Source organism: Filomicrobium insigne (genome assembly GCF_900104305.1).
Lineage (GTDB): Bacteria > Pseudomonadota > Alphaproteobacteria > Rhizobiales > Hyphomicrobiaceae > Filomicrobium > Filomicrobium insigne.
This window is the reverse complement of record NZ_FNJC01000002.1, coordinates 626,706-742,048: the sequence shown is the minus strand read 5'-3', so window position 1 is coordinate 742,048 and position 115,343 is coordinate 626,706. Positions and strand designations below refer to the sequence as shown.

Annotated in this window: 96 protein-coding genes, 1 tRNA gene and 1 pseudogene (2 of these 98 cut by a window edge); 51 read left to right on the top strand and 47 right to left on the bottom strand. The window is 57.9% G+C overall.

The features are described from left to right. Together BLS30_RS09360 and BLS30_RS09355 are read left to right on the top strand one after the other, a co-directional pair. Positions 1-731, top strand: partial view of a DUF3300 domain-containing protein gene (locus tag BLS30_RS09360; RefSeq protein ID WP_244512403.1) — the 3' portion only. 646 nt of this gene lie to the left of the window's left edge; the window shows 731 of its 1,377 coding nt (coding positions 647-1,377); its start codon lies beyond the left edge, outside the window; the stop codon is at positions 729-731. A 39-nt stretch (positions 732-770) separates the two neighbouring features. Continuing rightward, complete coding sequence (locus BLS30_RS09355) at positions 771-1,739, top strand: DUF2950 domain-containing protein (RefSeq protein ID WP_090228269.1); 969 nt, start codon at positions 771-773, stop codon at positions 1,737-1,739. Between the two features lie 51 nt (positions 1,740-1,790). On the opposite strand, the gene tsaA is transcribed toward BLS30_RS09355, so the two are convergent. Next, entirely contained in the window at positions 1,791-2,306 is a 516-nt protein-coding gene (tsaA, locus tag BLS30_RS09350; protein ID WP_090228267.1) for a tRNA (N6-threonylcarbamoyladenosine(37)-N6)-methyltransferase TrmO, read from the bottom strand. 20 nt (positions 2,307-2,326) lie between these two features. After that, a complete protein-coding gene (locus BLS30_RS09345; RefSeq protein WP_090228265.1) occupies positions 2,327-3,409 on the bottom strand; it encodes a YeiH family protein in 1,083 nt (360 codons plus the stop codon). 138 nt (positions 3,410-3,547) lie between these two features. Between BLS30_RS09345 and BLS30_RS09340 the strand changes: the two genes are divergently transcribed. Further along, entirely contained in the window at positions 3,548-4,453 is a 906-nt protein-coding gene (locus BLS30_RS09340) for a LysR family transcriptional regulator (protein WP_090228262.1), read from the top strand. A 48-nt stretch (positions 4,454-4,501) separates the two neighbouring features. On the opposite strand, the gene BLS30_RS09335 is transcribed toward BLS30_RS09340, so the two are convergent. Beyond that, a complete protein-coding gene (locus tag BLS30_RS09335; protein WP_046479404.1) occupies positions 4,502-5,872 on the bottom strand; it encodes an aminotransferase-like domain-containing protein in 1,371 nt (456 codons plus the stop codon). A gap of 100 nt (positions 5,873-5,972) precedes the next feature. Between BLS30_RS09335 and BLS30_RS09330 the strand changes: the two genes are divergently transcribed. Further along, positions 5,973-6,368 (top strand): DUF983 domain-containing protein, encoded by a 396-nt coding sequence (locus tag BLS30_RS09330; RefSeq protein ID WP_052744051.1) that lies wholly within the window; start codon positions 5,973-5,975, stop codon positions 6,366-6,368. Between the two features lie 37 nt (positions 6,369-6,405). On the opposite strand, the gene BLS30_RS09325 is transcribed toward BLS30_RS09330, so the two are convergent. The 3 genes from BLS30_RS09325 to BLS30_RS09315 form a co-directional block, all read right to left on the bottom strand. Further along, positions 6,406-7,437 carry an HAD family hydrolase gene (locus tag BLS30_RS09325; protein WP_090228260.1) on the bottom strand — a complete coding sequence of 344 codons (1,032 nt, stop codon included), beginning with the start codon at positions 7,435-7,437 and terminating at the stop codon, positions 6,406-6,408. 112 nt (positions 7,438-7,549) lie between these two features. Next, complete coding sequence (locus BLS30_RS09320; protein ID WP_076605353.1) at positions 7,550-9,202, bottom strand: arylsulfatase; 1,653 nt, start codon at positions 9,200-9,202, stop codon at positions 7,550-7,552. A gap of 54 nt (positions 9,203-9,256) precedes the next feature. Beyond that, on the bottom strand, positions 9,257-10,159 hold the full coding sequence (locus BLS30_RS09315) for a formylglycine-generating enzyme family protein (RefSeq protein WP_090228257.1): 903 nt from the start codon (positions 10,157-10,159) through the stop codon (positions 9,257-9,259). A gap of 1,306 nt (positions 10,160-11,465) precedes the next feature. Here BLS30_RS09315 and BLS30_RS09305 point away from each other — a divergent pair. Continuing rightward, the gene (locus BLS30_RS09305; RefSeq protein WP_090228252.1) at positions 11,466-11,960 is read left to right on the top strand and encodes a GFA family protein; all 495 of its coding nucleotides are present in this window, start codon (positions 11,466-11,468) and stop codon (positions 11,958-11,960) included. A 65-nt stretch (positions 11,961-12,025) separates the two neighbouring features. On the opposite strand, the gene BLS30_RS09300 is transcribed toward BLS30_RS09305, so the two are convergent. Next, positions 12,026-12,496, bottom strand: a complete 471-nt coding sequence (locus BLS30_RS09300; protein ID WP_090228249.1) for a CYTH domain-containing protein — start codon at positions 12,494-12,496, stop codon at positions 12,026-12,028. Between the two features lie 620 nt (positions 12,497-13,116). Between BLS30_RS09300 and BLS30_RS09295 the strand changes: the two genes are divergently transcribed. The 11 genes from BLS30_RS09295 (at position 13,117) to napH (ending at position 21,554) form a co-directional block, all read left to right on the top strand. Continuing rightward, complete coding sequence (locus tag BLS30_RS09295) at positions 13,117-13,971, top strand: sulfite exporter TauE/SafE family protein (RefSeq protein WP_090228247.1); 855 nt, start codon at positions 13,117-13,119, stop codon at positions 13,969-13,971. Positions 13,972-14,023: 52 nt separating this feature from the next. Beyond that, positions 14,024-15,256 (top strand): methylamine dehydrogenase (amicyanin) large subunit, encoded by a 1,233-nt coding sequence (mauB, locus tag BLS30_RS09290; RefSeq protein WP_090228244.1) that lies wholly within the window; start codon positions 14,024-14,026, stop codon positions 15,254-15,256. Between the two features lie 14 nt (positions 15,257-15,270). Then, positions 15,271-15,822, top strand: a complete 552-nt coding sequence (locus tag BLS30_RS09285; RefSeq protein WP_046479411.1) for a MauE/DoxX family redox-associated membrane protein — start codon at positions 15,271-15,273, stop codon at positions 15,820-15,822. 14 nt (positions 15,823-15,836) lie between these two features. Continuing rightward, a complete protein-coding gene (mauD, locus tag BLS30_RS09280; RefSeq protein WP_046479412.1) occupies positions 15,837-16,475 on the top strand; it encodes a methylamine dehydrogenase accessory protein MauD in 639 nt (212 codons plus the stop codon). A 38-nt stretch (positions 16,476-16,513) separates the two neighbouring features. Then, entirely contained in the window at positions 16,514-17,065 is a 552-nt protein-coding gene (mauA, locus tag BLS30_RS09275; protein WP_046479413.1) for a methylamine dehydrogenase (amicyanin) small subunit, read from the top strand. A gap of 74 nt (positions 17,066-17,139) precedes the next feature. Beyond that, positions 17,140-17,499 carry a cupredoxin domain-containing protein gene (locus BLS30_RS09270; protein ID WP_076605426.1) on the top strand — a complete coding sequence of 120 codons (360 nt, stop codon included), beginning with the start codon at positions 17,140-17,142 and terminating at the stop codon, positions 17,497-17,499. Between the two features lie 26 nt (positions 17,500-17,525). Continuing rightward, a complete protein-coding gene (locus tag BLS30_RS09265; RefSeq protein WP_090228242.1) occupies positions 17,526-18,446 on the top strand; it encodes a methylamine utilization protein MauJ in 921 nt (306 codons plus the stop codon). 54 nt (positions 18,447-18,500) lie between these two features. After that, the gene (mauG, locus tag BLS30_RS09260; protein WP_170832443.1) at positions 18,501-19,559 is read left to right on the top strand and encodes a tryptophan tryptophylquinone biosynthesis enzyme MauG; all 1,059 of its coding nucleotides are present in this window, start codon (positions 18,501-18,503) and stop codon (positions 19,557-19,559) included. A 26-nt stretch (positions 19,560-19,585) separates the two neighbouring features. Then, positions 19,586-19,930: a cupredoxin domain-containing protein gene (locus BLS30_RS09255; RefSeq protein WP_046479415.1), complete on the top strand. Its 345-nt coding sequence runs from the start codon at positions 19,586-19,588 to the stop codon at positions 19,928-19,930. A gap of 53 nt (positions 19,931-19,983) precedes the next feature. Then, entirely contained in the window at positions 19,984-20,667 is a 684-nt protein-coding gene (gene napG / locus BLS30_RS09250) for a ferredoxin-type protein NapG (protein ID WP_090228239.1), read from the top strand. Next, positions 20,667-21,554: a quinol dehydrogenase ferredoxin subunit NapH gene (gene napH, locus BLS30_RS09245; protein ID WP_090228236.1), complete on the top strand. Its 888-nt coding sequence runs from the start codon at positions 20,667-20,669 to the stop codon at positions 21,552-21,554. Before napG ends, napH begins: the two co-directional genes overlap by 1 nt. Positions 21,555-21,610: 56 nt before the next feature. Here napH and BLS30_RS09240 read toward each other — a convergent pair whose 3' ends face one another. After that, on the bottom strand, positions 21,611-21,907 hold the full coding sequence (locus tag BLS30_RS09240; protein WP_046479418.1) for a hypothetical protein: 297 nt from the start codon (positions 21,905-21,907) through the stop codon (positions 21,611-21,613). Between the two features lie 373 nt (positions 21,908-22,280). On the opposite strand from BLS30_RS09240, the gene BLS30_RS09235 reads away from it, so the two are divergent. Both BLS30_RS09235 and BLS30_RS09230 read left to right on the top strand, forming a co-directional pair. After that, on the top strand, positions 22,281-22,649 hold the full coding sequence (locus BLS30_RS09235) for a DUF2946 family protein (protein WP_076605354.1): 369 nt from the start codon (positions 22,281-22,283) through the stop codon (positions 22,647-22,649). Between the two features lie 173 nt (positions 22,650-22,822). Continuing rightward, positions 22,823-25,054 carry a TonB-dependent receptor gene (locus BLS30_RS09230; protein ID WP_090228233.1) on the top strand — a complete coding sequence of 744 codons (2,232 nt, stop codon included), beginning with the start codon at positions 22,823-22,825 and terminating at the stop codon, positions 25,052-25,054. Between the two features lie 185 nt (positions 25,055-25,239). Here BLS30_RS09230 and BLS30_RS09225 read toward each other — a convergent pair whose 3' ends face one another. Next, the gene (locus BLS30_RS09225; RefSeq protein ID WP_090228592.1) at positions 25,240-26,817 is read right to left on the bottom strand and encodes a winged helix-turn-helix domain-containing protein; all 1,578 of its coding nucleotides are present in this window, start codon (positions 26,815-26,817) and stop codon (positions 25,240-25,242) included. Between the two features lie 204 nt (positions 26,818-27,021). Between BLS30_RS09225 and BLS30_RS09220 the strand changes: the two genes are divergently transcribed. The 7 genes from BLS30_RS09220 (at position 27,022) to BLS30_RS09190 (ending at position 33,439) form a co-directional block, all read left to right on the top strand. Further along, positions 27,022-27,777, top strand: coding sequence for an SDR family oxidoreductase (locus tag BLS30_RS09220; RefSeq protein ID WP_090228231.1), 756 nt, complete (start codon positions 27,022-27,024; stop codon positions 27,775-27,777). 57 nt (positions 27,778-27,834) lie between these two features. Beyond that, positions 27,835-28,263, top strand: coding sequence for a hypothetical protein (locus tag BLS30_RS09215; RefSeq protein ID WP_046479423.1), 429 nt, complete (start codon positions 27,835-27,837; stop codon positions 28,261-28,263). Beyond that, positions 28,263-29,015 carry an SDR family NAD(P)-dependent oxidoreductase gene (locus BLS30_RS09210; RefSeq protein WP_046479424.1) on the top strand — a complete coding sequence of 251 codons (753 nt, stop codon included), beginning with the start codon at positions 28,263-28,265 and terminating at the stop codon, positions 29,013-29,015. The genes BLS30_RS09215 and BLS30_RS09210 overlap by 1 nt, the downstream gene beginning before the upstream one ends. Positions 29,016-29,058: 43 nt before the next feature. Next, positions 29,059-29,958 (top strand): AraC family transcriptional regulator, encoded by a 900-nt coding sequence (locus BLS30_RS09205; RefSeq protein ID WP_244512402.1) that lies wholly within the window; start codon positions 29,059-29,061, stop codon positions 29,956-29,958. A gap of 129 nt (positions 29,959-30,087) precedes the next feature. After that, positions 30,088-31,023, top strand: coding sequence for an MBL fold metallo-hydrolase (locus BLS30_RS09200; protein WP_090228226.1), 936 nt, complete (start codon positions 30,088-30,090; stop codon positions 31,021-31,023). A 296-nt stretch (positions 31,024-31,319) separates the two neighbouring features. After that, positions 31,320-32,150: an alpha/beta fold hydrolase gene (locus tag BLS30_RS09195; RefSeq protein ID WP_046480757.1), complete on the top strand. Its 831-nt coding sequence runs from the start codon at positions 31,320-31,322 to the stop codon at positions 32,148-32,150. Positions 32,151-32,233: 83 nt separating this feature from the next. After that, the gene (locus BLS30_RS09190; protein ID WP_046479427.1) at positions 32,234-33,439 is read left to right on the top strand and encodes an NAD(P)/FAD-dependent oxidoreductase; all 1,206 of its coding nucleotides are present in this window, start codon (positions 32,234-32,236) and stop codon (positions 33,437-33,439) included. A gap of 458 nt (positions 33,440-33,897) precedes the next feature. On the opposite strand, the gene BLS30_RS09185 is transcribed toward BLS30_RS09190, so the two are convergent. From BLS30_RS09185 to BLS30_RS09150, 8 genes are all read right to left on the bottom strand, one after another. Continuing rightward, positions 33,898-34,470: a flavodoxin domain-containing protein gene (locus tag BLS30_RS09185; protein ID WP_046479428.1), complete on the bottom strand. Its 573-nt coding sequence runs from the start codon at positions 34,468-34,470 to the stop codon at positions 33,898-33,900. A gap of 182 nt (positions 34,471-34,652) precedes the next feature. Beyond that, on the bottom strand, positions 34,653-34,964 hold the full coding sequence (locus BLS30_RS09180; RefSeq protein ID WP_046479429.1) for a hypothetical protein: 312 nt from the start codon (positions 34,962-34,964) through the stop codon (positions 34,653-34,655). A gap of 12 nt (positions 34,965-34,976) precedes the next feature. After that, entirely contained in the window at positions 34,977-35,825 is an 849-nt protein-coding gene (locus BLS30_RS09175; protein WP_090228224.1) for a peptidylprolyl isomerase, read from the bottom strand. A 3-nt stretch (positions 35,826-35,828) separates the two neighbouring features. Then, positions 35,829-36,557 (bottom strand): respiratory nitrate reductase subunit gamma, encoded by a 729-nt coding sequence (narI, locus tag BLS30_RS09170; RefSeq protein ID WP_046479430.1) that lies wholly within the window; start codon positions 36,555-36,557, stop codon positions 35,829-35,831. A 13-nt stretch (positions 36,558-36,570) separates the two neighbouring features. Next, entirely contained in the window at positions 36,571-37,320 is a 750-nt protein-coding gene (gene narJ, locus BLS30_RS09165; protein WP_090228222.1) for a nitrate reductase molybdenum cofactor assembly chaperone, read from the bottom strand. Beyond that, the gene (gene narH / locus BLS30_RS09160; protein WP_090228219.1) at positions 37,320-38,846 is read right to left on the bottom strand and encodes a nitrate reductase subunit beta; all 1,527 of its coding nucleotides are present in this window, start codon (positions 38,844-38,846) and stop codon (positions 37,320-37,322) included. Before narH ends, narJ begins: the two co-directional genes overlap by 1 nt. Further along, the gene (locus tag BLS30_RS09155; protein ID WP_090228217.1) at positions 38,843-42,598 is read right to left on the bottom strand and encodes a nitrate reductase subunit alpha; all 3,756 of its coding nucleotides are present in this window, start codon (positions 42,596-42,598) and stop codon (positions 38,843-38,845) included. The genes narH and BLS30_RS09155 overlap by 4 nt, the downstream gene beginning before the upstream one ends. Positions 42,599-42,653: 55 nt before the next feature. After that, on the bottom strand, positions 42,654-45,386 hold the full coding sequence (locus BLS30_RS09150; RefSeq protein ID WP_090228214.1) for a nitrate/nitrite transporter: 2,733 nt from the start codon (positions 45,384-45,386) through the stop codon (positions 42,654-42,656). A 278-nt stretch (positions 45,387-45,664) separates the two neighbouring features. Between BLS30_RS09150 and BLS30_RS09145 the strand changes: the two genes are divergently transcribed. Further along, complete coding sequence (locus tag BLS30_RS09145) at positions 45,665-46,366, top strand: cyclic nucleotide-binding domain-containing protein (protein WP_090228211.1); 702 nt, start codon at positions 45,665-45,667, stop codon at positions 46,364-46,366. Positions 46,367-46,418: 52 nt separating this feature from the next. Here BLS30_RS09145 and BLS30_RS18290 read toward each other — a convergent pair. From BLS30_RS18290 to BLS30_RS09125, 3 genes and pseudogenes are all read right to left on the bottom strand, one after another. Beyond that, positions 46,419-46,787: pseudogene (locus BLS30_RS18290) on the bottom strand (HlyD family secretion protein); the annotation flags it as partial. Between the two features lie 604 nt (positions 46,788-47,391). Next, positions 47,392-48,036 carry an SOS response-associated peptidase gene (locus tag BLS30_RS09130; protein WP_280140624.1) on the bottom strand — a complete coding sequence of 215 codons (645 nt, stop codon included), beginning with the start codon at positions 48,034-48,036 and terminating at the stop codon, positions 47,392-47,394. A gap of 559 nt (positions 48,037-48,595) precedes the next feature. Beyond that, on the bottom strand, positions 48,596-48,985 hold the full coding sequence (locus BLS30_RS09125) for a helix-turn-helix transcriptional regulator (protein ID WP_090228204.1): 390 nt from the start codon (positions 48,983-48,985) through the stop codon (positions 48,596-48,598). Between the two features lie 425 nt (positions 48,986-49,410). Between BLS30_RS09125 and BLS30_RS09120 the strand changes: the two genes are divergently transcribed. The 6 genes from BLS30_RS09120 (at position 49,411) to BLS30_RS09100 (ending at position 54,302) form a co-directional block, all read left to right on the top strand. Then, a complete protein-coding gene (locus BLS30_RS09120; protein ID WP_090228201.1) occupies positions 49,411-50,727 on the top strand; it encodes a site-specific integrase in 1,317 nt (438 codons plus the stop codon). Next, positions 50,717-51,457: a hypothetical protein gene (locus BLS30_RS09115; RefSeq protein WP_090228198.1), complete on the top strand. Its 741-nt coding sequence runs from the start codon at positions 50,717-50,719 to the stop codon at positions 51,455-51,457. Before BLS30_RS09120 ends, BLS30_RS09115 begins: the two co-directional genes overlap by 11 nt. A gap of 82 nt (positions 51,458-51,539) precedes the next feature. Beyond that, positions 51,540-51,764 carry a hypothetical protein gene (locus BLS30_RS18005; protein WP_139165318.1) on the top strand — a complete coding sequence of 75 codons (225 nt, stop codon included), beginning with the start codon at positions 51,540-51,542 and terminating at the stop codon, positions 51,762-51,764. A gap of 113 nt (positions 51,765-51,877) precedes the next feature. Then, complete coding sequence (locus BLS30_RS09110; protein ID WP_139165317.1) at positions 51,878-52,723, top strand: hypothetical protein; 846 nt, start codon at positions 51,878-51,880, stop codon at positions 52,721-52,723. Positions 52,724-53,098: 375 nt separating this feature from the next. After that, the gene (locus tag BLS30_RS09105; protein ID WP_244512401.1) at positions 53,099-53,344 is read left to right on the top strand and encodes a helix-turn-helix transcriptional regulator; all 246 of its coding nucleotides are present in this window, start codon (positions 53,099-53,101) and stop codon (positions 53,342-53,344) included. Positions 53,345-53,510: 166 nt separating this feature from the next. Continuing rightward, entirely contained in the window at positions 53,511-54,302 is a 792-nt protein-coding gene (locus tag BLS30_RS09100; protein WP_342027536.1) for an SAM-dependent DNA methyltransferase, read from the top strand. 262 nt (positions 54,303-54,564) lie between these two features. Here BLS30_RS09100 and BLS30_RS18000 read toward each other — a convergent pair whose 3' ends face one another. Beyond that, the gene (locus BLS30_RS18000; protein ID WP_139165316.1) at positions 54,565-54,774 is read right to left on the bottom strand and encodes a hypothetical protein; all 210 of its coding nucleotides are present in this window, start codon (positions 54,772-54,774) and stop codon (positions 54,565-54,567) included. A 36-nt stretch (positions 54,775-54,810) separates the two neighbouring features. Here BLS30_RS18000 and BLS30_RS17995 point away from each other — a divergent pair, with 36 nt between their 5' ends. Next, on the top strand, positions 54,811-55,062 hold the full coding sequence (locus BLS30_RS17995; RefSeq protein ID WP_139165315.1) for a hypothetical protein: 252 nt from the start codon (positions 54,811-54,813) through the stop codon (positions 55,060-55,062). A 124-nt stretch (positions 55,063-55,186) separates the two neighbouring features. After that, positions 55,187-57,772, top strand: a complete 2,586-nt coding sequence (locus tag BLS30_RS09085) for a UvrD-helicase domain-containing protein (protein ID WP_090228187.1) — start codon at positions 55,187-55,189, stop codon at positions 57,770-57,772. Between the two features lie 163 nt (positions 57,773-57,935). On the opposite strand, the gene brxL is transcribed toward BLS30_RS09085, so the two are convergent. The 13 genes from brxL to BLS30_RS09025 all read right to left on the bottom strand — a co-directional run bounded on the left by brxL (position 57,936) and on the right by BLS30_RS09025 (position 81,940). Then, positions 57,936-59,969 (bottom strand): protease Lon-related BREX system protein BrxL, encoded by a 2,034-nt coding sequence (brxL, locus tag BLS30_RS09080; RefSeq protein ID WP_090228185.1) that lies wholly within the window; start codon positions 59,967-59,969, stop codon positions 57,936-57,938. Positions 59,970-59,972: 3 nt separating this feature from the next. After that, complete coding sequence (locus tag BLS30_RS09075) at positions 59,973-62,558, bottom strand: PglZ domain-containing protein (RefSeq protein WP_090228182.1); 2,586 nt, start codon at positions 62,556-62,558, stop codon at positions 59,973-59,975. Further along, on the bottom strand, positions 62,555-66,547 hold the full coding sequence (gene pglX, locus BLS30_RS09070; RefSeq protein WP_090228180.1) for a BREX-1 system adenine-specific DNA-methyltransferase PglX: 3,993 nt from the start codon (positions 66,545-66,547) through the stop codon (positions 62,555-62,557). The genes BLS30_RS09075 and pglX overlap by 4 nt, the downstream gene beginning before the upstream one ends. 10 nt (positions 66,548-66,557) lie before the next feature. Beyond that, entirely contained in the window at positions 66,558-70,088 is a 3,531-nt protein-coding gene (gene brxC / locus BLS30_RS09065; protein ID WP_090228177.1) for a BREX system P-loop protein BrxC, read from the bottom strand. A gap of 11 nt (positions 70,089-70,099) precedes the next feature. Further along, a complete protein-coding gene (locus tag BLS30_RS09060; RefSeq protein ID WP_090228175.1) occupies positions 70,100-70,675 on the bottom strand; it encodes a BREX protein BrxB domain-containing protein in 576 nt (191 codons plus the stop codon). Next, positions 70,672-71,457, bottom strand: a complete 786-nt coding sequence (locus BLS30_RS09055) for a BrxA family protein (RefSeq protein ID WP_090228173.1) — start codon at positions 71,455-71,457, stop codon at positions 70,672-70,674. Before BLS30_RS09055 ends, BLS30_RS09060 begins: the two co-directional genes overlap by 4 nt. Then, the gene (locus BLS30_RS09050) at positions 71,454-72,035 is read right to left on the bottom strand and encodes a BrxE family protein (RefSeq protein ID WP_090228170.1); all 582 of its coding nucleotides are present in this window, start codon (positions 72,033-72,035) and stop codon (positions 71,454-71,456) included. The genes BLS30_RS09055 and BLS30_RS09050 overlap by 4 nt, the downstream gene beginning before the upstream one ends. A 45-nt stretch (positions 72,036-72,080) precedes the next feature. Further along, entirely contained in the window at positions 72,081-72,281 is a 201-nt protein-coding gene (locus BLS30_RS09045; RefSeq protein ID WP_090228583.1) for a type II toxin-antitoxin system Phd/YefM family antitoxin, read from the bottom strand. A gap of 590 nt (positions 72,282-72,871) precedes the next feature. After that, complete coding sequence (locus BLS30_RS09040; RefSeq protein WP_139165314.1) at positions 72,872-77,158, bottom strand: nSTAND3 domain-containing NTPase; 4,287 nt, start codon at positions 77,156-77,158, stop codon at positions 72,872-72,874. Beyond that, entirely contained in the window at positions 77,148-77,348 is a 201-nt protein-coding gene (locus tag BLS30_RS17990) for a hypothetical protein (protein WP_139165313.1), read from the bottom strand. Before BLS30_RS17990 ends, BLS30_RS09040 begins: the two co-directional genes overlap by 11 nt. 31 nt (positions 77,349-77,379) lie before the next feature. Beyond that, complete coding sequence (locus BLS30_RS09035) at positions 77,380-78,525, bottom strand: patatin-like phospholipase family protein (protein WP_090228166.1); 1,146 nt, start codon at positions 78,523-78,525, stop codon at positions 77,380-77,382. Next, on the bottom strand, positions 78,525-80,804 hold the full coding sequence (locus tag BLS30_RS09030) for an anti-phage 6A-MBL system cap2_3 protein (protein WP_090228163.1): 2,280 nt from the start codon (positions 80,802-80,804) through the stop codon (positions 78,525-78,527). The genes BLS30_RS09035 and BLS30_RS09030 overlap by 1 nt, the downstream gene beginning before the upstream one ends. Positions 80,805-80,806: 2 nt before the next feature. Next, the gene (locus BLS30_RS09025; RefSeq protein ID WP_090228159.1) at positions 80,807-81,940 is read right to left on the bottom strand and encodes an anti-phage 6A-MBL system MBL-fold protein; all 1,134 of its coding nucleotides are present in this window, start codon (positions 81,938-81,940) and stop codon (positions 80,807-80,809) included. A 147-nt stretch (positions 81,941-82,087) separates the two neighbouring features. Here BLS30_RS09025 and BLS30_RS09020 point away from each other — a divergent pair, with 147 nt between their 5' ends. Then, entirely contained in the window at positions 82,088-82,984 is an 897-nt protein-coding gene (locus BLS30_RS09020) for a BrxR family helix-turn-helix transcriptional regulator (RefSeq protein ID WP_244512400.1), read from the top strand. A 537-nt stretch (positions 82,985-83,521) separates the two neighbouring features. Here BLS30_RS09020 and BLS30_RS09015 read toward each other — a convergent pair. The 3 genes from BLS30_RS09015 to BLS30_RS09005 all read right to left on the bottom strand — a co-directional run bounded on the left by BLS30_RS09015 (position 83,522) and on the right by BLS30_RS09005 (position 85,145). Further along, a tRNA-Met gene (locus tag BLS30_RS09015) sits at positions 83,522-83,598 on the bottom strand. 294 nt (positions 83,599-83,892) lie between these two features. Continuing rightward, positions 83,893-84,273, bottom strand: a complete 381-nt coding sequence (locus tag BLS30_RS09010; RefSeq protein ID WP_082101197.1) for a lipid-A-disaccharide synthase N-terminal domain-containing protein — start codon at positions 84,271-84,273, stop codon at positions 83,893-83,895. 62 nt (positions 84,274-84,335) lie between these two features. Then, positions 84,336-85,145, bottom strand: coding sequence for a glycosyltransferase family 2 protein (locus tag BLS30_RS09005; protein ID WP_076605356.1), 810 nt, complete (start codon positions 85,143-85,145; stop codon positions 84,336-84,338). A 175-nt stretch (positions 85,146-85,320) separates the two neighbouring features. Here BLS30_RS09005 and BLS30_RS09000 point away from each other — a divergent pair, with 175 nt between their 5' ends. Together BLS30_RS09000 and pabB are read left to right on the top strand one after the other, a co-directional pair. Further along, entirely contained in the window at positions 85,321-86,811 is a 1,491-nt protein-coding gene (locus BLS30_RS09000) for an ArnT family glycosyltransferase (RefSeq protein ID WP_052744055.1), read from the top strand. After that, positions 86,808-88,652 carry an aminodeoxychorismate synthase component I gene (gene pabB / locus BLS30_RS08995; RefSeq protein WP_082101199.1) on the top strand — a complete coding sequence of 615 codons (1,845 nt, stop codon included), beginning with the start codon at positions 86,808-86,810 and terminating at the stop codon, positions 88,650-88,652. The genes BLS30_RS09000 and pabB overlap by 4 nt, the downstream gene beginning before the upstream one ends. Positions 88,653-88,695: 43 nt before the next feature. On the opposite strand, the gene BLS30_RS08990 is transcribed toward pabB, so the two are convergent. Both BLS30_RS08990 and BLS30_RS08985 read right to left on the bottom strand, forming a co-directional pair. Next, the gene (locus BLS30_RS08990) at positions 88,696-88,914 is read right to left on the bottom strand and encodes a hypothetical protein (RefSeq protein ID WP_090228153.1); all 219 of its coding nucleotides are present in this window, start codon (positions 88,912-88,914) and stop codon (positions 88,696-88,698) included. A gap of 483 nt (positions 88,915-89,397) precedes the next feature. Then, positions 89,398-91,206, bottom strand: a complete 1,809-nt coding sequence (locus tag BLS30_RS08985; RefSeq protein WP_244512399.1) for a hypothetical protein — start codon at positions 91,204-91,206, stop codon at positions 89,398-89,400. Between the two features lie 1,051 nt (positions 91,207-92,257). Between BLS30_RS08985 and BLS30_RS08980 the strand changes: the two genes are divergently transcribed. Next, positions 92,258-93,148, top strand: a complete 891-nt coding sequence (locus BLS30_RS08980; RefSeq protein ID WP_046479453.1) for an alpha/beta hydrolase — start codon at positions 92,258-92,260, stop codon at positions 93,146-93,148. Between the two features lie 107 nt (positions 93,149-93,255). Here BLS30_RS08980 and BLS30_RS08975 read toward each other — a convergent pair whose 3' ends face one another. Further along, a complete protein-coding gene (locus tag BLS30_RS08975) occupies positions 93,256-93,789 on the bottom strand; it encodes a DUF2147 domain-containing protein (RefSeq protein WP_090228150.1) in 534 nt (177 codons plus the stop codon). Between the two features lie 366 nt (positions 93,790-94,155). On the opposite strand from BLS30_RS08975, the gene BLS30_RS08970 reads away from it, so the two are divergent. The 3 genes from BLS30_RS08970 to BLS30_RS08960 are packed head-to-tail and all read left to right on the top strand — an operon-like array spanning position 94,156 to position 97,134. Then, positions 94,156-95,286: an ABC transporter permease gene (locus BLS30_RS08970; protein ID WP_090228147.1), complete on the top strand. Its 1,131-nt coding sequence runs from the start codon at positions 94,156-94,158 to the stop codon at positions 95,284-95,286. Further along, positions 95,283-96,038 carry an ABC transporter ATP-binding protein gene (locus BLS30_RS08965; protein ID WP_046479455.1) on the top strand — a complete coding sequence of 252 codons (756 nt, stop codon included), beginning with the start codon at positions 95,283-95,285 and terminating at the stop codon, positions 96,036-96,038. Before BLS30_RS08970 ends, BLS30_RS08965 begins: the two co-directional genes overlap by 4 nt. Then, entirely contained in the window at positions 96,031-97,134 is a 1,104-nt protein-coding gene (locus tag BLS30_RS08960) for an HlyD family secretion protein (protein ID WP_046479456.1), read from the top strand. Before BLS30_RS08965 ends, BLS30_RS08960 begins: the two co-directional genes overlap by 8 nt. Before the next feature lie 112 nt (positions 97,135-97,246). On the opposite strand, the gene BLS30_RS08955 is transcribed toward BLS30_RS08960, so the two are convergent. The 5 genes from BLS30_RS08955 to bcsS all read right to left on the bottom strand — a co-directional run bounded on the left by BLS30_RS08955 (position 97,247) and on the right by bcsS (position 104,993). Further along, complete coding sequence (locus BLS30_RS08955) at positions 97,247-98,242, bottom strand: tellurite resistance TerB family protein (RefSeq protein WP_090228145.1); 996 nt, start codon at positions 98,240-98,242, stop codon at positions 97,247-97,249. A 124-nt stretch (positions 98,243-98,366) separates the two neighbouring features. Beyond that, entirely contained in the window at positions 98,367-101,492 is a 3,126-nt protein-coding gene (locus BLS30_RS08950; RefSeq protein WP_090228142.1) for an efflux RND transporter permease subunit, read from the bottom strand. Then, the gene (locus BLS30_RS08945; RefSeq protein WP_090228139.1) at positions 101,492-102,787 is read right to left on the bottom strand and encodes an efflux RND transporter periplasmic adaptor subunit; all 1,296 of its coding nucleotides are present in this window, start codon (positions 102,785-102,787) and stop codon (positions 101,492-101,494) included. The genes BLS30_RS08950 and BLS30_RS08945 overlap by 1 nt, the downstream gene beginning before the upstream one ends. Then, a complete protein-coding gene (locus BLS30_RS08940) occupies positions 102,784-103,434 on the bottom strand; it encodes a TetR/AcrR family transcriptional regulator (RefSeq protein ID WP_046479459.1) in 651 nt (216 codons plus the stop codon). The genes BLS30_RS08945 and BLS30_RS08940 overlap by 4 nt, the downstream gene beginning before the upstream one ends. A 644-nt stretch (positions 103,435-104,078) precedes the next feature. Continuing rightward, positions 104,079-104,993, bottom strand: a complete 915-nt coding sequence (gene bcsS, locus BLS30_RS08930) for a cellulose biosynthesis protein BcsS (protein WP_090228137.1) — start codon at positions 104,991-104,993, stop codon at positions 104,079-104,081. A gap of 359 nt (positions 104,994-105,352) precedes the next feature. Between bcsS and BLS30_RS17985 the strand changes: the two genes are divergently transcribed. Further along, positions 105,353-105,811, top strand: a complete 459-nt coding sequence (locus BLS30_RS17985; protein WP_139165311.1) for a hypothetical protein — start codon at positions 105,353-105,355, stop codon at positions 105,809-105,811. Positions 105,812-105,887: 76 nt separating this feature from the next. Here the strand turns inward: BLS30_RS17985 and BLS30_RS08920 are convergent, their stop codons facing one another. After that, the gene (locus BLS30_RS08920; RefSeq protein ID WP_046479463.1) at positions 105,888-107,066 is read right to left on the bottom strand and encodes a PcfJ domain-containing protein; all 1,179 of its coding nucleotides are present in this window, start codon (positions 107,064-107,066) and stop codon (positions 105,888-105,890) included. A 273-nt stretch (positions 107,067-107,339) separates the two neighbouring features. Between BLS30_RS08920 and BLS30_RS08915 the strand changes: the two genes are divergently transcribed. After that, the gene (locus BLS30_RS08915) at positions 107,340-107,966 is read left to right on the top strand and encodes a rhodanese-like domain-containing protein (protein WP_170832442.1); all 627 of its coding nucleotides are present in this window, start codon (positions 107,340-107,342) and stop codon (positions 107,964-107,966) included. Between the two features lie 31 nt (positions 107,967-107,997). On the opposite strand, the gene BLS30_RS08910 is transcribed toward BLS30_RS08915, so the two are convergent. Further along, positions 107,998-108,558, bottom strand: coding sequence for an invasion associated locus B family protein (locus BLS30_RS08910; RefSeq protein WP_046479464.1), 561 nt, complete (start codon positions 108,556-108,558; stop codon positions 107,998-108,000). Between the two features lie 449 nt (positions 108,559-109,007). On the opposite strand from BLS30_RS08910, the gene coxB reads away from it, so the two are divergent. The 8 genes from coxB to BLS30_RS08875 form a co-directional block, all read left to right on the top strand. Next, entirely contained in the window at positions 109,008-109,907 is a 900-nt protein-coding gene (coxB, locus tag BLS30_RS08905) for a cytochrome c oxidase subunit II (RefSeq protein ID WP_046479465.1), read from the top strand. A 95-nt stretch (positions 109,908-110,002) separates the two neighbouring features. After that, complete coding sequence (ctaD, locus tag BLS30_RS08900; protein WP_046480784.1) at positions 110,003-111,622, top strand: cytochrome c oxidase subunit I; 1,620 nt, start codon at positions 110,003-110,005, stop codon at positions 111,620-111,622. Positions 111,623-111,861: 239 nt separating this feature from the next. Next, positions 111,862-112,824, top strand: coding sequence for a heme o synthase (locus BLS30_RS08895; RefSeq protein ID WP_046479466.1), 963 nt, complete (start codon positions 111,862-111,864; stop codon positions 112,822-112,824). After that, complete coding sequence (locus tag BLS30_RS18120) at positions 112,824-112,979, top strand: hypothetical protein (protein WP_170832441.1); 156 nt, start codon at positions 112,824-112,826, stop codon at positions 112,977-112,979. The genes BLS30_RS08895 and BLS30_RS18120 overlap by 1 nt, the downstream gene beginning before the upstream one ends. 38 nt (positions 112,980-113,017) lie before the next feature. Then, a complete protein-coding gene (locus tag BLS30_RS08890) occupies positions 113,018-113,641 on the top strand; it encodes a cytochrome c oxidase assembly protein (RefSeq protein WP_244464958.1) in 624 nt (207 codons plus the stop codon). A gap of 132 nt (positions 113,642-113,773) precedes the next feature. Further along, complete coding sequence (locus tag BLS30_RS08885) at positions 113,774-114,682, top strand: cytochrome c oxidase subunit 3 (protein WP_046479467.1); 909 nt, start codon at positions 113,774-113,776, stop codon at positions 114,680-114,682. Positions 114,683-114,822: 140 nt separating this feature from the next. Further along, complete coding sequence (locus tag BLS30_RS08880) at positions 114,823-115,191, top strand: DUF983 domain-containing protein (RefSeq protein WP_046479468.1); 369 nt, start codon at positions 114,823-114,825, stop codon at positions 115,189-115,191. Further along, a protein-coding gene (locus BLS30_RS08875; RefSeq protein WP_052744059.1) for an SURF1 family protein crosses the window boundary here: on the top strand, positions 115,188-115,343 show its 5' portion. 612 nt of this gene lie beyond the right edge of the window; only the first 156 of its 768 coding nucleotides appear in the window; the start codon lies at positions 115,188-115,190; its stop codon lies beyond the right edge, outside the window. Before BLS30_RS08880 ends, BLS30_RS08875 begins: the two co-directional genes overlap by 4 nt.

Below are 115,343 nucleotides of genomic sequence, written 5' to 3'. Positions count from 1 at the left end.
TTTCGGGCTTCTTCTGGGGGACCGGATACGCCGTCGCGCGCTCACTTTGGGGATGGGGTTACTGTGATTGGCGCCACCGCAACATTCACATCGACGTCGATCGATACAACAGGATCAACGTCAATAACCCGAAGATCACGTCAAATACCTGGGTTCACAATCCGCGGCATCGCGGCCCTGTGCCCTATCGTGATCACGCGAGCCGCGAGAAGTTCGGCAAGAATGGCGATAGATTTAAGGAGGCCGGCAAGGACTTTCGCGGGTTCCACGACCGTGATTCAGTTGAAGGGGTGCGCGACAAGCTTGCGGCAGGTGCAGCAGGAGCTGGGGCAGCAAAGCTTCATGATAAGATCAGCAAAGGTGATGCGGCCAAGGTCAAAGACCGGGTCGGCAACATCGACAAAGGCAAGCTTAAGGACAAGGCTGGAGCCCACAAAGACCGCCCCAATAAGGGCAAGATGAAGGACAAAGTCAGCGATAAAACCGCCAAGAAAAAGCCGTCGCATAAAAGGCCGAGCGGTAGTCCACACAAGCGCCCATCGTCAAAGACGAGGCACAAGCCATCTGCAAGACGATCCTCATCTGGGCCGCGGAGATCGAATGCTTTCGACATGAAACGTGGCCGCGATGTTGCCAAGCACGCTAGTCGTGGGAGAGCGAGCCGTTCCGGAATGTCCAGGCATGGAGGAGGAATGAGGCGCGGGGGCGGAGGACATGGGCGTCGCCGCTAGTTTCAACATCAATATCTTGAAATCGGGTGAGAGGTCGTCATGCCCATCCATCGCAGCTGTTCGAGATATCCTTCACTGATTTTCTTCACCGTAACAACGTGTTTTCTGATCGGTGTCGGTACGATTTCTTCATCGCAGGCGGAGGATCGAGCAATCCGTCAGATGATGTTCGCGAGTCCAGATGAGGCTGCGGCGGCCCTTTTTAGGGCAGCGCAATCATCGGGAACCGAAGCCTTGGAAAGGGTGCTTGGTCCGGGATCGGAGCAGCTGATTTCGTCTGGTGACCAGATCTATGACGAAGCCATGCGCGAAAAATTTCTTAAGGCCTATGCCAAATCGCACCGACTGCGTAAGGACGACCCAATTCGAAGTGTGCTTTTGATTGGCGAGGAAGAATATCCATTTCCTATCCCGCTGGTCGCTGAAGGTGTCACATGGCGTTTCGACAGCGAGGCTGGCGCAGATGAGATTCTGAACCGCAGGATTGGGGAAAACGAGCATGCTGCCATGCGTGTGATGCTCGCGTATGTGGCTGCGCAGATGGAATATGCCTCGCAGGACCGAGACGGGAATGGGCTGCAATACGCACGCCGATTTCTCAGTACGCCAGGCAACAAAGACGGACTCTTTTGGCCAACCCAGGAAGGCGAGGTGACGAGCCCAATGGGGCCCCTGGTGGCGGAGGCGAGGGCTGAAGGATATCGGCGGGGTACTGAGCAGAACGATGCCTCAGTGCCTTACCATGGGTATGTCTTTAAAATGCTTGACGGACAGGGCTCTGCGGCTAAGTCAGGCGCGCGGGATTTCGTTGTGAATGGTCGAATGATCGGCGGGTTTGGGCTCGCAGCGGCACCAGCTGAATACGGCAATTCCGGCATTATGTCCTTCATCGTCAACCAGGATGGGACAGTCTACGAACAAGACTTGGGGCCAGAGTCGCGCATGCTTGTGGCTGAGATGAAAGAGTACGATCCCGGCGAGGGTTGGCATGCCGCTGATGTGGATTGAGGACTACGCGCCGTCATCACAACTTCAAAAGGTTTGTTATTGCCACGGGGCCTAGCGTTCATCTCCGGAGGCCGCGTTCCGAGTTTCATCGTCTCCAGTTTGGCGCGGGGCGATCGGTGTAAACAGATCCCGATCCGGTTTGAGATCGAGCAATGGGGTGCCGTCCAGGCAGTCGAGGCTTTGGACAAAAACGTTCGGTCCTTCGATCCGAACTAATTTGACGTTCTGCGTTCCGATCGGGTTGGGGCGCACGGGTGAGCGCAGGCTGAACGCGCCGCGTGCGATGCCGTCATTCTTTGGACTTTGCAGTATGAGATCGCGGCGGGACTGGTGGAGCCAGTAAAGGACCTCCAGCCTTTCGTACTCGTCGATGCCTTTGAGTGCATCGACCCAAGGTTCGAAGATCTCTATCCGGCAAATGGGTCCGTCCATTCGGCCCAATCGCGGGCAGGTAAGGCGGTCGGTCCATGGTGTGTGGATCCGGCCGATGAAGACCACGCCGGCATCGGGTGTCTCTGGCATCGTGACGGTCTTCTCGCCGTTTCTTACTTCATCGCGTCGGACCATGGGCGTGTCTCCGGTCGTATTCAAGCGAACAGCTTCACGAGTATCAGACTGAGAGCGGCGATAAAGAGCGATGCCGCCAGCCCGAGAATAAATGGCCGTATTCCTTTTTCGCGCAGCTTAGACAGGTCTGTTTCAAGCCCCATTGCGGCGAGAGCGATGGATAGCAGAAATGTTGTGATGAGTGGACTGACAGCTTTGATTTCTTCAGGGATTGCGACCGCGCTGTTGAGGACCACCATCGCGAGAAAGCCGAAAACAAACCAAGGGACGGGCGTGGTCTGATCCGGGGAGTCCTCCCTGATGGTTCGCGCACGTCTCGCCATGAGTAGCCCGAGCGTCACGACGAGGGGGGCAAGCAAAATGACCCGCGAGAGTTTCGCAATGGTGCCGAACTCACCGGCTTCCTGCCCATGTTGAAAGGCCGCGGCAACGACTTGCGCGACCTCGTGAATTGAAGCGCCCGTCCACAGGCCGAAGTCGTGTGCTGACAGCCCCAGGAAGGCTGGGGTTAACGGATAAAGAAGCATGGCGATTGAGCCGAATATTGTCACCGACGCGACCGCATAAGCCACATCTTCATCGCGGGCTGCCGTCACCGTGTTGGTCGCAAGTACGGCGGAGGCCCCACAAATGGACGTACCTGCGGCTATCAATTCCGCCAGTTTGCGATCCACGCCAATTATGCGCCCAAACCAGATGGTAAACGCGAATGTGGCGACCAGTGTTACGGTAATGATCAGGAAACCCGTGATGCCCACAGATGCGATCTGCCACGCGGTCAGCTGTAGTCCGAGCAGGATGACGCCGAGACGTAAGATCCTGCGCAGTGCGAATGTCACGCCTGCCTTTGCCGCCCTCGGTGTGCCGATGATGTTGTGAAAAGCCATCCCGATAAGGATAGAGAGGATCATCGGACTGAATATGCCGAGACCGGGAACTTGCCTGAGAAGAATGGCTAGTCCGGCAATCGCAGAAACGAGGGCTATGCCGGGCCAGATGCCGAATTTCCTGTAAGGTTGGAAGGCCGTTCTGCCCGGTGGTTGCGTGGTGTTGATTGCGTTGGCGTGAAGGGGCGCAGACCGTGTCGTGATTGTTTTCATCATCGAATAGCTCCTGTCCCCGTATTCGATGACTGGACACGACCAATCTGTCCAATGCATAGTATTTTTTAAATCGATCTAATATTTCGATTGATTGAGATGGGTTATACTCATCCCCACACGGTAGGCGACACAGCGGCCATGACATTTGAGCAGTTGCGGATATTTGTGGCGGTTGCCGAGCGTCAGCACGTCACGCGTGCTGCGGAAGCACTCAATCTTTCGCAATCCGCTGTCAGCCATGCGATCGGTGCTTTGGAAGCGCGCTATCATACGAAGCTCTTCGATCGGGTAGGTCGCCGGATCGAACTGACCGAGCCAGGGCGTGCGTTTTTGCCCGAGGCGCGGAGTATTCTGGCCCAGACTGAGCACGCTGAGTTCGTTCTTAGCGAATTTGGGATGCTTGAACGCGGGACGTTGCGCGTGAAGGCGAGCCAGACGATCGCGAGTTATTGGCTTCCGCGTTATTTCGCGAATTTCCGGAGGCAGTATCCGCGTATCGATGTACACCTATCCATCGGCAATACGGCGCAGGTTGCGGACGCCGTTGAAACAGGTGAGGCAGAGCTAGGCTTTGTTGAGGGTGTCGTTGATATTGCTCACTTCCAGAGCATTCCCGTGGCGCGTGACCAGTTGGTTGTTGTCGTCGCTCCGGAGCACCCATGGGCTGAGGGACGCCGTATAACGCCGAAGCACTTGTCTAAAAGCGATTGGGTACTTCGCGAGAGCGGCTCGGGTACCCGATCGGCTTTCGAGCATGCGCTTGCTCAGTTGGGAGTCGATCTCGCTAGTCTTCCGATCGCGATGGAGCTTCCTTCTAACGAAGCCGTTCGTGCGGCTGTCGAGGCAGGTCTCGGTGCTACCGCGATTTCAGCAACGGTGGCCGCTCCAAGTCTTGAAGTGGGGCTGTTGCATCATGTTCGGTTTTCTCTTCCCGAGCGCGAATTTCATGTGCTTCGGCACAAGGAGCGGTATCGCAGCAAGATCGGGGAAGCCTTCTTGGAGTTGATGCCGTCGCTTGCCGAGCCGCGTCGACAACACAAATAGGGAAAAGGGGTATGTGCTTGTGTTTACCGATCTTGCTGGACTTTCAACTTAAACAATCCTGTTGCCGGCACCAGAGCGTAGGGAGGCCGCTAGTACGTCCAGGGCGGAAAACAATTCCTGGCGGCTTTTCGCTGCTCCAAGCGCCACGCGGATCGCGTTGGGGACAGGTTCGGTTACGGCAAAGACATCGCTTGTGACCACGCCGATGCCTAAACGGTGAACGTGGGCTGCGAAGTCGAACCTGGTCCACGGACGTGGCAGCTGAAGCCATATATGATGTCCTTGCGGATGAGATTTGTACGTGTGGCCAGCTAGTGCCTTAGCGGCCAGCTTCTGTCGTTCGGCGGCTTCATCGCGGATCGCTGCGATGATGGCGTCGATACTTCGATCCTCAATCCAACGCAGGGTGAGCGCGAGCATTAGCCCGGTCGTCATTTGGGCGCTGGCGCGTACGCCTTCGGAAATGCGTGTTGCCATTTCGGCGTCCGGCACTTGCACGAATGAAAGACGCAGCCCGGGGGAAACACATTTCGACAAGCTGACTGCTGCAAATGTGAGGTGCGGTAGTAAAGCCGCGAAGGGAACGGCGGTGGGATCGAGCAAGCCGTATGCGTCGTCCTCTATTAAGGGGATGCCGTTGCGATCAAGCATGTCGGCAATGGCCTTGCGGCGGCGTAGTGGGATGGTGACGGTCGTTGGATTGTGGATGGTCGGAACGAGGTAGAGAGCTTTCGGCCGATGATTTTGGATGGCGGTCTCTAGCGCATCAGGCAACGGCCCGTGGGTATCGGTGGCGACCCCAACGAGGTTAAGCCGAGCGATTGCTGCGGCGGCTTTGAGGCCAGGATAGGTCAATGGCTCTGTCAGGATCACATCTCCCGGAGAGGTCAGCGTCAGCAGGATGGACAGCAACGCGTTTTGCGTTCCTGGTGTAATCAGGACCCGATCCACATCGGCTTCGGGGAGGCGCGGTCTTAGCCACGTCGCTACGCGTTCGCGCTCGTCGTTGCTCCCGCCGGGCTCAAGATAGTTGAGGCAGGCGGCGAGTGCGCCTTCGCGTTGAATCGCGCCGATACCGCGGGTGATCCGCCCCTCTATGTCAGCGTCCGCGGGTTGAGGTGGCAGGTTCATGGAGAGGTCGAAGGCAGGTATTATTGGTTCCGGTGTTGCTTGGAGGCGGCTTTCCGCAACGAAAGTGCCCTGTCCGACACGAGCAATTGTCAGGCCTCGCTTTTTGGCTTCCGCGTAGGCGCGTGTGACAGTTGTCAGGTCGAGGCCGAGGTTCCGCGCGAGCTCGCGGTGGGTCGGCAGATGTTGGCCGCGCCGCAACCTTCCGCTCGCAATGTCTTCGGTGAGAGCCTCCACGATGCGTAGATAGGCTGGGCCTGGACGGTCATTAAGTGTAGGCACCCAATCCATACAATTATCTCTTTTGTTTGTTGATTGTATGGTTTTGACTGTCTACGTACGGCATGAATGCTCGTAGCGCAATCTGATGATGCAGATGAGGGGACGGCCCATGCCGACAGAAACCGGACCAGATACGAAACTGGCGCTTGCTCGGGGCTCTAAGTGCCGTTGTCCAAACTGTGGCGAGGGCAAGCTATTCGCTTCGTTTTTGAAAGTGAATGACCACTGCCCGAATTGCGGTGAAGCACTTTACCATCATCGCGCCGACGATTTACCAGCCTACTTGGTCATGGTCATCGTGGGGCACATTGTGATTGCGCTCGTCATGTTCGCGGACAGTGAATACAACCTGTCCTTCGCATGGCATTTAGCTATATGGGTGCCGTTAACGTTGGTTCTCTCGCTCGCGATGCTGCAGCCCGTGAAAGGCTTTGTGGTCGCTCTGCAGTGGAAGTCCGGCATGCATGGTTTCGGTGAAGCTCAGGCACGGCGGTTACGTGGCTGACGGGGCCGTTCCCTCAAGCTGTGTTCTCGGGGGTTTTTTACTTATCCGCTGCGGCTTGCTCGCATGCGTATGGAAAAATGCATTTCCAGTCGGATTTCATACTGTTGATGATCCAGCCGCGTTTCGGCCCTTCATCCAGACCCTTGTCCAGCTTGCCGAAGTGGGACTTGCGATCGTAGGCCCACTCGCGCTCCGCATCGTCGTGATGGACGAGGAGGCCGAACCGAGCGCCGTTTCCTGTGGTGGTCCATTCGAGCATTTGGAAGTCGCCGTCGGAGTTTCCAAAAGCGGCGATCGGGCGGTGGCCGATATGGGAATTGATGCCGACGGGTTTGCCTGCCTTGTCGTCGACCAGGTCAATTTCGGGCAGGCGCATTAGCGTCGGCTTGCCGTCTTTAACCTCATATTTTGTCTTGATGCTTGAGCCGACGACCTGCTCCGGAGGTATGCCGTAGATGCCCTCCGTCCATGGCCGCATGAACTCAATGCCGCCACCGGAGACGATGAATGTTTTGAAGCCATTGTCTCGCAGATAGGTCAGCAGTTCCAGCATCGGTTGGTAGACCATTTCGGTATACGGTTTACCCGTCTTGGGATGTCTGGCGGTTTCGATCCAGTCAGTCGCGATCTTCTCGAAGTCCTCAGTGCTCATGCCGGCATGAGTCGCCATCAAAAGTTCCATCAAGCCCTTTTCACCCGAGTTGGCGAGGGCTTGAATATCGTTTTCTAGGACGGCCTTGAAAGGCTGTTTGTCCTTCCACTCTGGATGCTGGTTCGACAACGCCTTCACGCGATCGAGGGCAAAAGCGAGCTGGACATACATGGGTTGCTCGGCCCAAAGCGTTCCGTCGTTGTCAAAGACAGCGATGCGCTCATCGGGGGCCACGTAGTCCGGGCCACCTTCCTTCGTTACCTTTTCGACGAACTCAGTTATGGCCGTCTTTGCCGGACCATCGTTCCAGGAGGCAAGCGTCGCCATATCGGCATGCAACTGAGCCGGAGCGAAGCAAATAGCAGCAGCAAGAATAGCGGCGATTTTTGTCTTCTTAGCAAATGTGCTCGAACTCATTTTGCGTCTCCTGCAGCGCCTATGAATTGGGATCGGCATTGGCCAGCTACTGACTACGTTCGCGAGAAATGAGTGGCCGCTGCTAGACTTTTCAGCGGCCAAATGCGTGCAGTTAGTTGCCCGTTGGTAGTGGCAACTTGAAGCCCTCTTTGGCGAGTTGATCCCGCACACTCTGCAGCCTTTGGTACTGAGTGAGCGTTATCGGGCCGGTATAGACTTCGCTCTGTAACTTGCGCGGCGGATACTTCACGTAGCTTTTCATTTTGTCCGCGACGGCCTCGTTGATCGTCACCAACGTCCAGGTGCGCTCCGTATAATTGTTCATGAAGATGTCGTAGCGCTCCTGGGGGTCCGCCCAGAGATCGAAGACCTGTGGAACGGTTGCGACATACTTATCTGGACCTTTCCAGCCGAGGTTGCTGTCGACCGCGAGACCGCCGGTCGAGGCGCCGTCGTCACCGCGCAGGTTGAACACGGCCTTGTAGTTCCCGACACGGGCGGCGCCCGGGCTCAGCTCATTTTCAGTGAAGTAGAACCAGGACTTGCGCTCGGACTTGCCCGTGCCGAAGAGGACAGGCGACATGTCGTAGCTGTCGAAGATGATCGGCTGGTCATCGCGGTCTTTTTCCGGGAGCTTTACATCTGCGACCTTGGCGAAGGTCGCCATGAGATCTAGGCCGCCAACGATGTCGTGGTTCTTTGAGTTGGCCGCGATCTTGCCGGGCATCCAAGCGAAGGCCGGAACGCGGTTCCCGCCTTCGCGGACTGTACCCTTCGTGCCGCGGAACGGCGTGTAGCCAGCGTCTGGGTAAACGTCCTGCCACGCGCCGTTGTCCGTGGTGTAGAAGACCAGAGTATTCTTATCGAGACCGAGTTCGCGGAGTTTGTCCATGATGCGGCCGATGCGCGTATCTAGCTCCACAACGCTGTCGGCATATTTCGACTTCGAGAGTGACTTATGCTCGAACTCCGGTGCGGGCATGTTTGGTTGGTGCACCTTCATGAAGTTGACGTTGATAAAGAAGGGGGCGTCTGACTTCGATGCGTCCTCGAGGAACTCTAATGCTGCCTTCTCTACGTAGCCGTCGAAGTAAGGGATGCCGACGACGCCCTTTTCCGGCGTATCGACATACTGGCCGTTGATCTTAAAATCTTCCTTTGCTGGCTCTCCCGCTTTGCCGGAAAGCGAACCCTTGGTGACTTCCTGGAACATCTTGCGAAGCTCCGGATCCATGTCTGGGAACCACGTCGGGTCGGCATAGGTGTACGCGTTAAGATGATACAGGCCGACGTATTTCATAACGTCATAGCCTTGGGCGTTCGGCAGGGCATAGTCCGCTTCGCCCAGGTGCCACTTGCCGGTGAAATAGGTTTTGTAGCCGCCTTCCTTCAGGACGGAGGCGAGTGTCCACTCTGCAGCCGGCAGGCCGCCGCCCTGCCCTTGAAATGCCACGGTTGTCATGCCGCTGCGGTTCGGGATCCGGCCCGTCTGCATCGCTGCGCGGCCGGGCGTGCAGCTTGGCTGCGCGTAGAACGAGAAGAAGGTCATTCCTTCGTTGGCCAGGCGGTCGATATTCGGGGTGGGCATGCCTCTTCCCTCACCGCCACCGTAGGGACCGAGATCGCCATAACCCGTGTCATCCGACACGATGAACAGGATGTTTGGTTTTTTGTCTTGGGCGTGTGCGCCGGACGAAAGGCTGGCTGGGACGAGAAATGCTACCGCAAACAACGCGGCGACACAGCGGGACAAACTAGGCTTCATTCTCACTTCCTCCTGAACGCAAAAAACCACTATGTTCGCTTGATGAAACTCTCTTCAGTTGTCGTTCTTGTTTGAGGGGCAATTGAGTACCGTCCTGAAACCGAGATGGGCGGCACTGAGATCTGCTTCCTGGGGCTGGCGTGCGGTGGGGCGGTAGCGGGCGCAGTAGTTGACCGCGCATAAGTAAGAGCCACCCTTGATCACACGTCGGGGAAATTCGTTGGGTGCTAGGCGGATGAGATTGAAAGAGGGCCCGGAAGGATTAATGACCGGTTCGCGAATATGGCCTGGGCGGTACCAGTCGTTGGTCCATTCCCAAACGTTGCCGAGCATGTCGTACAGGCCATAGCCGTTCGGTTTGAAGCTTCCGACGGGCGCAGTGCCTTCGTATCCATCGTCATTGGTATTCACGATTGGGAAGACGCCTTGCCAAGTATTAGCGGATGGCTTTCCTTCCGCATCATAGGGCTTTGTCCAGTCCTCGTCCGATCCCCGTCCACCGAGCGCTGCAAATTCCCATTGCGCTTCAGTAGGCAGGCTGTGGCCTAGCCACTGCGCGTAGGCTTCGGCGTCCTCATAAGCAACGTGGACAACGGGATGATCGTCCTTGTCGTCGATGGAGCTGCCGGGACCCGTTGGATGTCTCCAATCAGCACCGGGAACGTATTGCCACCACTGTGTAAGGTTCCCGCCGCGCGTTAAGTTCGCTGGGCTGATGAAGACCACGGAGCCTGGCACGAGGACCTCAGCCGACAAGTCGGGATGCGTCTTTGAATCTGCTCCGCGCTCCGCCCGCGTGACATAGCCCGTGGCTTGTACGAATTTGCGGAACTGCGCATTCGTCACTTCGTGGCGATCAATCCAAAAGCTATCTATCCGAACGCTATGCGCGTATCGCTCTTCAGGACGAAACCGATCGGATCCCATTTGAAATGCGCCACCGGGAATGAACTCCATTTCAGGCGCGGCATCGTCTTGCGATGACGTATTGGTGGGTCGCACAGAGCATTGCGATGGTTCGGACCTGACGGTCCCCGGAGCGGCTAGAAACGCTAGCGCTATTGATGCTGATAAAAGTGCACTTTTATACGCGTGAAGCGCGAGCTTCTTCCGGCAAGATTTGTCGGAGTTGTGAGGAGAAGTATAAAATATGCCGAGGTTCTGGAGTTTTAGATTGTCGCGTGCGACCCATCTAAAAAAACAATTTAAAAAAAACGTACTGAAGGCAACGCTCTGCCTTCGGAAAATAACCACCCCGGCTGTCATGGACTTGCTCCTTTAAACAAGTCCCTCAGCCACCCGTCGTGACAGGCGGATGCTATCGGCAGTCTACTTCGTATGCAACCGCAAAATTAATCCAAAAACTATTGATTAACTTGTCTCTTTCTTCTGCTCTCCTGTTGAGAGCTCGCACGGTTTGCCTCGCGAGGGGAGGCTGACGCTGGACGTCGAGAATTGTCTAATAACGCGTGTCAGCGGGATTAATTTGCCGATTGAATGATGTGCGTTGGAGATTGTTCTTGGCGGGCTTGTTCGAGCAAGTTTTTTTAGCGAAATATCGCGCATGCGAATCTGCATAACTCCACGAGTGCAAACCCAATAGACGCTTCTTATTGTTGCGTGCTGCGCTATAGAAAATGGCTCTCGATTATGGCGTTAATCATAATTGCTAAGAGGGTGTGAACTGAAACTTCTCCGCGATAAGACTTTGTTCATAGTCTTGGTGGGGCCTGACCGCGACATAGGCGGGTGATATTGAAATTTTTTCATGAACCCTCGGAGGGCTCGGGAGGCGGCGAGGCCTTTTGAACAGCGTGCGCTTTTGGGGGGGCAGTTTCAAAACACAGACATCGATAAGATCACGAGTTCCTCACTCGATCTTATCGTTGTGGATCATGCTCTGGGTGACCCCGGATTTGTGGTGGCGAATGCGCACGACGTAGAAAGCTAAAAGTCAAACCGGATGGTGGACGTCGTGTCGTGCTTGTTTATCTCAGTGTTGGAGAGGCTGAGGATTACCGGCCTTACTGGAAGGCGGCGTGGAAGAAACGTCCGCCTGCGTGGCTTGGCTCCTCCAATTCGGCGTGGCCACGACGGCGACACTACGATGATGTCTCGCTGGCACGACCTCAGAGATCATTGGCGTGCTCCAATGAGTACGGCTGCAACGGCGATCGCATTTTGCTCACGCGAATGGGATCGGTGATCGCGTTGACATCGTATCGCGTATGCTCCAGCTTTTGACTGGACTATGGAGATGGCCATGCCGATGCAATTGGACGGCTCCTGTCACTGCCGCGCTGTGCATTTCACAGTCGCGAGTCATACGCCCTATCCCTATCAGCTTTGTTATTGCTCTATCTGCCGCAAGACTGCGGGTGGCGGTGGTTTCGCCATCAACATCATGGGTGATGCGGCAACCCTGCAGGTGACAGGCAAGCGCACCTTACGCGTCTATCATGCAGAGATACGTGACGAGGCCGGACACTGTAATGTGTCTACGGGTGAACGGCATTATTGCGCGCGTTGTGCAAGTGCACTCTGGATTTCTGATCCAAGCTGGCCGGATCTGGTGCATCCATTCGCTTCGGCCATTGACACTGATTTGCCGGTTCCACCTGCCAAAGTACATTTGATGCTGCGTTACAGAACGAGCTGGGTTGTGCCGGATGTCGGGCCGGAGGATGACTGTTTCGAAGAGTACTCAGAGCTTTCCATCGAGGCGTGGCACAAGCAGCGTGGCCTCTGGATCGATTAGTTTGGAGACACGGCGTTCTTGGTGAAGAACGAGTTCCTAATAACGGTACGGGTAAGGAGCGCTTGTCAGGACCATTGTGAAAATGGAACCCGGGCGAGTTCAGAATTATAGAACCGCCGATCGAAGGTCACTTCTTCACCTAGCCAAGCGGGATGCTCAAATGGCTGGTCGGCGTGTTCCAGCTCTATCTCGGCCAGCACGAGGCCAGCATTCTCTCCTTCGAACACATCGATTTCCCAGGCAAGATTTCCTGCAGGTACAATGTGTCGGGTTTTGACAACGACTGATCCTGTCCGCGCTTGCAGAAGTTCCTCGGCATCAGCAAGCGGAATGGGATATTCGAATTCCTGGCGTGTATGCCCTGGTGTGGCGGTTTTGATCGTCAACGTCGCCGTCGTGGCATCCTTGATGCGTACACGCAGTGAGATTTGTTCCGTGTCGGCTAGGTAGGCTTGGCGAATGTGTTTCTTTGCCGAGGCAAGTGGTTTCCACTCTTCGTTTGCAACGCGATACTTGCGCTCGATCTCTAACGCCATGTGGCCTCGTTTCAGAGCAAAGTCAGTAGAAGCTCAGGGCTCAGTATATTCTAACGGATCAGAACCTCACTCCCACTCTTGCGCTACCTGAATGAGATTCAAAATTGTCACTGCCGAAGCCGCTATCGGATCATCCTCGTCGAACATATTTAGGCCAACTGCCAACTATGACTCCGCCATTGGATGTTGCGCGTGATCCGATGTGGTGTTGGCTCTTGCTACAAAGAGGACGTTTTATCGGCATACCCTCGCCGAAGTGAAATAACGCGCGGATGACGTCGGTAAGTGCGTGCAGGGTCGATCCACTGATTTTGGGCGATGTCAGTCGTCGGATTCAATGGTCTTGCTGCCTTGCGTTCCCGCAGAAACCTTTGACTACATGAGCGTGGGAAAGGTGCTCATGGCAGGATAAAATGCGCAGATCTCCCCCAGTAACTCCCGATCAATCCTTGTGCGCAGAATGCCTATTTCTTGAGCGAGTTGCATTTTTATGCATCATTTTTATGTATTAATTTTCCTGTGGGTGCTTGAAGTTTCCTCTGACTGATGCTTATAGTCGCGGCCAGTGAACTGTAGGGAAACTGCAGTCATTGGTAGGAAACATCTAAAGGGGGCACGCCATGTCCACCTACGCATCTCTTTCCAAAGAGGCACAAGCATCTGCTGTTGCTACAGAAGGTGTTCCTGATTGCGTCTCGTTCGCAGCACCGCAGTCGCGCAGCTCACGCGCCGTTCTTATGGCTCTCAGCGCTGCGATTGGTGTCGCTGTCGGTCTGGGCGGTTCTCACTTTTTCCCGGAAACACAGATTGCAATCTGGCTTGTTGCGGGTGTGGCCCTGATGGGTGGTCTGCTGTCTACGTGGTCACCTTGCGGCTATTCCAGTCTCACCTTGTTGCGGCCGCGAGGTCATGAATACTCGTTGCGGTCTGTTGTTGGTTATGTGCCGACGCTTGTCCTGCATGGTTTGGGTTATGCATTTGGTGCTGTTGTGCTTGGTGGTGTCTTGGCTGGCATCGGCTACGTGCTAGGCCTTGATAACTACGTAACGACTGGAGCTGTTGTTCTTGCGGTTGTTGCTGTGCTTTACGGCGCGCACCAATTCGGATTTCTGCGTGTGCCTTATCCGCAGCGCCGTGCGCAAGTTCCGCATGATGCGCGTCAGCGGTTTCCGATTGAAGCGATTGGATTGCTCTACGGCGTATCTTTGGGGCTCAACTACCTGACGTATGTCCAGACGCCTATCCTTTATCTCGTGACCGCTCTTGCGGCTTTAAGCGGAAACGTGACAACGGCAATCGCATTGTTTGCGATCTTCAATCTTGGTCGCTTTCTACCAATGCTAATCAATCTGCTTCCCGTTACGGATCGATCGGTCACTGCATGGCTTGCCCGCAGGCAGGAGGCAGCTGCGACCTTTGATGGCGCACTGTTGGTCGGCTCTGGCGCGGCGATCCTGGCGATGTACCTCGCCTAAGCCTTCCGCCCTTCAACGCAACCAGAACAATCGTGGCCTCATGGAGGAAACAATGACGCACGTCCACTCTACACCGGAATTATTGGCAAAGTATCGCGCGGCCCTTTTGGGCGGTGTGGCGAGTCTCAGCCTCTTGGTCGCTGGTGCAGCCTATGCGCAGCAGGGCCCGTCCGGAGCCGAAGTTCCTAAGCACCTTGATGAAAAAGCGACGTCTCAACTCGAGGACGACCCGCAGATCCTAAGTGCTTCCACCCCGGATTCACGCCGCATTTATATCACGGATCCCGCTCACTTCGCGGTTGCGACCCAGACGTTCACCATTGACGGCAATGAAGGCAAGGTTCTCAGTATCACTGACGGTGGCTTTCTAGCCAATCCTTTCGCTGCAACGGATGGCAGCTATTTCGGGCTTGCCAGTACTGTTTACTCGCGCGTTTCGCACGGCAAGCGGGATGACTACATCGAGGTTTACGACGCGAAGACGCACGACGTAATCGCTGACATCGATATTCCGGAAAGCCGGTTTCTCGTCGGTACGTATCCGTGGATGACGACAGTTACGCCGGACAACAAGTCGCTGCTCTTCTATCAATTCACGCCGTCGCCACAGGTCGGTCTCGTCGACATCGAGAACAAGAAGTTCGTCCGCATGCTTGACGTGCCGGATTGCTATCACATCTTCCCGACGTCAAACGATACGTTCTTCATGCATTGCCGCAATGGCAGCATGGCGAAGATCACCTTCGACAAGGATGGCAAGGTTGACGTTAAGCAAACAGAGGCCTTCCACAGCGAGAGCGAATATCTGATCAACACGCCGGCCTTTTCCATGAAGGCGGGACAGATTGCCTGGCCGACTTACGAAGGCAAGATCTTCATGATCGACGTCTCTTCGGGTGAGGCAAAGTTCGGAAAACATTTTGATGTTTTTTCGGACGAGGAAAAGGCCGACAACTGGCGTACGGGCGGGTGGTTGCCTGTCGCTTATCATCGTAACTCCGGGCAAGTCTATCTGCTTGCCGACCAGCGGGCGAAGTGGACGCACAAGTATTCTAGCCAGTTCGTGTTTGTCCACGACGCGAAGACAGGCAAGCGCATTCGCAAAATCGAACTTGGTCGAGACATCGATTCGATCGCTGTAAGCCAGGACGACAAGCCTCAGCTCTATGCGCTCTCGACCGGGGAAAAAACCCTCTACATCCTCGACGCTGAGACTGGCAAAGAACTGCACAAGGTTCCAGAACTTGGCCACGGTCCACAAGTGATCGTCGCTCACGATAACTGAGCGAGGAACAAGCCATGTGGCTTTGGTCAGATCCACTCGTAACGATCTTCGTTCGGTCGTTTCTGGCTCTTCTGTTTGCGGGCGCAGCTTACTCAAAGCTGCGCCACCAGGAAGAGTTCTATGGGGTGGTGCGCAATTTCCGGCTGATGCCGGATTGGTTGGCCTACCCCTTCGCTATGATTCTGCCGTGGCTGGAACTTGCAGTTGCGGTCGGGCTGGTGGTCGATCGTGCGATGCCGGTGGCCGCCGTGGCGGCGAGTTCACTTCTCATCGTCTTTGCACTCGCGATCGCCATCAATGTGGCACGCGGCCGGAAGGCTATCGACTGCGGATGTTTCCGTACGGGTTACAGGCAGAACCTTAGCTGGCTTCTCGTTCTCCGCAACGTGTTGCTGGCAGGTGCAGGTCTGATCCTCGTGTTGGCTCCACAGGCGGTCAGAACTGCGACCGTTGTCGACTTTATGAGCGGTGTCTTGGCTGCGCTCGTCGCCATGACTCTCTATTTCACGTCCGGACTTCTCACCGGTGTGGCGAACACCGCGCGGAACAACGGCCACCTTGTCTAGAAAGGATGAACGCAATGGCGATCGAGTTCCTGATTGCGTCTAATATTTTGCTTTGGCTCGCGCTCATTGGCGGAGCGGTCGTTCTGCTCGGAGTAACGCGCCAGGTCGGGATTTTGCACGAGAGATCAGCTCCGTTGGGAGCCATGATCACGGACCATGGTCCCGACATTGGCGACAGTGCGCCGACCTTTGATGTGTTCGACTATTACGGGAAGGCTCTTCGCATCGGAGGCCCCGAAGCCCGTGGTAGAGAGACGCTTCTCATGTTCACGGCTCCAACCTGCCCGATCTGCGACAAGCTTCTGCCGATCATTAAATCGGTGGCGCGCGATGAGAAGGTTTCGGTTTTGCTGATCAGTGACGGCCAGCCGGAGGACCACGCGCGCTTCCTGAAGAACCACGACGTCGGAGATATTCCCTACATCGTTTCTCCGGAAGTCGGCATGCGCTTTCAGGTCGGCAAGATCCCTTATGGCGTTGTCTTAGATCAACACGGAAAGATCCGCGCGAAGGGGCTGACGAATACGCGCGAACATCTTGAGAGCCTGCTCGAAGGTGCACGGTCCGGTCACCATTCGCTCCAGGACTACATGAGCAAGCAAGGCATCAATGCACTGAATGCCAACGGTAGCGGCATTCACGTCGAGCACTAAACGCCACGACATAGCGATAAGTGGAGGAGGAATACCCCATGTTGGAGAAGACGAAGTTCGATCAAGTTTTTGAAAGCCTCTCGCGTACTATCGCGGGGCGCACGAGCCGCCGCGGCTTTATCGGAAAAGTTGGCACCGCCCTTGCCGGTGTTGCTCTCGTTCCGTTGCTTCCAGTCGACCGTCGCGGACGCGTGAGCCGGAGCGCCCACGCCGCTTCCGGAACGCGCGAAGGTTGGAAGCCGCAGGATAACGACCCGTCACAGTGCGACTACTGGCGCCACTGCTCGATCGACGGCAACATTTGCGATTGCTGCGGCGGCTCGCTGACGAACTGCCCTCCGGGCACCAAGCTTTCCCCGAGTTCGTGGGTGGCAAGCTGCTACAACCCAGGTGACAAGCAAAGCTACCTGATCGCTTACCGCGATTGTTGCGGCAAGAACGTGTGCGGCCGTTGCGGCTGTCTGAACACGGAAGGCGAGTTGCCGGTTTACCGTCCGGAATTCGCGAACGACATCATTTGGTGCTTCGGTGCCGAAGACGACGCGATGACCTATCACTGCACGATTTCGCCAATCGTTGGTAAGGCGTGATTTCATTGTCGGCGGCAGCATTTGTTGCTGCCGCCGACACAGGCACACTGGGAAAGCAAGGAAACGAACTGCGTATGAGATTTCTCTCAATTATTGTTGGAACGCTTCTTCTCACAACACCATTGCACGCTGCTGATCGGCTGGAGCATGTGGACCCTGCCGCTGCTTCAGGGCAGGTGGTTACCGTGCATATCGATAAAATGAAATACGACCCGAAAGAGCTGGTCATTGCCAAGGGAACGACCGTCATTTGGACCAATGACGATGCCATGCCGCATAATGTGCATTTCGGCAAAGGCGATCCAAAGAACGAAGTTAAAGGCGACATGCTACGCGCCGGACAGTCCTACGCATTGAAATTCAATGAGGCTGGCGAATTTCCCTATATCTGCACGCCGCACCCATTCATGAAGGCGACAGTGAAGGTTGAATAAGGCGCTTCAAAAGCTGAGGTAAAGGTATGTGGATCCCGTACGGTTTGCTCGGGCCATTAAAGGCTGAAAGTGCTCCGGAAACGGTTCGGAATTCCGCCGAAGATACGAATGAGCGTGAATTTCTCGTTGGCTTCTTTGTGCGAAATCCAGTTACGCAGGTTTGGGAAGTCGACATTCTGTTGAATAACGGAACGCACAGCGAGACGCTGAATTTGCATGGGCGCCCAGCCGTCATGAATCTCTTTCCGAACGATGCTGGGAAGCTTGACGAGATCCTATACCGCATTGAGGCGTGTAGCGCCCAGCAAGCCGTAGACGCGTGTTATGCGCACGTAACCACGCAATTGGCATCGTGGGCCTTGAGACTTGGACGCGGCATGGCGGTGGCCGGCTGGCGTGTCGCAGATCTGAAACATGAGACGCGTTGGCGCTGCGTGCCGTTTCGTCCAAGTGCACTGGAACTCAAGCAGCCAACTCTGGACCAGGTTCCCGATACGCATCGTCATCTTCTCCACCTTTATGGCGAAGTGCGGAACGCGACGTCTCCCGCTTGGCGGTTGCTGAACGCAATGACGATCCTAAGAGCGTGGCGGGATCGCGCCGAGCCGTTCGGGTCGACAGATCAACGTGCTTCTGAAGTTGGGCAGTCGCGGCGAGAGCATCTCGTGACCTTTGAGACGCTTATGCATAGTGGCGCGGGATCGAGCGCGTCCGACCTGCGAGACAAACCGCTTGCCGAACTCGTTCAACGTCTTGAGCCGGTATGTCGAAAAGTCATTCGCGCGCTTGAAGGCGAGCGCGACGCTTACAGCGTCCCGACACGTGTAGAAGCGGCTCAATTGGCCGAATTCGCCAACCTAGCAGATGCTTGTGCCCGTGAGGTGCTTACTGGGGAACTGACGCTTCTTCAAGCGACTGAAGAAGCTAAACGCTTGGAACATGTGTGAGTCGAAAAGGGAGATGTCAAAGCTTTGACTAAGACTTCGCAGAGGGTTGGTCGCATGATCCGACGGGGCGCGCAGATGTCGCTGTCTCTGGCCGCGATCGCGTTCGCTGCAGTTTCCGGTCTGGCCGAGGCTGGCGGAATCACAATCTCTACAGCAGCCGGCGATAAGATCATAACGCTGGAGGCGTTGAAGGAACGCTATGAGCGGCCCGATGCGATCCCGTTTCCAAATAATAATCCCTACACGGAAGATAAGGAGAAGCTCGGTAAGAAGCTGTTCTTCGATCCGCGGTTGTCGCGATCGCAAATCGTGTCGTGTGCAACTTGCCACAACCCGAGTTTAGGATGGTCCGACGGGCTCCCCAAAGGCGTCGGTCACGGTATGGAGCCATTGGAACGGCGCTCCCCGCCGGTGTTGAATCTCGCCTGGGCCCTAAGCCTCATGTGGGATGGGCGGGCGCATTCGCTTGAGCAACAAGCGCTGATGCCGATTACGGCTCCCCAAGAAATGAATATGACGATGGATGATGTCGTCGATCGGCTGCGCATGGTCCCCGGTTACCGAGAGTTATTTTCGGAGGCGTTCGGCGAAACTGATTCCATCAATGCCAAAAATATCGTCGCGGCGCTTGCAACGTACGAACGGACGTTGGTTTCTCATAAGGCCCCGTTTGATTTATGGGTCGAGGGTGACGAGGATGCGATCTCGGCAGAGGCAAAACGTGGTTTCGTGACGTTCAATACGAAGGCCCGTTGCAGCGCGTGTCATGCCGGCTGGCGGTTTACCGACGATAGTTTTCACAACATCGGTCTTGAAACGGACGACGTCGGTCGTGGCAAGTTTACTCCGCCAAGTGTTGCCATCATGAAGTACGCGTTTAAAACGCCATCCCTGCGAGATCTCCGTATGCAAGGGCCATATATGCATGACGGCTCGATGGCCGATCTTGATGAAGTCTTGGAACACTATGTGAAGGGTGGCCGTAAGAGCCCCAACCTCTCGCCGGAGATGCGGCCGGTGAAGCTTTCCAAAACGGAACAGAGCGATTTGATCGCGTTTCTTGAGACACTACGTGGCCCTTCGGTAAAGCCGCAGCTTCCGGACTTGCCATGATGATGAGTGAATGGAGAAGGTCGTCAATGGACCAAATTAGGCGCGTGATCATTGCGCTGGCTGCTGTTCTGGTTTGGGCGTTGGTGCCCAATGCCGTTCAGGCTGAAGAGCATGAGCTTGTTATAACGCACATGGAAATTGCCGAAACGAACATTCGGCCGAAAGTGGGAGATACGGTGAAGTTCATCAATCAAGCCGATATCGCTCACAATCTTTATCTCACTTATGAAGATGGCACGGTCCAAAATTTGGATACTCAGTTTCCCGGCATGTCAAAAACCGCAAAAATTGAAAGAAGCGGAAAGGTCGTTGTCCGCTGTTGGATTCATCCGGTGATCCGGATGGAATTCGACGCTGCGGATGCCGACTGAAACTGACGTGCTTTGTTTGAGGTGATCGACAAACGTTTGAACGGAGGGTTGGCATGGCAGACCCGGAAGGAAAAACGAACAAGCCGAAGGAAATTTCTCGTCGAGAGATGATTGTCGGCGCCTCCAAGGTCGCGGGTGTTGGATGTCTGGCGGCCGTTGCGCTTGCAAAGTATGTGGATACTGCTCGGGCACGAGACGCGCAGGCTCTGCGTCCGCCGGGAGCTCTCCCAGAGGAAGAGTTCCTTGCCGCGTGCGTGCGCTGTGGGCTTTGCGTTCGTGCTTGTCCGTATGACACGCTTCATCTCGCTACGCTTGGTGACATGGCGCCAGTTGGGACGCCGTACTTCGTGGCGCGGGAGACCCCGTGCTTCATGTGTCCCGATGTGCCGTGTGCAAAGGCTTGCCCCACCGGTGCGCTGGACCGCGATATCGGAAACATTCGTGAGGCGGACATGGGCGTGGCCGTTCTGGTCGATCATGAGAACTGTCTCAATTATCGTGGGATGCATTGCAGCATCTGTCACCGTGTTTGTCCGATTCTGAATGAGGCCATTACGCTTGAGCCGCAGGTGATCCGCGGACGCAAGATGGTGATCCCTGTCGTGCACTCAGACAAATGTACAGGGTGCGGGACATGCGAGAAGCAATGCGTATTAAAGGAAGCCGCGATCCGCGTATTGCCGCGTAAGCTCGGCCTTGGAGCGCCAGGCAGAAACCCTGCGGGGCGTACATCGTAATGGGGTTCACGCTGACGAGCGAGGGCCGCAGAGAGGGGGCTGCAGCAAAAGGTTGGCTACGTGCGCACAAGTGGTGGTTGTTGCGCAGGCTGTGCCAAGTTTCCGTGTTAGGCATCTTCATGATTGGGCCCATGGCCGGCGTCTGGATCATGCGAGGTAATTTCGCTTCCAGCGAGCTTCTTGGCACGGTGCCACTGGCTGATCCTTACATCTTTGTACAGTCGTTGGTGGCCGGTAATCCGCCGATTGCCATTGCGGTGATTGGCGCGGCTCTCATCACGGCTCTTTACCTGGTCGTTGGTGGGCGGGCTTACTGCGGCTGGGTGTGTCCGGTGAATGTCGTAACTGACAGTGCTTTCTGGCTCAGAGAAAAGCTTGGGATTACGCGGGACCGCAAATTGGACCGGCGAACGCGCGTTTGGATCTTGCTCGCGTCTTTGGTCACATCGTTTGCAACCGGAACGATCGCGTGGGAGTTCGTCAATCCCGTATCGATATTGCAACGTGGGCTGATCTTCGGGATTGGCGCGGGATGGGGCATTGTCGTTGCCGTGTTCTTGCTCGATCTATTTGTGACACGGCGTGGATGGTGCAGCCATTTGTGCCCCGTCGGAGCCTTTTATGGCGTCATTGGTCGGGGCAGTCTGGTCCGCGTCGCGGCCGCGCGGCGTGAGGATTGCACAAACTGCGGAAAGTGTTTCAACGTTTGCACAGAACCCCACGTCATTACGCCGGCGCTAAAAGGTAATGGTACGCGTCTCATTCTTTCGGGAGACTGCGTCAATTGTGGAAGCTGTATCGATTCCTGTCCGGTTGATGTTTTCGAAATGACTCAAAGGTTTCGGACTTGGCCCGTCGATCCGCCTGCCGCAGATCGCGTATCATGACGGCTCCGAATATTCTCTGACTGTAGGTTCGTGGTCTGCACGCATTGATGACGTGTTCATTGTCGACATGATACGAGACGCCGATAAGCCAGCCGGATGCTCAGTGCCGCGCTTCCCAGGATGCCGAGTATCAAGAGGGTCGCGCCAACGGGGAGCGACGGACCAAACTCGCGAAGGATGCCGTCCTCATCGATTGCTACGAAGCGATTGCCCAGATAGAGCAGCCCAAGTGCGGTTGTGAGGAGAAGGGCCACGGTGCCCCAAGCCATACGGTTTTCTGCTGATTTCCGAAACGTGTGAAAGAAAGTCCAGAGAAGAAGCCCGATACTCAGTAACAGAAGTCCGGTGTTCATTAAGCTGTCCCGCTTGATGGTTTCGCGATGTTTTCTCAGCCGCTATCGATCACCAACAGGCTTCGTGTTTGCGGCGCATCCGCAATCTGCCGACGTACTTTGTTGGAACTCTGTCGACTGTCACGGATCCGTTTCGTCCGCGATCTGCGCTTTAGGTTTGCGCGCAGAAACCATTCCACGTTTGGAGAGCCATTGAAGGTGTTTCTCGCGCTTCTCGATTAAGCGAAACGAAGCATGCGGCTTTTATGAAGTCACGGGCCTGAAAATATGAGTCACAAGTACGTCACAGTCGGGGGACAATTGTTCAGGCAGCTCCCTGATAATGTTGCCTTTGTGATGCCCGTAACTTAACGCTACGGACAGGGGGAATTCCGTGCCTAGTGGTGTCGTCGCTTATTTTATTATCCTAGCCGTTGTCCTACGCAGTTTGGTTGCGCCGGGCTTTATGCTGGGCGCGACGCCGGACTCTGATAGCCTTACTGTCGTTATCTGTACGGAACACGGTGCTGTCGACATTCAGGTCGGCGGCGATGGGCTCCCAACAAAATCCGATGAAGGGGTTGGTGAGCACTCGAAGTGTCCGTACGCGGCTTCAACGATTGTCGCCCTTCTTCCTCCTCTTCTTATCGCTGAACCGGCGCGCTCTGCGCCTCAGCTAAGGATTGCTCCCAACGCATCCTATACAGCGCCGTCATCGCGACCGGAATTGCCGGCTCCCGCGCGCGGTCCTCCCCTCGCTTAAACTTTCCTTGCGGATTCTGCGTCCGTGCGTGTTCGTCGGTAGTCGTCATGACTGTCGAACCAGAACGCTGACCTTGCAACGAACACCATCGCTGGGCGCGCGGCCGCATGTCTGATGCGGACGGCGAGCACGGTTGTGCGTGGTCATGACTGACATCTCATCGAGTTTCACCAATGCGACTAAGAAAAAACATTCGGGCGCTCTGGGCGACGTCTGCGGCGGTAGCCGTTGTTGTCGGACCTAGCGGCGCGCTTGGACAGCAACAATCTGCACCTGCACAGTTGCCGGAGATTACGGTCGAAACGACTGGAACGCCGACCCCAAAAAAGGCTTCGAGTGCTCAGCTCACGTCTTCACCATCACCTGCCCAAATGGAGGCGATGCCAACCCATTCATCGCCGCCACCGACGCAGCCGTTCGCGCGCCAGCAATCTGTCATGCCGCAGCAATTTTTGAGCAGCAATGACAGTGCGCGTTTGTTCCAAAGCGTACCCGGCATGAGCTTTCAAACTGGAGGCGGTGTATCGGCGCTGCCGTATTTGAACGGGTTTGGAGACGATCGGCTGAAGGTTGTCGTCAATGGCATGACGCTGACGTCGTCCTGCGGCAACCACATGAATCCGGCGCTGTCGTATATCGACGCGACTGCGGTCGATAAGATCTCGGTCGTGGCGGGCGTGACGCCCGTAAGCATGGGGGGCGACAGTCTGGGCGGCACCATCGCGGTCGATTCCGCTGCGCCCTTATTCGCCACTTCCGGTGAAGGTGCGATTGCGGGCGGTCGTCTTTCCGCTTTTTACCGCAGCAACGGTAATGGCTTTGGCGCGACGGCGCATGCTTATGCCGCTACCGAAGACGTGAGCATCGCTTACACAGGGTCGACGACCCGCGCCAGCAACTACGAAGACGGCAGCGGCAGGGAAGTCTATTCCTCGCTCTATAAGGCAACCAATCACCTGCTCAGTGCCGCAGGTCGGTCGGGCAACAATCAGTTCGGTGTCGATTTCGGATGGCAGTCGATCCCCTATCAGGGCTTCGTCAATCAGTACATGGACATGACCGACAACAAGAGCTTTTCTGTCAATGCCCATTACAAAGGACAATTCGACTGGGGCTTTTTAGAAGGCCGGGTTTATCGCCAATCCATTCGCCATTCCATGAATATGCTCGAAGACAAAGCGAGTCTGGGCTGGGATATGCCGATGGAAACGCGCGGGAGCGACACGGGTTATGCCTTCAAGGCCGGGCTGCAGCTGACCGAGGCGACACAGCTCCGGGTTGGTCACGAGTATCACCGCTATCGGCTTGACGACTGGTGGCCTCCTCTTGCGGGTGCAGCCCCGATGATGGGCCCCAATACCTACTGGAACATCAACGATGGTAAGCGGGATCGAACTTCCGTATTCGGTGAGCTGGAGACCGACTGGTCATCGGCCTGGACGACGCTTGTCGGTGTACGCCTCGATCGCGTCGTATCCGACACCGGGCCCGTGCAGGGCTACAGCCCCATGATGATGTACGCTGCGGATGCCAACGCGTTTAACTCGCTTGACCGTAAACGGACAGATACCAATGTCGATGTCACGGCGACCGCGCGCTACGAGCCGGCTGCTACGCATGCCTTCGAGTTCGGAGCGGCCCGCAAAACGCGTTCTCCCAATCTCTACGAGCGTTACGCTTGGTCGAACGCGACTATGGCCGGGACTATGGTCAACTGGTTTGGCGATCTCAATGCCTATGTCGGCAATCCTGATCTCAAGCCGGAGATTGCCCATAGCGCGCGCGCCAGTGCCGAATGGCACGATGCGGCGCATCGTGATTGGCATTTCAAAGTCAGCGGATATCTGACTTACGTGGATGATTACATCAACGTGGAGACGAATACGATCGGGGGTGCGCCGCCACCAGGACGCACGAAGCTGCGGTTCGTCAATCATGATGCGCGGCTCGCAGGTGTCGATATCGAGGCCTCGAAGGCGCTCGGCTATGCCTGGGGCGATTGGCGGGTCAGTGGCGTCTTCAGCTATGTCGCGGGACGCGATCTCGACGCGGACACCTACCTCTACAACATCATGCCTGCGAATGTGCGTGTGGCGCTGACCCATACTCTTGGGAACTGGTCAAACACCGTCGAACTGCAGGGCGTGGCGGCGAAGAACAACGTCGATGTTGTCCGTCTCGAGCCACGCACGAGTGCGTATGCGCTCGTAAATTGGCGCAGCAGTTACGCAATGGACAACGTCCGGTTCGACTTCGGCATCGATAACGTGTTCGACACGGACTACGAGCTACCTTTGGGCGGGCTCAGCGCCTACGTTTACAACCGAGATGCGGCAAACCTCGACCATGCCCGCGTGCATGGTCCTGGGCGTTCCTTCAACGTTGGAATGACTGTCGACTTCTGATCCATGTTTTCAAGATTGCTCGGGTCTCAGGACCCGGGCAATTCTGCAAGCGGAACAATAAGTGTGAAACCGTTTCCGTCTCAGGTAACGAACATGTTCAGTAGCGATCCCGATGTCTTGGAATTCCTCAGTAATCACTGGAACTCTGGTCGGCTCGATCTCACGCAAGGTCGACGGGGGGCCGTTCACTCCGCGAGTCCAGCTTTCCGCAGGCCATCGGCAAATATCGAAAGATGCTCAGGGCGGCTGATCGGGAGCCAGTCCCTGATATTTGAAATGCGCAACCCCGGATCGAGTCTCCGCAGCTCTTCGATTGCACGTCTTGCGTCTTCTTGGCGGCCGTTGAGCGCTCGGGTCGCTGCAATCAACGCCACGACCATGAGGAAGCTTGGCAGATTGCTGTATGATCGTTCTGCCCACGTAGACGCCGTCCCGATGCGACCGGCAAATAAATGCGCCATCGCGATCCCCGCCTGCATGCGATAGAGCTCTGGGTCGACAGGGCTCAGGCGCATAGCTCGCTCGAAGTGCTCGATTGCGTCCTCGCATTCACCGTGCCAAATCCGTAGGAAGCCGCCGAGAAACCAGGCTGAGGCAAGATTAGGGTTTAGGAATACGGCCCTGTCGAGAAGTGCAATGCCACTGTCGAGATCGCCGGTCAGATGCGCGAGTGCATGGCCACCTCGCGTGAGGGCTACAGCATCGTCCCTGCCCAATTCGACGGCGCGGCGTGCGAGGCGTTCTCCCTCGGCGATTTCCCGGGCGCGATCATCTGTCCAACCGTTGATCTTGCGCCAGAAGTAGGACCAGGCAGCCATGGCGTGACCGGCCGCGAAATCGGGGTCGAGCTCGATACTTCTCTGGAAAAGTGACAAGGCTTCTTCGATGGCCTCTTGTGTGCCCCGATGCATGTGCGCGATTCCGCGCAGGTAGCAGTCGTAGGCGTTCAGACTGGCCGTAGGTTTGTTCTTCGCACGCTCGATTTCGGCCAATTCCACTTGTGGAGCGATCGCGCCGGCAACACTCGCTGCGATCTCATCCTGCAGCTTGAAGATGTCTTCGAGCCGTCCTTCGAAACGCTCAGCCCAGAGGTGTACGCCGGTTGAAGCCTCGACAAGCTGTCCTGTAATGCGGATGCGATCGGAAGCTTTGCGCAAACTGCCTTCCAGCACGTAGCCGACGCCGAGTTCTTGGCCTACCTGTTTCAGGTCGACGGTTCGGTCCTGGTACGTGAAGCTTGAATTGCGAGCAATTACGAACAGCCAGCGCACGCGCGACAGTGCGGTGATGATCTCCTCTACCACACCATCAGCGAAGTAGGCCTGCTCGGGGTCTCCGCTCAAATTCTGAAACGGCAGTATTGCAATGGACGGCCTGCTCGGAAGGAGCGGGGCAGGACGGGAGACGTTCGTCGTCGGGTGAATAGCTTCGTTCGCGATCTGCTCAGCTACTTGAGCCTCGGTCACGTCGCCCACGAAGCGGAAGCCTTTTCGTGGGAGGGTGCGAACGAGGTGCTGCTTCTCGCCGCTGTCGCCAATGGCCTTGCGAACGGCATTGATATGGCTGGTGAGCGTCGATTCCGAAACGATGCGTCCGCCCCACACCGCCTCGATTATGCGATCCTTGCTCACCACATGATCGCGGTTCTGAATGAGGTAGAGCAGAAGATCGAAGACTTGTGGTCCAACGCCGACTGACTGGGCAGCCCGCGTAAGCTCTCGGCGCTCTGGGTCGAGGGTACAGTCTGAGAACAAGAATTGCACGTATAACTCCGCCAGGAGTCCAACCGGAGAGTGTCGGTCAAAGTACATAACATAATACGGTGTCTGGCTGGGTTTTGGACGTATTTCCAGGGTAAACTAAAGGGTATTTGAAGGTCGCTGCAAAGCCTTTCTGCGGCATTCACGGCACTCTCCATGCAGTAGCGACGTCCTCGCGGTGCGACGTCGGATTCTTGGAGATGTGTCATGAAAATCGTCGTGATCGGGGGGACTGGCCTCATTGGATCAAAGGTCGTCGGACTTTTGCGTGGCAAGGGGCACGATGTCCTGCCTGCGTCTCCGAACACAGGCGTAAACACCATCACACGGGAGGGGCTGGCAGAAGCGCTTTCCGGTGCAAGCGTCGTCGTCGACGTGGCCAACTCGCCATCATTCGAGGACCAAGCTGTGCTGGAGTTCTTCGAGACCGCAGGCCGCAATCTGCTCGCCGCGGAGACGGCAGCAGGCGTTAGCCATCACGTGGCGCTCTCTGTTGTGGGCGCCGATCACCTTTCCGACAGCGGCTACATGCGGGCCAAGGTTATGCAGGAGAAGCTCATTCGTGGGTCGACGATCCCGTATACGATCGTCCGCTCGACCCAGTTCTTCGAGTTTGTCGGGGCGATTACGCAATCGGCTTCGGATGGTACGACGATCCGGCTGTCGCCGGCGCTTCTTCAGCCCATAGCCTCGGATGACGTTGCAACAGCGCTGGCCGCGGTTGCAACGGGCGAACCGGTCTGCGGCATCGTGGAACTGGCAGGGCCCGAGAAGATTCCGCTCGACGCTCTGGTGAGGTCTTACTTGGCGGCAACGGGCGACCGCCGCCAAGTAATTGCCGACATCCGCGCCCGCTATTTCGGCGCTGAGCTCGACGACAGGTCGCTTACGCCTGGCGCACATCCGATGTTAGGCGCGATCCGCTTCGAGGAGTGGCTACTCCGTCCGTCGGGGCGGGGCTGATCTCGTTCGCGTCTCGCAGCCCAATAGCCAGCGGCTTTCCATCGCCAAGAGGCAACTATGCTTAAGACAACCTGTATCTCAGCATCTGTCGTACTTGGGATAGCCACCATCGCTAACGGCACGTTTATGCTGATCTATCCCGAGCGCTGGTACCTTGAGGTGCCTGGAGTGACCACGACCGGCCCCTTCAATCAACACTTCGTCCGCGACATTGGACTGATCTTTCTCCTCGTGGGTGGCTCGTTCCTGCTCGGTGCCGCTCGGTCGCGTCTTAGGGTTGTTTTCTGGGCTGCTCCGTCGCTCTGGCTCGCAGGGCACGCGCTCTTTCACTTTTGGGAAGTGGCTGTCGGCATCTGTGGTCCATCGGCTCTTGCGCGTGACTTTCTGGCGGTGACGCTGCCGGCAGTCATTGGACTCTGCCTCACAGTGTGGGCGATGGCTGAAGCCCGCAACGAAACGTTCGCGACCCTCGGCACGGTGGCGTGATGGGTACACTCGCGGGAAAGGTTGTGATCGTAACCGGTGGAAGCTCCGGCATCGGTCGGGCAGCTGCTCTCGGATTTGCAGCACAAGGCGCAAACGTATTGATCACGGGGCGTCGTAATGGGCCTGTCGCGGAGGTCGCAGCGGCTCACAGCAACATCACAGGCTTTGTTGCCGACGTGGCCCGGCCGGAAGACGCCACCCGCACCGCCGCGCGCGCGACAAACTTGTGGGGCCGCCTTGATGTGCTGGTAAATAATGCGGGTGCTGGAGCCATTCTTCCCTTGGCTGAGGCCACAGCGGATCAGATCGCGAGCATCTTCTCGGTCAATGTGGTCGGGCCCAGTCTTCTGGCCGCCGCCGCGCTCCCCTATCTCGCGCAAAGCAATGGCGCGATTATTAACATCTCAAGCACGTTCGGACACAAAGCGGCTGCCGACCTTTCTCATTACGCGGCTAGCAAGGCAGCCTTGGAGCATCTCACGCGATGCTGGGCTCTCGAACTTGCGCCTCAGGGTATCCGCGTCAATGCTATTGCGGCTGGGCCGACCGAATCGAACGCCCTGACCGGCATGATGGGGCTGTCTCCTGAAGCTGCCGCAGCCATAGAAGCGCAGGAGCGCGAGCACATTCCCCTCAAGCGTCGCGGTGTGCCTGACGATGTGGCGCGTTGGATCGTTTTCCTTGCCGGGCTGCACGCGGAGTGGGTGACAGGTCAGGTCTTCGCCGTCGATGGCGGGCTAAGCGTGACCTGACAATCCCGCCGCAGTTTGAAGCCACCACATGGGGAGGTGTACCATGATCGACGGCGAGGAGGACCAGCGGCGCCGACCCGCCGATGCCGAAATGGCTCGCGTTTTGAAGACTAAGCCACTTAACCTTGTTTCTGGGTCTGACCCGTCCAGCGGTGGAATTGCCCATTGGAAGCATGGTGCCTTGCACGACGTTGTTCAACCGATGGCCGATCATGTGATCATGACGTACATCGACACCATGCAACCCTTGGAGCGACGGACAGGTCGAAGCATCGCGACCGGTGTGGCACGCCCGGGTGTCGTTACGATCATCCCTTCAGGCACAAGTGCGCGATGGGACATCGCAGGTGCCGTCAATGTCGTGCAACTCTATCTTCCTCAAGAAACGATCGAGCGTGTCTCTGCTGAAGCCGACAATGTATCTCCGGCCGAGCTTATGGAGCGGACTGGCCATCTCGACCCGATTACGTCGCGTCTGCTCACCACGGCGGCAGAAGCGCTTGATGGTAACACCACGCTGGACACGATGTTCCGCCAGCAACTGACAGATCTACTGGCAACCCGGTTGTTAGCAGCGCATGCCGGGATTCCGGTTGCACCTCAGCTGGTAACAGGCGGACTGCCTCCGAGAATTCTGCGCCGCGCATTAGAGCGTCTTCGCTCGGAGAGCGACGCAGATGTCTCGTTGGCCGCTTTGGCCGCAGACGCCGGGTTGTCGCGCTTTCATTTCTGCCGTGCATTCAAGGAAAGTACCGGGATGCCGCCGCATGTCTGGCTCCGGCAGTATCGGCTGGAGCAGGCAAAGGCAATGTTGCGTGATCCATCCATGTCGGTCATCGCGGTCGCCGTGGCGCTCGGGTATGCGTCCCAGACGGCTTTCGCAGCGGCATTCAAGAAGCTCACCGGGCTATCTCCCAGAGAATTTCGGCGCCAGGCGAGTTGACAGCAATTGCTCTTCAATCGCCGCAATCGCTCTGGCGCAGCATCTGAGGCGTTTCGCTAAACCATCGGCATGCCCACACACGCGGGGCGAAACGAACTGGTTCAGCGAGATAGCCGAAGGAGAGCTGCAATGTTGAAAGTCGTCACGAACCCAAGAGACACCGCCACACGCTCCGGCGGATCGGCGCCGAGCGAACTGGTTCCGTCGCGCTACGCAGTGCAGGTGGGCGAAATCGAAGTACTGGTGATCAGCGATGGCGTGCTACCGCTCCCAACAAAAATGTTGGGACACAACGCCGACCCGTCCGCGCGGGCAGCTTGGATGGCCGACATGTTCCTGCCGCCGGATGCATTCGACTGGTCGCTGAACGTGGTCGTGGTGCGCAGCGGTGCGCAGACCATTCTCATTGACGCGGGGCTCGGGTTGGACCCGGATTTGAACCTGCCGCGCGCCGGGCAGTTGATCAAGCGACTGGAGGCTGCCGGCATCGATCTAGGCTCCGTGACCGACGTGATTCTGACCCACATGCACATGGATCACATCGGTGGGCTGCTCATCGATGGGGTAAAGGACCGGCTGAGTCCGGACTTGCGGATCCACGTTGCGGCTGCCGAAATCAAGTTCTGGCAGGCGCCCGATTTTACTCGCGCCTCCATGCCGGCGGGATTCCCGGACGCGCTTCGCGCCACTGCCAAGCGGTTCGTGAATGCGTACCACACCCATCTGCGGCCCTTTGAGGAGACGTACGAGGTGGCGCCAGGTGTGGTGGTCTATCGAACCGGTGGCCACACGCCTGGGCATAGCGTGGTTCGTGTGGCGTCCGGCGGCGAAGCGCTGACGTTCGCGGGTGATGCCGTGTTCGCGGTCGGATTCGACCACCCCGATTGGCACAACGGTTTTGAACACGACCCCGAGGAGGCGGAGCGCGTTCGGGTCCGCCTTCTGCGGGGGCTGGCCGAGACCGGCGAGATGCTGGTGGCTACTCACCTCCCGTTCCCATCCGTCGGCAGGGTGGCGATCGACGGCGACGCCTTTCGTTGGGTACCGGTCTTCTGGGACTACTGACCGCGGGATGACCGCATCCACTCGACCAAGTGGTCGATCGGCTTCGGCTGAAGCGGGTCGACCATGTGTGCCCGTTCTGCCCGGCCTGCTCCGGCAGCGCCGCGGGAGATTGGTCCATTGATCACATTTGCCCGCCACTAAGGAGAAACCTGATGGACGGACATCTTTCTTCATCCATGGCGACGCGGCGCGAGATCCTCGCGGCCAGCGTGGCTACCACAACGGTCAGCCTATTGGCCACAAAAGGCGTCGCTGCAACTTTCCAACCCTCTTCCCAAACCGAAGGATTTCGCTCGATGAACACGATCACCAGCAAGGATGGCGTCCAAATCTTTTACAAAGATTGGGGACCGGAAAATGCACAACCGATCGTCTTTCATCACGGCTGGCCGCTGAGCTCAGACGACTGGGATGCGCAGATGCTCTTCTTCGTCGGCAATGGCTATCGAGTCGTTGCTCACGATCGTCGCGGGCACGGCCGCTCGAGCCAGGTCGGCAACGGCCACGACATGGACCACTACGCTGCCGACGCCGCGGCCGTTGTCGAGCATCTCGACCTGCGCAATGCGGTTCATATCGGACACTCGACCGGCGGCGGCGAAGCCGCGCGCTATGTCGCGCGCCACGGCAACGGCCGCGTGGCGAAGCTGGTGCTGATCGGCGCCGTGCCGCCGATCATGGTCAAAACTCCTGCCAGCCCCGCCGGACTGCCGATCGATGTGTTCGACGGTCTACGCAAGGAACTCGCAGCCAATAGATCGCAGTTCTATCTCGAGTTCGCGAGCGGACCCTTCTACGGCTACAACCGCCCCGACGCGAAGCCATCGCAGGGTGTCATCTGGAACTGGTGGCGGCAGGCCATGATGGGGAGTGCCAAGGCCCAGTACGACGGCATCAAGGCATTCTCCGAAACAGACTTTACTGACGATCTAAAGGCCATTGCCGTGCCCACGCTCGTGATGCACGGGAACGATGATCAGATCGTTCCGATCGCCAACTCCGCGCCCCTGTCGGCCAAGCTTCTGAAGAATGGTGTGCTCAAGATCTACGAGAAGCTGCCTCACGGCATGTGCACGACGCACTCCGATGCCGTTAACGCCGACCTGCTGAAGTTCATCACCGACTGACGAGCGCAAAACTCTGCACGATGGCCAACTCCGTTGCAAAACGGAGAAGAGAGGCGTGCGGCCCAATTGAACGGAGAAGTCCCTTGAGATTAGTCATCATCGGTGCCGGATTTGCCGGCATGTATGCAGCTCTTTCTGCAGCTCGTCTTCGCGACATTAGAGGCTTGGCTCCCGAGGAGCTTGAGATCATGCTGGTTGCGCCTGAGCCCACCCTCGTGGTCCGGCCGCGCCTCTATGAGCCTAAGCCGGAGACATTGACAGCTCCGCTGCTCGACGTCTTGAAGGCGACAGACGTCACGTTTCTGCGGGGAACAGCCGAAAGCATCGACACAACGTGCCGCTCAGTCGTGGTGGCCACGTCCCACGAGGGACGCAAGTCCATCAGCTATGACCGCCTAGTCGTCGCGACCGGCAGCCGGCTGTTTCGGCCGAACGTACCGGGCCTCGCCGAGGACGCATTCAGCGTTGACAGTTTGGAAGATGCCATTTCACTAGACCGCCACCTCAAGAGTCTTTCGAGCCGGCCGGCATCGGAAGCTCGCAATACGGTGGTCGTCGCAGGCGGCGGTTTCACGGGTATCGAGGCGGCGACGGAGATGCCCAGCCGGCTGCGTGAAATCTTTGGCAAGGATGTCAACACGCGCGTGATTATTGTCGAGCGCAACCCAGCAATCGCCCCCGACATGGGCGCCGGTCCGCGTCCGCTAATCGAGGATGCGCTTCGCAAACTCGGCGTCGAAACCAGGCTCGGAGCAGGCGTTGCGGCGATCGACGAGACGAGTGTCACGCTTTCCAATGGTGAACGCATCGAAGCCGCGACCGTCATTTGGGCAGCAGGAATCCGCGCAGCTCCTCTCACCGCCCAAGTGCCAGGCGAGCGCGACAACTTTGGTCGCCTCGTCGTTGACCGCGAGCTGCGCGTCGTCGGCGTTCCCGGCGTCTTCGCGACGGGAGATGCTGCAAAAGCTGTTTGCGACGACGACGGCAACCACGCGCTAATGTCGTGTCAACACGCCACGCGTATGGGCGCCTTCGCCGGCAACAACGCCGCGGCCGAGTTGCTCGGCGAAGCGCCGACTCCCTATCACCAGAAGGCCTATGTTACCTGCCTCGACCTTGGAGAGGCAGGCGCGCTGTTCACGCGCGGCTGGGATCGCAACGTCGAGCACGTTGGCGCTGACGCGAAGAAGATTAAGCAGGAGATCAATACGGTTTGGATCTATCCGCCGAAACCCGTGCGCGCTGCGGCCCTCGCGTCTGCCGATCCGCAGCGCGTTACTGATCTCTGACCCAGCCCTGACACTGTCGTACCAAGTGAAGGCCATTGCTATGTTTCGAGAAACCCAGCGTTTGCCACGCCACTCGCCAATCCTGCGTTTCCCACCCTGTTCCTATTAACTCGGACGCCTTGCGCCGGGCGGTGTCTGAAGGTGACTGGCCGGCTCAGTGAAACCCAATGTTCGGGTTCAGGTCTTCGAACCTCGCTTCCCCCAGCGAGTAGATTGCCACCCTGCAGCTTCCCCCCGGCTGCAATACGATAGGGTGCGCAATGCGGCCGGCCCTCCCCTCGCGGCCGGCCGCCATCACCTACCTAATGGGCACGACTTGTACGGTGGACGCGGTCGAGTCGATTGTCGCGGGAACCAGCGGATTCTTTCAGAAGCGCACGTCAGCGAGGTTGACATCGACGGTACCCGCAGTCCTCAGCCAAGTCTGCCGCTAACGATTTGATATGGTCGGCCCGCTGCTAGTTCTTGCTTGCAGTCGGAACAGGGCTCGTTCTCGATCGGGCCTTGGTGTGTTGCAAAAAACGATCGATGAACTCGTTTACTTCGGACCAGTCAGTAAATTCATGATCGTGACCATCGACGATTTCCAGCCTGTCCTTGAAAACGGCATGCCTTAGAATCTGTTCCTTGAAGAAGTCATACTCTGAGTAGCGCAACGCACCGGCGACCTTGATGTAGTACGTCGGATGCCAGCCGGTGTTTTCAAAGAAATAATCGACGTAGTTCTGCGCGTCAGTTCCTCCGTTGCGGAAGGCCGAGGAGAGACTCACGGACACAAACGCCGACGGAATATCTTCGAGCAGGGCACGATGCGCGGCGACGAAATCTCGCACAGAAATTTGGTGCAGCGCTTGATGTACGGAAGACGCCACGATAACAGCATCAAACACGTCGACGGCCAGATGACGCGGACGGCACTCAGTGTCGTAGAGAGTGCTCTCTTCGCCGCGATTGCGAATGCGTTCGGCTATTCTTTCCGCGATCTTGCGGGTCTGACCTTCTACAGATCCATATGCGATGAGGACCTTCATTAGCACCACTCTGCGCGATGCATCCTTGCGGCAGTCAGAATAGCAAACAGGTGCATCGCTCTATCCGGAAAACGAATTCGCAGTCGTTTCCGCACCGCAAATGAGCGGCTTTCTAGTTTCGGCTTTAAGTTAAACAGGCCTAGTGTTTGCCGACCTTGATCCCTGTCAAATGTCGGTCCCAACTAGGCCTGTCCCTCGCTGGTATCGGCGCAACCACCGCCGGGCATACAAGTGGTTTCGAGAATCGCGCGCAGACAGTTTCCCCCGGGGTTTTTCGAGCGGCTCGACGTCATCATTACGGCCATCCATGTGTCAGCATCCGCGGTCGCAGAGAAGTGGCTGATCTTTCGCCTCAAATAAGCGCCAAGCGCCGTCTCTTCTGCCGCCGCTAGCTCTTGAATGCGCACTATAAATGCGATGTCGCCAATCGACAGCAGCGCTTCCGTGGCTGCAGCCTCATCGTCGAGCTGCTTTATGAGATCCCCGAGGAGCATGTCGCCTGTTCCCTAATACACCCGGACGTCCGTGGGGGTTAGAAAATCAACGCCTTCCAGTTCTGCTGTCGCGGCAAGGCACGCCAAGTACTGCGCGGTTGCCTGGCGCCGGCTGCGCTCGCTGAGATAAGCCGCGATACGTTTCTCGACCATCTCGAAGGGAAGCACACCCCCCTCAATGCGTCGGTCGAGCCGGATGATATGCAGGCCGTAAGGCGTCGCAACCGGCTCCCGCGTCATTTCTCCAGGAACCAACTTGAACAGTGCAGCTTCAAATCCAGGTGTCGTGTCTCCGCGCGATATTTGACCGAGGTTTCCCCCCGTCTTGGCCGAGGTGCAGGTTGAGTAGGTCTCGGCAAATTGACCGAATAGTTCGGGTCGAACGGACAGAATTTCGATTAGTTGATCGGCAAGGGTGCGTGCCGCAACGAAGGCCTCTACATCATTCTGGTGCGCCGCAATCAGGATGTGCGCCGCCTCGAAAATGTCGGGTGAGCGAAAGCGCGCGCGATTGCACTCGTAGTAACGCCGGCAAGACTCTGTGTCGGCCGTCGGCGTCTTCACCTCTCTCTCGATGAGCTGACGGATCAGCGCCTCGTCGTCGGTCTCTCGACGTCCTTCCTCGTCCGTTTCCGGCTCCGGCTCAATCTCAAGCCGTCTTGCCTCCTGCAGTATCAACTCGCGCAGGGCGAGGCTGCGGGTGGCCTCCTTCCATGCTTGCAACGGCGTCGCGGCCGTATGATGCTGGACCTCCCGCGAGATGGCGGCGGCGGGGATTGAGACGCCGTTGACGCTGACCTTCGCGCTTTGCGCTGCACGAAACGGCAACGCCGGATCTTCGGCCTTATAAACCGTTGTCATTGGTCATCTACTCCGCTGGCTCGATCCTGCGACGGCGCTCTGACGTTGGGGCCGGCTCGTTCTGACAATCTGATAACCTTTGCGCCCAAGATACCCGACTGGCGCCGACCAGATATGGACGAGCCGTGAGAACGGGAACAACAGGAAGATTGTCATGCCGAGCACGAGGTGAGCGAGGTAGGGCCACTCAAGCCCTTTCAGGTAATTGTCGACATTTGGCTCTAAGGTCAGCACGCCCTGGGCCCAATGCGAAAGTTTGAGCATCGTCTCCCCATCCGAATGCTGCAGCGAGTAGGGCAGTGTCACGAGCCCGAGGGCAAGCTGCACCCAGAGTATGGTCAGGATCGCCATATCCATCGTCGTCGAGGTAATACGGATACGCGGGTCAAACAGCCGGCGATGGAGCAGCATGGTCAGTCCGACGAAGCAGACCACACCGGCGATGCCGCCGGCCGTAATGGCAATCATCTGCTTCTGCTCTATGGTGATGAGCTTCGTGTAAAGCCAAGTGGGTGTTAGAAGGCCAACGAAGTGGCCGACGAACAGAAACAGGATCCCGAAGTGGAACAGGTTGGAGCCGATAATAAATTGGCGGCGGCGCAGAAGCTGGCTTGAGGACGCACGCCACGAATACTGATCACGCTCGAAGCGGAACAGCGAGCCGACGACGAAGAAGCCCAAGCAAACGTAAGGGTACCAGACGAACAGAAGGTGGAACAGCATATCGCGCATCGCAGCGGCTCCTTTAGATGCTCCGGGAACCGGAGTGGGTGATTATGGTGCGAGGCTGCGGCTGGACAACCTCCATGCCCGGCGCTGGCCGGCTTCCGGCGCGGAGCTTCGGGATCAACCGATCGCCGCCGCATTGCGCATCCGCGGACGGACCGAATCGTACTTCCTCGTCCTGCCAGGCGGCATCCAGCGACTCCAGATCATTGGGATCGATCTCCGGTTCGCCGACGAGTTGACGTACTTCCGCCGACCTCGGATCAGCCTTCGCCAGCTTGGCGAGCACATCGAAAACCGCCGTGTAGATCGATTTGCGCCGCCTCAATCGTTCGGCAAGCGCGGCAAAGATGTGCGCAGGTTGGCCGACTAAATCGAGCGCTTCGGTAAGCGGTTGTGTTGCCAGAAACTCAAGGAACAAAGGTAGGTAGTCGGACAACTCGTTGGAGCTGATCTCCAGGCCAGCTCTCTCGTAAACCGCCTTCAGGTCAACCATGGCCTGACCGCGGTCGCGGCTCTCGCCATGTACGTGCTCGAAGAGGTGTAATGACAGTGAGCGCGTACGATCGAACAGAAGCACGTAGCGCTCCTGAAGCTCGTAAAGATCGCTGGCGCTGAGTTCTTCGACGAGGGGTATTAGCGCCTTGATCTCTCGTGGTCGCAAGAGCCGCTCTTCTTTCAGGACACCTGCCATGATCGGTGCGGCAGCGACTATTTCCTCGGTCGGATAGCTTAGCAGTGCCGAGAGAACTTTGAAGGTCTTTGCCATTACACGGTCTCCGTGGTTCTCTTGGGCGCCTTGTTGCGGCCGCCAAACATGTTGACGTCCGCCGTCCGTCCATCGGAACAGTCCCCGCCGAACGTAAAGCCGCACGATCCGCGTAAATCGTAGGTGTCCTCCCCTAGCTCGCGGTGCGTTGTCGGGATCACGAAGCGGTCCTCGTAGTTGGCGATTGCCATCACCTGATACATGTCCTCGATCTGATTGGCTTTGAGGCCAACGCGCCTGGCGATTGCGTCGTCTATGACGCCATCGATTGTCTTCGCGCGCATGTAAGAGCGCATGGCGAGCATGCGTTCGAGCGCCTGTGCCACAGGTTCTTCGTTACCAGCCGTCAAGAGGTTGGCGAGATAACGCAGAGGAATGCGTAGCGAGCGAACATCCGGCATCTCGCCGTCCGAGCCCATCTTGCCTGCCTCCGCCGCGGACTGGATCGGCGATAGCGGCGGCACATACCAAACCATCGGCAGCGTGCGGTACTCGGGATGCAAGGGGAAGGCGACCTTCCACTCCATCGCCATCTTCCAGATCGGCGAGCGGCGCGCGGCTTCGAGCCAGCTTTCAGGCACACCATCGGCACGTGCCTGCGAGATGATCTCGGGGTCCCGCGGATTGAGGAAGACGGAAAGCTGCGCTTCGTAGAGCGCCTTCTCATCCAGGACGCTTGCAGCTGCCTCAATGCGGTCGGCGTCATAGAGCACGACGCCTAGATAGCGGATGCGCCCGACGCAGGTCTCCGAGCACACCGTCGGCTGGCCGGCCTCGATGCGCGGATAGCAAAGGATGCACTTCTCCGATTTGCCGCTCGACCAGTTGAAGTAAATCTTCTTGTATGGGCAGCCCGACACGCACATGCGCCATCCGCGGCACTTGTCCTGGTCGATGAGGACGATGCCGTCCTCTTCGCGCTTGTAAATGGCGCCTGATGGGCAGGCTGCGACACACGCCGGATTAAGGCAGTGTTCGCACAGCCGCGGCAGGTACATCATAAAGGTGTTTTCGAACTGTCCGTAAATTTCCTTTTGGACACCTTCAAAGTTGTAGTCGGCTGAGCGCTTTGAAAACTCGCCGCCTAGGATCTCCTCCCAGTTCGGTCCCCACTCAATCTTTTCCATCCGCTTGCCGGTGATCAGCGAGCGCGGTCTTGCCGTTGGAGAGGCCTCGAGTTCCGGCGTCTTCTGGAGGTGTTCGTAGTCGAAGGTGAATGGCTCGTAGTAGTCATCGATTTCGGGCAAGTCGGGGTTGGCGAAGATCTTTGCCAGTACCCGCCATTTCGACCCGATCTTGGGCTGGAGCTTGCCGTTCGACTTGCGCACCCAGCCGCCGTTCCAGCGCTTCTGATTCTCCCAATCCTTGGGATAGCCGATGCCTGGCTTGGTCTCGACGTTGTTGAACCAGGCATATTCCATGCCCTCCCGGTTCGTCCAAACGTTCTTGCAGGTAACAGAGCAGGTGTGGCACCCGATGCATTTATCCAGGTTCAGCACCATTGCGATTTGAGCGCGGATTTTCATTCAGCGGCCTCACGGGATTGAGTGGTAACGACTGGGGCATCGGTGTTCGGCCGCTCGAGCCAGTCCACCTTGCTCATTTTGCGCACGACCACGAATTCATCGCGGTTCGTGCCGATCGTGCCGTAGTAATTGAAACCGTAGCTCTGCTGGGCGTAGCCGCCGATCATGTGCGTTGGCTTGACGACGGCACGCGTCACCGAATTGTGTATGCCGCCACGCTGGCCGGTCATTTCGGAGCCCGGCACGTTCACGGTTTTCTCTTGTGCATGGTACATCAGGCACATGCCGTCCTTCACGCGTTGCGAGACGACAGCACGTGCCACGAGGGCGCCATTGGAATTGAAGGCTTCAATCCAGTCGTTGTCGACGATACCGGCTTTCTTGGCGTCGTTTTCGCTGATCCAGACAATAGGCCCACCGCGGCTCAAGGTCAGCATCAGCAGATTGTCGGTGTAGGTCGAGTGGATGCCCCACTTCTGGTGTGGCGTGATGAAGTTCAGGACCACGGTCTTGTTGCCGTTGGGCTTCGCGTCGAGCACCGGTTTGACGGCTCGCGTGTCGATTGGGGGGCGGTATACACACAACCCTTCGCCGAATGCTCGCATCCAAAGATGGTCTTGGTAGAGCTGTTGACGGCCAGTCAATGTGCGCCAGGGGATCAGCTCATGCACGTTCGTGTAGCTGGCGTTGTAGCAAACCTTCTCGCTCTCGAGCCCCGACCAGATCGGCGAAGAGATGATCTTGCGCGGCTGGGCGACGATGTCGCGAAAGCGGATCTTTTCATCTTCCTTGGGCAGTGCGAGGTGTGTGTGATCGCGACCGGTGGCCTTCGATAGGCTTTCCCAAGCCTTGACCGCTACTTCGCCGTTGGTTTCAGGCGCGAGCGACAGGATTACCTCGGCGGCATCGATATCGCTCTCAATTCGTGCAAGGCCCTTCGTCGGGCCCTCTTCCGTCACCTCGCCGTTAAGGCGCTTCAAAAAGTTCACCTCGTTCTCCGTGTTCCACGACATGCCCTTGCCGCCGTTGCCCATTTTGGACATCAGCGGCCCGAGCGCCGTGAAGCGCTTGTAGAGGTTGGGGTAGTCGCGCTCGACAAGCGTTACGGTCGGCATGGTCTTGCCGGGCACCGGCTCGCACTCACCGCGGTGCCAGTCGCGCACGTCCGTGGCCTGTGCAATCTCGGCTGGCGTGTCGTGCATGATTGGGGTCAGTACGACGTCCTTCTCAATGCCGAGCACCTCGGGTGCCACGTTAGAGAATTTGTTGGCGATCGCCTTGTAGATTTCCCAGTCGCTCTTTGCTTCCCACACCGGATCGACCGCGCCCGTCAGCGGGTGAATGAACGGGTGCATGTCGGAGGTATTGAGATCATTCTTCTCGTACCAAGTCGCCGTCGGTAGTACGATGTCGGAGTAAACGCACGTCGTCGACATGCGGAAGTCGAGCGTGATCAGGAGGTCGAGCTTTCCTTCTGGCGCCTCGTCGCGCCAAGCCACCTCTTTGGGCTTTTTCGCACCCATCTCACCCAAGTCCTTACCCATCACGCCATGGCTCGTGCCGAGCAGGTGCTTCAAGAAGTACTCGTGGCCTTTGCCTGACGAGCCGAGCAGGTTCGAGCGCCAGACGAAAAGATTGCGGGGCCAATTCTTGGGGTTGTCGGGGTCATGACAGCTCAATTTGAGCGCGCCGGACTTCAACGCGTCGGCGACGTAAGTCGGCGCATCCTTGCCGGATGCCGCCACCGCTTTGCCGACCTCGATTGGGTTGGTTTCCAGCTGTGGCGCAGACGGTAGCCAGCCCATGCGCTCGGCGCGGACGTTGTAGTCAATGAGCGCCCCGTCCCATGGGCCAGGCGGTGCAGTTGGCGAGGTAATGTCACCGACATTAAGCGTCTCGTATCGCCACTGATCGGTATGGGCATAAAAGCACGAGGTTGAATTCTGCTGACGCGGTGGGCGGGCCCAATCGAGCGCGAAGGCGAGTGGCAGCCAGCCTGACTGCGGGCGCAGCTTCTCCTGCCCGACGTAGTGCGACCAGCCGCCACCCGACTGACCGACGCAGCCGCACATGACCAGCATGTTGATGACGCCGCGATAGTTCATGTCGGAGTGATACCAATGGTTCATCGCAGCACCTATGATCACCATAGACCGGCCGTTGGTCTTCTCGGCGTTCAGCGCGAACTCGCGTGCCACCTGGATGATCTGGTCGCGCCTGACGCCAGTGATCGCCTCGGCCCATGCCGGGGTATAGGGTTCGTTGTCGTCGTAGCTTTTTGCGACGTGCTTGCCGCCGAAACCGCGGTCGACTCCGTAGTTGGCGAGGAAGAGGTCGTAAACGGAGGCGACCAAGGTCTCGCCGTCCTTGAGCGCGAGCTTCTTCACCGGCACGTTGCGCGGCAGAATGCTCGGGTGATCGGTGCCGTTGAAGTGGTCGTGCTCAATGTTGCCGAAGTAGGGGAACGCGACAGCGGCAATGTCATCCCTAATTCCTGCGAGTGAGAGGCGCAGCTTGGTTTCGGCGCTCGCTGCCCTTTCCTCAAGGTTCCACTTTCCCTTCTCGCCCCATCGGAATCCGACAGCGCCGTTAGGTACAACCAGATTGCCGGACGCCTCATCAAATGCGACCGTCTTCCACTCCGAATTATTCTTCTCGCCCAGCTCTTCAGCGAAATCGCTAGCGCGTACAAAGCGGTCCGGCACAAGATGGTCGTCACGTTTCACGAGCCGGACCAGCATTGGCATATCGGTGTAGCGGCGGGCGTAGTCCTCGAAGTACGCGACCTTGCGGTCGACGTGGAACTCTTTGAGGATGACGTGACCCATGGCCATGGCAAGCGCCGCATCGGTCCCCTGCTTCACGCTGAGCCACATGTCCGCGAATTTCGAGGCTTCGGAATAGTCTGGACAGATGACGACGCTCTTCGTCCCCTTGTAGCGAACCTCAGTGTAGAAGTGAGCGTCGGGGGTGCGTGTCTGCGGGACGTTCGAACCCCACAGAATTAGGAAGCCGGCGTTGTACCAATCGGCACTCTCGGGCACGTCCGTCTGCTCGCCCCATGTCTGTGGGGAGGACGGTGGCAGGTCGCAGTACCAATCGTAGAATGACATTGCGACGCCGCCGAGCAGCGACAGGTAGCGCGAACCGGCCGCATAGGACACCATTGACATTGCCGGGATCGGCGAGAAGCCAAGGATGCGGTCCGGGCCATAGCGTTTGACGGTATACGCATTGGCCGCGGCGATGATCTCGGTCACGTCATCCCAGTTGGCGCGCACAAAACCGCCAAGTCCGCGCTTTCTCGTATAGGCAGCGCGCTTTGTCGGGTCTTCGACGATCGAGGCCCATGCGGCAACCGGCGTGCGAATGGCGCGCTCCTCGCGCCACAGCTTTAGAAGCCGCGAGCGCACCAGCGGATATTTGACGCGATTTCCGGAGTAGAGATACCAGCTGTAGGAGGCGCCGCGGGAGCAGCCGCGTGGCTCATGGTTTGGCAGATCAGGACGGGTGCGTGGATAGTCTGTCTGCTGCGTCTCCCAGGTAACTATGCCGCCCTTCACATAGATCTTCCACGAACATGAGCCCGTGCAGTTCGCCCCATGCGTCGAGCGGACGATCTTGTCGTGCGCCCACCGCTTGCGATAGCCGTCCTCCCACGTGCGGTCCTCACGGGTGGTGATGCCGTGGCCATCCGAGAACTCGTCGACGACGCGGTTGAAGAACGTGAGGCGATCGAGAATGTGGCTCATCTGGTAGCTCCGATATGGCGGGCTTCGGCCGTCTTGCCCAACGTCCGCGCAATGATTATTCCGCTGGTTGTGGGGAAGCGGCCGTTTTCCCGCGCTCGATGTCATGAAGCATTCCGCCGGGACGCGTGTAGAACCACCACGTCACCAGAACGCACGTCACATAGAAGGCCATGAAACCCCACAGTGCCGCCTCCGGGCCGCCGGTTATCACTATCGATGAGCCGTAGGCCTTCGGGATGAAGAAGGCCCCATAGGCTGCAATCGCCGAGGTGAATCCGATAATGGCTGCGCTTTCCCTCTCCGCTTGACGCAGTCTCTCCTCGGCAGGTTTTTCGGGCATCAGGCGCCCGATCTCGGAGCGCATGATGATCGGGATCATTTGGAAGGTTGATGCGTTGCCGACGCCTGTCGCCAGGAACAGGATCAGGAACATTGCGAAGAAGCCCCAGAACGCGCCCGGCTCTTCTTTGATACCCAGGAAGTAAAGCACTCCCGCCACTGCGGCGATCATCACGATGAAGACCCAGAAGGTCACTCGGCCGCCGCCATACTTGTCCGAGACCCAGCCTGTGGCTGCCCTGGAGAGAGCACCGACCAGCGGGCCAAGGAAGACGTACTGCAGCGAGTCGACAGCCGGGAACTGGTTCTTTGCGAGGAGTGGGAAGCCCGCCGAATAGCCAATGAACGAGCCGAAGGTGCCGACATAGAGCCAGCACATCACCCAATTGTGCTTGCGCTGGAAAATTACCGACTGTTCGGCGAAAGAGGCTTTCGCATCGGCAATGTCGTTCATGCCGAACCATGCAAAGATCGCCGAGGCTATAATGAACGGCACCCAGATGAAGCCGGCGTTTTGCAGCCAGAGCAGTTTACCGTCTGACAGTGTTTGCGGCTCACCTCCAAGCGCGCCGAAGACGCCTGCCGTTATCACGAGCGGCACAATAAACTGCATGACGCTGACGCCGGCATTGCCGAGGCCGGCATTAAGAGCCAGCGCGTTGCCTTTTTCAGCCTTCGGGAAGAAGAAGCTGATGTTGGCCATCGACGAGGCAAAATTGCCACCGCCGAAACCGCAGAGTAGTGCCAGTACGAGGAAGATGACGTAGGGTGTTTGCGGGTCCTGCACGGCATAGCCGATGCCGAACGCCGGGATCAGCAGTGAGGCCGTCGACAGCGATGTCCAAAGTCGACCACCAAAAATCGGCACCATGAACGAGTAGAATATGCGCAGTGTCGCGCCGGAAAGGCCCGGCAGAGCTGCTAGCCAGAAGAGCTGATCTGTCGAGTAGGTGAAGCCGATCGCCGGCAACTTGGCGACAACGACGCTCCATACCATCCACACCGCAAACGCGAGCAACAAGGCCGGGATCGAGATCCAAAGGTTGCGGCGTGCAATGGTCCGACCTTTGCTCTCCCAGAACTCTTTGTCTTCCGGTCGCCAATCCTCGATGACACCAGCTAGCGCGCCACGATGCTCCGGCCGATGGATCTCTGTCATCTCCGGCAGCTGCGGCAGAATCTCTGGCTCGGGGGCGCGCGCTCTGCGCTCCATCGCAAGGATCGCGAAGTGCATCCACGCGAGCGAGATGCTGGCGATGGCGAAGAGTAGCATAAAGCTGCTGGTCCATATGCCCGTCAGGTCAAGCATGACACCGAACATGATCGGTAGGATAAAGCCCCCAAGCCCACCTACGAGTCCGACCATGCCGCCGACTGCGCCGACGTGGTTGGGATAGTAGACGGGGATGTGCTTATAGACCGCTGCCTTGCCCAGGCTCATGAAGAAGCCCAGTACGAATACGAGGATCACGAATGGCACTAGGCCTACACTCGTCGAGAAGGTGATCGGGCCGCGAATGCCATGAATGACGTAGTCGGTGTTCGGGTAGGACAGCATGAAACACACCACCGCCGACACGCCAAACGTCCAGTACATCACCTTACGGGCGCCGATCCGATCCGAAAGGTGGCCACCGTAGGCGCGGAAGATACTCGCCGGCACAGAATAGAAGGCGGCCAGAATGCCGGCGGTCCGGATGTCGAGTTCGTAAACACCGACTAGATAGCGCGGCAGCCACAGAGCCAAGGCGACGAACGCACCGAACACGAAAAAATAATAGAGCGAGAACCGCCACACCTGCAGCCGTTTCAGTGGATCTAGTTCTAACAGCGTGCTGCGTGCGCTCTCCCCACGCTGTCGCCGAGCGCGCAGTACCGGGTCATCTTTGGTTGCGAACCAGAAGACGGCGGCCATGATCACCAGCCCTGCGGCCCACACTTGAGCCACCACGGTCCAGCCGTAGGCGACCATCACAAAAGGTGCCAGGAACTTAGTCACGGCTGCGCCGACGTTGCCGGCGCCGAAGATCCCGAGTGCCGTCCCCTGCTTTTCCGACGGATACCAGCGGGAGACGTAGGCGATGCCGACGGCAAATGAGCCGCCTGCGAGTCCCACCCCGAGGGCGGCCAAAAGCATCAACTCGTAGGTCGTCGCGTACGATAAAAGGAAGGTCGCAATGGCACCCAGCACCATCGTCGTTGTGAATACGACGCGGCCGCCGTATTGGTCTGTCCAGATGCCGAGGAATATCCGGCTCAACGAACCGGTTAGAATAGGTGTTGCTACCAGTAGGCCGAACTCGGTATCGCTAAGTCCCAGCTCTTCCTTTATGCCCACACCGATGATTGAGAAAATTGTCCAAACCGCAAAGCAGACAGTGAAGGAAATGGTGGACAGCCAAAGCGCCCTGCTCTGGTCGCCAGGATCCACGGTAGGCTGAGTATTCATGTATCAAGCACCCCACTTGAGGTCGCCGGAAAAAACTCGGCACGACAAGAATTACGTTTGGAGAAATGCTTTTCGTTGATCGAGATCAACTTGTTAAAAACTACGCAGACAAAAGAAATATTAGTCGCTTCTTTGTGTCCTGAGTAATGTAAAAGCAATTTTGTAATTGATATTGTTCAATACAATGATTGATAAAAATCAAGGCAAGATGCTCGTTGCAACGAGGCCAGGACCGAGGCAACGTTGACCGACCGTAATAGGAGCACCTGCGATAGAGCATGCGCCGCGAGGATTCCGAGATTGTCCGCGAACTACCGCTCTTTCGCGGCGTCGAGCTGGAAAATTTCAGAACGCTGATCGCAGCTGGATATGTGCAACGTTTCCCGACGGGGACTGTGCTCATCCACGAAGGTGAGAGGCCGGACTTCTTGCACGTTCTGGTCGACGGTCAGATCGCCTTCTTTGCTTCTCATAATGATCGTGAGGCGACGGTGTCGATCCTGACGCCGCCAGCTGCTTTCATTCTTGCTGCCGTGATTGTCGACGGACCTTATCTGAAATCGGCTCGCACCTTGTCGTCGTCGACGACGGTTGTGCTCATACCAGCCGGGGCTGTGCGCGAGGTCTTCGAGCGCGACACAGGCTTTGCACGAGCAACGGTGGCCGAGCTTGCTTGCCGCTACCGTACGATCGTTAAAGAGTTGAAGAACGTACGCTTGCGGTCCAGCAGCGAACGTCTCGCCAATTGGATTCTCACCCAAGCGAGCCAGTCGGGAGGCTGTGGCACGTTTCGGTTGCCGTTCGAAAAGCGGGCGCTGGCGAGCCGCCTCGGCATGCGGCCGGAGAACTTGTCGCGGGCCTTAGCTGAGCTTGCCGAGGCTGGCGTTACCGTTGATGGGCCGATGATCCGCGTGGGAGACGCGGCGAAGCTTATTGCCTTCAGCAAGCCGAACCCGCTTATCGATGATCCAACCTCGTGAATGCAGAGCTTGCTAAGAGCGATGAGCTCAAGCGTCGTTGTGCTATCAGGCGTCAATGTCCGCCGAACACGAGAACTTTGATGGGCAGGACGAGGGCCTGTAGCCGCAGGATCATTGCATGGACGATGCTGACCGTGTCGACCATATGCAGAAAAAGCCAGCGCCCCATCCGATGTCCGGCTGCGCCAGCTTGTCATGATTGTTGGTATAGGCGTTAGCAACGCAACTGCTGCCTGGGGTGACGTTATCGAGACCGCCTTCGAACAGGGGTTGCAGAAAGGCCAAGAGCGTTCCCGGTTGCGCAGTCTGCTGGGGTTCGATCAATTGCTCAGAGGTTCTAAACTGGTCCGGCAGAAATAAAGTCTTGAACCTGTGTGACCACCAAAGGAATGATGGTCATCGGCTTGGACGCGCAGGTGGCTTAGGCAGCTCGCCTAGTTTTGGTCGTCGCGGACTGCGTTTTCGTAGCTACGCCGGCTCTTCGCCTTTTAGTACGCCCCCTTCTGGCAACCAGATCCTCGGCAGAGGAGGGCTTCCAATTTCTTGCTTGCGCGATCTCAATTAGCCATTGTGTGCTTACACGCGCTACTGCGGCATCGTCGAATGGCTCGCCATCAAAGAGCATTTGACGCAGCGCGTCTTCAGCATCATCTCGATAGCGATAGCGAGAGCGTTTTGCCCTAGCTTCGGCCTTCGCGAGCCGCTTCGGGTCTATGTAGTAGTGCAGCCCTGGTAAAGCGGGGTCGAAAACGCTCTTTCCAGGGTCCAGATCATCCGCAACGGTAGTCTGTGGCGGATTTCGAGTGGCCAGAGTGGAGGGGTAACACTCCCGACCCACGCTCTCAGCGCAACGTGGAAGCTTTCTTGAAGCATAAAGCCGTTCAGGTCTGGCGTGACACGTTCGCAGGAGAGAGCTTAAGCGCAGATGGGATGCGAGGTAGCCTGTTGCTTTCAGCTAAGCGGGAGTTTGGCTTCCAAAGCACATGCTTCAATTCGGATTGTGCGTTAGGTGCGGGCGGGAAGAACTAACACTCGTCCAACATATCCACCTTTTCGGCGGCGGACTGAACAATCGCCATATTTTCTGCTGGATAGGATCTGACGAGTGAGCGGGCCTCATCCGCAGACCCATTGAGCCAAATGTCAAACTCTTCGTCCGTGGTTAGAATGACGGGCATGCGGTTTGGGTGAATGGTGGCGACGAGCGGATTGGGCGTTGTGGTCATGAAGGAGTGAACCTCAAGATCCACGACTGGCCCGTCCTTCTTCACCGCGCCGCGAAAGCTTCGCCAGATTCCCGCAAATGCAAAAAGCGGCCTGTCCTGGCCAAGAGCAAACCAATGCCAGATCGCGGGGCTCCGCCCCTTTGGTTCTGCAAATGATGTTGTTGGCACGAGGCAACGACGGGTCTCGAAAGACGAGCGCCAAAAGGGTGAGCCCAGATTGTCGTCGCGGAAATTCGTGACGCGCTTGGGCGCTTTGTCCTTTTGCGGAAGGACAAATCCCCAGCTTGAAATGATGCCTTCACGCTCGCCGTCTTCGGCTATGCGAATGACCGGCGCGTTGTTGCTGGGGTAGATACCTGCCAACGGATCGATTGCTGGAATTCTGTTATCTGACACGCGGAAGAGTTTGCCGACAGTTTCACGTGTCTTGGTCATCGAGCGCATATTACACATGGAGTTATACGTCCTTCATGTGGGGCACACCTTTGACGCCGCGAGGATATGGCGTTGTGCGCGTTTCGATATTGCGCGACCCGCACTTGCTGCACACGCACCACCGCCGCAAGCTTGGGACTGGCGTGTCGAGAGTGGCCCCCGCGTCCAAGAAGCGGGTGAGCAGCACGTTTGCCGTGTGTCTGCATTTAATATTGTTACAGCTAACCGACACCATCGTCAGTGTGTCTTGGTCAAGCACGTGACGGACCAACGCCGGTTTTGATTGCTTCATTTCAAAGCTACATTCAAGTAACCATGTTCCTATTTTGTTCCTTATCACTAGAAGTGGGCCGACGCAAGAAACCCAAAGAGATTGGCGTAGGCTGCCGGCTTATTGGCTGGTGATACAACTATGTTTGTACGGAATTTTAAAGCGTTGGCCACGGTACTAATTGACTGTTTTGGGGCCCACCTTCGCGGCCTTGCCCCCCTGGGTGGGGTGCGGCTTGGCACCGCTCGTTGCTGCTTCACATAAACAGCAAACGGAAGTCGGACGAGAGTGGTCGAGCTACTTTTTAAAAAGGCCTTTTGCGCGAACTTCCATGAGCTGCCGAACAGTCCAACAAGGTCTACGTTCTGACACGCGAACTGGTTCAGGCATTCGACCATCACGTGTCATGCGGTCAATAGTCGAAGTGGACACGCCAAGAAACGCGGCAGCCCCCTGTGCACTGATGATCGGTGCATCCAATCCGTGAGGTTCGCCGTTTGGTTTAAGCACCGCGACTGATCTTGCGACCTTCTCATGTGTGGCAGTGAGATCGCGGACAAGGCCGACCAGGTCATCGATGCTGTGCTTCAATTCATCGAGTTCTTGTTGCTGTTCAGCGACCCGGCCCCGGAGGTAGGTGACCGAATATTCTTCGATGTCGGGGCGCTCGTCGGATTCGTCGATCATTGGCATTGCAACCCGCTTGCGAGAGTGGCGGCAGCAATAGAGTCACGAGCAAGAAGAACCATCTGCCCGCTGCTGTTGATTGACGACTAGTAAAGGTTATTTTGCCTTAACCCGCAATCTGATCAAAGCGGGGAAAACAGGGGAGGTCCGCGCAGTTGAATACCATGGGATTACCATGGCGTCAGATCTTCGGAAATTGTTTTTGAGCTAAGTCATTGAAAATTTTGGTTGCGGGGGCAGGATTTGAACCTACGACCTTCAGGTTATGAGCCTTATTTTTGATCTATCCCGATGTTTCCAAGAGTTTCCGTATCTATCACTATCAGATTGAATATATGCGATTTTAAGTCTAGTTTGGCTTCCATTCATTCCACGTTATATCCGATGCGGTGGCGCACGGGTGGCGCACGAATAGGGGGAGCCTCATGCCAACGACGAAGCTCACGCGGCGTGGTCTCGCCGGCCTTACGCCGGCCGATAAACGGGTTGTGTATTATGATGAAGATCTTGCGGGCTTCGCCATGCGCGTCGAGTCAACGGGGCGCATGACGTACTTCGTCGAATATCGTCCCGGTGCCGGCGGTCGCGGCGTCGCCAAGAAGAGACTCACGCTTGGTACGACCGCCGAGCTAAAGCCGGAGGAAGCGAGGGAACGGGCAAAGACGTTTCTGGCGCAAGTGCGGCTGGGCAGCGATCCGGCAATGGCTAAGGCCAAGGCGAAGAGAGTTCCGACTTTCGCCAAGTACGCTGCCGAACACCTCGATGCCATGGATGAAATTGCTCAGAAGCATCCCGAGCAGGCGACGCTGCGGCCGGGGAGCATCCGAAACTATCGCTCCCTATTGAAGAGGCACGTTGGGCCGGCCATTGGCTCTTGCCAGCTTGACGCAATATCGCGCGACGAAATCAAGCGACTGCACACGCGGATCGGTAAGACCAGTCCGACTACGGCTAACCGATGCCTGGAATTTATCGGCTCAATATACAAGGCGGCTGACCACGCAGGTCACGTCGAGGAGGGCACCAATCCGGCGAGGAGTATCAAGGCGTACAAGGAGCGGAAGCGTGAACGCTACCTCACTCCGCTGGAGCTTGCTCGGTTGGGCGAGGCTATTCGGATAGCCGAGACAACGGGGATTCCCTACGATCCGCCGTCGAGGCCCGGCAAAAAGGCCAAGCACGTTCCGAAGAACGTGCCCCCGACGATTATTGACCAGTACACGGCCGCCGCTTTGCGGCTGCTGATTTTCAGCGGCGCGCGGCTCCGCGAAATCCTTCATGCTAAATGGGCGGATGTCGACATGAGCCGGGGTCTGCTTACGGTGTTCAGCAAGACTGGCAGACGTCATATCGTACTGCCCGCGCCCGCCCTCGAAATCCTTGTCGGCTTGCCGCGGACAAACAGCCCTTATGTAATCCGCTCATCAGTACCGGATCAGCCGAGGGCTGACTTGAATCGGCCCTGGCGCGGCATCCGTCGGATGGCGGGCCTGCCTGACCTTCGTATCCATGACTTGCGCCATAGCTTCGCATCCGTGGCTGTCAGCGGGGGTGCAAGCCTTCCCATGATCGGCGCGCTGCTCGGGCACGCCAGCCCAACCACCACGCAACGATATGCTCATTTGGCGGCTGATCCTGTCCGCGCTGCCGCCGAAGCGGCGGCTGGGGCGATCGCCGGCGCTATGAGCGGTACGAAAGGGAAGATCACGCTGATCCGCAAGGGGGCAGAGGATGCCGCCTAAGGAGCGTGTAGCTAAGCAATCACGTGCCGAGCGGTTCTTCGCCAAGGAAGAGGGTCGGCGCGTCCCAGTCGCATCAGGGCTCTACAACCTTCGCCCCACAGCCGAGACTAAAGCGGTAGGGCGACTTCTGAGCCCAGGAGATTCCTGTGCTGTTGATGAGCCGTTGGCGGAAGCAATCGCGAAGGGTTTCCTGACGGCTGAGATAGCCTCGCTGCGGGAGCAGTTATGCATTCGGGCATTATTGGCGAGGGCAGATGCCGCTGCCGCCTACGCTAGCGTGCTAGCCATTCCGGTGCGCACTGATCGGCAGCGAAAGGCTAATCGGCTTGCGAAGGCATTGCGAGAGTTCTTGGAGGTCGTCGCAGATGAAGTCGATTTTGCAGAGTACATAGCCGACAAAACGGACGAGCTGCCTGACATCGACAACGAGAGGAAAATATTGCTGCTCGGAGGAGAGCTGACCCCGCTCTTGGATGCATATGCCTCCGAACCGCTTCCGGAAGCGGGCGATGCCACAAACCCTGAAGTGGGGGAGTTCTTTCTCGCGCTTGAAGAATGGTGGCGTGAATCTGCAAAAAATACAGATCGGCGTGGTTCAAAAGCGGTGAGAAATCGGATAGCCGCTGCGCTTTGGATGGAGTTTGGTCGCGATATTCCGGATGGATATTCCGGAGAGGAGTGGGCGAAGCGGCAGTTTCAGAATTGGGGTAATTCGCCCGAGAGTCGTTAGGGTCAGATCGCCCTATAGAACTTGGCGCTTTCACGCATATCTCAGTACGTCTTTGAACGTACGGAGAGTTGAAGTGGAAGTTGTGCGAAGAACAAAGTTGCGCATTCTCGACCCGCAGCACATCCGGAACCTCGACATTCTCGATGCTGCGGAAGCAGCGGCTTACCTGAGAACGTCCCGTACCACGCTAGCGAATTATGGGTGCTACTGGGGCGGTCCCTCCTTTGAGGGGGGCGGAACGCTTCTTAGCGGATTACGCACGGAGTTGGTCAGGGTGCTCTTGTGCGCGCCGCCCGCTCCGGATTGAGTGAAGATCGCGATGCTGATCCCTCGCTTCGCGTCCAACCGCGTGATCGCGACTGTCCCGACCCCATTGACCTCATCGAAAAACCGCGCCCCGACCGGCACCGGAGTATGCCTATGCGAGCAACTGCAACCGCCTTCAAGAGTGAGTCAGTCACGGAGGTCTACCGTGAGGAAACCGAGACAGGTGTCATCACCTTCCACGAGAAGGTTGAGTCTTCGAAGCCAAAGGCCCTGCGAAACCTGGCGAAGATTGATCAAGACAAAGGTGTCGGCCCTGAAAAGCGGGTGAGGATGGCCGTGAGGGGCCGTGCCTTTCGTCTGCTCGGATCACTAACGAAGGTCTACGCGACACGCAGGCCGGCCCTGTTTCGCTCACGCCACCGGCTCGCCCTCCTGACCATCGCCGGCAACTTGCTCGCGCTCGTGGCGGAGCACGACAATCGCAGCGTCGGTCTAGCCTGTCTTCAGGAGTGGGCAGACAAATACATTGATGGCGCGACGCGTGCAGAAGTGGCGCTAGCATTTGAGGCTGTGATGATGAATGAGGGATATCGAACCATTCAGTCCCCCTCAGCTGTCGGCTTCGATCTTGAACTTGATAAGCTCCATTGGCTTCGCGCCGGTCGACCATGGGGCATCCACCCGGCCGACATGACAAAAGGCGAGGTTCTGAAACTACAGCGAGCCATGAAGAAGGCTCGCGACAAGCAGCGCGCTGCCGCGAAGCGAGCGGCAAGCGGATCAACGCCACGATCAACGTCCGTTTCCGGAATCGCACGCAAGCTCGGCATCAGCCGGCCGACGCTCTACAAGAGGATGCGAAGCGAAGGCTTCGATAATGCGGCTGAATTTTACAGTTTCGTCTCTCCTATTAAGAGTACTGATTACAAAGGCGACGAAAGTGTAAACTCCTGTGTCCGGCCTGCGGCTTCCGCCGCGGCGGTCACCGATCGCCAGTAGTCGATCATCTCCTCAGCGAATTGTTTCGCAGCGGCCCCGCCGGAAGTCGGGTATGCGCCGAACGGAATAGCCGATGCCGCGAACTATGAGGTGCGGGAGTTCTTTCTCGCGCTTGAAGGGTGGTGGCGTGAAACTGCGACGAATACAGGTCGGCGTGGTGCGAAAGCGGTCAGGAACCGGATAGCTGCCGCGCTATGGAAGGAGTTTGGTCGCGATATTCAGATGGTTACTCCGAGGAGGAGTGGGACAAGCGGCAGTTCCAGCATTGGGGCAATTTGCCAACGAAACCGTAGGGCCAGATCGTCCTATAAAATTCGATAGCTTCACGCAATTCTCTGTACGTCTTTGAACGTAAGGAGATTTGAAGTGGAAGTTGTGCGAAGAACAAAGTTGCGCATTCTCGACCCGCAGCACATCCGGAATCTCGACATTCTCGATGCTGCCGAAGCGGCGGCTTACCTCAGAACGTCCCGTAGCACGTTAGCGAAGTACCGGTGCTATGGTGGCGGCCCCATCTTCATCCGCCAGTCCGCGCGCAAGGTGCTCTACCGCCGATCCGATTTGGATGTGTGGCTTGCAGGACGAACTCGCACGTCGACGCTAGAAGTGCGATCGGCGTGATGACTAGCTAAATAAGTCGCCCACATTCGGAAACTCAATTCCGGTTCCCGACATGTTCTGGTGCGGCTCTAAGCCAGCGTCGATGCCGGCTAACGGTTAGACCTGAGCCGATGCAATGACACGCAAAACGGCGCGGCTTTGACCATGTTTCCAAAGGAACTCCGAAATGCGACTCTTTATGGATCAAGTGACAGGAAATGGTTCGCCGGAAGAGTCCGGCTCATGCATGGCGTCAGGCCTGCCATTCGGCGCCCGCTCAGTGATGGCTTCCCGTGCGGAGCCGCCGAATGGTCTGGACTATTTTCCTACTCCTCCATGGGCGACGCGAGCCTTGATTGAGCATGTACTCGCTAAATCGTCTCATCCCGCGACCTCGCCAGACGTGATTGGTTTTCGTCAGCTTAGCATTTGGGAGCCAGCATGCGGCGAGGGTCACATGATCGAGGTCCTTCGCGAATATTTTGGGAAGGTCCACGCGAGCGACATCCACGACTACGGTCGAGGATACGAAGTAGGCTCGTTTGTAGGGGAAGGACCGAACGTGGCGTTCTGCTCTTTCAATCCCGATTGGATCATAACGAATCCACCCTACAATTTAGCTCTGCAGTTCGCAATTCGCGCCTTGAGTGAAGCGAAGTCCGGCGTTGCGTTACTAGTACGCACGACTTGGTTGGAAGGAGCTCGGCGCTATTATGAATTGTTCGAGAAAATTCCACCCGATGAGGTGGCGCTATTCTCGGAGAGAGTGCCGATGATCAAGGGGCGCTGGGATCCGAAGGCCTCAACGGCCACAGCGTATGCTTGGGTGATCTGGCGAAAGCCGTCAACTGGTGAAACTCGCCTTCAGTGGATTCCGCCAGGGCAGAGAAAGAAGCTGGCGCGCCCAGGGGATGTCGACAGGTTTGCCGCTAAGTTGGTTTCAACTAGCCCGATGCTCTCGGAGACCGAGCTGGGATAACGCCAATTTGGACCACAAGCACGGGATACTATAGCGCTTGGTCTCGCCCGTTCCGCGCGTGACATGTCGAAGGGGGGATCCTTTAGGTTCTTCCTAGCGATGCTGCTGCTACGGCGCGCCGTACCGCAGAAAATAAGCGTATTCCGGCAGACGAAAAATCGAGTTTGGTTTGGATCGCCCGACATGAGCAGGGGTATAGGGATTCTGGCCGTTGCGACCTGCTGCAGCCGGCGCCGGAAGTTTGTAGCGAACCACGCTTCAATCAACTCTGAGCTTCGATCATGGTCTCGAAACCCGTGTCGAGATCGTGCCCCACTTCTTGGCGAGCGCTCTCTACCAAACAATGAACGCCAAGCGTGATTGTGTTGGCAAGGTTCACATGAGTAACGCCAGCCGCACCAGGTTGCCCTCCACGGCGTCGAGTGAGATGCGCCGAGCGGTCAAAGATAGTCCGTCGTGCGTCAATGCTCATGGCCCACGGCATCATCTGAACAAGGAGATCTCCCCAATGAACCGGATTGTTTTGCAGTGGCTCGCTGATGGCACGTTCCGCGTGCATACGGACGAGCCGATTGATCTTTTCAGCGTGGACGAGTGCTGCCCTCGCGACCGGGTATTTAAACACGCGGAAGGGTTCGTGATCTGCGGCTCAGTAGATGCAATCCTTGGCGGTAACCGTATCGGCTTTACCGGTGACCAGAGCGGCGCTGACGCTAAGGTTCACTTGTTTGTAGGGGCCAAGCTTCCAAAGCGGCATTAGGAGAAAATCCGGATGTGACTTTTCTATCGGCGTCAAATTGCGCCTGATCGCAGGATAGCTCCGTTGAACGTCTCTGCTTACAGTATGGCCAAGTGATCCCGGCTCTTGGCGCGGACGTTTCCACATGAGCGCTGTTTCCCACCAGATCCACAGAGGTCCGCTGACAAGCGCCCTACTGAGCATCATCGGATGGCGATTTGGAAGCGTGAAGTTGACCAGCAACGGTATCGATTTGCTCGGCAGCACATCGCGCTCGCTTGCCTTTCCCGAGATGGCGGGGCCGGTTTACGCGAGCCGGCGTCTTGGGTTCGGCGCCCTCTCCATCCCGTTGCGCGACGGCTCGGAATTAAAAGCTGTCGGATTCCGCCCAGCTGATATCGCGCGGTTCGTCGAGAGCTCAAGGGAGGCATGGCACCGCTTCGTTCGAGCTGCATTCGATGAGGCTGACGACGAACTTCGGCTCCTTTCTCAGATGATGGAGCGCCTCGAGCAACCACGCCGATACCCGGCCGCCTGCCTGCTGGATCCTTTTGTCGAACGCGCCCAATCTCTCCTATCGCGTCTCCCTGAGGCGCCGCCTGGCAATGTGATCTCTGTCGAACAAAGGCGCATGTTCGAGGCTGTCGTTTGTTTTGCGCAAGCTCCCGACCAGATGCGCGACAAAGCGATTTCGAGGTTCGTCGCCACCGAGCTAGCCGCGATGAGGGATTTGTTCGACACTATTGAGACGCATCCGCTGACGCTGGAACAGCGGCGCGCAGCCGTCGTCGATGAGGATTCGACGTTAGTCCTCGCGGGGGCCGGCTCCGGCAAGACTAGTGTCATTGTGGCCAAGGCCGCTTACCTGATTCAGCGCGCAATCCGTCAGCCCGGCGAGATCCTTCTCCTGGCGTTTGGCAGGGATGCCGCCGAGGAAATGGCGAGTCGGATCGAGCAGCGATGCGGCACCTCCGTCGATGCGAGAACCTTCCATGCATTAGGCTATGAGATTATCCGCAGTGTAGAGGGACAGGGCCCTGCCTTGGCAGCGCATGCGAGTGACGATCGGCAGTACTATGCCTTACTGCGCGATATCCTGCTGAATGACATCGCCATCAAGGACGGCTCGCGCGAGCTCCTGCTGCGTTGGTTCACGGAGTTTTACCGGCCTTACAGGAGCGAATGGGATTTCGAAAGCGAGGACGAATACAATCGTTATGTCCGGGCCAACGAGCTGCGAACGCTCAATGGCGAGGCGGTCCGAAGCTATGAAGAACTGAAGATCGCCAACTGGCTGTATATCAACGGCATCGCCTACGAGTATGAGCCGATCTACGAGCACGATCTTCCGGAGAACGACCGGCGCGCCTATACGCCGGATTTTCGGCTGACGGACAGCGGCATCTACATCGAGCATTTCGGCGTTCGTAAAGAGCGAGACGCGAATGGCGACGTTCGCCTGACGACCGCCCCCTATGTTGACCGTGACAGCTATCTTGAGGACATGGAATGGAAACGTAAAATCCACAAAGCCCGTGGCACCACCCTCATCGAAACGTTCAGCTACGAAAATGTCGAGGGACACCTGCTTAGTGAGCTCAAGAGAAAGCTAGAGCCATTTGCGAGGTGTCAGCCGCTCCCGCCTGAGATCATTTACAGCAAGCTCTCGCGCATGGGACAGGTCGATGCCTTCACGCAGACGCTCGGCACCTTCCTGCGGCACTTCAAAAGCAGTGACTTCACGTTCGAGAATTGCCGTCGACGTGCTGCGAAAAATTCCGATGCCCCACGTGAGCTGGCTTTCCTGAAAATTTTCGAGCCCGTCATGGGGGCCTACGAGGACCGACTCGACGGCAAGATCGATTTCGAAGATATGATCCGCCGCGCCACCGATCACGTGCGGGAGGGCCGCTATAGCAGCCCGTATCGCCATCTCCTGATTGACGAGTTTCAGGATATTTCCGATGGGCGGGCGCAGCTCATTCTTGCTCTTAAGGCCCAGCATGCCGATACCCGCATCTTCGCGGTCGGTGACGATTGGCAATCGATCTACCGCTTTGCGGGCTCGGACATACACCTCATGCGAAACTTCGGACAAAAGTTCGGAGGGACATTTGCCGGCGCGGACGGGGTGCACGAAACGGTGGACCTCGGTCGAACGTTCCGCAGTGTCGACAAGATCGCCCATGCGGCGCAACGTTTCGTGCTGCGAAACCCTTCTCAGATCGAGAAACAGGTTGTGGCTGTCGCCGCATCGGACAATCCCGCCATTAGGGTCGTTTGGCACAAGCGAGAGCAAGAACGTGAAGCCTTGCAGGCGGTGCTTACGAATCTCGCTAACGCCGACGGTGGAAGCGTACTCGTCTTGGGGCGCTACCGATCAGTTCGGCCAGATGATTTATCCAAATTGCGGTCAGGCCATCCGCAGCTCGCCATCGACTTCAAGACGGTCCATGGATCCAAGGGATTGGAAGCCGATCACGTCATCATCCTGCGCGCCACCTCCGGTCGCATGGGCTTCCCTTCAGAAATCATCGACGATTCCCTGCTCAGCATCGTCTTGCCGGCATCGGAGCCTTTCGAGCACGCCGAGGAGCGCCGGCTCTTCTATGTTGCGTTGACCCGTGCACGAAAGTCCGTTGCGATACTGGCAGATAAGAACAATCCTTCAGCATTTGCCAGAGAGCTCGCCCAAGATGCGCGATACGGAGTGGTCGAGGTGTTTATTTGAAGGGTAAGAAATCCCATAACGGACCTCGGCTACACAGAATTCGGCGCCCCAGATATCGTTACGGGCATGTCCGATCCTGACGCATTGCGTCCGCATCAGCAATGCCACACTGGCCGCTCTCAGTCCGAGCCAACGGAAAACCCCTCTGACGGCCTTCAGCGAATCAGTTCATCCCCAACGCTTTTAGCGCGGCAGTCTTGGCATCGCCAAAGAAAATGGGATCGACGTGCTCCATCACATCGCCCGTGACCTCGAGGAAGCTGCGCTTGTTCTCGAGCGGAATGAGCGCGCGCTTGGCGCCGTTATCCATGGCGATTTGCAGCGGTTCGACCAACGACCTTACGCCCTTGATGTTGCCCTGCACGCTGAGGTCGCCGAGGATCAGCAGTGCGGCGGCGGGAGCAGCTTTCTTCAGAGCGGAGAATGCGGCAACGAAGAACGCGAGGCCGATTTCTCCCTCGACGCGGTTGTTGAGCAGGTCGATCACCTCGACGTGGAGATCGGAGCTGTCGAGCTCCCGACCGATCGTAAGCTCGGCCTTGCGAGCGAGCATGTAGCTGAAGGCCCGATTAATGGATTCCTTTGTGGCGCCGCTGATCCCGCCGGCCGTTCTCAACTTGGCGGCGCCTGTGCTGATCGAGACCTCGACCCTGAAAAGCCCGACGGTACCGTCGGCCGCGACGCTTGCCGCGTAGACGCTGCCCGGGGGCAGCGGATCGGACGAGATCATGTTGCGGCCGCCTTGTTCCGGGACGCCGACGAAGCGCTCCTCTCCTGTCTCGGAATCCGTATAGCTGAACGAGGTGTGGTAGTACTCGAAAGAGCCCATCTTTTTCAGCTGCTCTTTCACTCGGCGCCGGCCTTCCAATGCAAATTCGAGGATCTCGGCTACCTCGTCGCGAGTGGCTTTGCCGTCGGGATAGAGGATCTTCATGAGCCCGGAGACCGTACGCTTGACGGCCTTTCGATCCCGGGACACGAGATGCGATCCCATGGTAAAGTAGCGGTCGGGGACCTCTGTGAAATTGTGCCGGCGCAGCTCGCGCAGTGCTTCTGCCAGATAGTCGACGACGAAGCCGTAGTGATCCGTGAAAAGCTCGTTTCTCATCTTCGGGATTTCCCAGCCCGGAAGATAGAAATGGAGGCGATCGATAAAGGCCATGTCATCGCGAATGACTTCAGGCATCGGCTCAAAGAGGTGGCCGGACTGAACCATCGCGTCGATCGGCTGGTTCGTGTTGCCGAACATGGCGACGCTCGCTTCGCCGGACGCTGCCTCCTGACCACGCTGATAGGATCCCGACTCGCAGTAGGTCTTCATGGTGGTGACGACCTCTTTCGGCATCTTCTCGAGATCGGCGACTTCGTCGAAGCCGACGACATCCCAAATCTGCACGAGGCCTTTGGAGCGTCCTCCCATATGCCCGAATAGGTTGGCGACGGTCGTCGGTCCCGTCATGAGGGCTGCATAGGGGGAGACCTCCTGAACGACATAACTCTTACCAGTGCCTCGCGGCCCAAGCTCCACGAGGTTATAGTTGCGCTCGCACAGCGGTATTAGGCGCGTTAGGAACAACAGTTTGAGACGGCGGGACATCTCGGAGGGCTCGTAGCCCATGCTCCGGAGGATCAGATCCATCCACTCGTCGACGGTGAATTCCGCACGAAGGCGTTGATACTCTTCGAGATTGAAGGTGGCGACCTGGATAGGCACCAATTTGTCAATCCAGAAGGGATTCTTGCCCTTGCCTTCCTCATCGTACTCGAAGCGCATGTCGATTTGCGCCCAGATCCCGCCGGTCAGGAGCCGCTCGTAGTCCCTGACGTACTGGTTTGGGATATGCACGTTGCGGCTGCCGAAGTTGTTCACTTCGGCCCAGTAGTCGGAATCGACAAGGCGGACCTTGACCTTGTCGATGAACGTCCATCGGCCCTTTTCCTTGACCTTGCTTTGCGCCTTCATAGACTCATCCGGTCGGATGTAATTCTCGCTCAACGTCGCGTTGACGACCTGGAGACCCATCTGAATGGCCATCTCATCCGACGAGGCACAATATTTTCCGAGCAGATATTCGAGCACGAACACTGGCACATTTGCGCCGACCTTCACCCGTCGAACGAGGTCCTTACGCACCACCTTGCCGGCGAAGACGCGGTTCACTTTGTCGTCGAGGGCGTCCCGTACTGGCGTCGACATCGTCTAGACTCCGAGCCGGACTGGCAGATCCTGGGGTGAAAGGAAGAGTAACGCGTCGGTATCGGCGTCCAGCACTTGGATCCGAACGGCCTCAACGGTGTCGTCGGTCAAAATGAACCCTGCAGTCGCTGGAACCCCAGGCTCTAGTAAAAGACAGCCATCCTCTAATGGAGCTCCCACGGCCACGCCAGCTGCCGCAACCTGCCGCTCTCCTGAAACAACAATGGGCCGAACGCGACGAGGCTGTTCGAAGAGGTTTTTGGCGGCGCCGCCAAGCTCGATCCTTACTGAGAAGATACGATTAGTGACCGCGTCGAAATCGTGGCCGACGGTAACTGCATTCTTCTCCGATCGGCCTTCTGGCTTGGTCTTGAGGAGCGCCTTGATGACCGGGATCACCATCTCCTGGAGAGAAGCGCCGCCGTGATGGTAGGCAAGATCGCCCCCGGATTTGAACACTGAGATGCTTGCCGGGAGCACCACGTCAAGGTCCGTATTATAACCCAACCTAGAGCCTGGGATACGGACACTGCCAGGTGGCGTCGCACCACCTCTTCCGGTCCAGCACCGGCGGTGAAGGTCAGCGGTATCGCCGCCCGGCGCGTCGATACGCATGGAAGCAACGCGATCCGACGCGAAGAAGAGGTGGCCGTGATCTGCGGTAATGACGACATTCTCGATGCCCGCCGCGGCAATGCGCTGGAGGCATCTTGCAATGTCCTCGATGACCCGCTCCATGATGCGGCGCGCAGAGACGGTACCCGTGTTCTCGCCCGCTGCATCGATCTCGGTTGATCGGATCAGGATGACCTTGGCCGTGCCTAAGCGCTTCTTCAATGACTTGGTGTTACCTGAAAGCGTGTCGTCGAGCGTGAGGTCAAGAAATTCCGGAACTTGAGCCTTCAGATACTTCAAGCGTGCAGAGAGGTCTGGACAGAACGCACCACCGACAACTGCACCAAATCTGCCGTTCTGAGTCCCTATTGCGAAGTCCGACGAGGCGCCGGGCAGGAGCGCGCCCATTCCTATAGGAGTGATAGACGGGAGCGCAGCAATCGCCGGTCTCAACTGGATCTCGCCGAGATTCGCAATACGCCCCGCAAGCTCTGCGCCCATCTCGTAACGCAAGGCGTCCACGACCATGAGTACGACCGGTTTCGGGAGTGGCTGCACCAGCTCAGACCAGACGCGGGTCTGATGCAAGACGCTCGGGATGGTACAGCCGCCCTTTTCAAACGCACTGAGGAACCCCTCCGACATGCGGCGCACAGCATCATCATAGATCGCGCGCACGCGGCCGATGGCCCTTTCCGGAATCTCATCCTCAAGTTCGGGAAGGATCGCCTCGAGCCGCCTCTGGACACGATCAAGTTGGTGCCAACCATCCTGTGAATCTACGTACCGCTCGACCCATGCTGCGGCGTTACCGTTGGCTTTCTTCATCCGCCCATCCGCCTGCTCGGCGGCGATGCCGAGATCCAGCATCAAGCGGCAGGCCTGCCAGACCGTCAGCCGAGTCACGTCACGATCTATCCAGAAGCTCTCGGACCGCGCATCAACGAGGCCCTTCGCTTCCTTAAAATTGCCTGCAGCAATTAGATTGAAGCACGCCAAGGCGACGGACTGTTCCTCAAAACGGAGGGTGTCGACACAGCCGAGCAAGCTGCCGAGATCCTGATCCGCCTTGAGGTTGAGATCCTGCTCGACCTGATCGGCGAGCGACACGTAGGCCGTAGCGTACCGTTCACGCAACCGACGGCAAATTTCGGTGATGGAGCGGGATTGCTCTGCCATAGACGGGGCGGCAATCCCGCTTAGGGCCTGCTGGGCCGCTGCTGTCAGTTTGGCTTTGGGCGAAAGGTCGGAGCGGAATTCGTTTGCCAACACATGCCGGGCGACGTTCGCTCGCAGGCGTGCCATATCGGCATCCTGCGGGAGGCTCGTGCCCAAACGCGCGTCCGCTAGACCGCGCAGCTCCGCTTCGGCGCCTTTCGCGACGATCTCGGCATCGTGGACGCTGTTGGCCAGCCATTCGGTCAGGATCGACAGGCTATCGGTCACGCCGAAAATGCCCTTGAGCAGCGACGGCCCCTCAGCAGCTCCATCGTCTTGGCTCATGCGCGCGAAATCCGAGTAGCGCAGGGCATCGGACTTCAGCATCTCGTCGATGGCGACGTCGGTGAATCGCTTGCGCAGGACGTTGCGGGCAAGCTGCTTCAGGGCTGGAACCCGGTACAGGTCGCCACCTTTTTCGAGTTCCATGAGCAGAGAACCTTGCTCGTCGCGCTCTCGGCCGGGAACGTAGATCAACGTGTCCTCGGGCACCTCACCGCCAGTGACGGGCTCCACGAGGAAGCGCACTTTGAGGAACGAGCCGTCGTATACGCACAGGTGCGGCGTACGATAACCGACGCGCACGGCCACGAGCGCATCCGTGGCGGGCTCTGTTGTCAGCTCGGCGAAGAACGGCCGCAGCTCTTCGTTCTTGTCGTAGATGACGACCACATGACGCTCTTTCAGCCGATCGGCGATCAGGCGGGCGATATAGACGTGAAGCGGATGAGGATCGGCGGTCTCGGCTGTCGTCATGTTCGTCGTCTCCCCCGCCGCGTGCGTCGGGCGCTGCTCGTCGGCTCCGGCGCCTCCATCAGGCTCTTGAGTGCCGCCTTCACAGCGGACGACGTGCGCTCGTTCACGAGCGCATCAATCGGCCGCGTCGGCTCTTCGCGTGGCTTCCACTTTGCGTTCTCGTCCTGATACCAGAACACGTCCTCGAGGTTGTGGGCGATGGCGAGGCTGCGGTCCTCTGCACACTTAGGGACGGCGCGCTCGGGCCAGAGAAGCATGGCAAGGTGCGCCCAGTCGTACTTGCCGGCGCAGAGTGCGTCCCACGTCGATTTCAGCTCCTTCTGCCAGGGCTTGTGTTGCGGCACGAGGCGCCAGAGCGGCGCGAAGTTGATGATCACGCCGTCGTCGAGGTTTGGATTCCAGAGCGGCGCGACGCGCTTCACCTCGTCGAGGAAGGCCCGCAGCTCCTCCACGAAGGCTTCCTGGGCCTCAATGGCCTTGCGCTGCGCGGTGACGGGATCGGGCCCGGCCTCGGCGCGTAGCGTCTCGAGCTGGCGCTCCTCATGCGCGAGCTTGGGCGCCACGTAGTCGTTTTGGACGCGGAACAGCGTGTCCTTGGTGAACGCATGGATGTAGAGCCAGACCGAGTAACTGGCCGAAGGCGTAGCGAGTTGCCAATAGATTGGCGCTTTGCGCCCGCCTTCGGAGTATGCGTTGCAGTGGAATGTGAAGAATCCCTTCGGTCCACTGTCTTGAATTGCCCGTCTTATCTCTAGCACATCGGCTTTCCAGCCACCCGTCAGGGCAGTGTCTAGCATTTTCTCGATTGCCTCAACCACATCGGCATTCCCACCTGGGTCATCGACCAAAATGTCAGGTTCTGGACGCGCGCCATCTGCCACAGACCACTTTTTGAAATCGGGCGCCTCGAAGCACTCTCCTGCTACTCCTGATTTTTCTAGAATCTCCCGACACCTTCCAAACGCCACACCAAGTGCAACCGAAATGCTAGACATCGTCGTCCAGTGCACGGTAGGCGCGTCAAGACGAGGCGCTACATCTCCGAATGATGACGCGCCAACATTGTCGACTATCTCCTTTATTGTGCTCGGCTCGACGCCATAGACAGAGTCGATGGCGCGATCGCATTTCTCAAGAGCACGCAACGTGTTATTGACGGCTAGTTTGTGTATGTTGCACAACGCTTCATGCAGTTCTTTTATCGATGAACTAGCCGGAAGCCCTCTAAAGCGCGGATCTGTGTCCCGGTAGCTATAATGCCGTTCGAGCGCATTGCAGGCCCCGCGTACTGCAGACAGGACAGATTGGTGCACCTCGTTGTCTGGCTCCCGCCATGGCAGCCGCTTCAAAATTCCTGTCAAATAGTTTTGCTTATTTGCTTGCAGCTCGATCAAGAAGCGGACAAATCTGGAATTGAGCCACCCCAGAAGATAGTAAAGGTGACGCTTCTCTGCCTCTTCCGTATAGAGTACCGCGGGGCCCATAGTGGCGAAAATGTGTCCGTTAGGCAGTGCCTTAGCTGTAAATCCCGTCGACCTTCTAGAATACGTAGCTCCCGAACGCCCCCAGTAAGTGGATGCCTGACGCACTTGGGCAGTTGAGCCGTTGATCTGGAGATTCAACGCGCGCAGTTCAGAGCCGTCTGACCTCCAGTTGATTGTTAGCATGGAGGGCTGATAGTAAACGCCATAGCCACCGCCCTTTGCGTAGGGTGTCCATGCCTTCCCCCAACCGATCGTGTTGGGAGCCACTTCCCACCACAGTCGCAAAAAGCGGAAATCGTCGAATGACTTCATTCCCTCGCGAGCGGTTCCTTTGGATGGCTCAAGCGGCACGCATTCTCTCAGGATGGCGTTTACAGACGCTGGAAGTGAATAAAGTATCATCGCTCCAGGTAATGCTCGCGTCGCATCCCTGTCGACGTACGTCCATTTGTCGCCTGCTCCGGAATTCTCCAGCTGGCTTGGAGCTAGCCTGCAGGCAATGAAGCGATCTCGTATCGGAAGCACTGTTTGCAGGACATAAGCAGCAGCTTCAACTGCGGCTCCATCCATCACACCGAGGCCAAGGTCCGCCAGGACTTCCAACGTTGGAATAATATCAATAGTCCGAAAATCTTCGTGACGAGGATTGACCAGAAATGACCTCGATGTGATCGCACCGATTCGGCCCGTGGGAACAAGTTCAATGCCGCGTCGACAAAAGGCCGCATAGATATCGGTGTGTGCACCCTCATATCGTTTCGATAAATAGTCTTGGCCGGCATCAGTCGCCAATCCAAATGGCGGGTTCATTAGGAGAACATCGAAGCGCTGCGACATAAGATCAGCGAGCGCAAACCCCTGCGCAGCATCCTCTGCAAACAGCCTCCGCCGCGCATTGCCTGTGCCGCTCGCTGCAGCCGCGTAGTCCGCCAAAGCCTGGAACACGAGCTTCTCGGCCTTCGTCCAGAAGTCCTCCTGCTCGCCCGGCACGACGCGAACGAGCTTCTCGTTGGTGATGCCGCCAAGGCCATAGTCCGCGACGCGGAACAGCGGCAGCGTGTCCTCCCACTCGGCGCGACCTTTCTCGATCGCGCGAGCCAGATCGCGCTCGATCTTGAGAAGCGTGCCCATATCGCCGGCGAGCTTCATGCCATCCCATACCGTCTCGACCAGCTCGGCGAGGCTGTCTGCCATCGCCTTGGTCGCGCGCACCCGCTTGTCGGCCGGCACGTCAAGCACGCGGCGGATGAGCCCTTCGAGCTTGTCCTCCTTCAGCTCGGCCAGGAACTCCTTAAGCAGATCCTTCTCGCCCGGCATCGGCTCGGCAATTACGATGTTGGCGCGTTTGATGATCGGCCGTTCGGCTCGGCCGATGCCGAACTCCTTGAACGCCCGCTGCGTCCGCATCCACAGCGCCAGCTGACCGATTTGAGCACATCGCGGATCGATGTCGACGCCATGCAGATTGTGGCGAAGGATCAACCCCGGCAGGGCCGCCCTGAGCCCGGCGATCTCGGGATAGTCCTCACGAAGTGTCTTGCCAGTCACCTCGCTCGCCGGTGAGGATTCGTCCGCCCATCCCTCCTCGTACATGACGAGCAGCAGATCGAAGCAGTAGAGCAGGAAGTGACCGGAGCCGCAGGCCGGGTCGAGCACGCGCATGTCACGCGGGTCTTTCTTGGCGCGCGCCTCCCAGGTCTCCTCCGGCCGACGCATCATGTAGTCGCATACGTCTTTGAGGCGGGTATCGCCGCCACGCATCTCGTACCAAATGCGCCCGAGCGTGTTGTCGGAGAGAAATTGCACGACATAGCGCGGAGTGAAGAACTGGTTGCGGACGGCGAGCTCCCGGCTATTGCGCGGCGCCTGGCTCTCCTCGCGCATCTTGCGGCGCTCGTCATGCCCGTTGAAGAACTGGTAGACCCAGCCAATGGTCTCATCCTCGCCCCACACGCCGGCAAGCTCCGGCGCGTTGAGGATCTCCAATATCTGCTCGAATGTGCCCCGCTTCGGCCAGAGCACGGCGGAGGGATCACGCCGGTCGAAGAGAACCTTCACCTCGGTCGACAGCTCGTCGAAGATGCATTCGAGATAGAGCCGATAACCGCTGCCGTCCGGAAATCTGATGCCCGGCGCGAGGCCGCTGAACTCGTTGAAGCCCGAAGATGCGTCTCCGCGCGAGATGCACTCCTGCACGATCTCGCGGGCCTCGAGCATCTTCAGCGCGACGATGCGGTTCAGCGTCGTGAAGGCGGCATCGCGCAGATAGTCGAGCATGGCTTGGTCGGCCTTCATGCCACCGGCGCGCTTGTGTTCGATGGCCGCGACAATGCGGTCGCGTAGCCGTTGCTCCTTGGCTGACAGGTGCGGGCCGGCCTGGGGTGCGATCGATCCGTCGACGTGGATGTCGTAGACGCCCTCGAGCTGCTCCCGGAAATCATCCTCGAGCACGCGGCGGGCCTTTTGCGTCGCCGACTGGATCGCGTTGCGCGTTTCCTTCTCCATCAGGACTTTCTCACCGTACGATGACCTTCTTGCCTTCGCCGATGAGGCGGGAGAACTCCTCGCGAAGCCCCGTTAAGGCCTGCTCAAGCTGCTCCTCGGTCTCGATGCCGCCCGCAAAATACTGGCCGAGCGACACCGTCGCCAGCCGGGCGCCTTCAAGCAGCTCATAGACGCGCTGAACAGCTGCGGCGAGCCGGGAGTGGCACAGCTCCGTTTCGGATCGCACCTGCTGCAACGAAACGCCTTCGACGCCTTGGCTCGTGCCCTGGCGGATCGGATGCGCGATCTCGCTCTGCTGTTCTTCCGTGAGCTTCTCCCAGCCCGGGGTCGCGACGAGAGCATCATGCGCATCAAGATAGGCGGTGACACGTTCGGCGACGGCGGCCTTCAGTCGGCGATCGAAGTCGTCCTCGATGGCCTTTGCGGTCTGGTCGATGGTTGACAGCTCGCGGAAGAACGTTTCCTTGGAGAGGATGTCGGCTAGGCCACGACCACGCTCTGCGAGGTCAGGGTCGAAGTCGGGCTCGGCGATGAGAACCGGCAGTCGCGAGAGGGCGGCCCGCGCGCGCTCTATGTTGCGAAGCGCCGGCTCGGTCAGGCAGCGCGAGAGCTCCGCGACGCGCTGGATTGCATCCTTTAGAAGCTTGTGAGTGGCGGTGAAGGTCGTGATGGCATTCTCTTCGCTTCCGCGTTGAATCGAGCGCATCTGCTGCGCGGCATTGTCGATCTGCTCGATGCCCGGCAGGCGCGCGGAGCGAAGAATTCCCAAGACGCTATCGAAGTTCTCTTCCTGCTTATCGAGCTCCTTGCGCAACTGCGCAACGAGGGGCGTTGCGGATAGCTCGCGGATGTCATGTCCGAACGTATCCTTAAACTGTTGGGCTGCCTCGGCAATGACCGCGAAGTCGATTCCTTTCTTGGGGCGGAAGCTCGTCGCCCGGAAGATGTTATTGCTGGAGAAGCAGTCCCGCGCCTGAATGCTCGTGGCGGTTTCGATCGTATGGCCTTTGCTGACGGCATCAATGAGCCCCGCACGCAGCAGGCACAATGCGAATAGGCGAACCGCCTCGAAGTCCCATCCAAATGGGGCTTTGGAGAACTCGTCTTCGAGGTACCGGCCGGTTGCCTGATCGCCATAATTGGCTTTCGCTTCGATCAATGTGAGCACTTCCGAGAGGGGGGCGCCGTCTGTCCGGAACACGGTTTTGCCGCGCTCGTCGCGAAGCAGGTTCAACTGGCTAAACACTGGGGGAAGGCCAGACAGGTTATCGGCGGAGAGTAGCGCGTCGGTACCCCGCTTGAGGTCGGCGGTTTTGGCCGAGGCCTCATTGAACCGGTCGTAAACGACGGGCAGGACCTGCCCCAAGATTGTCGATGCAGTCTTGCCGACGTCGGCCGCCGAGCTGTCGGGGCTGCGATCATTGCCCTTCGAGTAGATCGGGCCGGATAAGCACGCCTGCCGAAGCCGACGGCGTAGCTCGTCCATGTGTTTACGTTGGCGGATCTTCTCCTCAGCTATGAGGCGGGCTTCATCCGGCGTTGTGACACCGCGCCCCTTTCGGTCGACCATTTGACCGGAGCGAAATGCTTCACGCAGCTCGCGCTGGATCTCGTCGTGGAGCGTGACGAGCCAGAACACGCTTTTCTGATCCTGTTGGCTCCGTCGGCGCAGTGTCGGCGCATCTCGCGCGGCATCGGACGCGGTCTCGGCCAGATGAAGATGGAATGAGATGTCGCCGGTGATCTCCTCGGTGCCGTTGACGACCAGACCTGCCCTGAACAGCTTGGTGTCGCCCAAATTGAAGTTGGGCTGAGGCGTCCACAGCGTCGTCAAAACTTCCGTGAAAAGCCGCTTCCGATCGGCAGCCTTCGGGTCGATGCTGGAGCGGAGCTGGTCCCAGTCGTCCTCGGCCGGTGTCGGAATCCGGTAGCCGCCGTCGCCCTGACGGATCATCAGCGCCTTCTCCAGCTCGGATAGGGCCTCCTTGACCGGGGGCAGCTTCGACTCGCCATCGACCTTTTCGAACAGTGCGCCGGCGATGTTCTCCGCGGTGCGGTGAACTGTTGGGACAAACTGGAGCAGGCATACGACCTTTGCCACGGCTTGTGCCAGCGGGTGGGAGACACGCTGCGGGATCGAGGCGATCTTGGCCCTGACCGTTGAGGCGATGTTGCTTTCGATAAGGTCGTAAACGTGATCCAGTCGCGCCAGGGCACCGGTGCTCGAGCCGGCGAGATTGGTGGCGGGATTGATGAGAATCTGCTGTGCGAGTTTGATAATGGTTCGGTTGGCGCCGCCAACGTGCTTGCTCGCGCCGCCCTGGGTCCTGAGCCCGGAGACGATGTCTATGATCAACACGATCTGATAGGGCAGCAGCGGATAGAGGTCGATGAACGTCTGTCGCGAGAGTGGTGGGAACGAGATATCCGCCGTGAGTTTGGTCGAGGCTTCCAGTCGAGCGCGGTGTTGATCGAAGAGCTGCCCCAGAGCCTTCTCGGCCGCGCCGTTCTTCTTTAGAACGCGCCGACTGGTCACTTCCGAAATATCTGAGGGTTCGAGATGGACCTGCGTGGGAAAGCGATCCATCAAACGCGCCAGCTCGATCTTCTTGTCGTCAAGCCCACTGACAATCTCGCTTAGTTTTTCTTGCGAGGTGACCACTATCCAGTGCTTGCCGCGCCCTCTGACTCCGAGCTGTTGCACGATGGCTTGCAGATCGAGCATCTTCTGCACATCACGCGCGACGAATTGGCCGACCTCGTCGACGACGAACATGAGCGCGTGACCAGGACGCCTGCGCTCCATGAGCTCTGTGGCTCGATCGGCGAGTTTGCCGGGAGACACGTCGACCTTGGCGCGACCTTTGGCCCAGGAATCGGGTTGGGGATAGACCTTCGGATGGAGGACGCTCATGGTCGCGCTTGCCTCGCCGATGGCGAACGAGAGCATTCCCTTCTCGGTATTCCAGTCCTTGCCGTGAAGCGTTTTGAAAGCTGTCTCGAACTCCGACAGCTGCCCCCTCGTCTCGAGGTCGATCTCCAGCTCCGCCAATTCGATGTCCTTGGCGTAACCAAGGCTTTCGAGGAAGAGGCGGTACATGATCTCGGTAAGCATTTGGTTGCCGGACCGGATGCCACGATCCGTCGACACGTCAAAGATGACGGTATGGGTCGGGATGTTCTGGTTTATGCCGTCGAGAAGAACCGTCAGCTTGGCGTCGCCGGTGCGGCTTGCGAAGCGCTTGGCTGCGCCTATACCCAGGACGTCGCGATTCTCGATCGCGAGCCCCAGAATCTTCGCATAGCTGGACTTGCCGGAGCCGAAAAAGCCCGAGACCCAGACGGCGATGCCTTCGTGAGGCTTGCGCGGAGTTTCGAGATAGAGCTCGAGCACGTCCACGAAATGCCGCCGGATCGAGTCCGTCGCCACGTACTCGTCCAACTCGGACGCAATGACCTCGGCCGAGGTTTGGTCGACCTTGATGACCTCCTCGATCCGCCTCGAAACATCCCCGGAGAAGAGGGTCGCGATCGTCGACATAGCCATGCCCCTCAAAAGATCTTGGGACGATAATTGTGCTCGGCGTCGAAGACGCCCATGAAGCGGAGCCCGGCGGCTCCGTCGAGATCGCCAGGGTAAAAGAGGATGGTCGGCGCGACGACCCGTCCCTTCAGCTGTTCCAAGAGCGAGAAGGTTCGATAGACCGGAAAGAGCGCGCCGGTTCTGACGATGAAGACGATGTCCTGCAGGGGATCGGCCTCGGCAGGCATGCGCGCGCCGACCATGTCCACCAACGGCTGACGGTCGTCGAAGAGATTGGACAGGGTCTGAGCAATCGTCTCGGGCTCAGTTTCGCGTTCGGCCCCATACCAGGACTCGAGCGGCCGCTCGGACTCGATAGCTGTCTGCAAACATTCCGCGAGAGAGATTTCGGTGACGCGTTTCCCCGTGTTCTCCAATCGCGTCTTCAATCGACGGACCGCCGATCGCAGTTCGAACTCGTCCTCGGCACCGTAACGGAAGATGGCGTAGGGCATGTCGTGATAGGCGCTGAGCCGCGGCCGCGGATCGGCGAGGCTGAGGGCCGGCTCCAGGTGCCGGGTGATACGGTACTGCAACTCACTCATGCTGCCATCCTCTCCGCGTATCCCTGGGCGGACTTGCAGGGCAGGGACAGCTGCATCAGGCTACCGGCCACCTCGTAGTGAAGCTTGCGGTACTGGTGGAGGCGCAAGAGTTCGCGCTCCACATCTTCTGGGCTCATCAGGAACAGACGCCAATCGGGTGCGGTGATAAGGCGTCCCGGGCTGGGTTCCCGCTCGCGAATGGCGTGGAGCAGATACATGAAGCTGCGCTCCGGGAGATGGTGGGCCGTGAACTCCTTAATGGCCGAGCCTTTGAGGAGATCGAAGTCGGCGGCGATCTTCAGCAGCCCGGCCGCCACTCGGTGAAGGGTTGCCTCTGTCCACTCATGCTCGATCTTGCCGCCTCGGCGCTTGATCGTCTTGAGGTAGGGATGAAGCTCGTCGGGGCGCACGCGAAACTGCCCTCTCGCGTAGGCCTTAAAGAGCCAGTGCTGGATGAAGTCGTGGAGCAGAAACTCGTCGCGCGTCATGTGCCAGAGGAGAAGGGGTTTCCACTCCTCCATGGAGCACTCCTGCTTCGCCAGGAGCATGAGGGACTTGTCGCGGCCGCCAGGTTCGAACCGCCGGTTCAGGACTTTGATGACGTCGCGGAGCCAGGTCGCGCTGCGCGCCCCGATGAAATTGGTGTCGCGGAGGTGATCGAGGTTCTCCCGCTTTGAGCGACGCAGGTCCCACTCGCGGAACACCGCATACGTCTCCGCGATCATCGCGCCTTTGACTATGGTGAAAGAAGAGACGACGCGGGATCTGGACGCTTTTTTCATGCGGCGGCGCTCGCTTGCACAAAGGGGACGACCGGGTCGTTGGCGCGACCGACTGAGAATCCCAAAGCGAGAAGAGCGATTTGTCGGCGCTGCCCCGTGAAGGAGTCGCCGACGTTCAGTCCACGGCCGTTGGGCGCTGCCTTGAGCGCCCGGAGCGCATTGATATCGTCGCTCGTGACGAGCCCGAGGTCGGTTGCGGCGGCTATGACGTCGCCGGTGCGGATCGCGGCGATGGCCTCGAAGTACGAACCCCAAATGGCGTGGCGTTCCAGCCAGGTTTCCCAGAGGGACTCGAAGTGATCCTCCAGGGCCTCGGGGAGCCGCCAGAGGGTAACGGCGTCGTTATGCGAGAGGAGCTGCTCGCAGCGGTGAGAGGCGACAGCCATCACGCTGCGCGCCTGTGCAAAATGATGCGTCCGAGGGAAACCCCGTTTGAGGACGGAGCTACCCGACGGTCCCAGTTGCTTGCTGGTGTTCCACCACCCAGCGAGGTCCATCTCGCCGCACCGGGCCACGGCCACGCGGAGCTTGAGCAGCCAATCGTAGTCCAGCTCGGTCTCTTGATCGGGAACAGTCATAATGGTCGGGGCTTTTGGGGGTGGCGTCGGGGATGGGGCGGCGTGCTACGTCTTCTCGATCGATTGTGTGGGAACCTCCTGTTGATCTGTTGGGCAGTTAGCGGCCTTCAGGCGTTCGAACTCCTCTATGGCCATGACGACGACGACGGGCCGACCGTGCTTCAGGATAGCGACCGGCGCCGCGCGCGCCAGATCGATGAGCCGTCCGAACCCGTATTTGGCCTCTTTTGCGGATAGAGACTTCATCGAGCACCATCCCGAACATCTGCAAAGTGGCCATTTTGGCCAACGCTGGACCGGACGCAACATGGTGCGATCTATCGTCCACAGCTCAGTTGAGGTGCCTTCGACGCCAGCCTTTACGGCCATAGGCCAGCGGCACCTCTGCTTGCAAACGGAAAGCGGACGATGGTCCACCCAACTCCCCGGCCAGCCCGATTGATGTTTTGGAACTCGGCCTTGCGTCGACTTAATACATCCACGGGATATTCAATTGCGGACCTCTGCTCGCTAGAAATCGGCGGCAAAGGCCGCTGACTCGCCACTTACGGGGTAGCCGCTCGTGGCCGCGAACCCCCAACACATCGCAGCCCCGCAGCTTGCTGTCGATCGCCCGGTTGAAGAGGGCAAGATCCCTATTCTGTCCTCGATCTGCTTCGTGCTGATCGACCAAAGGCGGCTCGGTCACAATGACAGCTTGGCGCCGACGAGCATATCCATGTTCCGCGGCGGACGACGTAAGAGCTTTTTGGCAACAGGCCCTTCATGATCTCTCATGGTCTGTCTCCTTGACTGAGAAACAGAGCAGGTGCCATTGCGCCGAAGTGACTAGGCGATCACGTGCCGTCGTCCTCCCCACGGTTTTCTTCCCCATAGGGAGACATTGAACGCATCGTCATGAGGCCGATGCGGGCGGGAAGATTGTATGCCCTAATCTGCCCCAGTTCACCCGACAGAGGCAACTTGAACACGGCATCGGCAATCCATGCGCTATAGTGCTCGAACCCATTCTCCACATTCAGGCCAAGGCTCCACGCCTCAAGAGTTGCGCGCCCGTCTGCATTCAGCCCGTCCAGGGCTTCTCCGCGCGCCAATCTCTGCAGGTTGCGCTCCCGTTCGTCCAACGAGAGGCCATCCGCCCTGTCCACGGCTATAGCCGAAGTGCGAACGAGGGCGTGCCTATGCTCGTTATCCATGTCCCGCAGCCGCTCAAGCAGAGCGTCCCGTTCAACGCCTTCCAAGACGCCGAACGCGATGAGGAGCGGACCGGCCACTGCAGGATCATCCTGCTCCGCGATACGCAAGGCGGTAGTGCCGAGGGTGCTAAGCCTCTCGTCCGTCACTCGATCAAAGAGCGCCCACGCCGCGGCCTGCGCCTTCGGACGATAGGAGGGCGCGTCATTCAATCCACGGCTCTCAAGGGCCGCTAGGAGGGTTGGCCCGATTCGATCGTCGTCCTGTCGTGCGAGCGCCCTCAGCGCCGCACCGGCCACAAACGGATCGGCTGATTCCTTAGACGCCGTCTCGAGCAGAGCGTCGATCGCTTGATCGGGCAGCCTTTCATAAGCGCCCAATGCTCGGGCTGCGGCGCGAGCCACCCCATATCGCGACCACGAGGGTGCGGGAGCGAGCTGACTTGCGAAGTTTCTCATGTCGCTCAGCAAACCGATTAAGGCATCGATCGCTTCCGGCCACTGGTGTTCTTCCATGAGGTTCGCAAACGCAAGCCGCATGTCGGCACTGTGGTCGCGTGAAGTACCGACAAGTACCGCCCGGTCCTCCGCGGTCGCAATTGGAATAAGCCGGAGAAGCGCCTTCCGCCGCACTTTGTAGCGCTTGTGCTTGAGCGCTTTCATCAACTCGTCCCGCAACCCAGGACCGCTCGCAATCAGCATTGCCTGCACTGCAGCACTGCCGTCGCCCTCATCGTCCATCGACAACAACCGCTGCACGGTCGCGTCGACATCCAGACCAGCGGCCGCCGCCAAACACGTAAGAGGGCCTGCGGGATCGGCCGGGACGGCCGGCAAAATAGTCGCGAGCCTTGCGCGATCTTCGATGGATAGCGTAGCCGCGACCGCGCTGATCTCCTCGCGCGCTAGCACCCGCACCAGGGCGCGCGCTAGTCCACGCTCAGCGTCATCGAAATGGCCAACCAGTCCCTCAGCGCGATGGCGTCGGAGCGCCACGCCAGATACGCCTGTCGGATCCTCGTCTAACCGCGCGGCCATTATATCGTAAAGGAGCTCGATACGGCGTTGAATGGTGGTGTCCGAGAGGACAGCGATCAATGCGGGGAGCGGATCGTGGCGCGCGCTGCCCGTCGCGGCGATCTCAATGAGAAGCTGACGGAAGCTCGCCTCCTGCATATCGTCGCGCACCAACTCGGCACGGAGCAAGTCGCTCAGGTCAGCGTGCCAGTGCCGCTGGGCAGCGCGCCAGGCTTGACCGCGCGTCCAGCCTTCAGCATTGGCGAGCAGAAATCTCAGCTCGGCCAACGTTGGCTTTCGGGGACTCTCGGCGACGAGTTCTGCTAAGGCATATATGAGGAGGTTTCGGTGGGGGTTCCCCGCGATCCAATCAACGCCATTGCGCCGTTGCCTCAGTCGCACCACTACTTTCATGCCCTGGCGTGCGTTGAAGTATTGCTCGCCAGGTTCCTCCAAGATGTGATCGGCAGCATCCGCGTCAACAGCGTGCTCTTCCGCCTCATAGGCTTCGTTTCGATAGTTCTCCAGCCATGCGTCGGCGTCGGCATTGGACTTCGCGAAGCGCGCGATCGCCCGGTCGAAGTCCGGAGCAGGTGATAGCAACGCGCCCTGAACGATCGCGTCGATGTTCTCATTTGGGCCGCCCGGACCTGCAACCACATCGAGCGCATCCCAAAAGGCCTCCTGAAGGCCCTCGGCCAACCCGTGGAGTAGCGGCACCACCTCCGAATGATACTCGCGATGCGAGAAGGGAAGGACCTCTCGAATGAAGCGCTCGATGAGACCCTTCGTGCGCTCATCACGCCGCAGCACCTCGGACTCTTCATCATCAAGCCGTGGCGCACTCCAGCGATCCTGGAAAATCGTCTTCTCAGTTTCCGGTCCGCCCTCGACAAGGATTTTGGCCAACCGGCTTGGCGCATGATCCGGTGACGCAAACCGCGCCAGATCCCGCAGCGCCGCCTCGAAATCCGATCCCCGGTCAGCGGATAGCGCCACCGCTTCGAGATAGGAATTAAGCCGTCGTTGCGTGTTGTCGGAGATCGCCAGTTCCAATCCTTCCACGCGGCTCGCTGCTCGCAACACGCCGAGACCCGTTTCTGTTCCCCAGTCTGCGCCTTCCGCGTCCCACGCGACGAGCGCGTTGACAACGGCCGCGAGCGTGTGCTCGGCAGCGGGCCTACGGCGCAGAAATGTCATCCGCAGTCCATCTTCGACCCGCGGATGGTAGAAGGCCAACGCGGCGCCGTCCTGCCGAAGGTTCTGGCCCGCCACGAGGAAGTCGATCAGGCCCTCGACGTTCGGATGCATCGTCGAGTCGGCCATCCTCATCCGCCGGGTCAGCTTGGCGAACACGTCGCGGGCGACGGCGCCACGCGCGCTGAGCATGGCCCAGATGATCGCAGCGCTTTCCACGCCATCCAGGTCAAACGACGCGATCTGGCTAGCGATAACGCTCGAGATAGCTTCGATCTGTGAATCTGCGATGACGTCGTCGACCTTGCGCGGCTGATCAGAATTTTCGCGACTGAGTGCGACGAGAAACCGCTTCACCTCATAGGGACGCGACAAGGCTTCAAGTGCGCGAGTGCGATACGCGACGGCGAGTGCGCGCGCATGCCCCCTCAGATCGCCGGCGATCGCATCATAGATTTCTGCCAGCTTTCCCGAACCGTAGTCCTCGACCTCGATCGAGACAGTGTAGGACTTCAATCCCTTCAGCAACTCATGACCAGCACTCTGCATGACATCGGACCGCGAGGTGATCAAGAACTTGCGGCCTGGTCCCGCATTATCGAGAAGCTTTGGAAGTTCGCTGCTCCAACGGTCCGCGCTCGGCGTGATCCGATTGCCACCCCACGGATCACGCAAGTGGAAAAGAATAGGATCCGACCGCGTCAGGTGCTGCCGAACAAATCCCGGGCCATGCTCCTCGCCGATGACGTCGAACGGAGGAGAACCGCGGCGCAGCTCCAGTTCAAGAATATCGGCCGTCAGCGTCTTGCCCGTGCCGGACGGACCCGTGATGACGACAGCATTCGATGTGTAGAGCCGCTCCTTGATCGTCTCGAATGAGCGCGGCCGGACATAGTGATCCATGTCGCGGGTTGGCGCCACGGAACCTCCGTGCCGAACCAACACGACAAGCAAATCCGAACGCGTCCACCGCCCGCCTTTCGCGCCCGCAATTCGCTTTCGAACGGCATCGCGCAGGTCCGCGATGCACGCTTCGTGCTTTGAGCTGGGCACATGGCCGTGGAGCGACAGCAGGCCTCCGATCCGCCCGGCCAATACTTCTCGCGTGATCCCCGTCAGAAGGACAATTCGCGGAGCGAGGGAGGCCTGAGCCTCCGCGTCATAGTCGTCGCGGGCGTGAGGCGGCAGCTCTTCGACCTCAGGGAAATCGAACAGATGACTACCTTCGTGAGGCCGTAGACTTTCCGCCGAGGACTCATTGGTGATGAAGATGTACCGCCGCTCCAAATCCTCCTGCAGCATCGCTAGCGGTCGGCTTCGCCTCCTTCGTGCATCATCGTCCGCAGCGTCCTTTCCAAGCAGCACGTCCGCGATCGCGGCCGTCGTCCATGGCGACCCTGATCGGGTCTTTGCCTGAACGACCAAGTCGAGCCGCTCACCCGCTGCGGAGAGACCAAGCGAGCCCGACGCCGGATCCGTAATCGCAGCTTGGAGGTCTTCATCCGACTTCGGCTCGATCTCGACTTCCGCCGTCGCATTCTTCACCAGCATCAGATCAAGGGCGACCCAGATGGTGACCTCGATCTGATACTCATAGCCGGCGTAGCCTGGATTCCCGGAGCTACGGCGCGATCGCGCCGGCGCGCCTCCACTTGCTGCCGTTCGGCGATTCTTACGCTGCTGGGCGCCGGTGGGTTTTGGCTTCTTATTCACCACCACCGGTTCCCTTCAGGATCGCGAGCACGAAGGCAAACATCCGTGCGGACAAATCGACCTGGTTCGGAGACGTCGCCGCTTCCTCTGTCGTCCCGGAGTGAACGAATACGGAAGCTCCGCTTGGCCCGCACAATCGTGCTCCAACCGTAGCCGGGTATCCCCCACAGGGGTTGGTAATGAATGATGTCAACCATTTTCATAAGAGACGAATCGTCAACCCCCTAAGCAATTTTACCTAAGCGCAGGCGCCGATCTGATCCGTCGCCCCTGGCTTGAAGGGCTGCGCGGCAGTTCTCATAGCCCGCGCGCTGAAGCAGCGCTATGTGCTCGTTCGGTAAACGGGCAAGCCTCGTTGCGATCGCGGCGGCGCAGCGATTGCCCTCATCACCGAGGTCGTTGGCGCGAACCAAGCCGTAGTATGAGTTCGGAGTGTCGATGCTCCAATAGACGACGTCGCGCTGTTCCAGATTGCCCATACCGAAGAGAATGCGGCGGCGGGAGTGTTCCGCCTGCTGCAGGACTATGTTCAGCGTACGGTACGCTTGCCCGATCCATCTGCCGGTAGGCCTGCCGATCTCGGGCACCGTCTTACCTCCATTGCTCACCAGGATTTTGCGGCAGCGCTTCCAGATGCGTTCGAGACCTAAATTGTCGTAGACGCCGCCATCGGTCAGAACAACGCCTTCGGTGAAGGGCGGCCGATGCAGGTCCGCGCCATCCATCGGCTCGACCACATGTCCGGCAAATGAAAACCGGGCCGGCGACAAGAACGGCGGGAAAGCGGACGAAGCAGCAACCACTTTGGCGAGAGCAAAGGTGGGTCGAACAATGCGGCCGATACGGAAGTCCGCAGCATAGTCTTTGGCAAAGCGCCACGCGCTGCCGGTCTGCAAGTTGGTGGCCATGAAAGTGAAGCGCGGGCGATCTGGCAGATCCTGTAACGTCACCCCATGAAACAGGTGTCGGTCGTAGACCTCTGCCACACCGTCAGCAGCCGTGCGCCCCGGAAGGAATCCTAGCAGCGCAGCACGAATATCGACATTCACCTGCGCGAAGCGTGCAAGCGGCGTCGCGACCTCCTCCTCAAAATTGCTTGCGACGCCGTCGCCGCGAAACTCCAGCCGGGGCCAGCCATGGGCCAACACGCCGGCCGCGATTGAGCCGCCGGAGACACTGGCGATTTCGGCAAGCTGGGACAGCAGGCCCATCTCGTTGAGGTAGGTGAGCGCTCCGAGGTGATAGAGCATGGCGCGGTAGCCACCGCCGGAGAGGCAAAGCCCGATGCTATCCTCGACCTTGCTCGCGGTGAGGAAATCACCTGTGGCATGCCCCGCTTCAAAGAGGCTTTGCATGTCCCTTCGCTGCATCACGCCCCCTCACCCGATACCTTTAGCTGCGGGACCTCGGCAATGTCGTTTGCTGCCACCGCCACCACAAAGGAGAACCTCCCGTCATCGGCTGCGATCGCCATGAGCGCGGGCAAACCTTCTGCTTCGAGCTCGTGGCGAAGCCAGGCGAGCTGGCGCAGATCGGTTGAACTCGGCATTGCAGTCGAGCGCGGCGGGTGCGAATGCCACTCGCCAACATAGCGCAGCTGGTGCAACGACGCGGTAATGGCCGCATTGACCGTATCGGTGAGCCCTGCGACGCCGCGTTCGAAGCCGGTTGCGCTGCCCACGCTGTCGGCGGGTGGCGGCAGAGCGTTCACGACATGGATGGATTTCCGGCTCATATCGGCGATGCCGAGCAACACGCCGCCGGTTTCGTTGGGAAGGCCGGCTTGCCGCATCGCAGTCAACTGATCCAGCAGACCGTCATCGTAGGATAGCATCCACGAACCGACCTGCTTTTGCCGCACCGGCCGCGGTTCATGGCGTGAAAGGCGGATCTCTCCGTCGGAAGATAAGCGCCAGATACGGATTGAGCCATTGTCCTGGGCCGTCGATTCCCGAATACCGATAGCGGCGATGGCGCTCAACATCGCGGCACGCGTGGCGGGGATGCGATTGCTCAACGCACGGCATGACCCGCTATAACGCAGGCCGCTTTGCTCGACGCGCAGATGTTCTTCGAGGTCGGGTTCAGTCTGGACCAGACGGTGATACTGCGCCTCTAGATCCCTCAATGAGACGCTGCGATCGGCGGATTCGGTCAGGAGCACGAGGGCCGTGCCTGCCGGATTGAAGAATGCGGAAACCCGACGCGCCGTGCTCGGAAGATCCGAGATGTGCCGAGCCGCAGCAACCGAAGCCGATGCGTCGATGATGATATCGGCAGACAAGAGTGCTTCTTCGAGCCTGGGCCGCACATCCTCATACGGGGCGGTGATATCAGTGACGATGGCATTCGTGGGCTCGCCCAAAAGCTCCTCGATCTGCCGCGCAAGCGCGACGGCCTTGGGCATTCCCACGTAGCCTGCTGACAGGCCGTGACGCGCAAGGTTGTGCGGCATCAACCGGTCGCTATCGACTACCGACCACTCGAACGCCCCTTCACGTGCTAGATCGAGCGCGAGTTGCGAGCCGAGCGCCCCCGCCCCTACGAGAACCGCCCGCCGCCGGTCGGGTGCGCACCCTGCGGCCGATGCAGCAAGCTCGCGGTCAAAGGCGATCTGGACATCCGTGGGCTCAAGGCCAAGCCCTTCAATGTGTGGCTGCGCCGGAGGAAGGGCACGAAGATAACCGGTCTTGGCCCCCTTACCGCTTGTGTTCGGCAGCAATTGGCCAAGCGCAACGCCGATCTCTCCAGCCGTCTGCTGCGTGACGAAGGCACGAACGTCATCAAACGGCTCACCGCCATCGCGGCTGATCGGAAACAGAACCACGATTGCGAGCGAGGACGAGAGTCGGCGCAGATCGTCCTTCTCCAATCCAGCCCATTCGATCGTACGGGCCTGAAGGTCGGCAATCAGGTCTGTCCCGCACTGCTGCATCTCGGCGGCGAGGCTCGATAGCGTGCGCGGCGCATGGCGCATGCGCATCATGGGCTGCGGCTCCACGCGGTAGACCAGGACCATCAACCGGCCCATATCGGGGATGCCGGCAAGCTCTGCTATGGGCCGCGCCAGAATTACCCTCTGGTCCTCATGTACAAAGCCTACAAGTTCCGGCGGCAGGGTCGCGATCGATAATGCAGAACGCGACAGCACGATCGTACGCGGCGCCCGAAAGAAGATCGGTTCAAGAGGCCGCCCGGTATCGTGCAGTTCTCCGCGTGCAGCCTTGGCGAGCCAGGTCTGAATGCGGCGGACGAGATCGGCCGGCGTCCACGTCAGCTTTGCCTCGGCCCATGGCCGGTCGTCGACGCATAACATGCACGGCAAGCCTTCCGGCTTCTCGTTCTGATGCGGCGTGTCGGGAAAGTCGGGGCGCAGCGCGGCGATGCACGGCTGATCTCCGTCCTTCGAGAAGATGACGGCGATGGGTTCGATGCCGCGAATGTCATGCTCAAGAAGTTGCGGCCGCTCCACTTCCACGTCGATGCGCAAGCCAAAGAGCGATTCATCAGCTGTGGCCCTGGCTTCGATCAGTGAGGCACCGGGCAGCCCATCCGCCAGCAAGTCGGCAAGTGCGCGTGCATACGACGGGAACCCGGTGAGGTCGCCCGTCGTATCGCCAAAGGACGTCCACCACGAATGCACGTCCATGATCACCCTGCCCGCGCAGGCGTGGACGTAATGCTCGCCGAACCGACTGTCGCCGAGATGGTGAGAAAGCGTGCGCCGCGATCGGTGATTTCAATCTGGCACGGCTTGGGCTTGCCCTTGGTGGGCTCGTCCATGGTCACGCGAAACCGTCCGTCCTTGGCGCGGGCAACACGCTCGTAGTAGTTGGCGGCCTGCCGGTGCGGCGGCTGAACATCATCATCCTCGTCCGTGCCCTTTTGCGGGATCGACCAGCTGGTTGAGATCATGGTGTGCCGCTCGCGGCCACGGTTCTCGCACAGCCATTTCACCTGCGGCACCGGCTCGGTGATGTCCTCGCCCTTGATGTTGTTGAGCGAGAGGTAGGAGCAGTGATGCGGGATCTTGAACACGTCCCAGAGCAGACGGTCGTCACGGCCGTGGCGCCGGGTCGTGTCGACGATCTGCGCAATGCTGTCGTAATTGATGTCGGACATGAACAGGGCGTAGGTCTCGCGGCCGCCCTCAAGGAAGGTTGCCTGAAGGACGATGCTGTCCTCGTTGCGGTCGATGACCTCGTTCTCGTTGAGGCGCCATGCAAAGGGGCTGTGCACGAAGAACTCGGCGCGCTCCGACCCGAACTTGGTGAAGCCCGGCACATGCTGGCCGGCATCGACCACCAGATGGGCGCGTGACTCCCAGAACATGCCGTTGTCCTCAATCCACTTCTTGAGCTTGGCCGGGCGGGAGAAGACGCGGATGCCCTCGCCCTTCCTGAGACGGTGCCGCGCTTCTTGGCGGATGACGCGTGCGCTGTCTTGACAACCATCCTCAAGGATCGCGGCGGCGGGGACCCACAGCTCCTTAATGCGGATGCGCCCCTCACCCTGATACTTCAGCGCATGTTCCAACCAGAAGAACTCGTCCGATCCGCAGCAATGGTCGTCGTCGAGATGGGTGAAGGCGACGACATCGTAATTGTCACGGCGCGCCGCCCTGAGGTCCTTGCGCAGCTCCTCAGGCAGATCGCAGCGGACATCGAACGGATCGCTGTCGTTCCGCATATCGGCATAGTCGAGAAGCATCTTCCGGCCGTCGGCGAAGTCGATGCGTGTGCAATCCGCGTTTCCAAGCGGATGGAAAGTCAAAGTGGCGGTCATGGCTCTAGGCCCCGAAATTCGAGTTATGCACCAGCGATGCAACCGCGCCCCGAACGAGGACGTTGACCACCGATTCTGATGTGTATACCCTCCTTATGGATCAAGTAACTTAACCTGTCAAATAACCCAACACATGCGAGGCGCGACTTGGGAACCACGGAAGAAAAAATCAGATGGGGAGTCGAGCAACGCCTTGAATATATTGAGTTTCGGCTATTCTGGGACGGTGAGCTAAAGCGGGGGGACATCACCAGCCGGTTCGGGGTTTCGACCCCGCAGGCCTCAGGAGACCTCGCCACGTACCGGGATCGGGCGCCCGGAAACATCGACTACGACGGCAGCCGCAAACGCTTCGTGGCAACCCCGCGGTTCAAGCCGCGCTTTATCAAGCCCAATGCCGACCGGTACCTTGCACAGCTTGAAGCGATTGCCGACCGCGTGATCGGCGTAGACGAGACATGGATAGGCGCGGCACCCGCTGCCGAGGCAATGCCGATCCCACGGCGCAAGGTCGACCCCGCCATCCTCAAGGGGCTGTTGGCGGCAATCCGTGCGCATCGTTCGATCGAGGTCGAACACCGGTCGATGAACCCGCAAAGGGAGGAAACGATGTGGCGGCGAATTACGCCGCACGCCTTTGGTCATGACGGACTGCGATGGCACGTCCGGGCCTTCTGCCACATCGACAAGATCTTCAAGGATTTCGTGCTTTCACGCTGCCTTGCCGTCGGCGAATTGCACGAGCCGGGCGCAGAACCAGCACAAGACGACCTCTGGTTCTCCTTCCTCGACGTCGTGCTGGAACCGAACCCGGCATTGAATGAAAGAGACAGGCGAACCATCGCCCATGAATACGGTATGCCCGACGGCCGCGTAACGGTGCCGGTCCGTCGGGCGCTGCTCTATTACTTCAACAAGCGCCTTCGCCTGGAAGCCGCCAAAACCATCGACGATCCGACACTGGCACCTCTCGCGGTCGTGAACCAGGACGAGTTCCTGAGTGCGATCCCGGCAACGAAGTCCCACAGGGACTTACTCATGTGAGAGCTGCAGCTACGCCGGCTTCGACGTCAGCTTCTTATTATTGCTGTTCGCCGGGGCGGCATCCATTGCCTTGGCGCGGCGATCCATGATCTGCATAAGCGTGTCGAAACAGCGTCCGCGATCTGCGACACTGCGGCGTTCGGGAGGCATCAGTTTTGTTGCGCGATCCCGGAGCCGCCAACGTCCGCGAACTCGGCTTTGCCGACATAGCTGCACTAAGTCCAAGCCGCTGGCGCTCTCCAGACTGCGTAGGCTTAAGCCTATTGACTACTCCGACCGAAACTCGCGCGGGAATTGGGCGAGACCAGTCGCTCCTGAGACACTGGCTTCCCTGCTAATCAAAGGCATCGACGTGATGAGCGGATCCGCCGGAGCAGCTCGCGTCCATGTACAAGCCAGTTGCGCCCTCGACTCGATGAATGCGCAGGATAGGTGATTGCCCATACCGTGGCGCACAGGTGGCGCACGAAGCTCAAACGCAAGAAAGCCCGGCTCGTGCCGGGCTCTCTTAACTTGCTGAAATCATGCTGAAATTGTTGGTTGCGGGGGCAGGATTTGAACCTACGACCTTCAGGTTATGAGCCTGACGAGCTACCGGGCTGCTCCACCCCGCGTCACCAATCAATATCCCGACCTTTGCGCGCCAAGGCGAGCTTCACAAATGAAGTGCCGGGACTGATGCGAAGGAGCCTTGCTTAAGCCTTCATGTGGGTCATTACGCTATGAACTGCAAGGCAGGTGCCGAACACGTCGTAGCGGCACCGGGAGTGGTCATGTAGCACATTCTGGCAGATTGTGAAGCCCCTTATGTGCGGCTTTGTTGCTTGAACCCAACGAAACGGATTTCGCATCGCTTTTTGTATCGGCCCAATGTGCCGTGCGCAGAGCAATCCTTTATCGGTTCGCCGTTATTCGGCGGGGATATTGGTGGGATCGGACGCGCGTGACGGCCCCGCTTCAGCGGCCGCGGTTTCCTTCTTGTGAGCTGAGATGAAGTATATGTTGCGTGCGTAGATCAGAAGTCCTGTGCCCTGGCCAAGGATGAAGACCGGGTCGACGCGGTAAATGGCGTATGCGAACAGCATTGCGCCGCCTACGAATGAAAAATACCAGAAGGTCTCGGGTACGATGGAGCGGCGTGCGCGCTCACTCGCAATCCACTGCACGATGAAGCGCATGGAAAACATGAGCTGAGCGGAGAACCCAATTACAAGCCAGATAATTTCGGCCGTTGGGGTGGCGGACCACCAATCAGCCAGCTTAATTGCGGCAGTGGCTAAAAATTCCATTGGCTGGATGCCCTCAAATTCTCAAGAATCGCAGACTTGGTTCGGATGTGCCCCAAGCCGGATTATTGAGTGCGTGCCGCCGTTCCAACGCTTGGAGCGGCTGTCTCGTGCCCTAACTGAGCGACGCCCGCATTGCGGCGGTCTGATGGCAGGGCTTCAATAATGTTTGGTACGCGCGTGCGGCGGCGTAGCCAACTTACGCCGAACAGATCGTACAGGCCGATTATGGCGCGGCCGATGTTCGAATATTTCGAGATGCCGACTTGGCGGGGTCTGTCGTTGACGGGCTCATAGACAACCTTGTGGCCGTAGGTCTGGAACAACGCCGGTAAGTAGCGGTGCATGCTCGTGAAGAATGGAAGCCGTAAGAATGCCTCGCGCCAGTAGACTTTAATGCCGCAACCGGTATCGGGGCATTCGTCGCGTAAAACCCAATCACGGATCCGATTTGCTGCGACCGACGCCCACCGCTTTGAGCCTTCGGCCTGCCGATTGGTACGCCAGCCGTTGACCAGGGCGGGTCCTTCTGTACCCGGCGCGGCGAGGCGGCCCACCATGCGAGGAATATCACGCGGGTCATTCTGGCCATCACCGTCCATTGTCGCAATGACTGGGCTGGTGGCGGCAAGGATTCCGCTGCGTAAAGCGGTTGATTGGCCGCAACGGCCTTCGTGACGTAGCAAACGCAGGCCTGGGTAGGAACCGGCTGCGATCATATCTCTTAGTTCGTCAGGGGTGGCATCGTCGCTGCCGTCGTCGATCACGATGACTTCAGCCAGCATTTCGGCCGGCACATGTTCGTAAGTTTCAGCGACCAACCGGCCGATGTTACCGGCCTCGTTCAACGCCGGGATAACGACGGAAATACGCATTCGGGCTCCTTGTCGGCCGGCCTTAGGGCCTGGCGGCGGAGGATTCTCGGCGGACGCTACAATATCAGCGGGCTTAAGTCCGCCTCAACCTTGCAAATCGCCCGCGATTGAGGCTTGCTGCCGCCGGCTGACGACACAACCCCCGTTGGGCCATAGAATGCAGGGACTAATACGCATGAGCCAAATTGCCGGGACGTCTCAGAACCTGCAGGAGCGGGCGTGGCTCGGCGCCTTTGCCGCGGCACTGCTCGCACTGCTCGTCGTGCGCATCCTGGCGCTTGCTGTCAATGGGACGGACCTGTTTTTCGATGAAGCACAGTATTGGTATTGGAGTCTCGAGCCCGCGTTTGGCTATTATTCCAAGCCGCCATTGATCGCTTGGCTGATCCGGTTATCCACCGATAGTTGTGGTCTTTCCGAATTCTGTATTCGGCTGCCTTCACCCTTCCTGCACACGGCTACAGCCGTTGCAGTGTTTTGGATTGGTCAGCAGCTTTATGATTATAAGGTCGGCGTTGTGGCCGGTTTGGCCTATGCCACGCTCCCCGGTGTGTCGGTTTCGGCCGGTATCATCTCGACCGATGTTCCGCTGCTGCTGTTTTGGGCCCTGGCGCTTGGTGCGTTTGTACGGATGGTGCAGGGACCAGGCTGGTGGCCGGCACTTCTCTTCGGTCTTGCCTTCGGATTGGGTCTCAACGCCAAGTATGCGATGGCTTGGTTCATCGTTTGTCTGGCGGTTTATCTTGTTATGACGCCCGCCCGGCGGGATTTGCTGCGGGATGCGCGGCTCTACGTGGGGCTGGGGCTCGGCGTACTTATGATCGTGCCGAACCTCGTTTGGAATCTTGACCATAAGTTCGCGACGTTTTCGCATACGGCCGACAACGCCAAGTGGGGTGGGGCACTCTTCCATCCCGATAAGGCGGCAGAGTTCTTTGGCGCGCAGTTCGGCGTTTTCGGTCCGATTTTGTTTGCTGGGCTCCTTATCATTACCTGGCGCGCGTGTCGGCAGCGGCTACCGGATGCTGATCGGCTGCTGTTGGCGTTTTCTCTGCCATTGATTGCAATCATCACGCTTCAGGCGTTCTTGTCGCGCGCGCATGCGAATTGGGCGGCGGTCGCGTATGTCGCAGCGTGCGTTCTGGTGGTGGCGACGATGATGCGGGATGCCGCGTGGATTTGGCTTAAGACTTCGTTCGGCGTGCATATCGCTATGGTGGTGGTGCTTGTCGTGGGTGTTGCCGCTGCGGGACGTCTTACGCCGCCGATTGGAGCCGATCCTTTTGCGCGGACTTTGGGCTGGGAAGAGATCGCCAAAGCGACGCAAGCTAAACTTCAGGAGGCGCGAGAGCGTGGACAGCCGTTTAGCACGGTGATAACCGACGACAGGCCCGTAACGGCGGAACTGCTTTACTATATGCGTAATGATCCGACACCGATCCGTGCATGGCGCGGAGGCGGGCGGCCCCGAGACCACTTTGAATTGATGCAGCCCTTCACCGGCAGTGACGGCCCAGTGCTGTTGGTGAGTACAGTTGGCGAAAGGAGTTCCGTGATCCGATCTTTCGAAACCTCGGTGCCACTCGGCCAGCAGGATATTCCCGCAGGGCCGGCAGCTAGCCGACGCGTGTCGTTCTTCGCACTCACGGGTTATATTCACGAATGACCACTCAGAACCGCCAATTGCCGCGTCCGCCGGCGTCGAGCGACGCCGTGACGCTGTCGGAAGCGTTTGTGCTGCTGGACAATAGTTCCGGTTCGGCAGAGCCGTCGCTGCTGTTTACGGACCCGATTGAAATCGTCAGTGCAGAAACGCCGGAAGAGGTCGCAGCGGCGTTGGCGCGGATTGAAGCCGGGATCACCCAGGGCTATCATGCCGCGGGCTTTTTCTCCTACGAGCTTGGTTACGTCATGGAGCCCAAGCTCGCTCATCTCATGCCGAAGGAGCGCAACGTTCCGCTTCTGTGGTTCGGGCTATACCATCCGCCCCGGCGCATGTCTGGTGCTGAAGTGGGTGCATGGCTCGATACGACGACGCGGAGTGAAAGCCATGAATTTAGCTCGGTGACTTTGGCTTGGAGCCGAGAGGAATACGAGGCTCGTTTCGCCAAGGTTCAAGCGATGATCCGAGCTGGTGATATCTATCAGCTCAACCTAACATTCAAATCTCGCTTTCAGCTCAATGGTTCACCTCTGACCTTCTATCGCGATCTGCGGGCGAAGCAGCGGGTCGCGTTTGCCGGTATCGTGGACACCGGCAAAGTAACGGTGCTGTCTGCTTCTCCGGAATTGTTTATCGCGCAACATGATCGCGTTATCGAAACGCGGCCTATGAAAGGAACAGCGGCGCGCGCCGGTACGATTGAGGGCGACGCGTATAAGCGCAAAGAACTCGCGACTGACTCTAAGCAACGCGCCGAAAACCTTATGATCGTCGATCTTATGCGTAATGATATCGGGCGCATATCTGAGATCGGTAGTGTGGAGGTGACGGATCTTTTTACCGTTGAAACCTTCAAGACACTCCATCAGATGACGTCGGGCATTCGGGCGCAGCTCAAGGAAGGCGTTGGCTTGGAGCAGCTCTTGCGTGCGATCTATCCGCCGGGATCGATCACGGGTGCGCCAAAGATCCGTGCGATGGAGTTGATCGCAGAGCTTGAGACTGAGGCGCGTGGTGTTTATTGCGGAGCGCTCGGATATCTGGCGCCAGGCGGTGTCACTCAGCTTAACGTTGCAATACGGACGCCGATTGTGATGCGTGATGGGCGCGGGGAAATGGGTATCGGTTCGGGGGTTGTATTCGACTCCCAGGGTGGGCACGAATATGACGAATGCCTTCTGAAAATGAAGTTTCTAACGGACCCGCCGAAGACCTTCGAACTGATTGAGACGATGCTCTATGAGCCAGGCGAAGGGATCGTTCTCGAAGACCGGCATTTTTCACGGCTGGCGGGTTCTGCCGCCTATTTCGGTTTTGTGTATGATGCGGCAGCCGTTCGTGCAGCAATTTCGAATGCTTTGAGTGGGAGAGAGAATGAACGCCTGCGTGTAAGGCTGACGCTCTCGGAAGACGGGATTGTTAAGGTCACCGTTTCAAACCAGCCGGTGGCAAGTCCAGATTATGAGATGGGCTATGTCATCTCTTCCACGCGGCTTTCGAGCGCCAATGCGTTCCTATATCACAAGACGACAAGGCGTGAACTGTATGATGCTGAGTGGGCGGACTACAACGCGGCCTGCGGCGCTGATGAGGTGGTGTATTTCAACGAGAATGGAGCGCTCTGCGAAGGGAGCCGCACCAACATCTTCATCGAGCGTGACGGAAAGCTTTTGACGCCGCCATTGTCGGCCGGTCTCCTCCCAGGAACCTTCCGCGCCGAACTTCTCGCGAGCGGACGGGCTGTAGAAGCGCCGCTTGCCCTTCCAGATCTTGAAAACGCCGATACGGTTTATCTGGGTAATTCAGTGCGCGGACTATGCCGCGCAAAACGGTTGGCTGGCTGAGCGGAAATATCCGCTCAAGCCGTCGCGCTGAGTATATTTATATTCAACGCGATGTTCTGTCGTTGCCGACTGGACCAGCGGTCTGCTGCTGATCCGCGACGGGCACCATACCGGCTACGGGGTTAACACCACCGCGACCGATCAGTGCTGCAAGGAGGAAACCTGCGGCTGCCACCGTCAAAACGACGGCGGCTACAATCCCAGGCGATGACATTCGGATGCGATTAGCGAAATTTGTCAACGTGTACGGTTCCCGGTTCATACGAGAAACGTCACCCAGATGGGCAGGTTGAGGCGAGTCCAAATTGTGCCGCGCGACAGTTGGGCACATGAGAAAGCTAAATTCTGGGTTGGACAGCCGTCGGTTGTGGGTCGCTGAGAAATTCAACGCTAGTGGCTACAGCCCACGTGTCAAACACCCAAGTATTAAGAGGAAGTGGGAGAACAAAAGTACCCAGAACTCGCGATTCTCCAGAAAAGGAATCTTGGCGTCAAAGAACTTCATGATCAGTACAGTGACGGTCAAAATAATCGCTATTAGAAAAGTGATGATCCCCGGTGCCTTAAGCCCCATTTTTTAGTCTCCCGTCCCAAGTCTTTACGGTCCCTCTTGCGGATGTGCCGGGGCAAATCCGCTTCGGCTGACTGCTCTAGCATGAAACCGTACCAATGCGCTGTGGCCTATCCGCCTCTGTTGACGGTCTCACAATCTTTGAAAATTGAGGTCAGGCCTTGCCTCTGTTTGCTACGCGTCGGTGCCAATCTTCGATGGTCGCCTCACGCTGAAGAGGCGACGGAGGAGCAACAGAAGAATGACCAACGCGACCGCCAATGCCCCCAATGAGAGGGGATGTTTATTGACGAGGAGGGACGGGCTGACGCGGCCATCCCAAACGAGTTTGAAATCGGAGGCAACCTTGGTGGGATCTACGGAGGTATCATTTCGCAGCATCATCTCTACAGCTGCGTTCTGATCGGAGCTTGCGACGACAGCATTGCGCACACCTTCCGACGCCAGAACCTGCATTTTCGCCGGTGAGGCCGCAACGGCGCGCAAAACGCGTTCGCGGGGTTCACGTTTCAGGCCGGTAAGGTAGCTGCTTAGTGTCGCCAGTTCATCGCTGGTGAGGCTCCGTGACAATCCAAGCAAAGAGGAGTCGCCTAGTTCTAATAAGATTTCGCGAGCGTCGCGGTTGACACCGGCGAGCCGGGCGATGGCGATACGATCTTTCAGAGCGAGAACGCGTTGCAGCGTGTAGGTGGAAAACGAGTCCGGACTGGCTTGCTGATAGATACCGTACTCGACAACGGCACTGATGTTGTTTCCAGCCACTGCCGACCACTTGAGAGCAGTTTCAAGAGAGCGTGTAGCGCGCGCAATCTCCATCGCGGGTTCTGGCAGACTGGTGATTGCTTCGTTCAGAGTGCCGTTCTCCAGCCGCGTGAGAACCCCGGTTTCGCCTTCACTTGCCAGAACGAGACCGACAACTTCATCCAGACGCCCAAGGTCGGATTGTCGGACGTTATCGAGGAAGGTTCTAAATTCTTGATTGGTTTCGGCGAGTTCGAGTGCTTTCAAGTGCGCGCTGCGGAAATCGCGCCAGACCTCGACGACGCGGTCAGCAGCCGCAGCGCCAATTTCGTCGACATGACTGCGCATTTGCTCACTTAGGCTCTTGGCCAATTCTGCGCGAACCTGATCTTTGCTGGCATCCGACTTCATTTCCGATGCGATGATCGGCAGGACACCGTAACGCAGATCCCATAAGTCCTTCGCGATCAGGACAAGGCCGACGCCGCCCGCCACAACCGAGACAAGGCGGGACAGAACACTGCCGACCATGCGCTGCCCAACGCTCCGCGCGAGATTTGCGAGTTGTCGACGTACAAGGAGAATAGCTGCGCCAGTGATGCCCGCGCTGGATTCGCGTAAAATGGAACCCGCCGATATATCGGCTCCCCCAGCGTCCGACGCTCCAGCGAAATCTCTTTGCGCATCATCGCGAACGATTGCGCTGACCGTTGCGCCGTAGCGAGGCCCAAGATAGCTCTGCAGGCATTGCAATGCCGGTTGGGAGGCGTCGCGGGTTGCTTGCTCGATGCGGCCACCAACTTCCAGGCCGACGGCTGTCGCGAGATCGGCGATAGCCGTTTTCATTGCGTCCGAGCGATAAACGCGTTCGGCGACTTCAGTTGCCAGTTTCTGGGCCTGCTCTTTATAAGCGAGAGACTTAAGCAGTGTGCCCCAGCTTGACTCGTCGCGGACCTCAGCAACAGCGATGTCGACGCGATCATCAATCAGTTGACTGACGTTGTTCTTGCGCCATTGCTCGGCGACAAGGGCGTCGTAGTCGACGGTGCCAAGGTTGGTTCGTAAGGCGCTTGTCGTGACGGCCTTGATCGCGGATCGGAAGGCCTCCTCATCTTGAGCTTTGCAAGCTTCGATATCAGGCAGCGGGATTGACGTTTGGGCGTGAAGTGGCTCCAGAGCCGGCGCAAGTGAAAGCGTCAGGCTCAAAAGTATGGAAACCGGCAAACGATAGGCGCGCAGCAACGATTCAACCTCCGCTCGATAATTTTGCCAAATCCGCACGCGACCAAGTCAGTGTGAAGTGCGCTGCGCAATTTCCGGTAACTATAACGTGCGCGCTTGTGGTTAATAGTGACAACGATTTCATATTTTTCAGATGGCGAACTTTTGAGCAGAGCGCGGTGAAGTTATGGAAATGTGCCGGGGGCGTTTTGCAATTTCGATAATGAGAAATTTGTGATCGGAGAGAGGCATCGCTACCCAGGGAGGTGGAAAGGCCCTGATCACAACGGTGATACATTAACCTTAACATCATATTTCTAGGCGCGTCTGAGGCTCTTTGCTCAGGTCTTTGCGCGGCCTACGGAAATGTCGCATACCTTAGTCTCGTGTTGTGCATATGCCACAATGGACGAGCTATGTCAGATGTCCGTCTACGAATCTACAGCATTGCCACAATTGTGGAGATAAGACGTAACGAGCGGCTTACCCGAATTGTCGCGGGCATTCGGTCATACGGGAGTCACAATTATATTGCGGAAAGTGCCGCGGTCGTGGACGGCGGAAGCGTGACAACAGATGTGTCAATCCGCACACAGAGGGCGTAAATGCGTTGCGTAAGTTATCGATAATGTATCCTTATAGATATGACATTACGAAAAGATTCATTTTACGCGTTTCAATTTTTGGATATTCGCAATTGCGTCACGTTGCCCTATCGTCAAGGCGATACGTTTCGTTCAGTAGGTGACATACAAGCCAATTAACGGTGCCATGACATTCTTTGTCTTATAAGGCCGCCGGAAAGCTCAAATGATAGCAGAGGGAGTTTTAGCCTGCGAATTAGCAGGAGGGTATTCGTCGCGGTGAGGTTGTCGGGATGAGCGGGATGACCAGAGCGGCGGAATAAACCTTCTCGGTAGAGTCACCGAGCCAAGCGGGGGACGCCAATACATTATGGCAGTTCCGTAGGTTACACGCGCGGGAGCATGTGTCGGCTAAAGGTCGACGCTCGCAGTGATAAAGATCGCCTACACAAAGCTCGGCTCGGATGTCAGCGGAAGCGTACAGAAGCATGAACAAAAAGAAGAATACAGGGTATCTGAGCAGCATACATTACGGGGGCGGCAAAGTCGGGGTGCTGTTGTTCCATAGCCTCGGCGGGACGCCCATGGAGCTTAAATTCTTAGCTCAGGGCATTGCGCGCAACGGCTACACGGTGAGTTGCCCTATGCTTCCCGGTATGGCGAATGGTACTGACGTGCTTAGCCTTTCGCGGTGGCAGGACTGGTATGCGGAAGCCGAAAAGGCCTTCGACGAGCTCAAGGCCAAGTGCGATACGGTTCTTATTGGCGGGCTTTCGGCTGGCTCTATTGTCGCGATGCGGCTTGCTCAGCAGCGGTCTAACGAAGTGGAAGGCCTGCTCGTGTTTGCGCCGACGTTGTGGCCGAACGGCTGGGCTATTCCCTGGTATTTCAATTTCTATCGCTTGGTTACGCAGCGTTGGTTTGCGCGGATGTTCCGTTTCAAGCAGCGCGAGCCGCACGGTATCAAGGATGAGCGCGTTCGCAATTTCATGATCGAGGCGTTCAAGGGCTCGGGTCCTGGCGTCGAGCAGGCTTATGCGCGTTCGGGCGTGATGGTGTTGGAGTTCCATCGACTGGTGAAGGCTGTGAAGCGCAACCTAGGTGCGTGCACGGCTCCGGCGATCATCGTCCATCCGCGTCACGACGATCAGAGCAACCTCTCTAACACACTGGTTTTGCAGAAAGATCTAGGTGGATACGTCGAGACGATCGTGCTTGATGACAGCTACCATATGGTTACGCTCGATCGGCAGAGAGATATCGTGATGGAGCGTGCCGTTGATTTCGTTCAGCGCATGCTCGCGCGGCGTGACCAGCAGCGGGCACGTGTCGGAAGCGTTGGCGTTGCTGATGCGGTGCAAGCCGGCGCTGCAGAATAGTTCACGAGAGCTGCGCGCTATTGAGAGAAAAATAAAAGCACAGCGCTTGGAATTGTGCTGTGCTTTTTTATTTCCAGGAACCTTTCTGGAGGCTCTTGGTTGCTGCCTTAGCGCTTACTCCCGTTCGCTTCGGCTAAATCACAATTGGGTAGATCGTCGGGGGCTTTGCGCCAAACGAGAGTTTTGCCAAACATCTTAATTCCAGCGTAGCCGCGGACCTCCAAGACATCGGCGCCTGCGCTCTTGATTTCGACGTCATAGGACTTGCCGACCTTGGGATCGTAGATCCAGCCGCCGTCCCATGTGCCGTCGCCCTGGGGCGTAAGTTGGCCGAAAACCTGCATGCCACACACGGGACGCATGCGCGCATTTGGGTTTGGGTTGTTGGCGTCGTGAAGCGGTTCGCCTTTGCTGTTGAGAGGCGATTTGAGCCAGTGGATGTGGCCACACAGGTAGGTGCCGCATTGAGAGATTTTGACAGCACCACGACCGGTGTCGTCATACCAAATGCCAAGTTCCTGAGGTGGTTCCTGGGCGATCGCTGAGCCTATAGCCGTATGAATGACGAGCGCGCAAGCCGCGGCGGCGCCTGCGGCGATGACGCGCAGTTTCCGGGTTGAGGTCAGTGAAAGACTTGACATGGCTGGGCTTTTCAATAGTTGACGAGAGGGTTTTAGGGGCTGATGTAAACAAAATAAGCGGCGAAAGCTTGGTTTCTCAACTGTAGGCTAATATTTTACACTCTGATGGATCGGGGCTCGGCTTCGAGATAGCCGGAAAATCGGTCGTAGCCTTCAAAAAACTTATATCTTGCCATATGTTAACTATAAAATTGTATTGTAAAACCTAACGATATGGCATGATTTTTCGTTCCCGCGCTAATGGCCCGATAGGAACGCCTTCTAGGCGACAGAATTCGGACCTTGCTAGCGGCACTCTATGCGCCTGCGAAGTTCTTGTTGAACTGATGGCGATAAAAATCAATGGCGCAACGCCGGGTTGGCTAAATGGTTCTGACACTCGCATTTCGAAACCTATTTCATGATCGCGTACGACTTACGGTTACGTTGGTCGGCATTCTCTTTTCGATTGTGCTGGTCGCGGTTCAGCTTGGCCTTTATCTCGGCGCGAGCCGCATGATCACAGCGAACATCGACCAAGCAGATGCGACGCTCTGGATTACGGCGTTTGGGGCGAAAAGTTTCGAGGATGGCGGTGCGCTGCTAAGCACGCGCGAACGGCATCAGGCACTCGCGACACCTGGCGTTGTTTCGGTGACGCCTATCGTGGTGAAGTTTGCCGAGTGGCGTAAACCTGAGGGCGGCTCTACGCGTGTTGTCGTTGTCGGATCCGACGCCGAAGACGGTGCGTTAAAGCCCTGGAATTTGGTGAAGGGGACGTGGGAAGACATCAAAGCACCGGACGCGATTGCAGTTGATCGCACCTATCTTTCTGACTTCGGTGTTCATGGGATTGGCGATTCTGCGCAAATCGACTTTGGGCGCGTTAAGATCAATGCGTTGACAGACGGCATTCGCTCATTCACGCAGTCACCTTATGTTTACATGCCTCTATCGCGTGCGCGGCAGCTTCTCAATTTGCCGAGCGATATTGCGACCTTTCATCTTGTAAAACTCGCACCAAATGCCGATGTCGAGGCGGTTAGAAAACAATTGCTGAACCGGCTTGAGTCGGCGGAAGTTCTGACAAAAGAAGAATTTCACGACCGTAGCCTGAAACAATGGTTGTTCCGTACGGGTGCTGGCGTTGCGCTTATTGGTGGCGCTTTGCTCGGTATTCTGGTGGGCACTGTAATCGTGGCGCAAACCCTTTATTCCAGTACGAAGGATCACATCAACGAGTTTGCAACTCTGCGTGCATTAGGATCTTCATCCGGATATATTCACAAAGTAATCCTAGCCCAAGCAGGCCTCAGCGCTATTCTTGGTTATATGCTAGGCATGATATTGGCGGGCGTGATTGTTTTTGCGAGCCAGTCAACGCCGCTGCCAATTCTAATGACGCCGCAATTGGCGGCCGCACTCTTTACCGTGACCGTGTTCATGTGCGCCATCTCGGCGATATCGGCCATCGTCAAGGTAACGAAGATCGACCCAGCGACGGTGTTTAGCCGATGACCACGAGTAAGCCAGTTCTGGAAGCTAAGGGCATCGTGAAAGAGCTTGGACGCGGTGCGGGCAAGGTCGTCGCTGTGAAGGGCGTTGACCTGTCGCTCGTGCCCGGCGAACTCACGTTGCTCATGGGGCCTTCAGGCAGTGGCAAGACTACGCTCCTTTCGATCCTGGGCTGTATCATGACTCCTACGGAAGGGTCGTTGACCGTCGCAGGGACGAACACGGAGGGGCTCAGTGCCGAGCAACTGGCGGAGTTGCGACGCGCTCACATTGGCTTCATTTTCCAATCCTACAATTTGTTTCCGACGCTATCTGCTCTCGAGAACGTGCGCATCGCGCTCGATGTCCGGGGGCAAAAAGGTTACAAAGCGGCGGCGCGCAGCGAAGATGTTCTGCGCGAGGTTGGGCTCGGTGCCCGATTGATGAATTACCCCGGCAATTTGTCGGGTGGTGAGCAACAGCGCGTGGCGGTTGCCCGCGCCATTGTCAGCTCACCGTCTATCGTTCTCGCCGATGAGCCGACCGCTGCGCTCGATAGTGAGAACGGTCATGCCGTCATGGAGCTCTTGGCGCGGATCGCTCACGAGCAGAACCGTAGCGTTCTTGCCGTGACACACGATCCGCGAACGCTCGGCTACGCCGATCGCGTGGTCAAGATTGAAGACGGTCTTATCGTCGGCGAAGAGCGCCGGCCGCAGGGGCTAGATGCTCCAGAAATTACGGATTTGACAAAGAGGCGCAAAGCTCATGCCTAAAATTAACTCGACCTTGGCAACGTTCGCTATTGCGAGCGTTCTGGCGGCTTCGATAGCATCGACGGTTCTCAAGCAGAGTTGGACCGCGGGTGCAGCGCATGCCCAGACCGCGGCGGAAGTGGATTCAAACTCGGTTATTCGCGCGCGGTGGGCCGCTTCGGCGACTGGGCGGATCGAGCCCAAATCGGGTGAGGTCAAGGTTTCGGCTGAGACCGGCGGATTGGTCGTTGAGATTCCCGTCGCGACGAACGCGCAAGTTCGCAAGGGCGATATTCTGGTCAAGCTTGATGCGGATGACGCATGGCAGCGGGTCGTAGCAGCACGTTCAGAAGTTGAGGTGCGCAAGCGCGAGCGCAGCGAGGAAGAGGCCACAGGGCCTGCGCTTGATCGCCGCCGCGCGGAGGATGCGTTGGCAGATGCCGAACGTTCGCTCTTTGACGATTGGCGGAAATTCGACGACACCGCTGAGCGTGTACGGGCGGGCGATGCGTCTGAGGCCGACCTTGCCGATGTGCGCAAAGCTGTCGATGAGGCTCAGACGTTAGTGCGCGATGAACGCAAGAATTTCGCCAAGGTTGCGGAGCGTTCAGACATGCCTCTGCCGACACGGCTGGAGACGTCTTTGACGATTGCGCGGGCTGAGCTTTCCATGGCTGAAAATGCCTATGAAAAGACGCGTGTACGGGCGCCGTTTGACGGTACGGTCTTGAACGTGATCGCGCGCGAAGGCGAGATCGCAACACCGGGCCCGCAATCACCTCTCGTCCTTTTTGGTAACGTTTCGGGATTGCGTGTGCGCGCAGAAGTCGAAGAGCGTGATGTTTCCAAGATCCGCGTTGGTCAGAAGGTCGTCATTAAGGCCGACGCCTATCCTGATCGTGAATTCACTGGCGCAGTGACTGAAATCGCGTCGGCGCTGGGTAGCCCGCGTATCGCGTCACGTGGTCCGCGTCGTCCCAACGATGTCGATGTATTGGAAGTGGTTGCTGATCTGGATGGATCACCGCCGCTGCTGACAGGCATGCGTGTCGATGTCTTCTTCAAGAAGGATCAGGATCAGCAGTCGTCAGTTACGACGGGCATGAACAACAACTGACAGCCAACGCTGCCTATTGCCTCGGATGGTTTGAGACCGGCTGCGGTAAAAGACAGAAATCGAAAGGGGAGGCGTTTGGCCTCCCCTTTTTTCTCGTATCTAAAGAATATAGCTAGGCGCCAACTTGGCGTGCTGAGGCATTGAGATGTGCAGCCAGCTCTGGCTCAATGTTGAGCCGTGAGGCGAGGCTGGCCAGAAAGTCTTTTTCAGCATCGGAATCGGGTTCGATGGTAATGCGCGCGGCTGTGTAGACCCGGACTGCTTCTTCCTTAGATCGGATCGCTCCGGCTATTTCGTCGATCGATGCGGGGTGATTGAGTTGGGCGGCGAGGAATTCTTCGGCCTCTCCGTTCAGGCCATGTTGGGGAAGACTGCTGAGAATTGCATTTTGCTCGATCGAGTCGACCCGACCATCCGCTGCTGCGGCGGCCACCATAGTGCGGATAAGCGTCAACGCTTCGCTATTGCTGACGGCTGATGGTTCAAACCCTGAGCCTGGAGGAGGTTCGGCTACGACCTCGTCCTTTCCGGTGATCAAAGGCCGACCTTGCTGGTAGTTTTGATAAGCTTTGTAGGCAAGGCCGCCGATGAGCGCCAGCGCACCTATCTTGGCAGCGCCCACGGCGACTGAACGGCCCGTCTGAGTGCCGAGGATCAGGGCGCCGAGGCCGCCCAATGCCGCACCAGCGCCGAGCTGGTTGTTGGCGATCATTTCGCGGACGGTGGCGATCAGTTCTTCTGGTGATTTGCCGGAAAGTTGACGGACGGCATCGCCGACGCTGTCGCTGGCTCCCGTGGCTTCGTCGATCTTGCCGGCGCCTTCACGGACGCCGGAAGTGGCTTGGCCAAAGACTTGGCCGAGAATGTCACCGAGGCCGCCTTCAGCGCCAATTTTTTCCTTTAGGTTGTTGAGGATGTCGCCAATGTCGTCTCCTGACGACGATGGGGGCGCTGCGGCGCCTGCATTTTCTGAGTTCTTGTCGGGAATGATATTGCGCAGGAGGTCGCCAAGTGGGTCGCCGTGTGCTGTTGTATCTGGTGCGCCTGATGTGTGTGCGGGCTTTGCGCCGCCCACCAGTGCATCGAGGAGGCTTTTCGCGTCAAACATGGATTTAGTTCCCTTCCGGGCTGCAAGAAATTCATTTTGCGATGAACGGTGAACGCTAGCTGATAGCGCTAAGTTCGTGGTGTGGGGCAATAAATTTGTTTCCCGATTAACAATCCACCGTGACCTATTCGGCCGAAGCTGCTGGAGAGCCTGACGGAAGCGGTTTTGCGGAATGCGCGGTGGGCTCATCCGGTTCGTCGACGGCGCCAACGAAACGCCCGAAGACACGGCCTAACACGCGGCCCACATCGTCCATGAGAACAAAGACGGCGGGTACAAATACAAGTGAGAGCACCGTCGAAGAAACTAGGCCGCCGATTACAGCGATGGCCATAGGCGCGCGGAACTCACCGCCAGAGTCGAGGGCCAAGGCCGATGGCAGCATGCCGCCGATCATTGCAATTGTCGTCATGATGATGGGTCGCGCGCGTTTGCGGCCAGCGTCGACGATGGCTTCATTGCGCGGGACGCCGCTCGCAATTTCTTCTACAGCGAAATCCACGAGCATGATGGCATTCTTGGTCACGATACCCATAAGCATGAGCACGCCGATGACGACAGGCAAGCTGATGGAGTTTGCTGTTATTGCTAGGGCGACGATGGCGCCACCGATCGAGAGCGGCAGGGAGAACAGAATGGTAACGGGCTGCAAAAAGCTTGCAAAAAGCAGGACTAAGACAGCGTAGACCATCATCAAGCCAGCGGCCATGGCTTGGCCAAAGCTTTCGAACACTTCCGCCATAACCTCGGCATCGCCGAATTGCTTGATCACAACGCCTTCGGGTAGGTTTTGTGCGGTCGGCAGTTTCATAACTGCGTTCACTGCATCGCCCAAAGGAGTGCGACCGACCAGATCGCCTCCGATGAGGACGCGGCGGGTTCGGTCGTAGCGATCGATCGATGTCGCGCCTTGGCTCAGTTCAAAGCGCGCGACGGTGGATAACGGCACTGATCCGCCGGACGCTGTCGGAACCTTGATACTCTCGAGCATGTGCCGATTGGCGCGCGCGCTGTCGGGAAGCTTGACGCGAATGGGGATTTGCCGGTCGCCGACGTCAAACTTTGCGAGGTTGGCGCCGATGTCGCCGATCGTTGCGATGCGGACCGCTTCAGAAATGGCTTGGGTTGTTACGCCGAGGTCGGCTGCAACATCGCTCTTTGGAAAGACGCGTAGTTCCGGTCGATCGAGTTCCGCTGTCGAGACAACGTTGAGGAGTTGCGGGAGGCGATTGGCTTGGCTCGTCAGTGCAGCTCCCACGCGATCAACAGCTTCGCCGTCTCGGCCGGATACGACGAGCTGGAACTGGCGTTGGCCGTTGTCCTGGAGGAACCAGTAGCGCACGTCCGGGATGTCGGCCAGTTCACGGCCGATCTCTTCCTGAATTTCGGCTTGCGGTTTCTCGCGTTTGTCCTTGGGCTTCAACGTGATGATGAGAGTCGCCTTACGCACCTCGGCGCCAGAACCCATCAGGTTGCCGCCGTTGACGAACACGCTTTCGACATCAGGACGGCGGCGCAGGTGGTTGGCAATGCGTTCCGTGACTTCGCGCGTGTCCTCAATGCGTGAGCCCGGTGGCAGTTCAATGGCCAGGAGGGACCGGCTGACGTCTTCTACCGGAAGGAAGCCGGACGGGAGCAAATAGAATGAGCCGATCGAGCAGAAAAAGATCGCAATGCCGAGAAGAACGGTTTTGATGCGGTGATGGACGGACCATCCGACGAGACGCGTATAGATCCGGAGGAGCCAGCTTTCTTTTTCGACGGCTTCTTTGTTGGACCGCATGAAGTAGGCGGCGAGGAGCGGTGTTATCAATCGCGCGACGAGCAACGAGAACGCGACGGCAAACGCCACGGTCATGCCGAATTGCCTGAAGTACTGTCCGGCGATTCCACCCATGAAGCTGACGGGCATGAAGACTGCGATAATCGTGACCGTAATCGCGATCACAGCCAGACCTATCTCGTCGGCCGCTTCAAGGGCTGCGCGATAGGCGGATTTGCCCATGCGCATGTGGCGGACAATATTTTCGATTTCGACGATGGCGTCATCGACCAGGATGCCAGTAACGATAGTTATTGCGAGAAGCGACACGAGATTGAGCGAGAAGCCCATGGTCTCCATCGCCCAAAATGTCGGAATAATCGAGAGGGGCAGGGCAATTGCCGCGATGATGGTTGCGCGCCAGTCTCGGAGAAAAACAAAGACGACGAGAATGGCGAGGACGGCACCTTCCATCAAGGTCTTCATGGTCGATTCAAACACCCCGTAGGTGTAATCGACGGTGTTATCGATGCGTGTAAAGATGACGTTCGGGTATTCGGTTTGGAGCTGTTTAATACGTTCTGCGACTGCGTCAGCTACGTTGGTGTCGCTGGCTCCTTTTGCGCGCGAGACTGCAAAAGCGACGACGGGTTCGCCATCGAGGTCGGCGAATGTGCGTGGCTCTTCGACAGTATCAACGACCTTGCCAAGTTCATCGAGCCGGACGTAGCGGTTGCCCGGTAGCGCAATGCTGGTTGCGGCCAGATCTGCCACGGACTTCTGGCCAGCCAAGGTACGGATTGCTTGTTCGCGTCCGGCAATTTCACCCCGGCCCCCGGCGAGGTTGATGTTGGTTGCGCGGATCTGTTGGTTCACGTCACCTGCAGTGATGCCGAGTGAGAGAAGCCGATCAGGATCTAACTCAACATGGATCTCACGGGTGACGCCGCCGATGCGATCAACAGCTGAGACGTTGGCAACGCTTCGGAGAGCACGCGAAACGGTATCATCAACGAACCACGACAGCTCTTCTGGGGTCATCGCCGGCGCGCGCGCCGAGTAGGTCACGATAGGAAGACCTTCGATTTCGATACGCTGAACGATCGGCTCGTCGATGGTTCGTGGCAGGTCTGCGCGGATGCGCGCAATTGCGTCTTTGACGTCGTTCAATGCGCGGTCGGGATCAATTTCCAACCGAAACTCGATCATCGAGGTGGATGAGCCTTCGGTGATCGTCGACGTTTGGTGTTTGACGCCGTTAACACCGGCAATGGCATCTTCGACTTTTTTTGTGACCTGCGTTTCGAGTTCAGAAGGCGCGGAGCCGGCTTGAGTAATCAAGACCTGAACAATCGGAATGTCGATGTTTGGGAAGCGTGTAATGGGCAGCGTGCCAAAGCTCAGCGTACCAATCACAACCAGTACCATGAAAAGGACCAGGGCGGGGACTGGTCGTCGTATCGACCACGCTGAGACGTTGGTGTTCATTAGTTTGCCTCACTGATTTTGGGTGAGGGCTTGATTGGTCTGACGTGGTCGCCATTGCGCAGAAATGTTCCGGATTTGGCGACGACGACGTCACCTTCCGTAAGACCGGATGTGATCTCCATAAACCCGGCGGCAATAGAGCCGATCTCTACCTCGACGGTTTCCACCTTGCCCTCCACAATGCGCTGGACCATAGGGCGCTGTGCGGTATCGCTTGTCTCGTACAGTACCGCTGACTGTGGGACCGCCAATCCGTTTGTGCGTGACGTTTCAATGGTTCCGCGCGCAAAAGCTCCAACACGCAAGTTTGGGTTTGCGCCAAGAAAGATACGGACGTGACCGAGCCTTGAGGCGATGTCGACCTCTGGTGAGATAAGGCGGACGGTCCCTTCAACCATTGGTCCGCCGGATGCGCTGATCTGAGCTTTCTGTCCGATTTTCAAGCGCGTGAGTTTGGTTTCGGGCACTTCGGCGTCGAGTTCAATCTCGGCATCCGAGACAAGCAGGAACAACGGGTCCTTTGTGCTCGAAACGAGGCCGCCGATGCGCGCGGTGCGGCGAGAGATCAGGCCGCTGGTCGGGGCTCGAATTTCCGTCTTCGATAGTTTCCAATCCAGTTCCCGGCCCTGAGCTCCAGCTTGGTTCTTCTCGGCTTCGGCGAGGAGCAGGCCATGCTTGGCTGCCGTCAGCTGGGCTCGCGCGGTACGTGCTGTCGCCCGGCGCTGGTCATATGTGCTCTCGGAAAGATATCCGGAGGAGCGCAATGGCGTTGCGCGTTTTAACTCGGCTTCCGCTTCATCGAGGCGCGCTTCAGATTCCACGATCAGGCTCTTGGCTCGGTCGATGGCAGCATCGGCACGTGCAATGGTTGCCGTGATTTGGGCGCGTTGGGCCGAGAGCGCCTCGCTTTCGAGTGTCGCGAGCAGATCGTCTTTCTTTACGTAGTCACCCTCTTCGGCCGAAAGCTCCACAATCCGCTGGCCTTCGATTTCCGCCGCCACGAAGATTTGCTCGCGGGCAACAAGAGAGCCCGTGACCATAACGGTTTCGACAAACAGTGCGGGTTGGACTACCGCCACTGAAACTGCAATTGCCGAATCCTCAGGCGCTACGGCCTTGGAGGAAGAGGATTGCTCTTCGGTTGTTTCTTTGCTCGATTTATCTGCGGATTTGTTATCGGTTTTGGATAGCGCGAACTTCTCAGCCAACTGCTTTTGCAGATCGCCGTAGACGTAGGCGTAGCCGCCGGCGGAAAGCACGGCCACGACCGCGATCAGTAGAAGCCACTTTTTCATGCGTCTTCCTCGATCTCGGCAGGTCTGGCCGGCGTCGCGGCACCTGGTTGTTGTGAGGTTGGGTTAAAGAGCGTTTCGACGATGCTGGTGATCGCAGGCAGCAACGGCTTGGCGTCGAAGTCTGGAATAACAGCACGCCGCCACATCAAGCCTTCGCCAATGACGCTGAGGAGTTCAGCCAAAGTTCGCGCATCGAGATCTGGTTTGATGCGACCTTCCTGTTGGGAACGCTCGATAACTTCCCGAAGGCTGCTCACTACAAAACCGTCGACGGAGTTAAAAATCTCACGAATGCCATTGTTGCGTGTGGCTTCCAGTCCGATTTCGGCAGTCAAAATGCGCTTATATTGGGGTTCGTCGACCGTGTAGTACTCGGCAATCTTTGTGAGAGCTGTCGGCAGATCCGGGGTATCCGCGACCTCGGCGAATTGGCGTGTGAGATTGGACCGGTCACGTTCCGCACTACCAGCGATTAGGGCTTCTTTCGAAGGAAAGTGACTGTAGAGAGCGCCAGCACTAATTCCCGCTTCAGCGCAAATCTCAGCCATCGTACATTGATGGAAGCCGGAACGCGCAAAGCAGCGTTCCGCAGCGTCAAGAATGTGCTCGCGACGTGCCGTCAGAGTTTCTGGCCTTAACTTGGGCATGGGTGGCCGAACCGAAAGGTCGAGGTTGGATCGAGTTGTCTGCGGCACTTGTTCAAGTGCTGTGGTTGGGTGCTACGCAAATCGTCAAAGTAACCGCTTTATCGGAGCAACCGGTGTTTCGCAGGTAACAGAGTGTCAATTCACTGTTCGCAAACAGAATGGGCGTTCTATTTGTTGATGAATTGTGGCGTCGTCAAGTCGTTCGATTGCAAATCGATCCCGACGCGCAAAAATCTCATCTGGGTTTTATTGTCCAGATATTCTCATATTTTACAAATGGCTAACGGGCTTCTCAGTCTTTACGACATGGGGTGCCTTCGAAGTCGCAGACCGTTCCGGATGGACCCGAGACGCAGTGTTCGGTGGCGTTCTCTGCCCGTTCCCAATTGGCAAATGGATCGCCAAGATCCGGCAAAGCTCTGACCTTTGCGCGCCAATTGGCTTTTGTTTTCGCTTTGGCGAGCCATTGTAGGACGGAGGGTTCTCCGCGCGCCCAAACCGTTTGATCCGCGCACGTCTTCGCGTGGACAGGGGCCGTGAGCAAGACAAGCAATGAAGCGGCCGCCATTGCTGCTCGCGAAATGTTCGCAGATGGTAGTCCGATCATGATTGCTCTCGATGCGCTCTCTGCGGCTGATGGTTTGTTAGAACTGAGTTACCCAGTTCACTGTACCATATGCAGACTGATTTTGCGTGAAGTCCCCGAGTAGACCGGCTGAAGCGGAAATTTCTCCTCCGTCCCAATTGTATCTCGCGAACATACCGAAGCGGGCGTAATCGATAGGTGCGTCCGTGACGAATTCTTCGTCCTTGAGGCGGACTTCGCCATTTCTGTCCAAGTTGAAGTTGGCTTCCAGGCCTGCGGACAGGCCATCAAATAAGTAATGTCCGATCCGCGCACGTGCGGATCGCGTCAGGTGGGCGTCCGACCAAGCAAGGTCGAGAGAGGCATAGGCGTCGGCACCGAGATTCAACCATAGTTCAAGGGCGATTTTGACGCCGACATCAAGCCCACTTGCAAAGTTAAAGGAGTATTTTTGCGGTTTCCCGTTTGCGTCGGGAAGGATCGCATAGTCTCCGGGACGGATATCGTGATCGATGGCCGAAATGCCGACGAAAGCTTTGGTCGTAAGTTCGCCAGTACGTAACTGATAGCCAATCAGAGCCTCCGCAAACTGCACCCGTGCCTTGAAGGTTTTATATGGCGTAATGAGCCACGGTTCAGCTCCGAAACCCGTGTAGGCAGGATTAAGCTCAGGACGTTTGCCGCCGTAAGTATACTGGCCATAGCCGCCAACAAACCTTAGGCGAAGGCCGTCTTCATAGATGTGCCCGAATGGAGATGCAGTCGTTCCCGAATATAGAAGCCAAACATTCTTGGCGGTGTCCGCGCCGACCCAGGTTTCATAGTGCCTCGTTGGCGTGTTTCCGTCATTCGCTGCTACGGGTTGAGCGCTGATAATTAGAGCGAGCGCTACCAATGCTTTGGGGTATAAGCACGCTTGAGCTCGTGCTGAAATTATATTTTCGACCTGCTTGAGAAAGACGAAACTCAACATGAAAATACACAAATACAAAGGGTTTTTCCGCCGCGGGAAACATGGAGCGGCGATGGGAAACATGGCTAAAGCTTCGCGATAGGACGAGTACTGTCAAATATAAAGTGGTTAATGGCTCTATATTCAATTTTTGGTTGTGAGTTTTGTTCGATAATTATTTTTGATTGAAATTTGTGATGGCGAGCATCTGTTGAGAGTTTCGAGAAGGTTGGGAAATTTATTTTGCGCTGCAGCATCTTAATTGTTCTGGCGAGCTGTGGACAAATTGACTTCCGGCGGTTGAATTTTCGATCGTGAGTTATACTTCCACTTCAAGCGGCTGGTAGGAGGCAAGCTGGTCGCGGTCAGGGAGTCGAGTTATGAAATCATTACATAATATCAGTGATTTAGGCTTCGGTTCGTGGCAAGCGATGTGCGAAGCGTATTTTGCAAGCCCGGTTGCCCAATCCGATGAAACACAACGGAAATTTAAGGGGCTTGGTCAGTGTCAGCTAGAGCTGTGGGGACTGACGAGCAGAAGGATGCAGGCCTGTCTTGGGATGCCCAGTAAGTTGGCACGATGCCGGACGCCGATGGATATTCTCAATGTGCAGGCTCAATTCTGGGAAGCCGCTTTTTCGCAAGGGGCGGAGAGCACACGGCGCATCGCGCAGGTGCTTGACGTAACGGCAAACGCGCCAACCCATGCAACGCCTGTGGTTGAGAAGGTTTCTGACGAACCCGAGCGTGATCTCATTTCTTTGCCGGTTGGAAAGAAGTCGCGCCGCTCGACACGAGTGCACGTCAAATCAACAGGAGAACAACGGCGTGTGGCCTGACCATTCCTTTCTTTGACGGCGGTGGCCTTGCGCATGTTACTTTGCGAGGTGCGCCACGGGGTGTTCGAGTGCTGGTTTAGAGACTTACTTTCCTTTTTGGAAGGCGCTTGCTCGCAATGGGCTTCAAGCCAATTGCTGAGGCCGCGAACTCCTCGGCGAGCCCCGCCGTATCGAGAAATTCCAGGTAGGGTAGCCACAATTCCAATGCGGCTTGCTGTGTCCTCGCCCGGTCGCTGCGCCGAGCCGCAGCGTGTGGCGGTCGCAAGGGTTGCTCGCTGAGCCAAGTATATGCTGCGCGCCATACCTCCGGTCGTGCCTTGTGATTGCGGCGTCCACGCAACTGACGGATGCCGGCTATTGTGGGTTCGCTGTCGTGAGGGGCGACTTCCAGATTTGCGACGGTGCGCCCCTTCTTTCTGATGGAGAAGATGCGCGAGAGGCCGCCTTCCATATGATCGCTGAACTGATCCAAGCAGTTCTCCATCTTATCGCTTTCCCGAATGAAATCCTCCGGTGTCTGTAATGCGACAAATTCGTAGCCGTTGGCGCTGCCTTCGGTGAGCCAGTCGGTTTCTTTTTGTGAGTTTAGCGCGACGGCCAGGGCCACACGGCGGCGCCATATGCCCACTTCGTCCAGTGCTTTACGCAGGCCCATTTCTGATGACCAGGGTTTGCGTACAAGCTGGTGGCCTGGCGTTCCCTCTCGCTCGGCGTGCCATGCCCAGGCCGTTAGAAAGCGGAAATTATTTTCTCCGCCCGGGCTTGCCAGGACGCGATTGGATCTAGATAGCCAGCGCGCGGCCCAAAGAGCGAAGTGCCAGTGGCATCCGCGATAGCCATGCTCAATGGCCCATAGCCAGGGGCCCATGTCCGATGTTTGTGTCGGAATCAAATCAACGACATGCCTGGAGAACTCTACGTTTCTCGGTAGCATGCTGATTTTGTGAGTATAGGCGGCGGGAGGAAGGCGGCGCAGCCACCATGGCAGCGATAAGGTCATCGCTGCGCGTTGAAGGGGTAAGCCGCGACGGATCGCCTGTATACTTGCGCGTTGCTTCGCGGGTTTGCCGTAGCCTGTCGCCAACGCAAACAACAATCCGGGAAAGCTATCGGCAAGATCCTCCAGTTCAGGAGAGACTTGCATCAAACGTTCAATATCGCGGCGGAATGCAGGGTTGAAGGCTTCCAGACGGCGATAACGGCGCGTCTCCTCAGTTTCATCGATCCCTGAAGATGGATGTTGAGTTGCCTTCAACTAACGCCTCCCTTGGTGTTGGTTTTGCCCTACGGCTTCGGGTTTTCATGCTCCTTGAATAAAGTGGCGAAAGGGCGGATCTTCACGTGACCGTATTGGGCTTCTCGAGTGAATTGCCGTCACGTGGGGATGTCGTTGGAACCCGCATCTATAGTGTTCGTTCGTCACTTGTGAGACATGCAAGTCGTTTGAGTTCAGGTTGCTTTTTGAGGAGCTGCTGCGTTGGTCAGTGAACGACGGATCTGGTCTATGCTTTGGCGCGTTGTGGACAGAGTGTCGCTGGTATCTGTGACGATCGGTTTGATCGTTTTCACTGCATCTGCATCTGCATCTGCATCTGCATCTGCGTCTGCTACTGGGGTCGGATTTGGCCGTACGGCGGATGTTACGGCGCCTAAGGCGGTCGCTCTGCAGCCCGAACGGATGCTTGCGACCGAGACGATGGTTCGCCGCAGGTTTCCTGATGTCCTTCACTTGTCGTCGGAAGGTTTGGCGCAACGGCTGTCGGGTAAGTCCGGTGTGCTGTTGTTAGATGTGCGTGAAGCGGATGAGTTTGCCGTCGGCCATCCTCCCAACTCTATCCGGGTTGATCCGAATATCCCCACCGACGCCTTCCTGCAGCGCTATTCGTCCTCGGTGCGCGGCAAGATGGTGGTCTTTTACTGTTCGGTGGGGATGCGCAGTTCAGCGTTGGCACAGCGCGTCCAGAGGGAGCTTTTCGCGGCGGGTGCGGATCGCGTTTACAATTTGAACGGTGGGATTTTCCACTGGCACAATGAAGAGCGTGGCCTTGTCGATGGGCGCGGAGCGATGTCGCTGGTGCACAAGTATGACGACACTTGGGGCCAGCTCGTGCGCCGGAGCGCGTTGGCGGTTTCGCGACCAGCTCCGAAAAACTAGCTGAGATTGGCAGTTGGGTTCGAGAAGGGCATTAGTTGCTCTTTGCCAGTTCGGCCAGCGCATCGGAAAAGCCGGACAGCGAAATCGGAATACCGATGCCTGCCTCTTCGGTTTGGAAGATTACGAAGATTGCCGTTTTTCCATTCTTGAGCTGTTGGACCAGCTTTTCTTCGACGGTCACCTGCGCATAGCAAGCGAATGTGTGGCAGCGCAAAAATGGTGCGTTGCCCACATCGGCGCCGTCTATCTTCAAGCCCAGGCCGGGAGGCAGGAGGACGCCGAGCGGTGCGAATACGCGCAGGACCTGGGTCCCATTCGAGAAGCGCTGAAAATAGACGGTCAGCCCGACGTTGTTGCGGTCTTCTGCCGTGACGCTCTGCACAACGGCGCAGACTTCGTGGCTGGCACCCGGCGGCGGGGGCTTGCAAACAATTTGCCAGTCGCCGTGTTGAGATCTGACTTTTCCGTCGGGAGACGCGTCCTGCGCTTGTGCGGGTGCGAAAGCGAGGGCTGTCACTAGGACGGCTATGACCGCCGCAATAACGAATCGGCTGCTGCGGAAAACTGACAGAGGAATTTCACAGGTCCGCACGCGATCGTCTCCATTGCTGAGCCCCGCCGTTTCTGATTTCAGCGTGGCTGATGATCTAGTCTGGCGAGAAGTCTTTGTCGTGTCGTCTCGGGAACGAAAAAGGCTAAATTGGGACTGTCCGAGCTGTTGGGCGGTTTTGGTGGACAGGGGTGCAAATATTGTTCAAAGACCATCGCGAATATATGCCGCATGGAACTTGACTTGAGCTCCGCATGCGGCTTGTGTTCTGGATAGGGTTGGGAACGCTTGCCGAGCACCTTAGACGACTTCGTTCAGTCTATGACTTACTGGCGCTGTATAATGGCGCCTACGGCGGTCTGGAGTTGCTCTCCGATCGACGACCGTGAGGATGCCACTCCAGTGGATGCTCGGAGCCGGACCGGGGCCGGCGTGATTATCAATCAAAGGGGCAGACTCGGCGACGGCCGAGCGTAACTTGGGAGCGGAGAATGGTGAAACGATGGCTCGGCGTTATGTCGTCGACGGTTCTCGCCGGTATCGTCACGGCTGTATGCTTGGCAGTTCCTGCCATGGCGGCAAAACTGGGACAGCCTGCGGATATGCAGATAGGCATGCAGCTTGCTGCTTCGCCTGTCGCCGATGACATTCATAGCTTTTATGACCTCGTGAACGTCATCATCGTCGCTATTACGATCTTCGTTCTGGCGCTTATGGTCTACGTAATCTTCAAGTTCAGCGAGAAGGCGAATCCGACGCCATCGCGGACGACGCACCATGCGATGCTGGAGGTGGCTTGGACGGTGGTGCCGATCATCATCCTGGTTGCTATCGCGGTTCCGTCATTCAAGCTGCTCAATTTGCAGTACTCGTACCCGAAGCCCGACCTGACGATTAAGGCGACGGGCTATCAGTGGTACTGGTCGCATGAATATCCCGACCGGGGCGGTTTTTCGTTCGATTCGTTGATGCTGACGGACGACGAGCGGCAGGAGTTGATCGACGAAGGTATTCCTTCGCCGCGCCTGCTGGCAGTCGACAATGAAGTTATCGTGCCGGTTAACAAGGTGGTGCACGTGCTGGTGACGTCGCAGGACGTGATTCACGCTTGGACGATTCCTTCGTTTGGTACGAAGACCGATGCGGTTCCTGGCCGTGTTACGGCAACTTGGTTCAAGGCCACCAAGGAAGGCATCTTTTACGGGCAATGCTCTGAGCTGTGCGGCAAGGATCACGCCTTCATGCCGATTGCGGTGCGTGTCGTCAGTGAGGATACCTTCAATGCTTGGGCCGGCGCTATGGAAGCGAAGGACAAGAAAAAAGCCCGTGAGATCATTCGTGCAGTTGCGATCGAACAGGCTAAGCAAAACGTAGCTGCCGTTCAGCAGTGATCTCGACGAGTGAACCGGCGTGCGCTGCGGCGGTTCACGAGCCAGAAACTCAGTTGGAACTAGGCAAGATCTCAAGATCTGAAGGGGCGAACGCAATGAGCAATCAAGCTCACGCAGGTTATAATGAGCAGGGCGCGCCGACGAGCTTCGTCAAGCGGTGGCTGTTTTCGACCAACCACAAAGATATCGGCACGCTTTATCTGATCTTCGCGATGATGGCGTCGATCATTGGTGTTGCGCTTTCAGTCGTAATGCGGTTGGAGCTGCAAGAGCCGGGGATGCAGATCTTCAGCAACCCGCACATGTTCAACGTGTTCGTGACCGGCCACGGCATGATCATGGTGTTCTTTGTCGTCATGCCGGCGATGATCGGTGGCTTCGGCAACTGGTTCGTGCCGTTGATGATCGGTGCGCCTGACATGGCGTTCCCGCGCATGAACAACATTTCGTTTTGGCTTCTGCCTGTCGCCTTCATTCTGCTGTTAACTTCGATGTTCGTCGAAGGCCCTCCGGGCATGGACGGCGCAGGAACGGGCTGGACGGTTTATGCGCCGCTATCTACGAGCGGACATCCGGGGCCATCCGTCGATTTCGTGATTCTGTCGCTGCACCTTGCCGGTATTTCATCGATCCTGGGCGCCATCAACTTCATCACCACGATCTTCAACATGCGCGCGCCGGGCATGACGATGCACAAGATGCCTCTGTTCGCATGGTCGGTTCTTGTTACGGCGTTCTTGCTGCTGCTGTCGCTGCCGGTTCTCGCTGGCGCGATCACGATGCTGCTGACCGATCGTAACTTTGGCACCACCTTCTTCGATGCAGCTGGCGGCGGTGATCCGGTTCTTTATCAGCACTTGTTCTGGTTCTTTGGACACCCTGAAGTGTACATCATGATCCTGCCGGGCTTCGGTATGATCAGCCACATCGTTGCGACCTTCTCCAAGAAGCCAGTGTTCGGCTATCTCGGCATGGCCTACGCTATGGTTGCCATCGGCCTTGTCGGCTTCGTCGTGTGGGCGCACCACATGTACACGTCAGGCATGAGCGTCGAATCTCAGGCTTACTTTGTGTTTGCGACGATGGTCATCGCTGTTCCCACTGGCGTGAAGGTGTTCTCGTGGATCGCTACGATGTGGGGTGGATCTATCCAGTTCCGTCTGCCGATGCTGTGGGCGCTGGGCTTCATCTTCCTGTTCACCGTTGGTGGCGTTACGGGCGTGATGCTGGCTAACGCCGGTGTGGACCGTGCACTTCACGACACCTACTATGTGGTTGCTCACTTCCACTATGTGCTGTCGCTGGGTGCGGTGTTCTCGATCTTCGCCGGCTGGTACTACTGGTTCCCGAAGATGTTCGGCAAAATGTACTCCGAGTTCTGGGGTAAGCTGCACTTCTGGCTGACGTTTATTGGCGCGAACATCCTGTTCTTCCCGCAGCACTTCCTCGGAGCTGCCGGTATGCCGCGCCGTTATGTCGACTATCCGGACGCCTTTGCGACTTGGAACATGGTCTCATCGATCGGTTCTTACATCACAACGGTGGGCGCGATCTGCTTCTTCATCGGTCTGTTTGTAGCCCTGTCTCGCAAAGAGCGGGTCGGCAACAACCCTTGGGGTGCTGGCGCAACGACGTTGGAGTGGACACTGTCTTCGCCACCGCCGTACCACTGCTTCGAAACGCTGCCGCGGATCAAAGCAACCGATCATCATTGATCGGGACAGGGATCGGTCCGGCCGCGATCTGTGGCCGGGCCGCCTGTTTGATCTGAACAAGCGGGTATTAAAGTGGCGGGCGGGCCAACCGGCATCGTCCGCTGTTGCTAGCGGATCAGGAATAGTTCCGTCGAGCGGTACCCAGGCGCGTAATCGGCAGAGCTTCTTGCTGGACGCGTCGGGGCTGGGATGCGGTACGTTGGTTCCGTAGAGACTTGGTCTTTATCAGTGGTTGCGAGATGTCGGTGACGTCGAGATTGCAGGCAGATGTTGAGACGGTGGCGGTTACGGGGACGCCAAGCGTCGGAGACTTCGTGGCTTTGATGAAGCCGCGCGTCATGTCGCTTGTTGTTTTCACCGGGCTGACCGGAATGGTTGCTGCGCCCGGGCACCTGCATCCAGTGCTGGCGATTATCGCGATCCTTGCTATCGCGGTGGGTGCTGGGGCGTCCGGTGCACTCAACATGTGGTACGACGCCGATATCGATCGGCATATGGCACGCACGGCAGCTCGGCCGATCCCTCGTGGCCTCGTAAGCGCAGGCGAAGCGCTTGGCTTCGGTATCGTTTTGTCTGTTGCGTCGATCATGACGCTTGGCGTTCTGGTCAATTGGACCGCCGGAGGGCTTCTCGCCCTAACAATCGGCTTTTACATTTTCGTCTATACGATGTGGCTTAAACGCCGGACGCCGCAGAACATCGTGATTGGCGGTGCCGCCGGGGCATTTCCTCCGATGATTGGTTGGGCTGCAGTCACGGGAGGAATCTCGATTGAAAGTGTTCTGCTATTCCTAATCATCTTCATGTGGACCCCACCTCATTTCTGGGCTCTCGCACTTTATCGCTGCAGGGACTATGAGCGTGTTGGTGTGCCGATGCTACCGGTGGTTGCTGGTCCGAAGGAGACACGGCGTCAGATCGTAATCTACTCGCTTTTGCTTGTGCCTTTGGCCGTTGCACCGTCGTTCATCGGTCTTGGTGGTGCGGCCTATGGCGCGACGTCAGTTGTGCTTGGGATAGTTTTCCTGTGGTTTGCCTTTAAGGTTGCGCGGGTGACCGAGGGACGCGAAGCCGATCATGCGGCGAAGCAGCTTTTTGGCTTCTCGATCTTCTATCTCTTCGCACTGTTCGCAGTACTTCTGACTGAGCATGTGATCGCAACTGTGACAGGCGCGCAGGTCACCGGGTTAGGCTTGTTTTGATGTCGGACAACGACGACCATAACGACAAGGACTACAAGAAGCGGCAACGGATGCGGTCGATCGCGATCGCTCTCGCGCTGGGGCTGTTGATCGTCCTTTTTTACGCTGCGACGATCGTGAGGCTTGGCGGTAATGTTTTCAATCGGCCCATGTAATAGTGCCGGTTGAGGATATAGAGAGGGTTTTGGAAGACGTGACGAAAGACAGTTCGCAAGGACCAGCTGATCAGTCACCGTCAGTCAGCATGGGTGCCCGTCATCGCCGGGTGGGCATCATTTGCCTGGGTATGGCGGTCGGCATGCTTGGGATGGCTTACGCGGCGGTGCCGTTGTATCGCATGTTCTGTCAAGTCACCGGGTTCGGTGGCACGACCCAGGTCGCCAGCGCGCCTGCGGAGAAGGTGTTGGCGCAAACGATCACGATGCGATTTGACGCTAACGTTTCGCGGGATCTGCCCTGGGCATTTCAGCCGGTTGAACACACGATGGAGGTTCATCTTGGTGAGACCAAGCTCGCGAGCTATCGCGCGACCAACACCTCGGATCATCCGGTCACCGGGACGGCTGTGTTCAACGTGACGCCGGAGTCTGCAGGACAGTTTTTTAATAAGCTTGAGTGCTTTTGCTTTACCGAGCAGAGGCTCGAGCCTGGTCAGTCGGTGGACATGCCCGTGAGTTTTTTTGTCGATCCTGAAATCGTCAATGACGCAGATGCGGGACGCCTGTCGGAGATCACACTGTCCTACACTTTCTACCCTGTAAAGAATCCCAGTCAAAGTGCGCAGGCGCCAAAGGAAACGCCGGCGCAAGGTGGCTGAAAACTAGATTACTCCCTGCTTTGGTTTCTCCGATCAAAAGACGACCAGAGAGGGTGAATACGCAAGGAAGGCTGGGCGCAAGCCCTTGAAGAACTGCCCTAGGCAAAAAAGGGGATAACGGGAGAGCTCTTAATGGCTGATTCACACGCTAAGAACCACGACTACCACCTGCTAGAGCCTAGTCCGTGGCCCATAGCTGCTTCTTTCTCGGCTCTCATCCTCGCTGTGGGCGCTATCGTCTGGATGCGCTCGCAGGCTGGCGGAGCCGGACTTTTCGGCGTCCAGGGGCCTTGGGTGTTCGGCATCGGTGCGATGCTGGTTATGGCGACTGCTTTCATGTGGTGGCGCGATGTCATCAAGGAGAGCCATCACGGTGATCATACGCCGGTGGTTCAGCTCCACCTTCGCTATGGCATGATCCTATTCATCGCTTCTGAAGTGATGTTCTTTGTCGCTTGGTTCTGGGCGTACTTCGACGTTGCGCTGTTCCCTTCGGGAATTTTCCAGCCGACCAACGTCACGGAACAAATCGGCCTGGTTCAGCGCAATGAGTTTATCGGTGGTACTTGGCCTCCGCAGCCCAACGATGCGTTCCATTCGACGTTTGATCCGTGGGGGCTGCCGTTCGTCAACACCCTGATCCTGCTTCTGTCGGGTGTAACGGTGACGTGGGCGCACCATGCGATGCTCGAGAACAATCGCAAACACCTGATCTGGGGGCTGACGCTGACGGTTCTTCTTGGCGTCCTGTTCACATTCTGCCAAGCGTACGAATATGGCCACGCAGCCTTCAATTATTCGGGTCACATCTACGGTGCGACCTTCTTCATGGCCACGGGCTTCCACGGCGCACACGTCATCATCGGTACGGTGTTCCTTTTCGTCTGCTTGCTGCGTGCGATCGGCGGCGATTTCACGCCGAAGAAGCATTTTGGCTTCGAGGCGGCCGCTTGGTACTGGCACTTTGTTGACGTGGTCTGGCTGTTCTTGTTCGTATCGATCTACGTCTGGGGCGCAGGCCCTAACCCAGGCGGGCATTAATTTCGGTACGGCGACAAGTCGTAGACCGCGAATTCGATGGATCTGGTTCGGGGCGGCTCTGGCTGCCCTGAACTTTTTTGAAGCAAGATTGCGCAACAACAATGGGTGCTGCGGCAGGTCGAGACCGTTGAGAGCAGGACATGAGTGAGCCAAAGGTATCGGCGATTAGAGCGGGATTGAGCGGGCGGTGCCCGCGTTGTGGCACGGGTCGATTGTTTCGTTCGCTCATCAATGTGCCCGACGCATGTGAGCATTGCGGCTTGGACTACCGCTTCATTGACACTGGTGATGGTCCGGCCGTCTTCGGCATTTTCATTCTTGGTTTTCTCGGACTTGGCGGGGCTCTGATCGCGACCTTGAAATATGACGTGCCGGAGTGGGTCGCCCTACCGGCCGTGATTTTGATTCTCCCAGTTGTTGCGCTTGGGCTTTTGCGGCTTCTCAAAGGGGGCTTGATCGCATTGCAATACAAATACAGCGCCGAGGAAGGCCGGCTCTCTGACGAATGACGCAATCGGATTCACAACAATCCCACCAAAAGCTCGGTCTGCTCTGGCCCAGCCTCCTCACTTTGCTGGGCCTTGCTATCCTGATTGGACTTGGGACCTGGCAGATGGGCCGCAAGGTGGAAAAGGACGCGATTATCTCGCGGCTACACAGT

Bases quoted from the DNA above. Each gene is read 5' to 3' on its own strand.
- BLS30_RS09355 (WP_090228269.1), top strand. From the start codon at position 771: ATGCCCATCCATCGCAGCTGTTCGAGATATCCTTCACTGATTTTCTTC.
- tsaA (WP_090228267.1), bottom strand. From the start codon at position 2,306: ATGGTCCGACGCGATGAAGTAAGAAACGGCGAGAAGACCGTCACGATG.
- BLS30_RS09345 (WP_090228265.1), bottom strand. From the start codon at position 3,409: ATGATGAAAACAATCACGACACGGTCTGCGCCCCTTCACGCCAACGCA.
- BLS30_RS09340 (WP_090228262.1), top strand. From the start codon at position 3,548: ATGACATTTGAGCAGTTGCGGATATTTGTGGCGGTTGCCGAGCGTCAG.
- BLS30_RS09335 (WP_046479404.1), bottom strand. From the start codon at position 5,872: ATGGATTGGGTGCCTACACTTAATGACCGTCCAGGCCCAGCCTATCTA.
- BLS30_RS09330 (WP_052744051.1), top strand. From the start codon at position 5,973: ATGCCGACAGAAACCGGACCAGATACGAAACTGGCGCTTGCTCGGGGC.
- BLS30_RS09325 (WP_090228260.1), bottom strand. From the start codon at position 7,437: ATGAGTTCGAGCACATTTGCTAAGAAGACAAAAATCGCCGCTATTCTT.
- BLS30_RS09320 (WP_076605353.1), bottom strand. From the start codon at position 9,202: ATGAAGCCTAGTTTGTCCCGCTGTGTCGCCGCGTTGTTTGCGGTAGCA.
- BLS30_RS09315 (WP_090228257.1), bottom strand. From the start codon at position 10,159: ATGGAGTTCATTCCCGGTGGCGCATTTCAAATGGGATCCGATCGGTTT.
- BLS30_RS09305 (WP_090228252.1), top strand. From the start codon at position 11,466: ATGCCGATGCAATTGGACGGCTCCTGTCACTGCCGCGCTGTGCATTTC.
- BLS30_RS09300 (WP_090228249.1), bottom strand. From the start codon at position 12,496: ATGGCGTTAGAGATCGAGCGCAAGTATCGCGTTGCAAACGAAGAGTGG.
- BLS30_RS09295 (WP_090228247.1), top strand. From the start codon at position 13,117: ATGTCCACCTACGCATCTCTTTCCAAAGAGGCACAAGCATCTGCTGTT.
- mauB (WP_090228244.1), top strand. From the start codon at position 14,024: ATGACGCACGTCCACTCTACACCGGAATTATTGGCAAAGTATCGCGCG.
- BLS30_RS09285 (WP_046479411.1), top strand. From the start codon at position 15,271: ATGTGGCTTTGGTCAGATCCACTCGTAACGATCTTCGTTCGGTCGTTT.
- mauD (WP_046479412.1), top strand. From the start codon at position 15,837: ATGGCGATCGAGTTCCTGATTGCGTCTAATATTTTGCTTTGGCTCGCG.
- mauA (WP_046479413.1), top strand. From the start codon at position 16,514: ATGTTGGAGAAGACGAAGTTCGATCAAGTTTTTGAAAGCCTCTCGCGT.
- BLS30_RS09270 (WP_076605426.1), top strand. From the start codon at position 17,140: ATGAGATTTCTCTCAATTATTGTTGGAACGCTTCTTCTCACAACACCA.
- BLS30_RS09265 (WP_090228242.1), top strand. From the start codon at position 17,526: ATGTGGATCCCGTACGGTTTGCTCGGGCCATTAAAGGCTGAAAGTGCT.
- mauG (WP_170832443.1), top strand. From the start codon at position 18,501: ATGATCCGACGGGGCGCGCAGATGTCGCTGTCTCTGGCCGCGATCGCG.
- BLS30_RS09255 (WP_046479415.1), top strand. From the start codon at position 19,586: ATGGACCAAATTAGGCGCGTGATCATTGCGCTGGCTGCTGTTCTGGTT.
- napG (WP_090228239.1), top strand. From the start codon at position 19,984: ATGGCAGACCCGGAAGGAAAAACGAACAAGCCGAAGGAAATTTCTCGT.
- napH (WP_090228236.1), top strand. From the start codon at position 20,667: ATGGGGTTCACGCTGACGAGCGAGGGCCGCAGAGAGGGGGCTGCAGCA.
- BLS30_RS09240 (WP_046479418.1), bottom strand. From the start codon at position 21,907: ATGAACACCGGACTTCTGTTACTGAGTATCGGGCTTCTTCTCTGGACT.
- BLS30_RS09230 (WP_090228233.1), top strand. From the start codon at position 22,823: ATGCGACTAAGAAAAAACATTCGGGCGCTCTGGGCGACGTCTGCGGCG.
- BLS30_RS09220 (WP_090228231.1), top strand. From the start codon at position 27,022: ATGAAAATCGTCGTGATCGGGGGGACTGGCCTCATTGGATCAAAGGTC.
- BLS30_RS09215 (WP_046479423.1), top strand. From the start codon at position 27,835: ATGCTTAAGACAACCTGTATCTCAGCATCTGTCGTACTTGGGATAGCC.
- BLS30_RS09210 (WP_046479424.1), top strand. From the start codon at position 28,263: ATGGGTACACTCGCGGGAAAGGTTGTGATCGTAACCGGTGGAAGCTCC.
- BLS30_RS09205 (WP_244512402.1), top strand. From the start codon at position 29,059: ATGATCGACGGCGAGGAGGACCAGCGGCGCCGACCCGCCGATGCCGAA.
- BLS30_RS09200 (WP_090228226.1), top strand. From the start codon at position 30,088: ATGTTGAAAGTCGTCACGAACCCAAGAGACACCGCCACACGCTCCGGC.
- BLS30_RS09195 (WP_046480757.1), top strand. From the start codon at position 31,320: ATGAACACGATCACCAGCAAGGATGGCGTCCAAATCTTTTACAAAGAT.
- BLS30_RS09185 (WP_046479428.1), bottom strand. From the start codon at position 34,470: ATGAAGGTCCTCATCGCATATGGATCTGTAGAAGGTCAGACCCGCAAG.
- BLS30_RS09180 (WP_046479429.1), bottom strand. From the start codon at position 34,964: ATGCTCCTCGGGGATCTCATAAAGCAGCTCGACGATGAGGCTGCAGCC.
- BLS30_RS09175 (WP_090228224.1), bottom strand. From the start codon at position 35,825: ATGACAACGGTTTATAAGGCCGAAGATCCGGCGTTGCCGTTTCGTGCA.
- narI (WP_046479430.1), bottom strand. From the start codon at position 36,557: ATGCGCGATATGCTGTTCCACCTTCTGTTCGTCTGGTACCCTTACGTT.
- narJ (WP_090228222.1), bottom strand. From the start codon at position 37,320: ATGGCAAAGACCTTCAAAGTTCTCTCGGCACTGCTAAGCTATCCGACC.
- narH (WP_090228219.1), bottom strand. From the start codon at position 38,846: ATGAAAATCCGCGCTCAAATCGCAATGGTGCTGAACCTGGATAAATGC.
- BLS30_RS09155 (WP_090228217.1), bottom strand. From the start codon at position 42,598: ATGAGCCACATTCTCGATCGCCTCACGTTCTTCAACCGCGTCGTCGAC.
- BLS30_RS09150 (WP_090228214.1), bottom strand. From the start codon at position 45,386: ATGAATACTCAGCCTACCGTGGATCCTGGCGACCAGAGCAGGGCGCTT.
- BLS30_RS09145 (WP_090228211.1), top strand. From the start codon at position 45,665: ATGCGCCGCGAGGATTCCGAGATTGTCCGCGAACTACCGCTCTTTCGC.
- BLS30_RS09130 (WP_280140624.1), bottom strand. From the start codon at position 48,036: ATGCGCTCGATGACCAAGACACGTGAAACTGTCGGCAAACTCTTCCGC.
- BLS30_RS09125 (WP_090228204.1), bottom strand. From the start codon at position 48,985: ATGATCGACGAATCCGACGAGCGCCCCGACATCGAAGAATATTCGGTC.
- BLS30_RS09120 (WP_090228201.1), top strand. From the start codon at position 49,411: ATGCCAACGACGAAGCTCACGCGGCGTGGTCTCGCCGGCCTTACGCCG.
- BLS30_RS09115 (WP_090228198.1), top strand. From the start codon at position 50,717: ATGCCGCCTAAGGAGCGTGTAGCTAAGCAATCACGTGCCGAGCGGTTC.
- BLS30_RS09110 (WP_139165317.1), top strand. From the start codon at position 51,878: ATGCGAGCAACTGCAACCGCCTTCAAGAGTGAGTCAGTCACGGAGGTC.
- BLS30_RS09100 (WP_342027536.1), top strand. From the start codon at position 53,511: ATGCGACTCTTTATGGATCAAGTGACAGGAAATGGTTCGCCGGAAGAG.
- BLS30_RS18000 (WP_139165316.1), bottom strand. From the start codon at position 54,774: ATGAGCATTGACGCACGACGGACTATCTTTGACCGCTCGGCGCATCTC.
- BLS30_RS17995 (WP_139165315.1), top strand. From the start codon at position 54,811: ATGAACCGGATTGTTTTGCAGTGGCTCGCTGATGGCACGTTCCGCGTG.
- BLS30_RS09085 (WP_090228187.1), top strand. From the start codon at position 55,187: ATGAGCGCTGTTTCCCACCAGATCCACAGAGGTCCGCTGACAAGCGCC.
- brxL (WP_090228185.1), bottom strand. From the start codon at position 59,969: ATGTCGACGCCAGTACGGGACGCCCTCGACGACAAAGTGAACCGCGTC.
- BLS30_RS09075 (WP_090228182.1), bottom strand. From the start codon at position 62,558: ATGACGACAGCCGAGACCGCCGATCCTCATCCGCTTCACGTCTATATC.
- pglX (WP_090228180.1), bottom strand. From the start codon at position 66,547: ATGGAGAAGGAAACGCGCAACGCGATCCAGTCGGCGACGCAAAAGGCC.
- brxC (WP_090228177.1), bottom strand. From the start codon at position 70,088: ATGTCGACGATCGCGACCCTCTTCTCCGGGGATGTTTCGAGGCGGATC.
- BLS30_RS09060 (WP_090228175.1), bottom strand. From the start codon at position 70,675: ATGAGTGAGTTGCAGTACCGTATCACCCGGCACCTGGAGCCGGCCCTC.
- BLS30_RS09055 (WP_090228173.1), bottom strand. From the start codon at position 71,457: ATGAAAAAAGCGTCCAGATCCCGCGTCGTCTCTTCTTTCACCATAGTC.
- BLS30_RS09050 (WP_090228170.1), bottom strand. From the start codon at position 72,035: ATGACTGTTCCCGATCAAGAGACCGAGCTGGACTACGATTGGCTGCTC.
- BLS30_RS09045 (WP_090228583.1), bottom strand. From the start codon at position 72,281: ATGAAGTCTCTATCCGCAAAAGAGGCCAAATACGGGTTCGGACGGCTC.
- BLS30_RS09035 (WP_090228166.1), bottom strand. From the start codon at position 78,525: ATGCAGCGAAGGGACATGCAAAGCCTCTTTGAAGCGGGGCATGCCACA.
- BLS30_RS09030 (WP_090228163.1), bottom strand. From the start codon at position 80,804: ATGGACGTGCATTCGTGGTGGACGTCCTTTGGCGATACGACGGGCGAC.
- BLS30_RS09025 (WP_090228159.1), bottom strand. From the start codon at position 81,940: ATGACCGCCACTTTGACTTTCCATCCGCTTGGAAACGCGGATTGCACA.
- BLS30_RS09010 (WP_082101197.1), bottom strand. From the start codon at position 84,273: ATGGAATTTTTAGCCACTGCCGCAATTAAGCTGGCTGATTGGTGGTCC.
- BLS30_RS09005 (WP_076605356.1), bottom strand. From the start codon at position 85,145: ATGCGTATTTCCGTCGTTATCCCGGCGTTGAACGAGGCCGGTAACATC.
- BLS30_RS09000 (WP_052744055.1), top strand. From the start codon at position 85,321: ATGAGCCAAATTGCCGGGACGTCTCAGAACCTGCAGGAGCGGGCGTGG.
- pabB (WP_082101199.1), top strand. From the start codon at position 86,808: ATGACCACTCAGAACCGCCAATTGCCGCGTCCGCCGGCGTCGAGCGAC.
- BLS30_RS08990 (WP_090228153.1), bottom strand. From the start codon at position 88,914: ATGAACCGGGAACCGTACACGTTGACAAATTTCGCTAATCGCATCCGA.
- BLS30_RS08980 (WP_046479453.1), top strand. From the start codon at position 92,258: ATGAACAAAAAGAAGAATACAGGGTATCTGAGCAGCATACATTACGGG.
- BLS30_RS08975 (WP_090228150.1), bottom strand. From the start codon at position 93,789: ATGTCAAGTCTTTCACTGACCTCAACCCGGAAACTGCGCGTCATCGCC.
- BLS30_RS08970 (WP_090228147.1), top strand. From the start codon at position 94,156: ATGGTTCTGACACTCGCATTTCGAAACCTATTTCATGATCGCGTACGA.
- BLS30_RS08965 (WP_046479455.1), top strand. From the start codon at position 95,283: ATGACCACGAGTAAGCCAGTTCTGGAAGCTAAGGGCATCGTGAAAGAG.
- BLS30_RS08960 (WP_046479456.1), top strand. From the start codon at position 96,031: ATGCCTAAAATTAACTCGACCTTGGCAACGTTCGCTATTGCGAGCGTT.
- BLS30_RS08955 (WP_090228145.1), bottom strand. From the start codon at position 98,242: ATGTTTGACGCGAAAAGCCTCCTCGATGCACTGGTGGGCGGCGCAAAG.
- BLS30_RS08950 (WP_090228142.1), bottom strand. From the start codon at position 101,492: ATGAACACCAACGTCTCAGCGTGGTCGATACGACGACCAGTCCCCGCC.
- BLS30_RS08945 (WP_090228139.1), bottom strand. From the start codon at position 102,787: ATGAAAAAGTGGCTTCTACTGATCGCGGTCGTGGCCGTGCTTTCCGCC.
- BLS30_RS08940 (WP_046479459.1), bottom strand. From the start codon at position 103,434: ATGCCCAAGTTAAGGCCAGAAACTCTGACGGCACGTCGCGAGCACATT.
- bcsS (WP_090228137.1), bottom strand. From the start codon at position 104,993: ATGTTGAGTTTCGTCTTTCTCAAGCAGGTCGAAAATATAATTTCAGCA.
- BLS30_RS17985 (WP_139165311.1), top strand. From the start codon at position 105,353: ATGAAATCATTACATAATATCAGTGATTTAGGCTTCGGTTCGTGGCAA.
- coxB (WP_046479465.1), top strand. From the start codon at position 109,008: ATGGTGAAACGATGGCTCGGCGTTATGTCGTCGACGGTTCTCGCCGGT.
- ctaD (WP_046480784.1), top strand. From the start codon at position 110,003: ATGAGCAATCAAGCTCACGCAGGTTATAATGAGCAGGGCGCGCCGACG.
- BLS30_RS08895 (WP_046479466.1), top strand. From the start codon at position 111,862: ATGTCGGTGACGTCGAGATTGCAGGCAGATGTTGAGACGGTGGCGGTT.
- BLS30_RS18120 (WP_170832441.1), top strand. From the start codon at position 112,824: ATGTCGGACAACGACGACCATAACGACAAGGACTACAAGAAGCGGCAA.
- BLS30_RS08885 (WP_046479467.1), top strand. From the start codon at position 113,774: ATGGCTGATTCACACGCTAAGAACCACGACTACCACCTGCTAGAGCCT.
- BLS30_RS08880 (WP_046479468.1), top strand. From the start codon at position 114,823: ATGAGTGAGCCAAAGGTATCGGCGATTAGAGCGGGATTGAGCGGGCGG.